We start from the raw sequence: 113,450 nt of genomic DNA, 5'->3' as shown, positions 1-113,450 counted from the left end.
TGCTCGGCTATTCGGATTCCAACAAGGACGGCGGTTTCCTCACCTCCAACTGGGAGCTGTACAAGGCCGAGTTGGCGCTGGTGGAGCTGTTCGAGCGCAAGGGCGTGCGCCTGCGCCTCTTCCACGGCCGCGGCGGCACGGTGGGCCGAGGCGGCGGCCCGACCTATCAGGCCATCCTGTCGCAGCCGCCGGGCACGGTGAACGGGCAGATCCGCCTGACCGAGCAGGGCGAAATCATCTCCAGCAAGTTCGCCAACCCCGAGATCGGCCGGCGCAATCTGGAAACCATCGTCGCCGCCACGCTGGAAGCGACGCTGCTGCCCACGCGCAACCGTCCGAAGGGCCTGGAAGATTTCGAAGCCGCCATGCAGGCGCTGTCGGACAACGCCTTTGCCGCGTACCGCAATCTCGTCTACGAAACCCCGGGCTTCAAGGATTACTTCTTCGCCACCACGCCGATCACCGAGATTGCCGATCTGAACCTGGGTTCACGCCCGGCCTCGCGCAAGCTGATGGATAAGAAACACCGCCGCATTGAAGACCTGCGCGCGATTCCGTGGGGCTTCTCGTGGGGCCAATGCCGTCTGCTGCTGCCGGGCTGGTTCGGCTTCGGCAGCGCGGTGCAGCGCTGGCTCGACGATGCGGGCAACGCCAAGGCCCGCGCCGCGCGCCTGGCCACGCTCAAGCGCATGCACAAGCAGTGGCCGTTCTTTGCGAACCTGCTCTCGAACATGGACATGGTGCTGTCCAAGGCCGATCTGAACGTGGCCTCGCGCTACGCGCAGCTCTGCGACGACCGCAAACTGCGTAACGCGGTGTTCTCGCGCATCTCGGCGGAGTTCACATTGACCGAGCAGATGCTGGCCGCCATCACGGGGCAGTCGGAGCGCCTGGCCGACAACCCGCTGCTGGCGCGTTCCATCAAGAACCGCTTCCCGTATCTCGACCCGCTGAATCACCTGCAGGTCGAACTGCTCAAGCGCTTCCGCTCGGGCAAGGCCGGCAGTGACGATGCGCGCGTGCGACGCGGCATCCATCTGTCGATCAACGGGATTGCTGCAGGCCTTCGCAATAGCGGCTGATCAGGCAACCAGCGCGGTGGCGGCCGGGCGACGGCTGATCCACGCCATCGCCATCGCGCCGGCGTACGACAGCGTCATCAGGCCAAACACCAGCGGCGAGGCATGCGCCAGACCGGGCACCACCGTAACGACCGCGCCCGCCGCTGCGACGCCCAGCAAACTGCCCGTCTGCCGGGCGGCGTTGAGCAAGCCCGACGCCGTGCCGGCCAATTCGCCCGGTGCCGCAGACAGGATGGTCGACGTCATGGGCGCAATCGCCAGCGCGGTACCGCCGCCGTAAGCCATCATCGTTGCACTGACCACCCAGATGTGCACATGGCCCGTCAGCGCAGCCGACGTTGCCAGCAAACCCGCAGCGCCGATCAAGAGACCACTCAGCATCATCGTCGGCGTAGAAAAATGTGCCATCAGCTTGCCCGCGAAGATGTTGCCCGCCGACAGGCTCACCGCCATTGGCAGCATGACCAGGCCGGTCTGGCGTGCGCTCAGCTGTTCGACATTTTGTAAATGCAGGCTTAGCACGAACAACGCGCCGTAATAGCCGAAGTTCAGCAGAAACCCCACGCCGTTGACCGCGCCCAGCGTGCGATGCCCCAGCCAGGCCAGCGGCACCAGCGGTGCCCGCGCCCGGCGTTCGGCCAAGACGAACAGCACCCCGGCCACCACCGTCAACAGCGCGGTACCCCACACCCACGGCGATTGCGCGCCGCGCACCGGCCATTCAATCGCGGCAAAACACAGCGCTGCGAGCATCACCGCGCTCGTCACCTGCCCCGCCCAGTCGAACGGCTTGGCGCGTGCAGGCTGCACGTGACGCACGATGACCCACGTGCCCAGCATGCCGACCACGCCCAGCGGCACGTTGATCAGGAAGGCACTGCGCCAGCCATATGAGTCAACCAGGACGCCACCCAGCGCAGGGCCCACGGCCGCGGCTGTCGCGACGATTGCACCCCACAGGCCAATGGCCCAGGCCCGCTCACGGGGGTCTTCAAACGTGCTGCGAATGAGCGATAGCGAACTCGGCAGAAACATCGCCGCGCCCACGCCCTGCAGGATGCGCGCGGCAATCAGCGTGGTCACTGAAGGCGCCAGCCCACAGCCGGCGGAGGCCACGATGAACACCGCCATCCCCGCCATGAACACGGTGCGAGCGCCAATGCGGTCGCTCAGCAAACCGCCTGTGAGGATGAACGCGGCAAAGGCCAGCGTGTAAGCGTCAACAATCCAGGCGAGTTCTGCGACGCTGCTGTGCAGGCTGTCGCGCATAGCGATGAGCGCCACGTTGACCACGGTCGTATCGAGCACCGCCATGAACACACCCGACGTGAGAATGCCCAGCGTGGCGTTGCGGCGCCACCGGCTGAGATCGGGTTGCAAGTCAGCTCGGGGACCGGCGCCCAAGGTATTGGCGTGGCATGAAGACATGGCGGAACCGTTTGGCAATTTCATGCAGCCAAGTGTAGTCTGGAGAACGCATGCAAAAAAGCAGCGTTTTTGCATTGCAACGCTGCAAATTTGCATCACTCATCTACAAATATTCGGAGCCCGATGTGAACTGGGACAACGGACGCTTCTTCCTGGCCGTGGCGCGCACCTGCACGCTGCGCGGTGCGGCACAGCGCCTGGGCGTGGATCAGGCCACGGTGGGCCGCCGCATCGCCGCGCTGGAAGACGAGCTATCGGCCAAGCTCTTCCTGCGCACGTCGACCGCACTGGTGCTCACACCTGCCGGCGAAGCGCTGATCGGCCCGGCCGAAGCGATGGAGCAGGCGGCACACACCATCGAGCGCCGCGTGGCCGGCATCGACGAGCAACTCGCCGGCACGATACGCCTGGCCACGACCGACACCATGGCGGCCACCTTTGTGTTGCCGGCTATTGCGACGCTGCGGCACCGGCATCCTGGCATCGACGTCGTCTGCATAGCGTCCAAGAGCATTGCCAACCTGACCAAGCGCGAAGCCGATGTGGCCGTGCGCACGCTGCGGCCGGATTCGCCGGACCTCATCGCGCGGCGCATCGGACAAATGGAAACCGGCATCTATGCGAGCCGCAGCTACGTTGCGGCCCGCGGCGAGCCGGAGGAAGGGACGGCCTTTGCGGGGCACGACCTGGTGCTTTATCCGCGCAACGAAGTGCCGTGGATGTGGGAAGACCTTTGCGGAGAGCCCATTACGCGCGGGCGCGTCGTCTTGCAGAGCAACTCGGCGCTGGCGCTGTTCGAGGCGGTGGCCGCAGGCATTGGGATCACCGAACTGGTTTGCCGCCGCGCGCAAGCGTATCCACAACTGGTGCGCGTGCTGCCAAACCGCCGGAGCATGCAGGACGTCTGGCTCGTCACGCACGCCGATCTGCACAAGACCGCACGCGTGCGGGCCTTGCTCGATTGCATCGTCGAAGCGTTCGACGCGCACAAAAAAACCGCCACACCGTAAACGAGCGGCCGGCGTGGCGGCCCAACAAACCCTTCAGCTGATGAATGCCACCGGCACCGGGTCTTCACCCAACACCGAAAGCAGCACTGCCCAATGCATTGCCTCGTCGCCCAGGATGCTGGCGGCGGCCTTGGTCAGGTCGCGCGTGTAGAAATTCGGCAGCACGCCCAAGTAGGCCGAAGTGGCGCCCTTTTCCAGGCCGGCGGCAAAACGCAGCACGTCGGCCTGCGTCTTGAGCTGGCTGACCGGGAAGTTGTATTCCGCCACCTTCTTTTCCATGACCGGCGTACCACCCAGCTTGGACACCGTGCCCGCCAGCACCGACGCGTGTGCCTTGTGGTGGCCCTGGAACTTCACGGCCGTCGCGAGCACGGGCTTTTGCAACAAGCCGCTTTCTGCCCCCACCTGATAGGCGGCGATGGCCTGGTACTCCAGCCCGAGCGCCACGTTCAGGATGTTGATGTCGTCTTTCACGCTGCCCGACTGGGTCTGCGCCCAGGCAGGCATCGACTGGCCCAGCGACACCGCCGCCAGCGAACCCAGCGCCATCAGCCCCGGCGCGCGCAGCAGCACGCGGCGACGCGCGTCGATGCGCGGGCTGTCACTCTCCAACTGATCCATCTCTTTGGTTGTGTCCATCGTCGGTCTCCTTGCATATGTGGGGAAAAGCGCGATCCGTGCGGTGCGTGATGCGAATCGCGGGCGTTTGTTCAGCGCCTGACCACTTATACGAAGGGCGCATCCAACTGGATGCAAATACCTCAGCACCTTTCACGTGAATTCCCCCGGCAACCACGGTTTCTACCTACACTTTGGGCAGAACCGTCCACAAAAAACTGCCCACGTGCTCACCTTCCAGCGCACCGCCGACGACCACGCCGCGCAAGACACCGATCCACCGACGGCGGCCGCGGCAGCGCGCCCCCAAAGCGCCGACGCGGAAGAGCTGGCGGCGTTGCTGCAGCGCATCGGCCTGGGCGACCGCGACGCCCTGCGCGCGCTATATTCGCGCTGTGCACCGAAACTGTTTGGGCTCGCGCTGCGTATCTTGGTCAGGAAGGACTGGGCCGAGGACGTCTTGCAAGAAAGCTTCGTCAACATCTGGCGCCATGCCGGCGATTACCGCCCCCACATGGCCGCCCCCATGACGTGGATGACCACGATCGTGCGCAACCGTGCACTCGATTGCCTGCGCCGGCAACATGCCGAGCGCGTGCAGGAATCCGTGCCGCTGGATGACAGCTACGCCGATGTCCTGGCCGACCACGCCCCTGGTCCCGCCGACCTCGCGCTGGCCGGCCAGCAAGCCCGCGCGCTGGCCGAATGCCTTAAGCGCCTGGACCCGAAGCAGCGCGAAGTCGTGTCGCTCGCCTATCTGCGAGACCTGTCGCACAGCGAGCTGGCACAAGCGCTGTCACTACCGCTGGGCACCGTCAAATCCTGGATGCGGCGCGGATTGGACCGCCTGCGCGAATGCCTCGGAGCACCCTGATGGACCCGCGCCGCCACCCCGATCTCGTCGACAAGCTGGCCGCCGAATACGCGGTCGGCACATTGCGCGACGGCGCACGCCGCCGGTTCGAGCAGATCCTTCGCCACGACGACGCCGTGCGTGCCACGGTCGAACGCTGGCAACGCTATCTGGCCGACCTGCCCGCGCTTCAGCCGGCGACGGCGCCGCTGCCGGAGATTTTGTACCGCGTTGAAGTGCAACTAGGCTGGCGCGAGCCGGCGCCACCACGAAAAGCGCTCTGGCAACGGCTTTGGCAAGGCACCGGCTTCTGGCGCGGCGCCACCGTAGTCGCCGCGGTGATTGCGGCGGTGGCGATCGGGCTGAACCTGCGGCTGGCGCAACAATTGCGCGAGGCGCCTATCGCCAACGCGGTGGCCGTGCTGCAGGACGCGCAAGCCCAGGCGGCCGTCCTCGTCACCTGGGATGCGCGCACCGGCACGCTATCGCTCAAGCGGCTGGACGCAACACCCCTCAACACTGAACAGGCCTTGCAGCTCTGGGCACTGCCGCCCGGCGGGCATCCTCAGTCACTTGGGGTGATCGGGCACCAGCGCGCCGTGCGGCTGACGGTGGCGCAGCCGTTGCGGCAGGTGCCGGCGCTGGCCATCAGCGTGGAACCGCGTGGCGGCTCACCCAACCCCGAGGGGCCGACCGGGCCGGTGGTCTTCAAGGGCGCGCTGATCGACAGCACGCTGTAGGGCACCCCGGCGCGGCGGCCGGAAGGCCCGGCGGGCGATATAATCGCGGTTTCCTGAATTTGCGGCTGGCGCCTCGCCGGCCGCGCTCCTCCAGCTGTCCGCCCATGACCTCCCAACTCGCCAAGAAGGCCGAAGCGTGGTCCGCCCGCTTTAACGAGCCGGTGTCCGATCTCGTCAAGCGCTATACCGCGTCGGTGTTCTTCGACAAGCGCCTCGCACTGTTCGACATCCAGGGCTCGCTAGCGCACGCCGCCATGCTCGCCAAGCAGGGCATCATCGCCGAGGCAGACCGCGCCGCCATCGAAAAGGGCATGGCGCAGATCCGCCAGGAGATCGAGGCCGGCACGTTCGAGTGGAAGCTGGACCTGGAAGACGTGCACCTGAACATCGAAGCGCGTCTGACCGCCATGGCAGGCGACGCCGGCAAGCGCCTGCACACGGGCCGCTCGCGCAACGACCAGGTTGCCACCGACATCCGCCTGTGGCTGCGCAGCGAGATCGACAACATCGTCGGTCTGCTCAAGGCCCTGCGCAGCGCGCTGCTGGACTTGGCCGAGCAGCACACCAACACCATCGTCCCGGGCTTCACGCACTTGCAGGTCGCGCAACCGGTGGTGTTCGGCCATCACTTGCTGGCCTACGTCGAGATGTTCACTCGCGACACCGAGCGCATGCTGGACGCCCGCAAGCGCGTCAACCGCCTGCCGCTGGGCGCCGCCGCGCTGGCCGGCACGAGCTACCCGATCGACCGTGAATTCGTCGCGCAGCAACTGGGCTTTGATGGCGTGTGCCGCAACTCGCTGGACGCCGTGTCCGATCGCGACTTCGCCATCGAATTCTGCGCAGCGGCCGCACTCGTCATGACGCACATCTCGCGCTTCTCCGAAGAGCTGGTGCTCTGGATGAGCCCACGCGTGGGCTTTATCGACATTGCCGACCGCTTCTGCACCGGCAGCTCGATCATGCCGCAGAAGAAGAACCCCGACGTGCCGGAACTGGCTCGGGGCAAGACCGGCCGCGTCAACGGCCACCTGATCGGTCTGCTCACGCTGATGAAGGGCCAGCCGCTGGCCTACAACAAGGACAACCAGGAAGACAAGGAACCGCTGTTCGACACCGTGGATACCGTGGTCGACACGCTGCGCATCTTTGCCGACATGGTGCCGGGCATCACCGTCAAGGCCGACGCCATGCGTGCCGCCGCGCTGCAGGGCTACGCCACGGCCACCGACCTGGCCGACTACCTGGTCAAGCGCGGCCTGCCCTTCCGCGATGCACACGAAGCCGTTGCCCACGCCGTGCGCGCGTGCGACGACCTGCGCTGTGATTTGGCAGACCTGTCCGTGGCACAACTGCGTGACATCTGCGGCCTGGGCGACAAGTCCGATCTCATTAGCGACGATGTGCACGCCGTGCTGACGCTGGAAGGCTCGGTCGCTTCGCGCAACCATATCGGCGGAACGGCGCCGGAGCAGGTGAAGCAGGCCATTGCATTTGCTCGGGCTGCACTGGCCGAATAATCGGCCGCACGCTCCAAACAAAAACGCCGCGCTGACTAGATCAGCGCGGCGTTTTTGTTTGTGCAGCTGAACCTCAGCGCACGCAGTCGACGAAATACCCCATCTTGCCGTCGACCTCTTCCTCGACCAGACCGTGAATGTCAGTCTCGAAGCCCGGGAACAGCTTGTTGAACTCGCGTGCGAATTGCAGGTACTGCACGATCGTCTTGTTGAAGCGTTCGCCAGGAATCAGCAGCGGAATGCCCGGAGGATACGGCGTCAGCAGGATAGCGGTGATGCGGCCCTCCAGGTCGTCGATCGCCACACGCTCGGTTTCACGGTGGGCCATCTTGGCCCAGGCGTCCGACGGCTTCATCGCTGGTTCCATGTTCGACAGGTACATCTCCGTCGTCACGCGGGCCACGTCGTTGGCCTGGTAGACGCTGTGGATGCTGTCGCACAGCTCCCGCAGCCCGATGCGCTCGTACTGCGGATACTGGCGCACGAACTCCGGCAACACGCGCCACAGCGGCTGGTTGTTGTCGTAGTCGTCCTTGAACTGCTGCAGCTCGGTCACCATCGAGTTCCAGCGGCCCTTGGTGATGCCGATGGTGAACATGATGAAGAACGAGTACAAACCGGTCTTCTCGACGATGATGCCGTGCTCAGCCAGGTAACGCGTCACGATGGCGGCCGGGATGCCCGAGTCGCTGAACTTGCCGTCGACGTCCAGGCCCGGGGTGATGATGGTGGCCTTGATCGGGTCGAGCAGGTTGAAGTCTTCCGCCAGGTTGCCGAAGCCGTGCCAGCGCTCGTTGGCCTTGAGCATCCATGCTTCGCGGTCTTCGATGCCCTCGTCGGACAGGTCGTTCGGGCCCCAGACCTTGAACCACCAGTCGTCGCCGCGGCCGTTGCCACCGTTCGTGCCCAGGTATTCGTGCTCCACCTTGCGCATGGCGCGGCGGAAGTCCAGCGCTTCGGCAATGCTCTCCTCCACCAGCGCAGTGCCGCCCGGCGCTTCCATCATCGCCGCCGCCACGTCGCATGAAGCGATGATCGAGTATTGCGGGCTCGTCGACGTGTGCATCAGATACGCCTCATTGAAGCGGTACGTATCGAGCTTGCGCGTCTCGGAATCCTGGACAAGGATCTGCGAGGCCTGCGACAGGCCTGCCAGCAGCTTGTGCGTGCTCTGCGTGGCGAACACCAGCGCGTCCTTGCTGCGCGGGCGGCCATGACCAATGGCGTGCATGTCCTCGTAGAACGGGTGGAACGACGCGTGCGGCAGCCACGCTTCATCAAAGTGCAGCGTGTCGATTTCGGTCGACAGCATGTTCTTGATCATCTCGGCGTTGTACAGCACGCCGTCGTACGTGCCCTGCGTGATGGTCAGGATGCGCGGCTTCTTGTTCTTGGCCTGGCTGGCGAACGGGTGATCGGCGATCTTCTTGGCGATCGTTTCGGGCTCGAACTCGCTCTTCGGGATCGGGCCGATGATGCCGAAATGGTTGCGCGTCGGCATCAGGAACACAGGGATCGCGCCCGTCATCATGATCGCGTGCAGGATCGACTTGTGGCAGTTGCGGTCCACCACCACGATGTCGCCGGGCGCCACGTTGGCGTGCCACACCATCTTGTTCGACGTCGACGTGCCGTTGGTCACAAAGAACATGTGATCGGAGCCGAAGATGCGTGCGGCGTTGCGCTCAGACGCGGCCACCGGGCCCGTGTGGTCAAGCAACTGGCCCAGTTCTTCCACAGCGTTGCAGACGTCGGCGCGCAGCATGTTCTCGCCGAAGAACTGGTGGAACACCTGCCCCACCGGGCTCTTCAGGAACGCCACGCCGCCCGAGTGCCCCGGGCAATGCCACGAATACGAGCTGTCCTGCGCGTAGTCGATCAGCGCCTTGAAGAACGGGGGCGGCAGTGAATCGAGGTAGTTGCGTGCTTCACGGATGATGTGTCGGGCCACGAACTCGGGCGTGTCCTCGAACATGTGGATGAAGCCGTGCAGCTCACGCAGCACGTCGTTCGGCAGATGGCGCGAGGTGCGCGTTTCGCCGTACAGGAAGATGGGAATGTCGGCGTTGCGGCGACGCACCTCGGCCACGAAGGCGCGCAGGTTTTCAACCGCTTCCGGTTCCGGCTTGTCGTTGTCCGGGTTGATGAATTCATCGTCGTCGATCGAGACGATGAAGGTGGAGGCGCGGCTCGACTGTTGAGCGAACGAGGTCAGGTCACCATAGCTGGTGAGACCAGTCACCTCCATCCCCTCCTGCTCGATGGCTTGGGCCAGCGCGCGAATGCCCGACCCGGAGATGTTCTCGGAGCGGAAGTCCTCGTCAATGATGATGACGGGAAAACGGAATTTCATCGTGGTTCCTTATGGATGAAGCTAAAGGCACCGCTCCGGATACGCCTGAACGCGCGGAAACGGACTACAAAAACTAGGTCTTGGGCAGCGTCACACCGTGCTGGCCCTGGTACTTGCCACCACGATCCTTGTACGAGGTTTCGCATTCCTCGTCGCTCTCGAAGAACAGCACCTGCGCGCAGCCTTCGCCGGCGTAGATCTTGGCGGGCAGCGGCGTGGTGTTGGAGAACTCCAGCGTCACGTAGCCTTCCCATTCGGGCTCGAACGGCGTGACGTTGACGATGATCCCGCAGCGCGCGTACGTGCTCTTGCCCAGACACACCGTCAGCACGGTGCGCGGGATCCGGAAGTACTCCATCGTGCGGGCCAGCGCGAACGAGTTCGGCGGGATGATGCACACATCGCCCTTGAAGTCGACAAACGACTTCTCGTCGAAGTTCTTCGGATCGACGATGGTGCTGTTGATGTTGGTGAAGATCTTGAATTCGTCGGCGCAGCGGATGTCGTAGCCGTAGCTCGACGTGCCGTAGGAAACGATGCGGCGCCCTTCGGATTCGCGCACCTGACCGGGCTCGAACGGCTCGATCATGCCGTGCTGCTCGGCCATGCGGCGGATCCACTTGTCGGATTTGATGCTCATGGAGCGTCCAGATACCTTGGATGAACAAATGGGGGCAGGCTTCGCGGTGCGAAAACTGTCCCCATTTGGTCACGCCAGCAGGCCGGCCCGCGGCTGGGGCCGGTTTGGAACGCGGATTGTACTCCCAAACCTGTGACGGAAAACCCCGTAGCGGCCGATGGCTTGCGCGGGCCTTATCCGAACAAACGCCGGCAGATCAGCGGCCGGATTCCGCCGGCTGGGGAAGCTCCCCGCGCGGCCCGACCGTGCCGGCCACCTCCGGCTCGGCCACAAAACGATCCCGCCCCGTATAAAGCAGAAAGTGCCGCCCAGTGCACCGCGCGAACAGCGTCAGATTGACCCGCTGGGCCATCTGGTGACCCATCTGCGTGACGCCTGAGCGCGACAGCAGAAACGGAATGCCCATCTGCGCGCCCTTGATGACCATCTCGGAGGTCAGGCGGCCGGTGGTATAGAAGATCTTGTCGCCGCCGCTCAGTCCTTCAAGCCACATGAGGCCGGCAATGGCATCCACGGCATTGTGGCGGCCCACGTCTTCGATGAAGTGCAGCAGTCCGCCCTGCGCATCGAACAGCGCGCAGCCATGCACCGAGCCCGCTTGCTTGTAGATCGACTGCTGCAGGCGGATGGTGTCGACCACCCGGTACAGCGTGGTCTGCGTCATGCGCGCGTCGGGTGGCAGATAGATGGCGTCGATTTCGTCCATCAGCGAGCCGAACACGGTGCCCTGCCCGCAACCGGTGGTCACGGTGCGGCGGGCGGTCTTCTCATCCAGGTCTGCAATGCCGCCGCGCGTGGTGACGGCAGCGGATTCGGTTTCCCAGTCGACCTGGATGGAGGCGATGTCGTCGATGCTGCTGACCAGGCGCTGGTTACGCAGATAACCGAGTACGAGCGCTTCGGGCGCGCCGCCCAGCGTCATCAGGGTGACCAGTTCGCGCTTGTCGAGGTAGACGGTGAGCGGGCGTTCACCGGGGATGTAGACATTGCGTGCGCGGCCCAGCTCGTCGAGCACTTCAACCTCGTCGAGCAGTGGAACGGAAGCGTTGGTCAGTTCGGGGCGCAGCGGCATCAATGTCTTCGTTCAAATAAAAATGCGCACGGCAAGCGTGCGCATGGTGCGGCTGGTACCTGCGCGGGAGCAGGTACCGCGTGCGGGCGATCAGTTCGCCACGATCACGCCGCAGGCGATGCGCCCGCCGGAATTGCCGGTGGGCTGGGTCATGTAGTCGTCCTTGCCTGCGTGGACGATCAGCGCATGGCCGACCAGGCTGGTGGGCCCAGGCGACAGCGTCACGCCGGAAAGAACGATCGAGCCGACGGCCTTGCCGTTGGCATCGGATTGCAGCATCGGGATATCGCCAGCATGGTGCGCGCCGCTACGCGGATCGCCATGCTGCTGGCCTGTCGGGTTGAAGTGGCCGCCGGCGCTATTGCCATCCGCCGACGAGCAATCGCCCTTCTCGTGCACGTGGAAACCGAACATACCGTTGGCCGGCAGGCCCGAAATATCCACAGCCATGGCAACCCGATTGTCGCCCTGCTGCGCCAGCTTCACGCTGCCCTGCACGGTGCTGCCGCTCTTGGGCGCCAGCACGGCCGAGGCCGCCATGCCCGAATCGGCCGCCTTGGCCGTCGATGCGGTATTCGATGCGCAGCCAGCCATCAGGCCGATCGCGGCGAGTGCAATCACGAGTTGCTTCATGTGTCACCTCCAGTCAGGGTTCACTCGGGGAGCGGACGATTGTACTGCCGGATGATGAACACGCAACATTGGCAACAACGGTTCACCCTTTGGCCGCCGGTGCAGATGCTGGAGGCACCGGCGCAACAAACGGCCCCGGATCAACGCACGGCGCGCCCGGTTGCGTATGCGCAGCCTTGCCGCCAGCCTGGTAGGACGCCGCCACCTTGTCCTGGGCCTTGCACGTCTGGAACGCGGCCACCTTGTCGCCCCAGGCTGCCTTGGCCTTCGCCGCATCCGCCTGTGCCTTCTGTTCTTCCGTCGGTGCCGGCAGCTTGGCGCCGGCCAGTCCGCTTGTCAGGCTCAGCATGGCGGCAGCAAGTGCCATACCTGCGGCGCGGCTCAGAGCGGATGCATGCATGGTGAGATTCCTTGAATCGGTTGAGGTCGATGGCGTCATGACTTGGCGGGCTGCTCGCTCGGCGCTGGCGGCACAGGCGGTTGCGACCGCTGCGCGGGGATCTTGCCGGCTTTGACGTCGTCGTACCAGAGCTCGTGGTGCTCCTTCGCCCAGGCCTCATCGACATAGCCATCACGCATGGCGCGATAAGCGCCTTCCATGCCGATCGTGCCCATGTAGATGTGGCCCAGCGACATGCAGATCATGCCAACCGCCGCAATCGCGTGAATGACCTCGGCGAGTTGCATCGTGCTGCGGTAGTAATCCACGCCCGGGACAATGCGATCGAGCATCCAGCCCGAGGCCGACAGGACCAGCCCGAACACGACGAGGCCGCCCCAGAACCAGAGTTTCTCGCCCGCATTGAAGCGGTGCGACGGCACTTCGGCGCCATGCTCTCCGGCAAACATGCCGCCCAGGCTCAGCAGCCATTTCAAATCACCGCTGCGCGGCAGGTTGTCCCGCACCCACATCACGAAGGCCACGATGATGCTGACTGTAAAGAGCGGCCCCACCAGGTTGTGGAGATTTTTCAGCACGTACGTCAGCCAGCCGAACAACTGGTGACCGAGGATCGGCAGCAGAAAATGCTTGCCCCACAGCATGACGATGCCTGACACGCCCAGCGTGACGAACGAGATGGCCATCGTCCAGTGCACATAGCGTTCGGTGGGTGTGAAGCGCTCGATCTTGCGGCCGGTGGGCGCCTCCTTCAGTGGAATCGTGCCGCGCCAGAGGAAAAAACCCAGGATAAGCAGCGGCACCAGCACCACGAGCCAACCGCCCCACACGGTGATCACGCCATTGCGGAACAACCGCCATTTTTGCCCTGTGCGCTGGATCAGCACGCCGGCTTCGAGCCCGGGAATGCTGGCGTAATGCGCCTGATCAGAGTTCACCTCACGCCAGACAGGCGCGTTGTTGCCGGGTTGCGTGGTGCGGCGGCCGGTCTGGTCGTGCGCCTCTTTGGCGAGATCGCGCTTCTGCAGATCAAACACGTTCTCCGAGACGATGTTGGAGAACGGCTGCGCCGGTTGTACGGCCGGATTGACGGGCGCGTTGTTGGCTGCCGGCGCACTCGCCGGCTGCTGCGCGCTCGCCAATGCTGCTGCGCCGCCGAGCAACACGGCCATCACGAGATGTTTCCAGGAAGTGCCCATGGACGAACCTCCGCTCGTACGTGTCATGGCGTCACGGCGTCTTGTTGTACTCGTTCTGGTACTGGCCGCGCGCGCGGATCTGGTTTTCCCAGCTCGTGCGGTCACCGGGTGTCCAGTTCTTGGCCATGAACGGATCGCCTTCTGCACCCTTGTAGGCTGGCGCGTCGTCCTTGCGGTGCGAGGCAAATGCGGTTTGCGAGCGTTCACCGCAGGCACCGAGCAACAGCGCAGCGCCAAGGGCGATCAGCAGACTGGTCGATCGGGCTCGGGCGGTCATGATTGCGCTCCCGGCGTTGAAGCAGGCGCGGCGGGCGCGGCAGGGGTAGCCGGCGTTGCTTGGCTGCCCTTACCTTGCGCACCGCCGTAAGCCGTGCCCCACCCGAACAACTCCGCGCCCTTCCCGCGTTTCATGACGCGATTGCGCAGGATGTCGGAAATCACATCGCCATCTCCGCCCAGCAGCGCCTTCGTCGAGCACATTTCCGCGCAAAGCGGCAGCTTGCCTTCGGCAAGGCGGTTGCGCCCGTACTTCTCGAATTCTTCCTCGCTGCCGTTCTTCTCGGGGCCGCCTGCGCAGAACGTGCACTTGTCCATCTTGCCGCGCACGCCAAACGTCCCTTGACTCGGGAACTGCGGCGCGCCGAACGGGCACGCATAGGAGCAGTAGCCACAGCCGATGCAGACGTCCTTGTCGTGCAGCACCACGCCATCTTCGGTGCGGTAGAAGCAGTCGACCGGGCAGACCGCCATGCACGGCGCATCGGAGCAATGCATGCACGCCACGGAGATGGACTTCTCCGCGCCGATCATGCCGTCGTTGATCGTGACCACGCGGCGCCGATTCACGCCCCAGGGCACTTCGTGTTCGTTTTTGCAGGCCGTGGCGCAGGCGTTGCATTCGATGCAGCGCTCGCTGTCACAGATGAATTTCATGCGTGCCATGTTGATCTCCCCGTCCTTATGCGAACCGCTCGATCTGGCAGACCGTCGTTTTCGTTTCCTGCATCATCGTTACCGAGTCGTAGCCGTAGGTCGTGGCCGTGTTGACAGCCTCGCCACGCACGATCGGGTGGGCGCCCTCCGGGTAATAATCGAGCAGGTCCTTGCCCTGCCACCAGCCCGAGAAGTGGAACGGGATGAAGGCGTGGTCGACGCCCACGCGCTCCGTCACCAGCGCGCGCACCTTGATCTGGGCGCCGGTCGGCGTCTTGACCCAGACAAAGTCGTTGTGACGGATACCGCGGTCGGCTGCAGCCTTTGGGTTGATCTCGACAAAGTTCTCCTGCTGCAGCTCGGCGAGCCACGGGTTGGAGCGCGTCTCTTCGCCGCCGCCTTCGTACTCCACCAGGCGGCCGGAGGTGAGGATGATCGGGAATTTCTCGTAGACCTTGTTTTCGATATTGCGCTGCTGCACCGTCTTGTACAGCGTCGGCAGGCGCCAGAAGGCCTTCTTGTCGTCGTGCGTGGGGTACTTGGCGACCATGTCGGGCCGCGTGGAATACAGCGGCTCCCGGTGCTGCGGAATGCCGTCGGGGAAGTTCCACACGATGGCGCGCGCCTTGGCGTTGCCGAACGGGTGGCAGCCGTGCTTCATCGTCACGCGCTGGATGCCGCCGGACAAATCGGTCTTCCAGTTCTTGCCTTCAGCGGCCTTCTTCTCTGCGTCGGTCAGGTCGTCCCACCAGCCGAGTTTCTTGAGGAACACGTGATCGAACTCGGGGTAGCCTGTCGTCAACTCCGAACCCAGCGAGAACGAGCCATCTTCGGCCAGCAGGTTGACGCCGTCGCGTTCCACGCCAAAGTTGGCGCGGAAGTTGCCGCCGCCTTCCATCACATGCTTGCTGGTGTCGTACAGGTTGGGCGAGCCGGGATGCTTGAGTTCCGGCGTGCCGTAGCACGGCCAAGGCAGGCCGAAGTAATCGCCGGTGAGGTCGTAGCCGGTTTCGGCATCCTTTCCGCCCTTGCAGCGCAGCGTGCGCACATCAAACAGATGCATGTTGCGCATGTGGGCCTTCAGGCGTTCCGGCGATTGCCCGGTGTAGCCGATCGTCCAGTTGCCGCGATTGATTTCACGCAGGATCGATTCGATCTCCGGCTCGCGCCACGTCATGCCGGCGCGCTTGTATTCAGTGATCTTGTAGTTCTTCGACAGCTCCTTGCCGAAGCCGAGGCGATCGGCAAACGCCTGCATGATCACGTGGTCGGGCTGCGATTCGAACAGCGGCTCGATCACCTTCTCGCGCCATTGCAGCGAGCGATTCGATGCCGTGCATGAGCCCGACGTTTCGAACTGCGTTGCGGCCGGCAGCAGGTAGACGGCACGGTTTGGATTGGGCGGCGTGCCGTCGGCGGCGGGCATGTTGGCCATGGCCGCCGTGGCCGACGGGTATGGGTCGATCACCACGAGCAGGTCGATCTTGTCGAGCGCTCGCTTGATGTCCATCCCGCGCGTTTGCGAATTCGGTGCGTGGCCCCAGTAAAAGACCGCGCGAACGTTGTTGTCCTGATCGATCAGGTCATTCTTCTCGAGCACCGCATCGGCCCACCGCGAAACCGTGGTGCCCGATTTTTCCATCATCGCCTGCGAGGCGAAGCGGCCTTTGATCCAGTCGTAATCGAGCCCCCACACGGAGGCGAAATGCTTCCACGCGCCCGCAGCGAGGCCGTAATAGCCTGGCAGAGAATCGGGATTAGGCCCGACGTCGGTCGCGCCCTGCACGTTGTCGTGGCCGCGGAAGATGTTTGCGCCGCCGCCCGACTTGCCGATGTTGCCCAGCGCCAGCTGCACGATGCACGATGCGCGCACGATGGCGTTGCCGATGGTGTGCTGCGTCTGGCCCATGCACCACACCAGCGTGCTGGGGCGGTTCATCGCCATCATCTCGGCGACCTTGTGGACCTGCGCTTCCGGCACCCCGCACACCTCTTCGACCTTGTCCGGCGTCCACTTGGCGAGCACTTCCTCGCGCACCTTGTCCATGCCGTAGACGCGGTCGTGGATGTACTGCTTGTCTTCCCAGCCGTTCTTGAAGATGTGATACAGCACGCCGAAGAGGAACGCGATATCGGTGCCCGAACGAATCCGCACGTATTCATCGGACTTGGCCGCTGTGCGTGTGTAACGCGGGTCGACGACGATGACCTTGCAGCCCGTTTCCTTGGCATGCAGCAGATGCAGCATCGATACCGGATGCGCCTCGGCCGCGTTCGAACCGATGTACAACGCGCACTTGGCGTTCTGCATGTCGTTGTACGAGTTCGTCATCGCACCGTAGCCCCACGTGTTGGCCACGCCGGCGACGGTGGTGCTGTGGCAGATGCGTGCCTGGTGGTCGCAGTTGTTGGTGCCGAAGAACGACACCCACTTGCGCAGCAGATACGACTGCTCGTTGCTGTGCTTGGATGAACCCACGAAGAAAAACGAATCCGGCCCGGTTTCCTGGCGGATCGTGTTCATCTTGGCAACGATCTCGTTGAGCGCCTGCTCCCAGCTGATGCGCTGGTAGCGGCCGTCGACAAGCTTCATTGGCGTCTTCAGGCGGTATTCGCCGTGACCGTGCTCGCGGAGGGCGGCGCCTTTGGCGCAGTGCGCGCCCAGGTTGATCGGCGAGTCGAATACCGGTTCCTGCCGCACCCACACGCCGTTCTGCACGACGGCATCCACCGAGCAGCCGACCGAGCAGTGCGAGCACACCGTGCGGCGCACAACGATGTCGCCCTTGCCTTCGGCGGCGTGTGCCTCACCCACCACCGATTTCTTCACCAGCGAAAGCTGCGTCGCGGCCAGCCCAGCGCCAACGCCGATGCCGGAGCGCTTGAGGAAGGTGCGGCGGTCCATGGTCGGCAGTGCGCCGGCCAGGCTGCGGGCCAGACTGCCGGCAAGCGATGCGGCGCCCTGGCCGTTTGAACGCCGCGCCGGTGCGGCTTTGGTGTCCTGTACCGCCGGTTTGCGGGTCAGAAGCATGAGGTCACCTGAGGATGTGGGGTGCGTGCAATGACGATGGAGTAACAGCGGCGCGCGTGCAGCCGCGTCAAATCCACGTCGTCTTGTAGTACTTGCGGATGTGTTCGCTCAGACGGTAACCGGTGGCGCCGTCATCAGCGGCGTCAGCCGGTGGCGAGGCGGAGGCGGCGGGCGCTTGCACCAGATGGCTGGCCGCAGCGGCCGTGCCTGCGGCGGCAGCGGCCAACGCGGTGCCCATCAGGAAGCGGCGGCGCGTGGGGCCGGATTCAGCGGAATCCGCCTCGGGGCGGGCGTGAGGGACGGTGTTCGGACCTGGCATTTCGATGCTCCCCGGCTCATTCAAACCGATGACCGAATGTAATAGGAATTTTTGAACACATTTTAGGAGTAACGGCATGAGAAAACCATGCCCAAAACCCCTCACCCCGGGATTTTCCTGACGATTTACCGATGATTTTTTTCAATGAGTACGGTTTGAACCGGTCCGCCGTGACGCGGACGGGGCGCGACTCTTGGCCGACCTCTCAATTTTTAGGCAGTCGGCCGCATTGCGGTCACGCCAATTCCAGCGCGAGCCGCTCGACGTCGAAAAACGCCTTTGCCAACCCCGCCACGTCGGCATAAAACGCGGCGCGCGGATGCTGCAATACAGCATCACAAGCCGTATCGACCCACGGGGCCAGGTGGCGCTGGAAAAAAGCGCGCTGCTCTTCGATGCGCGCAACGGCAACATCGTCCCCGGCGATGAGGTAACGCATGACCTCGCACAGCGTAGCGAGGTGATCTTCCGTCTCCGTGACGCCCTCGGCGCGCTCCAGGCCATAGCGGCGCAAATCATCGCGCAGCACCACGAGCGGCTTTTCGTTCATGAAACCGGCCTGGTAGTACGAGCCGTACAGGAACACCTCCGGCTTGCCGATGCCGATGAAGAGCTCGGTGTATTCGTCGTCGGCCTGCACGGCGGTCGTCTTGCCGGCGCGGGCGACAAGCTTTCGCCACGCCTGGGTGAGTGCGCTGCTGGCGGCAGCTTCCGCATCGGCCGGGGCGATATCGTCATCGCCGACCGGGTCCAGCGGTGCGGCGGCAATGCGCTGCAGCAAATCGGCGTCTGCCGCTTGGAAGAACAGCGTGGCCAGCAGGCCGTACAGGTCCGCACGGGCGAGATCCTCGGCGCTGTCGGCAGGGGTGGCGGCGGGCTGGAATTGCAGGGGCTGGGCGTCGGTCATGGAATCAGAGATCGGCTTGAATGCGCGGCTTCAATGCGCGGTTTTCAGTGCGGGGCGCCGGGGCGTTCGCCGTGCTGCATCATGTCGATCACGCGGCAGTCGCTGCACATCTTGAGGCGCTCGGCGGCGGCGCCCGAAAACGCCGGGTGCGCGCCCAGCTTGGCCAGCATCGTCGTGACCATCTGCGCGGTGCCGAACGGCTTGTTGCAGCGGATGCAGTGGAACGGCTGGGCCTCGTTGAGCGTGACCGATTGGCGGGCTTCGGCCGACAGGTTCAGACGCGGAACGAGGGCGATGGCGCTTTCCGGGCACGTGGTTTCGCACAGGCCGCACTGGACGCAGTTGCGCTCGATCATGGCCAGCACGGGGCGCTCGGCCTGATCGCGCAGCGCCTGCGACGGGCACGCGCCCATACAGGCCATGCACAGCGTGCAGCTTTCGCGATTCACGGTGATGGCGCCAAACGGTGCCCCTGCCGGCAGCGGGATGACGGCCTCGGTGGCCTTGGCGTGGCGCGCAAGATGGTCGAGCGCGAAATCCAGCGTCTCGCGCTTGGCGGCGGCCACCGCAAACGTGGCGGCCGGCATGTCACGGCGAAAGCCGCGCAGCGGGCCCGAAACGTCAGCGCGGCCCAAGCGCGCGTCGAGCGCAGTCGCATCCGCCACGTCGATCAGCACCACGCCCACCTCATCCGCCGGCTCGCCAAGCCCTTGCATCAGGGCCTGCGCCACGGCAACCTGCTCGGCGAGCATCGCGCGGTACTGCGGTGCGTCGTCTTCCGTCAGCAGGATAGCGATGCGCGCGGCGCCGTAAGTCAACGCTGCAAGCCACAGGTCCAATCCCGTCGATGCCGCGTGGAAGACCTCGACCGGCAGCACATTCACCGGCACGCCCTGCGCCTTGCCGATACGCGCGGCCCGGCCAAGTTGCTCGATCAGCGTGCGGCCGCGCCCACCGTTATGCAGCAGAACCACAGCATCACGCCCACCCGCCGATGCATACGTGCTCAGCAGGGTCTTGAGCTTGCGCCCCTGGTAAGGCGCGCTGGGATAGGCATAGGTGATCGCGCCGGTCGGGCAGGCGGTCGTACACGCGCCGCAGCCCACGCACAGATTGGGCGTGACGTGCACGCTGCCGCGGCCGTCCTTCCACTGCGACGCAATGGCCGACGCAGAACACACCTGCACGCAAGCGTCGCAGCCCACCTGGCCGTTACGCCCGTGCGCGCAGATGGATTCCTTGTATTGGAAGAATTTGGGCTTCTCGAACTCACCCACCATTTGCAGCAGTGCCAGCGATGCCGTCAATTGACGGCCTGCGTCTGCGCCGGCGTGGAAATAGCCCTGCGGCGGCTGATGCTGCGCAAACGCTGGCGCATCGTTCAAATCGAAGATCAGGTCGAACTGGCCCGAGAGCGCCTGCGGTGCATCCACGCGGCTGAAATCGATGGCCATCGCATCGCCGCATGCTTTTACACACGCGCGATGGTCTCGGCATGCGTCCAGATCGATCTGGTAAAGCGCGTCGATGGCGCCTTCGGGGCAGACATCAATGCAGGCGTTGCAGCGGGTGCAGCGGTCCAGGTCGATCGGATTGCGGTTGCGCCACTGCACTTCGAACGTGCCAAGCCAGCCCTTCACCTCCTGCAGCTCGCCTGCTTGGACGGGCCAGCGGCGCTCCATCGGCAGGACAAGCAGACCCTTTGCGCGATCACGCCCGGTGACGAGCACCGTCACGCTCAGTTGGTCGGCCAGGCGTTCGGCCCACGGCATCGCCCGCTCGGCAGGGCCGACGATCAACACGTTGCCGTCGGAGCGGTAGTCGACCACGGGCACCGGGTCCGGCGCCGGCAACCCTGCCACGGCCAGCAGCGCCGCAGTCTTGGCACGGAAACCGCGCGCATCGCGCTTGGCTCCCGCTGACCACCCGCCCGTTTCGCGCACGTTGACGAAATGGATTGGCGCCGTCACGCCCTCGTGCTGTGCGGCCACTTCTGCAAACAGTGCCTTTTCCTGCGTGCACGCGACGATGACGTCTTCCGTGCCCTCCAGCGCCTGCGTGAACGCGCCGATCTCGCGGCGGCACAGCAGGTGGTGCGTCTTGCCTGGCGCGTCGATGACGGCGTCGGACGCGCGCAGGGCGTCGCCCACCGCATCGGCATCGATCGGCATGGTGTGATTGCAACTGCAGAGCAGCGTCGGCATGGATTTGTGCGTGAGCGCCCACGTGCATGGCGCAGGCTGTGGAGACATGGCCGCTCGGTCTTTGCCGCGCGGTCTTCTTTTTTATTCTACGGACGGCGGCTTAGCACCGCCATGCGGGGTTGCCTGGGCGGGGCCGTCCGGGAGGGGCGATTCGGCATCGGCAGGTTCCCGCGGCATCTCGCCGGTCACAGCGGGCGAGGCGGACGAAGGGTCCGATACCGGTTCGACTCCTGTCGGCGCAGCCGCCTCCTCTTCCAGCGGCTCGAACAACCGCAATCCCGCCGTATGGCGCAGCTCGCGCAACATCTCAGGCGGGATCGGGTCGGGCTGCGAATAGTCGTCGATGTAGGTATCGAGCCCGTCCATCACATTGAAATGCGGATCGGCGAAGAGCTTCTTGAGCGCGGCACGCTTGACGGTTTCGTCCACCCCGTGCGCGACGAAGGGCGCGAAATCATCGGATGGCGTCAGCTTGGCGGCGTCTTCCAGCGTGAGCGGTGGCGGCGCCTCGGGCGGGGGCTCGGGCGGCGACACTTCGGGCACGACGGCGGGTGCCGGCTCCGCGGGCGGGGCCGCTTCCGGTTCGGGTTCGCCGCGCCGCTCGGCGGCCTTGCGGCGTGACCAGCGCGAGAGGAAAGTTTCGTCGCTCACGTCAGCTTCGCTCAGAACTTTGCGCGGTCTTCCGGCGGCAGGAACGACTCCGGCCGGCGCCGCTTCTTCGGCTCAGGCCGGTAGTTTTCGGCCACGTACGCCTGCAGCCACTCCAGCGCCGCGGCGTCCAACGGCACGTTTTCGACCGTCTCGCCACCGTCGAGCCAGCGGCCAGCCTCGTTGTAGCTCAGCGAAACCGTATGCGGAATCGCGCGGCCTTCGTCAGCGGTGCCCGATTCGCCCAGGCGCCACAGCACAAACCAGCAGGGCGCGGCGGAGGTCACGTTCAAGTAATAACCCTCAGCCTCGTCGCGAAATAGCGTGACGGAGAAGCCGGGCGTGAGCCAGCGCTCGTCGCCCTTCTCATCGTCGGCGTGATCCAGGCAGCGCGGTGCGGTGCCGTATTCGCCCAAGTCAGGCACAACAGCCTCCAGCCGCCACTGGAACGGCTGCCAGCGGTTGGCAGTCGGGCGGCGGCACAGCACCACCGCCACCCGCACGGACGGGCGCTCCGTCTGACGATCGTTGGGCAACGGCTCGCTGGCATCCATGGTTTTTCGCTCAGGTGTTCTGCACGACGATCGACGGGAACTTGCTCGTCATGTCCTTCGCCTTCTCGGCCACGGCAATGGCGACGCGGCGCGCGATCTGCTTGTAGACGCCAGCAATTGCGCCGTCGGGATCGGCCACCACGGTCGGACGGCCCGAATCGGCCTGCTCACGGATGGACAGATTGAGCGGCAGGCTGCCCAGGAACGGCACGTTGTACTGTTCGCACATTTTCTCGCCGCCGCCGGCGCCGAAAATGTGTTCAGTATGGCCGCAGTTCGGGCAGCAGTAGACCGCCATATTCTCGACCACGCCGATGATGGGAATGCCCACCTTCTCGAACATCTTCAGGCCCTTCTTGGCGTCAAGCAGCGCGATGTCCTGCGGCGTGGTGACGATCACCGCGCCCGTCACAGGCACCTTCTGCGACAGTGTGAGCTGGATATCGCCCGTGCCCGGCGGCATGTCGACGATGAGGTAATCCAGGTCGCGCCAGTTGGTCTGCTTGAGCAGTTGCTCCAGCGCCGAGGTCACCATCGGACCGCGCCAGACCATCGGGTTGTCCTGCTCGATCAGGAAGCCGATCGAGTTGGCCTGCAGGCCATGGCCTTCCATCGGTTCCATCGTCTTGCCGTCGGCCGAGTCAGGCTGGCCCTGGATGCCCAGCATCATCGGCTGGCTCGGACCGTAAATATCGGCGTCCAGAATACCGACGTTGGCGCCTTCCGCCGACAGCGCCAGCGCGAGGTTCACGGCAGTAGTCGACTTGCCCACCCCGCCCTTGCCCGAAGCCACGGCGATGATGTTTTTCACATTCGGCATCAGGTGCACACCACGCTGCACCGCGTGCGCGACGATCTTCATCGACACCTGCACGCTCACATTTTCGACACCTTGCACCTGGCGCAGCGCCCCGATCACCAGCTTGCGGATCGGTTCGAACTGGCTCTTGGCGGGGTAGCCGAGTTCCACGTCGAGCGACACCTCGCCGCCATCGACCCGGATGTTGCGCGCCGATTTGGACGACACGAGGTCGCGCCCGGTATTGGGATCCACCACGCCGCGCAGCGCTTCGGTGATCTGTTCGATGGTTACGCTCAACATTTGCTCCACAAATCTAATGCGAATGGGGGACGGGCCAACGGTGACGCGGCATGAACTTTGCGGCGCCCTGGCCACTCTACGTACTGTTTTGCTATTGTATTTTGCCGGCGCGTCGTTCGTCCGATTCCTCCCCCAATATCCCTCTGATGCGCCGGATATCGGCAAACCCACAAGAACCGATCCCGTTACTCGTAGGAGAAACCATGAAAGCCAAGCTTATTTCCGTCTCGCTGATCGCCCTGCTGGCCGCAGGCTGTGCGACCGAGCAGCAGAACCAGACCGCCATGGGCACCGGCGTTGGCGCGGCCGTGGGCGCTGGCATCGGCGCGCTGGTCGGCAACGGCAAGGGCGCCGCCATTGGCGGTGCGCTGGGCGCGGCAACCGGCGCAGCCGTCGGCTACAACTGGGGCGCTATCAAATCCAAGCTGGCTGGCGATACGGCCGGTACCGGCACGCAAATTTCAGAGCAACCCGACGGTTCGCTCAAGCTGAACATTCCGAGCCAGGTTTCGTTCGACACCGACAGCGCGGTAATCAAGCCGTCGTTCCGCGGCCCGTTGGATAGCGTGGCACAAACGCTCACGCAACATCCGGAATTGGCCGCCAATGTGGTCGGCCATACGGACAGCACCGGCAACCCGAACTACAACATGACGCTGTCGCAAAAGCGTGCGCAGAGCGTGGCGAGCTACCTGACGGACCGCGGCGTGGCCCGTAACCGTCTCTCGGCTGAAGGCCGCGGCCAGAACCAGCCCGTTGCCGACAACGCCACGGAGGCCGGCCGCGCCCAAAATCGCCGCGTCGAAATTTATTTGAAACCAATTCAGGGCTAACCCTGTCATAGAAAACAGGTGCCGCTTGCCACACGTTGCTGGCTCGCGATGCGTGGCTGACCTCCCGGGCGGTACCTGATTTCTCCTCCTTTTCCGTTGTGGAAAGCTGCGCCGGCTCTGACCGGCGCTTTTTTTTTGGGGTCACACCGTGCGCGGCATCGTGACGCATGGGCCAACCCCACGATCACACCCGCGATTCCGCAGATTCCTCTCTGACGGGCTCGAAGCCGTCGGGCGCGCTAAAATATGCGTTTCTCCGCGCGCCGCGCCCTGTTCGCGGCCTGCCCGCACTTTTCTGGCTCGCTCATGTCCGAACGTCGCATCCTCGTCACTTCCGCCCTGCCCTATGCCAACGGGCCGATTCACATCGGCCACCTGGTCGAGTACATCCAGACCGATATCTGGGTGCGCTTCCAACGCATGCGGGGGCATGAGACCTACTACGTGGGTGCCGACGACACGCACGGCACGCCCGTCATGCTGCGCGCCGAGAAGGAAGGCCTGACACCGCGCCAACTGATCGAACGCGTCTGGACGGAACACAAACGCGACTTCGACAACTTCCTCGTCTCGTTCGACAACTACTACAGCACCGACTCCGACGAAAACAAGGAGCTGTGCCAGAGCGTCTACCTCAAGCTCAAGGAAGCCGGCCTGATCGACGTGCGCGAGGTCGAGCAGTTCTATGACCCGGTCAAAGAGATGTTCCTTCCGGACCGCTTCATCAAGGGCGAATGCCCGAAGTGCGGCGCGAAAGACCAGTACGGCGATTCATGCGAAGTGTGCGGTGCGACGTACCAGCCGACTGACCTGAAGAATCCGTATTCCGTGGTGTCGGGCGCGACGCCGGTGCGCAAGTCGTCGGAGCACTACTTTTTCAAGCTGTCTGACCCGCGCTGCGAAAACTTTCTGCGTGAATGGGTAGCCGACCTGGCCCAGCCCGAAGCGACCAACAAGATGCGCGAATGGCTCGGCGACGAAGGCGAGGCCAAGCTGTCGGACTGGGACATCTCGCGTGATGCGCCGTACTTCGGCTTCGAGATTCCGGGCGCGCCGGGCAAATACTTCTATGTGTGGCTGGATGCGCCGGTCGGCTACTACGCCAGCTTCAAGAACCTGTGCGCCAAGCGCGGTCTCGATTTCAACGCGTGGATCAACGAACACTCGACCACCGAGCAGTACCACTTCATCGGCAAGGACATCCTGTATTTCCACACGCTGTTCTGGCCGGCGATGCTGAAGTTCTCCGGCCACCGCACACCGACCAACGTGTTCGCCCACGGCTTCCTGACCGTGGACGGCGCCAAGATGAGCAAGTCCCGCGGCACGTTCATCACCGCTCAGAGCTACATCGACACCGGCCTGAATCCGGAATGGCTGCGCTACTACTTCGCCGCCAAGCTGAACGCGACGATGGAAGACCTGGATTTGAACCTGGACGATTTCATCGCCCGTGTGAACAGCGATCTGGTGGGCAAGTTCGTCAACATCGCCAGCCGCTCGGCGGGCTTCCTGGTCAAGCGCTTTGAAGGCCGCGTGAGCGACGCCGCCCTGGGCCACCCGCTGATGGTGCAGCTGCGCGAAGCCGCCCCGCAAATCGCCGATCTGTATGAAAAGCGCGAGTACAGCAAGGCGCTGCGTGCCGTGATGGAGCTGGCCGACGCCGTCAATGCGTTCGTCGACACCGAAAAGCCGTGGGACCTCGCCAAGGACGAAGCCAACCGCGAAAAGCTGCACGCTGCGTGCTCGGTCGCGCTGGAAGCGTTCCGCCTGCTGGCCGTGTACCTCAAGCCGATTCTGCCGACCACAGTTGAGCGCATCGAAGCGTTCCTCAACGTTGAGCCGCTGACGTGGCGCTCGATCGATTCGCAACTGTCGTCGGCCAAGCCGATCCAGCCGTACTCGCATCTGATGACGCGCGTTGACAAGAAGCAGGTGGATGCGCTGGTGGAGGCAAATCGTCAGTCCCTGCAGGCCACCGCCGATGCCCCGGCTGCTACCGCCAACGGCGCTGCCGCCATCGAGCCGATGGCCGAGACCATCACCATCGACGACTTCGCCAAGATCGACCTGCGTGTGGCCAAGATCGTCGCCTGCCAGCGCGTGGAAGGGTCGAACAAGTTGCTGCAGCTCACGCTGGATGTGGGCGAAGGACAGACGCGGAATGTGTTTTCTGGCATCCAGTCGGCATATGCGCCGGAAGATCTCGTGGGCAAGCTGACCGTGATGGTTGCCAACCTCGCCCCGCGCAAGATGAAGTTTGGGATGTCGGAGGGGATGGTGTTGGCGGCTTCGGCGGCTGATGAGAAGGCTCAGCCTGGGCTTTATATTCTTGAGCCGCATTCGGGGGCGGTGCCAGGGATGCGGGTGCGTTGATTTGGTTTGAGGGGGGATGGGCCTTGGTGGTCCACTTCCCTTTCGTTCCCTGCCGGGACCGACTTACTTTTCTTTGTCTTGCCAAAGAAAGTGAGTCAGCCCCGGCAGGGGATGAAACATGGGATGCACCACAAGAACATCCTCAGGGCGAAGGGCGAAGGGCGAAAGCCCAAACCGCAATCAGCTACGCCCCATTCAACCGATCATCACTCCGCGAAGTCGTCGTAACCCGCCCATCCGTCCCAAAGTGCACATTGAAGAAAGCCCGCTCTGTCGCGCTTTCCATCCACCGATACCCCCAAACCTCTTCCTGCTTCAGCTTAAACACCTCCACCTTCCCGGGCTTGCCCAGCATCCGGCGAACGTCATCCTTACTCTGCCCAATCCGCACGCGCCCAAAATTCTCGGCGGTCAACACCTGCTCGATCTTCTGCACGTGCCCGTCAGGCCCGATCGTCACCATCCACGTTGAAGTCCCTTCTGGCCCGCGCGGATACTCAAGCTGCCGCGTGCCGCCTTCGTTTTCCCAGATCATCTCGGGCTGACCGGCGGTGGCCCTGACATCGTCTTCGGTGGATTGCCCTGCCACGATGCCTTTGAACAGCAGGTTGTCCGGCTTGGCCGATTGCCACGCCCGCTTGGCGGCATCGCCCGCACGATTCACAGCCTGGTCAACCTTCTGCTGATCACAGCCGAACAACCCCAGCAATGAAGCCAGAATGCCCATGGTGACTCCCACTTGTGCGAGTTGACGAAGATGCGGCATGGAACCCCTCGTGTGAAACGTGTACCCGTCGCCATTCTGGCAGCCGGGCCAATCGATTACCAACGCTTGTTGAACAGGACCGACGCACCGTTGATCGTGCCGCCGCGTGCCACCACAGACCACCGCCGCGAGAACTGCCACGTCAGTTTGACGATGGAGTCGGCCGTCGACAGGCTCTGCTCATAGCCGACGGTGATGCGCTCCGAAATCGCCTTGCCGAGGCTCACAACCTGCGGGTCGGTGAGACCAGCGGTGGACGGCCCGATCGAGAACTCGTCGAGCCCGAAGCGCCGCGCCACGTTCTTGCCTGCCACGTTGCCCAGCAGCCCCAGGGCCGCGCCGGACATCGCCTGCTGCTGGCCCAGGCCGGCATTCGATGCGCTGTAGCCGAACATCAGCCAGGAGAGTTTGTCTTCATCAGGCACGTTGGGCTCGGAGACGAGCTTGACGCGTGGCTGGCGCACCGTGCCGGTCACCTGCACGCCCGCTTCGACTTCCTGGTTGCGCCGCATGGCGGTGATGTTGAACGACGGATTGTTGATCGGCCCGACGAAGTTCAGCACGCCCCGTTCGATGGCCAGCTTGCGGCCGAACGCTTCGTACGTGCTGCCCTCGCGCACGTAGATCGTGCCGGTGCCGCGCAGGGGCACAAGCGGCTCGCTGTGCACGTGCATCTGACCACCAAGTGACAGGTCTGCGCCGGCACCCTTGAAGCGGAAGTTGTCGCCAAAATCGACATCGACATCCACCACCGGGCTGAAGCGGCCAGCCGGCTTTTCTTCGCGCTTGACGCCGCGTTCGGCCTGGTTGCGGGCGGCGTCGGCACGACGGACGATGACCACGTCGTCGCCAAGCGAGGGCGCGCCGTCCTTTGGCAAATCGAACAGGCCCCGGTCGACCTTGAACTTGCCGGTAACGGCCACGCGGTCGTTGTCGTTGGTAATGCGCGCCTGGCCCGACAGCACCAGCGTGCGATCCGGATCGGCAAAGAGTTGCAGCTTGTCGGCAACGATGGAGCCTGCCAGGTTCGGGTTCGCCTCGCCAAGCTGCACGCGTCCCTGCGCCCGCACGGTGCCGTCTCCGCCATGGAACACCACCTCTTGCAGGTCGACCACGTTCTGGTCGAGCGCCACACGCACGACGCCCTTCGTCAGGCGGATGCCCTGGTCGTACAGCGCCACCTCGACGTCCTGGCCGGTCATGAAGCCGCTCACCTTGGGCGCGCCCACGGTGCCCGCAAACGTCAGGCTGGCCGCAAGCTGCCCGTCCGTTGCGACGTCGGGCCCAAGCAGATCTCCAATGCTCTTGAGATGCGGCAGGCTGATCGTCAAACCGCCGGAGAGCGGCGACGAGGGCGCCATAAGCGCCAAAGTGCCCGGGCCAGGATCACGCGCGAGCCCGACGCCCGCATCAAGGTAAAGGTTGCCGACGCGCGTCGATTGCACAGTGCCGCGCAGCCCGAGGCGCATGCCTTCGCCGCGCGCTTCGACGGTCGCTTCAGTCAGGCCCAGCGGGGTGAAACCACGGCCGGCGTTGATCGACAGGTCGCCGCTGCGCCGGGCGATGCGAGCCGTGCCGGTGGCCGTGCTGCCGAGGTCCAGATCCCACTGGCCGTCGACGACGAGATCCGTGCGCACCGGCGGTGCCTGGCCCGTCCAGGTGCGCACAAGCTCCAGCACCCGCGCAATCTGCAACCCGTCGACGCGGCCGGCGCTGCGCACGTGACCCTGGGTCGATTCGACACGCTCGATGTGGATGGGGGTCTGGTCCAGTGTCAGATCTGCACGGCCCATCATCAGGCGGCCCGGTGCCACCGAAAGCTTCACCGGAGCCTTGAGCTGCAGGTTGGGCTCGCCCTGCGCCGACAGAGTGGAGATCGTGCCATCCCAACCATCGCCGTCCTTGCCGGGTGTCAGCGCACCGTCGCCTGCCAGCGCGAACTTGAACGGCTGGTTGCGTACGTTGCCGTCGGCGTCGGCGCGGAAGCGGTGGGCGCGTCGCGTGCCGTCCAGCGTGGCATGCACTTCCCGCAATGACAGGCTCGGGCCCGTCACTCGCTGCGCGGTCAGCTCGAACAGCAATGGCCCGTCGATCCCGTCGCGGATCTGCGCACGGCCGTTGGCGGTGTCGATCTTGTTTCCTTGATAGGCAAGCTGATTGGCGCGGAACGTGGCATCCACCTGCGGGCGCTTGATCGTGCCGGAGACATCGCCGGACAAGGTCAGCGCCCCACTCACCCCAAGCTGCAGGCGGGCGAGTTGCGGCGCATCGACGTCGACATGCATGCGGTCGCCCGCCCCGCCAAAGCTACCCCGCAGGCTGGCTTTGTTGCCGGCCACGTCGAGCTTGGCGTCGCTGGGCAGCAGGCGTTCACCGCGTACGTGGACGTTGCCGTCGCCGGTCATCGGCAAGCCGGCGTAATCGCTATCGCGCACGGCAAACTTGACGGCGGCGTCGATGGGCTCACCGAGCGTGCCGCGCGCATCGAACTCGGCATTGATGCGGCCCTTGGCCACCTTGGCCAGCCGCGACGGATCGAACTCCGCCAGGTTGCCCTTGAAGGCGAACGACTGCGCATCGTCGTGCTTGAGCGTGCCCGCCAGCGTCAGCCGCGAGCGCCCCAGCGACACCTGGGCGCTCTCCACCGCGACCTGCGCCGCATCCAGCACGGCTTTCGCTTGCGCACGCATGTCGCCGCCCGCCAGATCGAGCGCCACATGCTGCGTGCCGCCCGCAAAATTCACGGTGATGGGGCCAGCGAGTTTCGTCTTCTCCAGCGATGCGTGCAGCGCGTGCAGATCGAGCTGGCGCACATCCACGCGCAGTGCGCCATGCCCCTTCTGCACATCGGCGCCGCCCGTGAGCACCGCGCCGCCCAGCAGCCGCACATCGAGACCGGTGAGTTGCTGATCGTTTTCGTTCAGCCGCACCTGAGCACGCAGCGATTGCAGCGGCAGCTTCTGCTTGTCGAGCGTGCCGGGCTGCGCGTTGTCGATCTGGATGGGGCCCGCCACCGTCAGCGTCTTGGCCTTCTCGTCGGGACGCAGGTCCGCATGGATCGACAACGATGCTTCCGGCGCGCCCGGCGCAAACGCACGCGGATTCACGTGCTCCGCCGACACAACTGCGCGCGACAGAGGCAACGCGCCGAACGGCGTGGCGTCAATCAGCGCCTGCGCAGTCAGCTTGGCCCCGGTGCCGGTCGCCTCGATATGCAGCGCTTCCAACGAGCCCGACAGTTGCGCCGACACCGACGCATCCTGCTTCTGCCCGCTCACCTCGAACTGCGTGGCCAGCGTGGCAGCCCCGGTAAGCGGATACGGGCGCGTACCGGTCATACGCAGCGTGGCGGCCAGTTTACCGGCGGGCGTCTCCATGCCGTCGAGCAGCACGTTGTGATGCGTTCCGTCGGTATGCAGGCTGCCGGCAATCGACTTCAGTTCGGTGGTCGACGTGCCCTGCCGGATGGCAAGGCGATCGACGGCGAGGCGGTCCACATCCAGCGCAAGCGGCAGCACCAGCGAATTGGGCGGACCACTCGGCGGTGTGGGCGGCGTCGGATGCAGGATCACCTCGACATTGCCGGCACGGAGGTACGCGAAATGCGCATGCCACGGGCCACGCGTGATGGCCCAGCGGCCTTCCACATGGTCGATGCGCACTTCCGTGCTGCCCGCGCGCACGTGCAGATCGCGCAGCGACACGCCCTCGCGCACCGTGCCGCCCTCCAGCTTGCCCGACACATAAGCGTTGCCAAAGCGCGTGGCGAGTGACCACAACTGCGCCGTGCCCGATTGCGAATGGATGGCCCAGACCAGCCAGCCGGCCAGCGCCAGCACGATTACAAGGACGAGGGCGACAAAGGCGCCGAACCAGCGCAGCGTGCGACGGCCCCAGCCGCGCTTGGCACGTTCGGAGCGTGGTGCTTCGGGTTGCTTGGGTTGAGGCGTTTGCGGATCGGTCATCGTCATATTCAGAACGCGATGCCCAGCGAGACGCTCGGCCGGAACTGCTTCTGCTGGATGCCATAGGCCATGTCGAGCTGGATCGGCCCCACGGGGCTCTTCCAACGTACGCCCACACCCACACCGTTGAACCAGCGGCGCTCCGACCAGTTGTCGGTGGCGGTGCCGGTATCCCAGAACACGGCGGCACCCCATTGCGGCAGAAACCAGCGTTGATACTCCAGCCCGCCCGTGACGAGGAACTTGGTCGGCAACGTGCTGCCGTTGACGTCGTTACCGATGCTCTGGAAATCGTAGCCGCGCACCGACTGCGTGCCGCCCGTGCGAAAGCGCAGCGTGGCCGGTACGCCATCGCCGGAACCGGAGGTGATGACCGCGCCCAACTCACCGCGCGCAACGAAGATATCGCGCTGCCCCACCGGCACGAACTGGCGAATGCGGCTGTATGACCGCACGAATGATTGGTCCGTCAGCACGCCCTTGACTGCCGCGCCGATCTGCGTGGTGATGATGTTGCCGCGGCGCGGGAACAGCGGGTCGTCCACATCGCGGCGCGTCCAGGCGAAACCCGGGACGAGCGCCTTGCTCAACTGGCGCTCGGCGCCATCGGGCCGCAGGTCGTCGTAGTAGAAATCAACGGTGAACGACGTCTCATAGATGCCGCGCACACGCGTCTGCTTGAAGCCGGAACGATAGCTGCGCGTGTCGGTGCCCGAGGTGTCGGTGCGGTCCATGCTGGTGTAGAGACTGTTGACGTATTGCTTGTCGTCGGGCGGCACGGTCACGCCGGCAAACAGGTACTGGCGGCGCTGTTCGATGCGGGCCTGCGTGTCGAGCACCCAAGCCTTGCTGAACAGGTTCAGATATTGATAGCGCCCTTCCACCGAGGCACCCGTGTCCGTGCCGTAACCCACACCACTGGTGATGCGGTTGGGCGGATACTCCCGCACACGCACGCGCACCGGCGCGTTGACCGGGTTCTTCGGGTCGTCGCCCAGGTCAACGATGGCGTTGGAGAAATACGGTTGCCCCTGGATGGCGGCCTGCAGCGCCTGCAGACGATCGGCGGAGTAATCCTCACCCACGCGCAGCGGGTTCACGTGATTGATGATGCTGAGCGGGTAGCGCGACAAGCCCTGCACGTCCAGCGGCCCCAATGTGTAAGCCGGACCGCTGTCATAGCCCACCGACAGGTCTGCCTTGCTTTCGTCCGGATCGACGCGTGCCTGCGAAGACGTCTGCTTGGCCGCGTAATAACGTTTGCTCTGCAGCGCGGCCAGACCGTCGTCCTTGGCCTTGTCCCAGCCCGACTGGCGGAAGGCCATGCCGTGCTGCAGGCTCCACGACTTTTTCAATTCGTCGATGCGCTTGGCGTCTTGCGTGATCGCGCCGGTAAAGTCGAGCGCCACGGTATCGATGGTGGTACGCGGGCCGGGCTCGACCTTCACGTTGACCACGCGGTGGTCCGGCGGGCCGTCCAGCTTCGCGGTCGCCTTCGGCACGAAATAGCCCTCGGTGGCCGTCAGCTTGGTGACCTGGTCGCCAATGGTCTCGACCATGTACTGGAGCTGGTCGTCGGTGATGTCCTTGCGGTCTTTGTAGCGCGACAGGTCCAGATGGCGCTCAAGCAAGTCGCGAATGGACTTCGGCGCATCGATCTTGACGTCGTATTCAGCGTGCGCCGGGGCGCAGGCGAGGGACAGCACAAAGCCGGCCGCCAGCGCGGCGGCGGGCAAACCCAGGAAACGAAAGCGTGGTGGTCGTGACGGTCGCGATGGTCGATTGGAGCCGGTCATCGTGGCAAGCGTGGCGCCGCCCCACGGGCAGGCTGAGTCGAAGGAAAGGCGTATTTGACCATACCGCCCCCCGCCGGTGCCCAGGCAATTGCAACGAACGCGGCCTTCCGAATCGGCCGACAGGGTTTCGCACGTGCCGTGCCCAAGGCCTTTACGCCGGCCAATACGGTAAAATGCGCCGGTTTTCCGCCCGGGAGCTTTCCGTGCGGGCAAGATCATCCAACATCACATACCGCCATGGCCCTCTACAAGTCCGAGATCACCCAGTTCCTGGAAGAACTCAAGACCCAGAAGCCCGACCTGGAAGCGCAGCAGCGCCAAGGCCGGTCCCTGCTGTGGGACAAGGACCCGATCGACCTGGAAGAGCGCGCGCGCGCCAAGTCCGCCCGCGTGCCGCAAAAGCCGTACGTCTACTCGCTGGACTGATCGGCCACCGGCCCTCGGCCCGCCAGGCTCACCGCCGCATGACCACTTCCGCGCAGGACAAGCTGCCACTGCCCGTCGAGCTGCCCAGCGTGGCGCCCGATCAGGATTCCACGCCCGCGCAGGTCGACGGCCTCGCCTTCGCGCGGCTCTACGGCGAGCCGCTGTTCAAGCTCCCGCAGGATCTCTACATCCCGCCCGATGCGCTCGAGGTCTTTCTCGAAGCATTTGAAGGGCCGCTGGACTTGCTGCTGTACCTGATCCGCCGCCAGAACTTCAATGTGCTGGACATTCCGCTGGCGCAAGTCACGCGGCAGTATCTGGCGTATATCGAACAGATCCGCACGACCAATCTTGAACTGGCTGCTGAATATCTGCTGATGGCGGCCATGCTCATCGAGATCAAGTCGCGCATGCTGCTGCCGGTCAAGAAGACCGACGAAGGCACCGAGCCCGAAGACCCGCGCGCCGAACTGGTGCGCCGCCTGCTCGAGTACGAGCAGATGAAGCTCGCCGCGCAGAAGCTGGACACCGTACCGCAACTTGGCCGCGATTTCCTGCGCGCACAGGTCTATATCGAGCAAAGCCTCGCGCCGCGCTACCCCGACGTCAATTCCGACGACCTGCGTGTCGCCTGGGCAGATGTGCTGCGCCGGGCCAAGCTCACCCAGCACCACAAGATCTCGCGCGAAGAGCTGTCCGTGCGCGAGCACATGAGCCAGATCCTGCGCCGCCTGCAGCACGCGCGGTTCATGGAGTTCACCGAGCTGTTTGAAGAAGCGATCCAGTCCGGCAAGGGCGCACCCATCGTGGTCGTCAACTTTGTCGCCATGCTCGAGCTTTCGCGCGAATCGCTGCTCGAAATCACGCAGGCCGAACCATACGCACCCATTTACGTGCGCCTCGCCTATTCCCCGACGTAAATCGTCCGATCTGACCCGGGCCGAATCACACAACAACTATGAAAGTCATCTCGTCGATCCAGGAATTGCGCGACCAGTTGCGCGGCCAGAACCGCGTCGCCTTCGTGCCGACCATGGGCAACCTGCATGAAGGCCACCTGAGCCTGATGCGCCTGGCACGCCAGCATGGCGATCCGGTGGTGGCGTCCATTTTTGTGAACCGCCTGCAATTCGGGCCGAACGAAGATTTCGACAAATACCCGCGCACGCTGCAGGACGACATCGAGAAACTGCAGAAGGAAGGCGTGTACGTGCTGTTTGCGCCCACCGAGCGCGACATGTACCCAGAGCCGCAGGAATACCGTGTCGACCCGCCGCACGACCTGGGCGACACGCTGGAAGGCGAATTCCGCCCCGGCTTCTTCAAGGGTGTGTGCACGGTGGTGATGAAGCTGTTCTGCTGCGTGCAACCGCGCGTGGCCGTGTTCGGCAAGAAGGACTACCAGCAGTTGATGATCGTGCGCCGCATGGCACATCAGTTTGCGCTGCCGGTGGACATCATCCCCGCCGAAACGGTGCGCGCGGATGACGGCCTGGCGCTATCGTCGCGCAACGTCTACCTGACCAACGAAGAGCGCGCAGAAGCCCCCGAGCTGTACCGCACGCTGCACCAGGTGCGTCAGGACGTGCTGGAGACTGTGCTGCAAGGCCAGGCGTCGCACGAAGAGGTGACGGCCAAGGCCATGGAATACCTGCGTGGCCGCGGCTGGCAGCCCGACTACGTGGCCGTGCGCCGCCGTTCCGACCTGCAGAAGCCGACGCCCGAGAACATCGCTGCAGGCGAGCCGCTGGTCGTGCTGACCGCCGCCAAACTCGGCAAGACGCGCCTGATCGATAACCTCGAAATCTGAGCGACGCAGCCTCGTCCCACGAAAAAGCCCGGCACTGCCGGGCTTTTTTCATGCCGCCGCCGACGTGTCGGTGACGCTCGCCTGCGTAGGCGACTCCCCCAGCCAGTCGAGAATGCCGCTCCACTGCTCCACGTCCTTGGCCACCCGCGAGGGCGCCACGTCCCACAGCGTCAAGCCGTGCGCGGCGAGTTGCACGTAATTCTGCGTATCGCGCAGATAACCCAGGATTGGCACCTCCAGCCCCTGCACGAAACGCTGGAGCTGTTCAGCGGCACGCGTGCGCATATCGACGCGCATGCCGACCACGCCCAGCTTGACCTCGCCATGACGCACAGGCTTTTCATCGGCCAGTTTGCGCAGGAAGGTCTGCGTGGCAAGGATGTCGAACATGGAAGGCTGCAGCGGCACGATCACGTAGCCGGACATCTTCACAAGATCCCCCAGCCGCCAGCCGTGGAGGCCCGCCGGCGTATCGAGCACTACGTGCGTCGTACCCTTGGGCGGCTTGGCGATATGATCAGCGTTGATTTCCCACGTGCGAATGGGCTTGGCGGTTTCCGGGCGCAGGGCCAGCCACTCGCGTGAGGACTGCTGGCGATCGGTGTCGCCCAGCATCACGGCGTGATCCCGCGCCGCAAAGTAGCCGGCCAGATTGGTGGCCAGCGTGCTTTTGCCCACTCCGCCCTTCGGGTTCGCTACAACGGCCACCGGCATGCCCGCCTCCTTGCGCTCGTCGAATCATGTGCCGAGTTAGTCACCCAGCGGATCTGTCCATCCAATAATTATGGCTCAGCCTGCACGTGCCAGCGTTCGGAAGAGCGTAGCAAGGTCCAGATGCGCTTCGCACGTGTCAGCAAGACGTTCGAGCGATGCCTCACGCAACGCGGCGTAGTCCTGCGCCTGCGCATCGCGCACACCGGCCCAGGCAAGCAACGCTCGGCACGCCTCGGGCGCATCGAACAAGCCGTGCAGGTAAGTCGCGAGGATTTGCCCGTCTGCGGAGACCGCACCATCTGCGCGGCCATCGTCGAGTTGCACGGCGGGGCGTGCGAGGGCCGCCCCCTTGGTCACGCCCATGTGGATTTCGTAGCCGGCGATGGTCGCACCGCTTTCCGTCAGGATGCCGCGCACCTGACGCAACTGCTTGGCAGCCTCCAGCGTCGTCTCGAAATCGAGATAGCCGAAACCCTCGACGCTGCCTGCTGCGCCTTCCAGCCCGTGCGGATCATGCAAGCGCCGCCCCAGCATCTGCATGCCGCCGCAGATGCCGATCAGCTTGCCGCCATAGCGCAGATGCCGCGCGATGGCCGCTTCCCAACCGTTGGCACGCAGCCAGGCAAGATCGGCCTGCACGCTCTTGCTGCCGGGCAGGATGATGAGGTCTGCGGGCGGAATTGGCTGACCGGGGCCGACCAGTCGAACGTCCACCTGCGGGTGCGCGCGCAGCGCGTCGAAATCGGTGTGGTTGGACACACGCGGCAACACCGGAATGACGACGCGCAGCGCATCGGCTGAGGCTGCGCGCTGCACGGTCTGCACCGCGTCTTCCGCGTCGAGGTGCAGACCGTGCAGATACGGCAGCACACCCAACACCGGCTTGCCCGTCTGCGCGGTCAGCCAGTCGAGCCCGGGCGTGAGCAGTGAAATATCGCCGCGAAACCGGTTGATGATGAAGCCGCCCACGCGCGCGCGTTCGCTGTCGGACAGGCAGGCCAGCGTGCCGACAAGGTGCGCGAACACGCCACCGCGATCGATGTCGGCAACGAGCACGACGGGGCAATCGACGGCTTCGGCAAAGCCCATATTGGCGATATCGCGGTCGCGCAGGTTGACCTCCGCCGGGCTGCCGGCGCCCTCCACGAGCACGAGGTCGTACTGCGCGCGCAGCCGCGTGTGCGATTCGAGCACGGCGGCCATGGCGGTGGGCTTGTAGTCGTGATACGCGCGGGCATCAAGGTCAAAGCGCGGCTGCCCGTGGATGATGATCTGCGCGCCGGTGTCGCTGTTGGGCTTGAGCAGCACGGGGTTCATGTCGACCGTGGGGGCGACGCCCGCCGCCTGCGCCTGCAACGCCTGGGCGCGGCCGATCTCGCCGCCGTCGGCGGTGACGGCGCTGTTGAGCGCCATGTTCTGCGGCTTGAATGGCGCCACCCGCACACCGGCTCGATGCGCGACGCGGCACAGACCGGCGACCAGCGTGCTCTTGCCAGCATCGGACGTGGTGCCCTGGATCATCAGCGTGCCCCGAAGCGAGCCCGGCGGCACAGGAAATGGAGCTTTCGACATGCGCGGATTATCGCACCCACCTTGTTGCGCCTGACCCCCGCGCCCCCGCTAAAATGCTGGAATGCCACGCCACCTCACTCTCGTCCTCGGTGGTGCCCGCTCGGGCAAAAGCCACCACGCCGAACAGCTCGCACTGCAATGCGCGGGGCCGGTCACGTACGTCGCCACCGCCGGCGAGGGCGACGAAGAGATGCAATTGCGCGTGGCCCTCCACCGCGCGCGGCGCCCGGCCAATTGGGGGCTGGCCGAAGAGCCCGTGCGCCTGGCCGAAGCCCTCTACACGCACGCGCAGCACGGTGGCTGCGTGCTGGTCGATTGCATGACGCTGTGGCTCAACAATCTGCTCTTCTCAGAGCACCATGAATACCCCGAGACAGGCCTCGTCACGCCCCCCGAAGCCTGGACAGCGGAGATTGATGCGCTACTCACCGCGCTGCCGTTGCTGCCCGGCGAGGTCATCCTCGTGAGCAACGAGATCGGCCTGGGCGTGGTGCCGATGGGCGCCGTCACGCGTTTCTACGTGGATGAACTGGGCCGGCTGAACCAACGTCTAGCCGCGCTGGCCGACAACGTGCACCTACTGGTGGCCGGTATTCCGATGGTGGTGAAAGGGCCGGCGATCGGCGCTGCCACGTGAGCGTGTCGCCGGGCGGCGTATTCGATCTCGGGTGGCCGCTCGTGACGCTGGCCGCGCTCGCGGGCGTGCTGCTCGATCAGCTCTTCGGCGAGGTGCCGCGCTGGCATCCACTCGTTGGCTTCGGACGCATCGCCAAAGCGATTGAGCGCTGCATGAACCACACACCGGCTGCGTTGGCGTGGTCACGCGTCGTCGGTCTCGTTGCATGGGCGGGCGCCGTGCTGCCGTTCGCGCTGCTTGCGGGATGGCTCGCCGGCATGGCGCGCGATGTGTCGCCTTGGCTGGTGGCAGCACTTGATGCCATCGCGCTCTATTTCGCCATCGGAGCGCGCAGTCTGCATGACCACATCGCGCCGATCGCGCTTGCGCTACGCGATGCGGATCTGCCCCGCGCACGCACCCTCGCCTCGCGCATCGTCTCGCGTGACCTCAAACAAGCCACGGATGAGCCCATCGCCCGCGCCGCGGTGGAATCCGCGTTGGAAAACGGCAGCGATGCCGTCTTCGCGCCGCTGTTCTGGCTTGTGGTGGCGGGCGCGCCGGGCGTGGTGCTGTATCGGCTGGCCAATACACTCGATGCAATGTGGGGCTACCGCAATGCGCGCTTTACCGGCTTTGGCTGGGCGGCCGCGCGCATCGACGACGTGCTCAACTGGATTCCCGCCCGCCTCACGGCAATCAGCTACGCGCTGCTTGGCCACACCGCCGATGCGCTGCGCTGCTGGCGCACGCAGGCTCCGCAATGGTCGAGCCCCAACGCCGGTCCGGTGATGGCCGCGGGCGCGGGCAGCCTGCGCGTTCAGCTCGGCGGCGCCGCATGCTACGAAGGTGTGGAAGAAGCCCGCCCGTCGCTCGGCACTGGCAAGGCGGCGACCGCAGCAGATATCGCGCGGGCGTTGACGCTCGTGTCGCGCACGTTGTGGTTGTGGCTCGGCGTACTGGGCCTGATCGCGGCGTTGGCGTGGGGCCTCTCGTGAACGCCATCGTCCACGGCGGCAATCTCGCGGCCGCACGCGCGCTGTACGGAGAGCCTGCCGGCGGCTGGCTTGACCTGTCCACGGGCATCAACCCGCACGGCTATCCGATTCCGCCGATTCCACCTGATGCGTGGTTGCGCCTGCCTGAAGACGATGGCCTCGAAGCACAGGCCGCCGCGCACTACGGCGTGACCGACACGCGCGCCGTGCTGGCGGTTGCAGGATCGCAAGCGGCGATCCGCACGCTGCCGACACTGCTGCCGCGTGGACGAGCCGGCATCGCGCAGATCGGCTACAGCGAATACGCACCTGCCTTTGCGCGTGCCGGTCACGACGTCGTGCCACTGCCCGAAGCCACCTTCCTCGGCGACCTGCCAAACGACGTGCAGCACTTGGTTGTCGTCAACCCGAACAACCCAACCGCGCGCGTGCTGCCGGCAGAAACCCTGTGCGATTGGCACACGCGCCTGCACGCGCGCGGTGGCACGTTGATCGTGGACGAGGCCTTTATTGAGGCGTTCGACGATGGCCCCACATTGGCGCCACTGGCTGGCGTGCCGGGGCTTGTGGTGCTGCGCTCGATCGGAAAGTTCTACGGACTGGCAGGCGCCCGCATCGGCTTCACACTGGCGGCGCCGGAGCTGCTGTCTGCCCTGCGCGAGTCGCTGGGGCACTGGACAGTCAACGGTCCGGCCCGTGCCGTGGTGCGTGCGGCGCTGGCCGATACCGCCTGGCAAGTTTCAACGCGCGCGCAACTGCTGCATGCGGGGGCGCGGCTCTCAGCGTTGTTGGATCGCCACGGCCTGCCAAATGCCGCCACACCGCTGTTTGCCTGGGCACACGGCCCACATGCGCGGGCGCTGCATGCAGGCCTAGCGCGCCTCGGCATCTGGACCCGCCTGTTCGATGCGCCCATCAGCGGCTTGCGCTTCGGCCTGCCCCCGGATGAAACCGGATGGCAACGTCTTGCCGATGCGCTAGCATCGCTGTCGCACTCCGCTTGACCTGCCCTCCCCCCGATGCCCGTTCGTCTCTCTTGTCTCGCCCGTCGCCTGTGCGCACGCGGCCTCTTCGCACTTGCGCTCACGATCGCAGCCGCACCGGCATTTGCCACCATTTCCGTCACGGACGATAGCGGCGCCACCGTTACGCTGCAGCGCCCCGCGCAACGCATCGTCAGCCTCGCGCCGCATGCGACCGAGCTGCTGTTCGCAGCCGGCGGCGGTGCACGCATCGTCGGCACCGTGGCTTACAGCGACTACCCGCCACCCGCACGCGACATTCCTCACGTGGGCGATAACCGCTCGCTCGATCTGGAGCGTATCGCCGCCCTCAAGCCCGATCTGGTGGTGGTCTGGCGCCACGGCAACGCGCAGAAGCAGATCGACCGGCTGCGCGCTCTGGGCATTCCGCTGTTCTTCTCCGAGCCGCATCGCATGAGCGATATCCCGCGCTCGATCGAGGCACTCGGGACGCTGCTCGACACCCGTGCCAGCGCGCACGACGCGGCCCAGCAATTCCGCCAACGCGCCGATACGCTGCGCCAGCGCTACGCCAGCCGCCCGCCGGTTTCGGTGTTCTATCAGGTATGGGAACAGCCGCTGATGACGCTCAACGGGCAGCACATCTTCTCTGACATGCTGGCGCTTTGCGGCGGCCGCAATGTGTTTGCCGGCGAGCCCTTGCTGGTGCCGACCGTCTCACCCGAGGCCGTGCTCGCAGCCAACCCCGAAGTGCTGCTGTCCGCCAGCATGGGGGCCACGCAAGGCAGCCGCCCGATCGATACGCTCGACGCGTGGAAGCGCTGGCCGCAATTGCAGGCCGTGCAGCGCGGCAACCTCTTCAGCATCAATGGCGACCTGATCAACCGCTTTGGACCGCGCCTGGTGGAAGCCGCAACGCTGTTGTGCGAAGACTTGGAGCAAGCGCGTATGCGGCGCCTGGGGTCACAAACCACCAACGGGTTGGGTCGCTGAATCGCGTCGCCGGTCAACGGTTCCAGAACAGCAACACCGGCAACGCGTCGGGCTGCACACGAAAGCCGCAGGCGGCCCCCCATTGCAGCGGCCATTGCAGCGTCTCGGCCAATGGCCGCTGCAACCAGTGCGCCGCCAGGGCGCGCATGCAGCCGGCATGCGTCACCGCCCACACGCAAGACGCGGGCGTCGCGCTCGTCGCCTCGGCCCAGGTCGTCACGCGCGCCAGCAAATCTGCTGCAGATTCCCCGCCATGCGGATTGCCGTGCACAAGATCGCGCGCCCACTGGTCTATTTCCGCGCGCGGGATGTCCTCCCACTGGCAGCCTTCCCAGGCGCCAAAATCGAGTTCCATCAATTGCGCATCGATCTCGATCGGGGGAAGTTGAGCCATTTGCGCTAAGGCTTCGGCTGTCAGGCGGCTGCGTTGCAATGGACTCGCCAGCAGGCGATGCGGCGGGTGGGCGCTGAGTTTCTCCACGATGGCCGAAGGCTCGGGGTCCATCGGCGAAGCCAGCTCCAGATCGGTACGGCCATAACAGAGACCCGCCGTCATGGCGGGCCGCGCGTGGCGGATCAGGATGACATCCATGCCAGCAACCCCCACAGAATCAGCAGCTCGAACATCTGCTGCGCCATCCCAAGACAATCACCCGTGATGCCGCCGATGCGACGCACGAAGTATCGACCCAGCAGCCAGCGCGCAACGATCAACCCGACGACAACGAGCGCCGTGCACATCGGCCCGAACCATAGAAGAGGGGCGATGCCGAACACGCCGGCCCACAACGCATCGCTCCATCGCATGCGTTGCGCCACTGGCTTGGCTTTGCCTTCAGCGCGCACGTAGTCGTGGGTGAGCAGGTAGCTGACGGCCGCCGCGCGGCTTGCAGCATGCGCGCTCACCATTGCCACAAGGATGGCGATGCCATGCGGCGCCATCGCGCTCAGCAATTGCCACTTCAGCAGCAGCGCCATGCACACGGAAATCGCCCCGAACGCGCCGATGCGCGAATCGTGCATGATGCGCAGCCGGTCTTCAGGCGTGTAGCCCCCGCCAAAGCCATCGGCGCAATCGGCAAGACCGTCCTCATGAAACGCACCGGTCAGCAACAGCGTAGCCACCATCGACATGGCCACCGCCACACCTGGCGCGGGCACCGTGCGCGACACGAGCCAATACACCGCTGCTGCCACGGCGCCCACCAACCAGCCAGTCAGCGGAAAGTAGCGCGCCGCACGATTCAGCCCCGCCTGCGAGAAACCGACCGACGCCGGGACGGGGATGCGGGTGAAGTACCCGACCGCTGTCCACAGCGCTTGCCAATGTTCACGCAAGGCGTTCATGGCTATGCGCGCTCGCTCACGCCTGCGCTGGCGAAGGTCGCCATCTCGCGCAGGAACGCCACGGCCGACACGACCACCGGATAGGCCAGTACCGCACCGCTGCCCTCGCCCAGCCGCAATGACAGCGACAGCAATGGCCGCGCATCGAGCACCTCCAGCAGCGCACGATGACCGCGCTCGTCCGACACATGCCCGAACACGCAATAGCGCAGCACGTCGGGCGCCACCTGAGCCGCTACCAGCACAGCGGCCGTCGCGATAAACCCATCGACGAGGATGACCATGCGCCGCTGCGCAGCCTCAAGCATCGCACCCACCATCGCCGCGACCTCAAAGCCACCAAAGCATGCAAGCACGTCCAGCGGCTCACGGACGTCAGCATGCTTGGCCATCGCCGCCTCCAGCACAGCACGCTTGTGGGCGAGGCCGTCATCGTCGAGCCCCGTGCCGCGGCCAACGCATTGCGCAACCGGCAAATCGCATAACCGCGCCATCAGGCATGCGGCAGACGCCGTGTTGGCGATGCCCATTTCGCCCAGTGCGATGACGTTGGTGCCGAGTGCTGCATGGTGCGCCACCCGCTGCGCGCCGAGTGCCATGGCGCGGTCACGCTCGTCGGCGGTCATGGCGGCTTGCGCAGCACCCTCGTCGGCAAAGTTGCGCGTGCCGGGCCCGACAGGTGCATCGAACAGGCCCGGCGTATCCGCTGTCCACAATGGTGCGGCAACACCGGCGTTCACCACCTCCAATGCAAACCCATGCTGGCGGCAGAACACATTGACAGCCGCGCCACCCGCGATGAAGTTGAGCACCATCTGCGCCGTCACCGCTTGCGGGTATGCACTCACGCCAGCGTGGGCGATGCCGTGGTCTGCAGCAAAGACCACCATTGCGGGGCGCGTCAGCTGCGGGGTGTCGGTGTTCTGGATCAGGCCGATCTGCACGGCCAGCGATTCAAGCCGGCCCAGTGCGCCGAGCGGCTTGGTCTTGCTGTCGACGGCGGCCTGCAGGCGCACGCGCAGCGCGTCATCAAATGGCGGAATGTGTACGGCTTGATTCATCACAGTTCGACTCCTGGCTGCGCCTGGATGCCTTGGGAAAATGCGTGCTTGACGAGCGTCATGTCGGTCACGGTATCTGCTGCGTCGATCAGCTCAGGGGGCGCACCGCGCCCGGTAATCACCACATGCTGCGCTGGCGGGCGCGCGCGCAAATCGGCCAGCACGGTCTGCACGTCAAGGTAGTTGTACTTGAGCGCAATGTTCAGTTCATCCAGCAGCACCAGGCCGACGGTCGGGTCGCTCAGCAGATCGCGTGCGCAGGCCCAGGCAGCTTGCGCCTTTTCAATGTCGCGCGTGCGATCCTGCGTCTCCCATGTGTAGCCCTCGCCCATCACGTGGAAGCTGCATTGTTCTGGGAAACGACGCAGGAACCGCTCTTCGCCCGTCGGGATCGCGCCCTTGATGAACTGCACCACGCCGACCTGCATGTCATGGCCCATGGCGCGGATCACCATGCCAAAGCCGGAGCTCGATTTGCCCTTGCCGTTACCGGTGTTGACAAGCAGCACGCCGCGCACGTCGGTGGCGGCGGCGATCTTGGCATCCACCACGGCCTTCTTGCGCTGCATGCGCGAGCGGTGGCGCTCGTTCAGCGCGTCATTGTTGTCTTCAGTCGTCATCGGAATCATCAGAAATCAAGGCCGTCAGGCGGCCGTCGGCCACCTCGGCAATAGGGGTGCGCAGCACGCGCGCGCAGTGTTCGGGGGTGAGCACCTCGGCCGCGATGCCTGCGGTGGTGTGCCCGGCGCCGTCCATCAGCAGCGCGTGCGTAGCAAAGCGGCGTGCGAGGTTCAAGTCATGCACGGTCAACACGACCAGCCACCCGTGTTTGCGGCAGCCTTCGCGTAGCAGGCGAAGCACGGCGACCTGCTGATGCAAATCGAGGTGCGCGACGGGCTCATCGAGCAGCAGCACGCGCGCCTCCTGCGCCACCACGGCAGCCATCGCCACGCGCTGACGCTCACCACCAGAAAGCGTGCGCACATCGCGTTGTGCCAGAGGCTGCAATTGCAGCGCAGACACCGCCGCATCGACGGCGCGGGCATCGGCGTCGCCCTCCCATTCCCAGCGCGCAAGATGCGGGTGGCGGCCGGTCATCACGGCGTCGCACACGGTGATGGGGAAGGTGTCATGCAAGGTCTGCGGCAGAAACGCGCGACGACGCGCCATCGCCAGCGCCGGCCAATCGGAGAGCGGAACGCCATCGAGCGTGACGCTGCCGCTGTCTGGCGAGCGCAAGCCTGCCAGCACGGAAAGCCATGTCGACTTGCCCGCGCCGTTCGGCCCGATCACGCACCAGAGTTGGCCCGCAGTGGCCGTCATAGATAACCGCTCGATTAACACGCGCCCATCGATGATCACCCGCAGATCGTGCAGCGCGAGTTCCGGCGCTGCGTCCAAGTGCGCGAATGCATCCTGTGCGGGACGTGGGCGGCGCCACCAACTCATCGCGCGCTCCGCATCAGCAGGTAAAGAAACGTTGGCACCCCGAGGAGGGTGGTGATCACGCCCACGGGCAGCTGCGTTGGGGCGATCAGCGTTCGGGCGATCAGGTCGGCCAGCATCAGCAGGCCCCCGCCGGCCATTGCCGTGGCGGGCAAATGGATGCGCACGTCGCGGGTCCACGCCAGGCGCACCATGTGCGGCACCAGCAGGCCGACAAAGGCCACCGAGCCTGCAATCGTGACCGCCACTGCCGTACACAGCGACGCCACCACGTAGATCAACGCGCGCACACGCGCCACCGGCACACCCAGCGCGCGGGCGCGGGTTTCACCGGTCAGCAGGACGTTCAGGTCGCGCGCATGCGGCAACACCACAGCAACCGCCGCCACGAGCGCCACCAATGCGCCCGCATAACGATCGGCGCCACCCAGGTCGCCGACCATCCAGAAAATCATGCCGCGCAGCTTGTTCTCGGGCGCCACCGTCAAGATAAGTGTGATCAGGCCGACCCAGCCGGAGGCCATGACCACGCCGCCGAGCAGCAAGCGCGCATTGGCCTCGCCCGGCTCACCGCGCCACAGGTGCTGACGCGCCAGCGCCGCCACCAGCGCCATCGACAACAGTGCTCCGGCTCCGGCACTCGTCTGCACCGCCCACCACGGCAGCGAAAACAACATCGCCGTGAGGGCCGCCACGGCCCCGCCGCCGGACACGCCCAGCACATACGGATCGGCCAGCGGATTGCGCAGCAGCATCTGCATGAGCGCCCCGGCAAAGGCCAACAGCCCGCCCGCAGCAAATGCAGCGCCCGCACGCGGCAGGCGCAATTCGGTGACGATGCCTGCTGCCAGGCCATCGCCACCGCTATTGCCAAAAAAGAGGGCCCGCCAGACTTCAGCGGGCGACAGCTTCACACTGCCGAGCATCAATGACGCCACCAGCACCACCACGCACGCAAGCGCCAGCAGCGACCACAGTCGCCAGGCAAAACCGCGTGCGGGCAGTGCAGGTGTTGTCATCGCTTCGGTTCGTGCTGTTGCCACGACAGCGTGAAGAACACCCCACGCGACGCCGTGTTGTACGGATAGATCAACTGGTAGTTCTTGTTCGTCACGTTTTCAACACGTGCCGACACTGCCCAGTCAGGCGTGATCTGGTAGCGACCCACCAGGTTCAGCAGGCCATAGCCGCCAAGCGTCTTGGTCGAATCCTGGCGATCACCCGCCGCATTCCATTCCACGCCCGCCGAGAACGGCCCAAACGTCTTGTAGGCCGAGACGCTGCCGAAGTGCCGCGCACGGCGCGACAGCAGTTGGTTGGCTGACAAGTCCTGCGGGTTCTGCATGGTAAAGCTCGCACGCAGGTCCACGCCATAGATCGAACCCCGATACGACGTCTCGAGCCCGTTCACACGCGCACGGTTGACGTTGGCTGCGGAGCAATTGAAATCTGCGTCGCATACAGCCGTGATCAGGTTGCTGTAGTCCGTCTCGAACGCCGTTACGCGCACCAGGCCGATCGCGCTGCTGTATTCCACGCCGCCCTCAACCGAGCGTGCCTTCTCAGGCTGCACGTTCGGGTTGCCGAAGAACGGGTAGTAAAGCTCGTTGAAGCTCGGCGCGCGGAAGGCGTTGCTCACGCTCGCCACCGCCTTCCATTGCGGATTGAACGCAAAGCCGTAACCGGCGTAGTAGCTGTTGGCACCACCGAAGTCCGAGTAGCGGTCGCGACGCAGGTTCAACTGCAACTGGTGCGGGCCGAACTTGCCTTCGTAACCGATGTAAGCGGAATCGACGTTGCGCGTGGGCACGTTGTAGGCATCGCTATCGATGCTGGTCTGCAGATGCTCCAGGCCCACCTTGAACAACTGATTCGGCATGAAGGCCCAATCGTTCTGCCAGCTCGCCGTTTGGTTGCGCGTGTTGAAACGCGCCGGCATCTGCAACACGCCGTTCGTGTAATTCAAGCTGCGGTCATCGCCCTGCGACAGCGTTACACGCGTCTTCCAGTCCTGCGTCACCTTGCCGTCCACATAGGCCGACATCGAGCGCACCACGTTGTGCGCAACATTGTTATCGGTCGGCTTGCCGAAGGCGTTGTCGTAGCTGACATCGCCCCAGGTCTGGAAGTACGTCAGGCCCGCTTGCCAATCTGCGGAGAAGCGATGCGACAGCTGCGCGGACACGCTCTTGTTCGTGTACGGATTGTCGTTCGGGTTGGCCTTGGGCGCCTGCAGCGGGTTGATTGTCGAGAAGCCGTTGGTCTTGAATTCCGACACCGACACCGCAAACGACGTATCCCCGTTCTCGCCTAGCGACCCGCTGATGCCAGCCTGCGCGCGCTTGGTGTTGCGGGCGCCGTATTCAATCTCGGCATTGGCCAGCGGGCCGTGGCCGCGGCCGTTGCGGGTGAAGATTTGCACCACGCCGCCAATCGCATCGGAGCCGTACAGCGCAGACACGTTGCCGCGCACAACTTCAATGTGATCGATCTGATCGGCCATCAATTGCGCGATCTGCGCGCCGCCGGAGGTGCCGGACGCCACACGCACACCGTCAATCAGAATCAGCGTCTGATTGGAACCGGCGCCGCGCATGAAAAGGCTGGCGTTGGCCCCAGGGCCACCGTTCTGCGCGACTTCGATGCCAGCCTCGCGACGCAGCAGCGTCACCGCATCCGGCGCTTGCGAGCGCTCGATATCGGCGCGGCTGATGACCGTCGTGTGCGGCAGTGCATCCGACAGGGGCTGCTCGCTGCGCGAGGCCGTCACCACAGTCGGATTCAGTTCACCCACTGACGTGCTGGCTGCCGGTGTATTGCTTTGTGCCCAGGCCGGCGCAACTGCACCTGCCATGACCCCCGTTAGTGCGCTGGCAAGCGCGCGCGTGGCCGTCCGGGGCATCCGGAGTGGCCGCTTTGTAGTCAAGCTCATGTTGAAAAGACAAGAAGCGTCAGCCGGACCCGTTCCCCCGCGGGTCGCTGGCAGCAGGATCTCGATGCGGTTCCCTCACATCGGCTTAGAACCGGTTCACGATCCGTAGCGATCGGTCCGAGCTCGGCTCGAGAAACGCAGCCGTACATGGGTACGGCGCGTATCACAGGGCCAAGATCGGGCGGCGCAGCAGGATCGTGAACTGGTTCGCTGAGATCCACCGTCCTGGCCGGTATCCGGGCTGGCGAAGCGGCCTGTCCGCCTTCCCATTCCAAAGGAACAGTGGCATATGGACAGACCGCGCGGCACCCATCTTCTTCGCGAGATGGCGGGTACACGCGGCGTTCGCTTACCGTTGCGGGGGCAGCGCAGGTTGGCGCATCGCTTGGGGCGCGCGCTCCCTGCTTCCCGTTTAACTGCAGATGGTGCTGCGGGCACCAGGACGCCGCGAAGTTTAACGGAAAAGGCACGCCAAACCCGCCCCAGTCGCGGTAAAAACACACCCTCCGCACGTTGTGCCCGCTGCGTCGCCTCATGCCGCCGCCTATTGCGCATCCGTAAGGAGGACAGGCGCGACGCGCATGATCGGCTAAAATCCCCCCACTCGATTCTGATTGACACCCAATGCTGAACGAACTCGAACAACTTGCCGGCAAGATCACGCGCGTGCTGCGTCACGCCGATGCGCTAGCCGCCGAGAACCAGCGCCTGCGCGCCGAAGTCGAGCGGCTTCAGGCGGAAGCCGAGGCCTCCAAGACCGAGCGCGACGCGATGGTCGCCGACCGCAGCGTGCTCAATGCCAAGATCGAAGAAGCGCAACTGCGCATCCAATCGATTCTCGACAAGCTGCCCACGGCCACCGACGCGCGCCAGCTTGACCTCCTCGGCCAGGCCGCAGGCGCCGATGAAACAACGGCCGCCCCCGCCCCGCACTCGGAGACCTAAGCATGAGCAGCAAGCAAATTGAAGTGAACATCGCCGGGCAGCCTTACAAGTTTGCCGTCTCGGTCGATAACGAAGCAGCCCTGCGTGAAGCCGCAGCCATGGTCGACAACCAGATGACGCGCATCAAGAACGGCTCGAACACCAAGGGCATCGAGCGCGTTGCCGTGATGGCCGCCATCAGCATCGCGTCGGATTTGCTGTCGATGCAACGCCAGGCCGCATCCGATTCCGCCCTGCCGATCGACACGATTCGCGCCAAACTGGCCGACCTGAACGCCCGCACTGACGAGGCGCTGCGCCAGTACGGCGAAGTCATTTAGCGAAGGTCAAAACGTGTTTGTAACCGGATCGCATCCGGGCTTGGGTTCGGATGCGAACGGGTGTATAGTGTGACCCAATGGCTGCCGCGATCTCCCGCAAACCCTTACAACATAAGGCTTTAGCGACTACAGAGTAGAGAAAAACGGTTGCCTGCGATGAATCTTTCAGACGCATCGCCATGCGCTCAAAACACAGCGTGATGATGCGTCTGACAGTTTCCCTGCCTGGTTCGCCATGGCCATTAATTCCTTGAACCGATAAGCATTGCTTGGTGCGGGATATGCCGTGTGGGCGAGCGCGTCTTCCAGTGCATAGCGTGCGACGCAAGTCGTGGGCTCCCTGCGCCGGTGATGTACCCGAAATGCGGCTTCCGCTGCCACTCTGAACCTCACTTGGGTTCAGGATGCGGGTCTAGCGGCCAAGGTGGGGACCCAACAAAAGGCGGTAGTGCACATGTGCGCTACCGCCTTTTTCTTTGTCTATCCTCCATACACCCGTCATTGCCGCACCGCCAATGGCGAGGCCGCGGCCGTGTTGCTATGCTGCGCACACCGTCACTTCCCCGCACGTCGCCCGCGCGCCCCACACGATGGCCACCCAGTACTGGTTGATGAAGTCCGAGCCCGACGAGGCCAGCATCGATACGCTGCACGCCGAAGGCACCTTGCCCTGGACGGGCGTTCGCAACTATCAGGCACGCAACTTCATGCGCGACCGTATGCGCATCGGCGACGGCGTGCTGTTCTACCACTCGTCCTGTCCGCAGCCCGGCATCGCGGGGCTGGCGGAAGTCTGCTCGACCAGCTATCCAGATCCCACGCAGTTCGACGCCAAGAGCCATTACCACGACCCCGCATCGAAGCCGGAAGCGCCGCGCTGGATGCTGGTCGACGTGAAGTTCGTGCGCAAATGCGCGCTGATCGATCTGCCGACGTTGCGTGCGCAGGAACAGCTCGCCGACATGACGGTGCTGCAACGCGGCAACCGCCTGTCGATCACGCCCGTCACGCCCGCGCAGTGGCGTTACATCACCACTAAATTGATGCGTGATCCTGAGTGAATGGTTGGTATCGGCAGGGAATTGTTACAAACGTGATGAACGATGCGCGTAACGACCAGTCAGACGCATCACATTGCTTTTTTGGGAGAACACGATGAAATCTGTCCTGGCCGCAACTATTTTGGGGACTGCAATGATGACGACTGCTTTCGCACAAGCCGCTCCTGAAACGAATCATTCGGGCGTACTGTCGCTGGATGCGCAGGCCGTGGCCGAAGTGCCGACCGACACCGTCACGCTCACCCTGGGCGCCGAACAGGAAGGCGCGGACCCGGGCGCGATCTCCACGGCCCTGTCGCGCAAGGCCGATGAGGTGATCAACCAGGCAAAGCGCACATCCGGCGTGCAGGCAGAAACAGGCGGTTTCAACATTTATCCGAACACCGATCGCAACGGCAAGATCAGCGTCTGGCGCGGCCGTGCGGAGGTGCGCATCACGTCGAAGGACTTTGCAGCGGCGTCCAAGCTGGCGGGCCAACTGGCCAACCAGATGCAGGTGCAGAACGTGAATTTCACGCTCTCGCGCGAGGCGCGCACGGCGGCCGAAGCCAAGCTGATCGATCAAGCCGTGAATTCGTTCCGTGACAAGGCACTGACGACCACCAAGCTGTTCGGCTACACGAGCTACACGATCCGCGACGTGCATGTGAGCGAGGGCAGCAACAACCCGGGCCCGCGTCCGATGATGCGCATGGCAGCGGCTCCCGCATCTTACGATTCGGCGCCGGTGCCCATCGAGGGCGGCAAGGCTCAAGTGACAGTGACCGTTTCCGGCGCCGTGCAGATGCTGAAATAAGTAGCGAGCCGCACCATGAAAAAAGCCACCGGACTTCGGTGGCTTTTTCTTTGCGCGGTTGCAACGTCAGGCGTGTGCCTGGTCTTTTGCACCGTTGCCTGCGCGACGATAGGACCAGACCAGCATAGAGATGCCGATCAGGATCATCGGCAGCGACAGCCACTGCCCCATCGACAGGTTCGCTGCGAGCAGGCCGAGGAAGTTGTCCGGCTCGCGGGCAAATTCTGCAGCAAAGCGGAACACGCCATAGCCGAGCAGGAATGCCCCAGACACCGCGCCCATCGGCCGCGGCTTGCGCGCATATAGCCACAGCAGGATGAAGAACAGCACACCCTCGCCGAGGAACTGGTAGATCTGCGAGGGGTGGCGCGGCAGCATGTGGTACTGGTCGAACACAGCCTGTACGCCGCTGGTGACGGCCTCTTGCGCATGCGAAAGCAGCCACTCCCTGTCTTCGCCCTGCGCCTGCGGGAACATCATCGCCCAAGGCAGATTGGGCGACGACACACGGCCCCACAGCTCGCCGTTGATGAAGTTGCCGAGGCGCCCCGCTGCGAGGCCACACGGCACCATCGGCGCGATGAAATCGGTCACCTGCATCCACGAGCGGCCGCGCATGCGCGCATACAGCATCATCGCCACGACCACGCCGAGGAAGCCGCCGTGGAAAGCCATGCCGCCCTCCCATACCTTGAAGATGTCGAGCGGGTGGGCGAAATACCAATCTGGCTTGTAGAACAGCACGTAGCCCAGGCGCCCACCGAGAATCACACCGAGCACGCCGTAAAACAGCATGTCGTCGAGGTCGCGGCCAGTCCAGCCTTCGGCGGCGATGTGCGGCTGGCGGGTGCGCAGGCGGCCGAACCACAGGAACATGATGAACGCCGCCAGATACATCAGGCCGTACCAGCGGATGGCGAGCGGCCCCAGATGCAGGGCGACGGGATCGAATTGCGGATGGATGAGCATGAATCCTGCGGGTTTCAGGTTTGGTTGTCTTCTTGCAGCTTGGCGACGGCTTCGGCACTGGCCACGAACCACGGGAGCACCGGCGAAGCGGCATCGCGCCGCCACACCAGGCCGGTCTCGATGATCGGGCTCGGCGCGGCGAGTTCGAGATAGACCACGCCAGTCCGCTGCAGGTTGCATAGCGATGCCGGCACCAGCGCGACGCCCATCTCGGCGGAGACCAGGCTGACGATGGTCTGCATCTGGATGGCTTCCTGGCCGATGCGCGTGACAGCCCCAGATTCTCGGGGCCAGCCGCCGTGCGCGGCATGATAGCCGGTAATGATGTCATACAGCGCAGGCGCGGACCGACGCGGGAAAATGATCAGCGGTTCGGCCGCGGCGTCCGCCAGCGCAATCGGCTGGCCCGGCGCCACCTTCCATTGCGCCGCGCGCGATGTGGGCGCCGCCAGCACAAGGCGCTCGCGTACCAGCGGGCGGTATTCCAACTCTCCAGGCACCGAGCCCGCATGATGCGCAATCACGACGCCGGCATCCACATCGCCGGCCAGGAGCGCTTCGATTTGCACATCGCTCGTGGCCTCGCGCAGCAGAAGCTGCACATCGGGGCGCACATCGCGAAAGTGTCGGAACAAGGCGGGCAGGATGCCGTAGTCGGCGGTGCTGACAAAGGACAGCGACAGCGAGCCCACCTCCCCGCGCGCCAGCCGCTGCGCGAGGCCAGGCAGCGCGTTCGCCTCAGCAAGCACACGCCGCACCTCGACCAGCCAGCGCGCGCCGACGGCCGTCAGCGCCACAGAGCGCTGTGTGCGATGGAACAGCGTGACGCCCAGTTCGTCTTCCAGCGCGCGAATCTGCTGCGACAGCGGCGGCTGCGTCATCGAAAGACGCTCGGCGGCGCGCCCGAAATGCAACTCCTCGGCAACGGTCACAAAGTAGCGAAGCTGGCGCAGATCCATATCGGCAATTGATATATTTTTCGACTCAATAATCGCTTAATAATATATTTGACGCGCCATTTCTCCAAGCGCATGCTGGGCGCCAGGCTGTTGACTACAACGATAGTGCCGACCCCACGGAGACCCCCATGCCAGACAACAAGCGTTCGCAACACATCACACAGGGTGTGGCGCGCTCGCCCAATCGCTCGATGTACTACGCGCTGGGCTACACAAAAGACGACTTCAACAATCCAATGATCGGCGTGGCCAACGGCCATTCGACCATCACGCCGTGCAACTCGGGCCTGCAGAAGCTGGCCGATGCCGCCGTGGCTGCGATAGAGGACGCTCGCGCGAATCCGCAGATCTTCGGCACGCCCACCATTTCCGATGGCATGTCGATGGGCACGGAGGGCATGAAGTTTTCGCTGATCTCGCGCGAAGTGATTGCTGACTGCATCGAAACCTGCGTCAACGGCCAATGGATGGATGGCGTCGTCGTCATCGGCGGCTGCGACAAGAACATGCCCGGCGGCATGATCGCCCTGGCCCGCACGAATGTGCCGGGCATCTACGTGTACGGCGGGACCATCAAGCCGGGGCACTGGAAGGGCAAGGACCTGACCATCGTCTCGTCGTTCGAGGCCGTGGGCGAATTCACCGCCGGCCGCATGAGCGAGGAGGACTTCGAGGGCATCGAGAAAAACGCCTGCCCCTCGAGCGGTTCGTGCGGCGGCATGTACACGGCCAACACGATGAGTTCATCGTTTGAAGCGCTGGGCATGTCGCTGCTGTATTCATCGACGATGGCCAATCCCGATCAGGAGAAGGTCGACAGCGCAGCCGAATCCGCGCGCGTCCTGGTCGAAGCCGTGCGCCGCGACCTGAAGCCGCGCGACATCATCACGCGCAAATCCATCGAGAACGCCGTAGCCGTGATCATGGCCACCGGCGGCTCCACCAACGCCGTGTTGCACTACCTGGCCATCGCCCACGCGGCGGAGGTGGAATGGACGATCGATGACTTCGAGCGGGTGCGCCAGCGCGTGCCCGTCATCTGCAATCTCAAGCCGTCGGGCCAATACGTGGCGACCGACCTGCACGAGGCCGGCGGCATTCCGCAAGTGATGAAGCTGCTGCTCAACGCCGGCCTGCTGCATGGCGACTGCATCACCATCACCGGCAAGACGCTGGCGGAAGAACTCGCGCTGGTTCCTGATCAACCGCGCGCTGACCAGAACGTGATCCTGCCGATCGACAAAGCTCTCTATAAGGAAGGCCACCTCGCCATCCTGAAAGGCAACTTGGCCGAGGAAGGCGCCGTGGCGAAAATCACCGGTCTGAAGAATCCTGTCATCACCGGCCCGGCGCGCGTGTTCGACGACGAGCAAAGCGCGATGAGCGCGATCCTGAGCGACCAGATCAAGGCCGGCGACATCCTCGTGCTGCGTTATCTAGGACCGAAGGGCGGCCCCGGCATGCCGGAGATGCTGGCCCCGACCTCAGCCATCATCGGCAAGGGCCTCGGTGAGTCGGTCGGATTTATCACCGACGGACGCTTCTCGGGCGGCACGTGGGGCATGGTGGTCGGTCACGTCGCGCCGGAAGCGTACGTGGGCGGCACGATCGGCTTGGTGCACGAAGGCGATTCGATCACCATCGATGCGCACCAGCGCCTGTTGCAGTTGAACGTGCCAGACGACGAGCTTGCCCGCCGCCGCGCAGCGTGGAAGCAACCGGCGCCGCGCTATACGCGCGGCGTGCTGGCGAAGTTTGCGAAACTGGCGGCAACGGCCAGCAAGGGTGCGGTGACGGATTGAGTGGTTGGCGACACCAACAAAAAAACCCGCCAGACGGCGGGTTTTTCTTTGTGCGATCAGCGCTGGGGGGGCTTGTGCTGCGCGGCGAGCGCATCGTCTAGCGCCGCGCCCAGCCAATCCATCAGGCGGGCCTCCAGCGTGCGGGTCAGGTCAACGGCAAGCTGTTCACTCAGCAGCGACAGGCGCGATTCCATCGCTGCGCGGCACTGCGCTTCGATCAACGCCGGCCACTCGGATTGGAAACGCCACATCACGTCGCCCATCACGCGGGCAGCATCGGTGCCTGCGGGAGGCATGGCCGAAGTGGGTGCAAGGCCTTGCTCGCGCAGTGCGGGCGGGACGTCCACGTGAGGGGCTTCTGCTGGGGCAGGCGGCGTCGCGGCGGGCACTGCCGCGGGTGCTGCGTCCTCCAGTTCGACAATTTCCGTCAGAACAGGGATGTTGTTGTCCGCGTGGGCCCCGGGATAGCGTCCGTCGGTCATGTGCGCCCCACGTCGTGATGTTGGATCGGATAGCCGCGATCGCGGTAGAAGCGGAAGCGATCGCGCGCTGCTGCGCGATCGGCATCGTCATCGCCAACGATCTCGATCAATCGGCCAAAGCGCGCGAACAGCGCCGGCGGTTCGGGCGACAGATTGACCAGAATGTCGTGATGTGGCGCGTCGTCCAACGGTTCGGATGCATCTGCCAGCAGGATGGGCGTCTGCGCAGCCAGCGGATGCCGCAGGCCGCAATGCGGCAGGAAATCGAGCTGACTGAACGTCCACAATTGCGTGTCGAACGCTTGCAGCGCAGCTTGATCTCCGACCACGATCACTTTCTGGCCCGCGCCGTAGGCCTTGCGCACCAGCCGGCAGGCATACGCCAGCTTGCCGGGCACGTTGCTGTGAAAGTCGACGCGAGTCATACGGTGCTTTGCCTCTGCCACCAATCAACCGCGGTCCATCAGGAAGCGCGTCAGCAGCGGCACCGGGCGGCCCGTGGCGCCCTTAGCCGCGCCGCTCTTCCAGGCGGTGCCGGCGATGTCCAGGTGGGCCCAGTCGTACTTTTCGGTAAAGCGCGCCAGGAAACAGGCTGCCGTCACGCTGCCGGCCGGACGGCCACCGATGTTGCCCATGTCGGCAAAGTTGGACTTGAGCTGCTCCTGGTATTCCTCATCCAGCGGCATGCGCCACGCGGTATCGAGCGATTGCTTGCCGGCCGCCACCAGCGCGCCCGCCAGCGCATCGCTACGGGCGTACATGCCGGTATTGATGTGACCGAGCGCAATGATGCAGGCGCCCGTGAGCGTTGCCACGTCGATCACCACTGCAGGCTTGAAGCGTTCCACGTAAGTGAGCGCATCGCACAGAATCAGGCGGCCTTCGGCGTCGGTATTCAGGATTTCGATGGTCTGGCCCGACATGCTGGTCACCACGTCGCCCGGCTTAGTGGCGACACCGCTAGGCATGTTCTCGCAGGTCGGCACCACGGCGATGACGTTCTGCTTGAGGCCCATTTCGGCCACAGCACGCAGCGTGCCCAGCACCGAAGCGGCGCCGCACATGTCGTACTTCATCTCGTCCATGCCCTCACCCGGCTTGAGCGAGATGCCACCCGTATCAAACGTGATGCCCTTGCCGACCAGTACGACCGGGGCCTGCTTTGCCGGGCCGCCCTCGTAGCGCAGCACGATGAATGCCGGCGGCTCCACGCTGCCCTTCGTCACGGCCAGGAAGGCGCCCATCTTCAAGGCTTCGATCTGCTTGCGGCCGAGCACCTCAACCTTGAGCTTGAAATCCTTGGCGATCTGGCGTGCGGTGTTGGCCAGGTACGTCGGCGTGCAGATGTTGGACGGCAGATTGCCCAGATCGCGCGTGAGGTCCATGCCGTTGGCGATGGCAGTGCCGCGCGCTGCGGCCACGGCGGCCGCCTTGGCATCGGCTGCCGGCGCGGCCAGAACGACCTTGCGCAGGCTCGTACCGTTTTTGTCGCGCTTGCTCTTGAGTTCCGGGTGACGTTCGATGAAGCGGTAGCTGGCTTCGCGGATGAGCGTGACGGCGGTCAGGACGGCCCAAGCGGTGTCCTTGTCGCGCGCGGTGTGCTCGGTGAGCGTCCACGTCACGCTGGCGGCCTTGGTGCTGGCCAGCGCGCGCAGTGCGGTGCGCACGGCTTCGGCGTAGGCGCGGTCGGTGAAATCGGCTTCCTTGCCCAGACCGACCAGCAGCACGCGGGCAGCGCCCACGCCAGCCACTTCGTGCAGCAGCAACGACGTGCCGCGCTTGCCTTCAAAGTCGCCCAGCTTGACGAGGCGAGCGACCAGGCCCTTGGTGGCCGCGTCCAACGCCTTTGCGGCGCCCGCCAGGGTCTGCGACTCGAACAGACCGATCACGAGGCAATCGCTCTTGGCGGCCAGGGCGCCTGCTTTGGCCCAGTCCAGGGCTTTTGTGCTAAATTCCATCGCGCTTCTCTCTATGAGGCGAGTCAACGAAAGCCCACATTATCCGCCATTTTGCGCAGGGGCTCCGGTGGAACGCACGCCGGCCATGACCTCGCCCTCCCATCCCGCATCCGCATGATTTTTGAACAAGCCCTGCGACGCGAGCTGTCATTCACCGCCGGCGCCGTCTTTCTCGTGCTGCTGACGTTCATGCTGACCACCCTGGTGATCCGCATTCTCGGCATGGCCGCCAACGGCGAAGCGAACCCGAACGACGTCCTGCTCCTCATCGGCCTGGCAACGCTGGGCTACCTGGCGATTCTGCTGTGCGCCACACTCTTCATCTCGGTCTTGCTGGTGCTGACGCGCTGGTACAAGGATTCCGAGATGGTGGTGTGGTTCACCTCCGGCATCAGCCTGACGGATTTCATCCGCCCGGTGCTGCGCTTCTCGCTGCCGTTCATCGTGCTGGTGGCGCTGCTGGCGCTGTTCGGCTGGCCGTGGGCCAACCAGCAGAGCGCGCTGTTCCGAGACCGCTTCGAGCAGCGCGATGTGCTGTCAATGATCTCAGCCGGCCGCTTCATCGAGCCCGCGCATGGCAGCTACGTCCTCTTTATCGAGGGCGTCGATAACGGCATGAAGCACGCCCGCAACCTGTTCGTCGCCAATGCCGAGCAGGACAAGATCGGCGTGGCGATGGCCAAGACCGGCGAATTCAAGACCATGCCCAACGGCGACCGCTTTGTCGTACTCGACAAGGGCCGCCGCTATGAAGGCACGCCCGGCAAGCTCGACTACCGCATCGTCGAATTCGACAAATACGGCGTGAAGGTCGCTAACAAGCCGCCGCAGGCAGATGCCAGCCTACCAACCAAGAGCCGCTCCACGAAAGATCTGCTCGCCAACCCGACGCCCGAGAACCTTGGCGAATTGGTCTGGCGAATCGGCCTGCCGCTGCTGGCGTTGAACTTCGTGCTGATCGCCATTCCGCTGGCCTACGTCAACCCGCGCCTGGGCCGCTACACACCGATGATCTTCGCGGTGCTGATCTACCTGACGTACTCCAACCTGCTGAACCTGTCGCAGGCGTGGGTCTCGCAGGGCAAGATGAACGTGTTCATGGCCTGGTGGCCGATCCACCTTGTCGCCTTCATTTGCGCGGTGTTGCTGTTCCGCTTCCGCCATTACAGCGCGGCCGGCCTGAAGGGGATTTCCGCCCTGCTCGGCTTCTCGCCCAAGAAGGCGGGGGCATGATGAAGATGCCGGTCTACGAGAAATACTTCGCACGCCAGATCTACGGCGTGTTCGTCTTCATCCTGTTTGCGGTGCTGGCGCTGTTTATCTTCTTCGACATGCTGGGCGAACTGGGCTCGGTAGTCGGACGCTACACCACGCTCGTCGCGTTCTTCCACGTGATGCTGCAGGCGCCGACGCGTGTGTATGAAGTGATTCCGGTGGCGGCGCTTATCAGCGCCATCTATGTGTTCTCGCAGATGGCGAGCCAGTCGGAGTTCACGATCTTTCGCGTGGCCGGGCTCGATACGCGCCGAGCGCTGATGTCGCTGTTCAAGATTGCGCTGCCGCTGGCGCTGGTCACGTACATCTTCGGTGAATTCATCGGGCCGAAGGCCGAAGAGTACGCACAGAAAGTACGGCTGGAAGCGCTGGGCGCGACGGTGTCGGCCGGCTTCCGCTCGGGCGTGTGGGTCAAGGATCGCGGCCCCGCCAAGCCCGACGGCACGGGCGGCGAAGTCACCCGCTTTGTCAACGTCGGCGCGCTGCAGCCGGACCAGTCCATCAAGGGCCTGCGCATCTATGAATTCGATTCGGACTACCGCCTGAGTTCGATCCGCGTGGCGGAGCAGGCGCGCTACCAGGGCCACCAGAACTGGCAACTGAACGGCGTGACGGAAACGCGCTTCATTGAATTCCCGCGCAAGCCAGGAACCGTCGCCCCGCAAGACACCGTGCAGGCCGTGCCCGGCGCACCCGATGCGTTGGCGCCCGACTTCCGCGGCGAGCAGATCAAACTGCCGCAGCAGGAGATGCGCTCTGAGCTCACGCCGCAGATCCTGTCGGTGCTGATGGTCACTCCCGACCGCATGGCCACGCTGGACCTCTTCCAGTACATCCGCCATCTGCGCGACAACAAGCAGGACACGCAGCGCTACGAGATCGCGCTGTGGAAGAAAGTGGTCTATCCATTCACTGTGCTGGTGATGATGGCGCTCGCTCTGCCTTTTGCGTATCTGCACGCACGGGCGGGGGCAGTTGGCCTGAAGGTATTCGGCGGCATCATGCTGGGGTTGTCGTTCCAGTTGGTGAACAACCTCTTCTCGCACGTCGGCCTGCTGAACACGTGGCCGGCCATTTTCACGGCCATCGTGCCGGGCGCGTTGTATTTGGCACTGGCGTTGGTCAGCCTGCGTTGGGTGGAGCGCCACTGATGGCCGACCGGGGGCTCGTTCTGTTTGCACACGGCGCACGCGATGCCCGCTGGCGTGAACCATTCGACCGCCTGCGCGCGCGTTTGGCTACCCAGCAGCCTGACGTTGACACGCGCCTAGCCTTTCTCGAACTGATGGCGCCCGATCTGCCGGGCACCATCGCTGACCTGGCCGCAAACGGCACGCAGAGTGTCACCATCGTGCCGGTGTTCTTTGGGCAAGGCGGCCACCTGCGGCGCGATCTGCCTGCATTGGTCGCGCAATGCGCGCAAGCTCATCCCTCCCTCTCCATCCGTTGCGCCGATGCTGTTGGCGAAGACGACGCCGTGCTCGACGCCATCGCGGGTTACTGCGTCCGCCAACTCGGCTAAGCCGGACATCGCCTCACTGCGGCTCTGCCGCGCGCGTGAAGCGCGCATGCACGTTGTTCTCGACGTGAAAACCATGCGTAGCAAACTCCACCAATTCCAGCGTCAATCCAAGATAACGACGCGCAAGCACGTCAGCCAGATGCGCGCGCATGGCGGCGAACATAGCCGCACAGACGGGCCCCGTCACGTTTTTGGGCCGCCCTGCCTTGATCCTGAACGTCACGTGGATGAAGGCGTCGTCCGCACTGCCGTCCGCCATGCGGTATTGGTCTAGCCGCAGCGCGCGCGTGCGGATGCCACCGATGGGAAACACGGCGGCGTTGCAGATCAGCACGTCGTTGAGCGCGCGCATCAGCTCCGGGATGCGCGCGTCGGCTTCGACGTTGGCTGTGTATTCGATGATGACGTGCGGCATCGCAGGCGCCTGAAAAGAACATTAGGTGATTAACGCGCCACCGCGGCTTCAGTGCACAACGCCGATTCGAGCGAATCCACCACGCGCCCCAGCCGGCCAAGCGACGGCGCCCGGTGCACACAAACATCCCAAAGAGCGGGCGCTGCTGCCAGCTTGTGGGCCGAGAGCGACCCTTCGTCAATCTGCGGGCCAATGAGCCGCGACGGCGCGAAGCCTAGTCCGAAGCCCTCCGCCACCAGCGCATGCTGCAACGGCACCGATTGCACCTCGGCAGCCACGTTCGGCGTCAGCCGGTCTGCCTCGTAGCGGCCGAGCAACCACGCACGCATTTCGCAACCGGCCGGATTCAGCACCCAGGCTTCGTCCCGGACCTGCGCCATCGACAACGCAGCCGGGAGCTTGCGCGACGGCGCAGCAATCAGGACGACCGGCTCGGCGCCGATCACGCGGATACCGCCATCCGAGCGATGACCGGCGGCCCCCGAAGGGGCCAACCACAGCGCAGCGTCCAGCTCGGCGCGCTGCAGACGCTCACGCAGGACGCCGCCCCACTCACAGCTCAAGCGAAACGACACCGCCGGGTAACGCTCCCGCAGACCCGACAGCACGCGCGCGAATCGCACGTCGCTCACGGCGTGGCTTACCCCAACACGCAGCACACCTTCCGGTTCACCCGATGTACGCACGCTACCGCGCAGCGCTTCGAACTCGCCGACGATGGTGCGGCACCGGGCAAGCACTGCCTCGCCCTCGGCCGTCAGGCGGAATGGTTTGACGCGACGGTCGAAAAGCACGGTATCAAGCGCGCGTTCGAGCCGCTGAATCTGCTTGGTGACGGCCGGTTGCGTGAGCGGCAGACGCTCCGCTACGCGCGCGATCGAGCCCGTCTGCGCCAACAGCACAAAGGTACGCATTTCTTCGAGCATGTCGACATTCCTATTAGTTATGTTTTTTCTGAACAAATTGAATTGGATTCATCTTATGACATGCGCCAAAGTCATGCCAGACGCACCTGATGCGCCCCTCCCCCCCAAACACTCCTGCCAAGAGGAATCCATGAAAGCACTGGCTCTGACCGACGGTTACGGCATCGATACCCTGCGCCCCATCGAGCGGGACGATCCGACGCCTGGCCCCCAAGAGATCATCGTGCGTACGCGCGCTGCATCGCTCAACTACCGCGATCTCGAAATCGTCTGCGGCACCTTCTTCACGCGCTTTCCGTTACCGCTGATTCTGCTTTCGGATGGGGTTGGAGAGGTGCTGGCTGTGGGTGAACAGGTCACGCGAGTACACCCGGGGGACCGCGTGGCTGGCACGTTCTGGCAGCGCTGGGACGCCGGCGACTTCCGCAACGCCGACACACGCCGCATGCTCGGCGGCCCCATCGACGGCTGGCTGGCCGACACCATGCGGCTGGATGCAGGTGGCGCGGTGATCGTTCCTGCGCACCTGAGCGACGCGGAAGCGGCCACGTTACCCTGCGCGGGTGTCACCGCCTGGCATTGCCTGATCGAGGCAGGCAGCCTGCAGCCCGGCGAAACCGTGCTTGTGCAGGGCACGGGCGGCGTGTCGATGTTCGCCGTGCAATTCGCGCTGATGGCCGGCGCACGGCCCATCGTCCTATCCAGCAGCGACGCCAAGCTGGACCGCGTCCGAGGTCTGGGCGTGCCTGAGTCCGACACGATCAACTATCGAACGACGCCCGAATGGCATGAAGCGGTCTTGGCTCGCACGGAAGGCCGGGGCGTCGATCACGTCATCGAGGTGGGCGGTGGCGGCACGCTGCAACGCTCGCTGAAGGCGTTGCGGATTGGAGGACAGATTCACCTTGTCGGCTACCTCGCTGGACGCGAGGGCGGCATCTCTCCGTTGGAGATCTTCGCGCGCAAGGCGGTGATCCGGCCAGCATCGGTGGGGCCACGCGCGTCATTTGAAGCGATGAACCAGGCGCTGGCGTTGCGCGGCCTGCATCCGATCGTCGATCAGGTACTGCCATGGCAGCACGCGCCCCAGGCCTTCAGGGCCCTGCAAGCCGGGAAGGTGTTCGGGAAGATTGCGCTTGCGTTCTGACGCAGGCTGAAATCCTCAGGCGGCCAGGATATGCGGCTCGCCAGCCAGAATTTCCGAGGCCGCAGCCGACGCACGCACGGCAAATGCATCACCGATCATCAGCAGGCTCGGATGCTCTGGGTTGATCCACGCTGCGGCGGCGCCATCGGCCATCTGCTGCAGGGTGAAGCAGGCTGAGCGCTGCTCGGGCGTGGTGGCAGCCTCGACCACCCAGGCGGGTGTCGACGGCGCGCGGCCACGGGCAATCAGGTCCGCAGCGATGGAGGCAGCTTGATCGCGGCCCATGTAGTAGACGAGCGAATCCGCCTGCGCAACAGGTTCCGGCAAGACGCCTTCGGGTTGCGGCGTGTCCGGATCGGCAGCCTTGGCTTGCGTAACAAACGCGACGCTGCGGGCGACACCGCGCTTGGTCAACGGCTGACGGATCGCGGAAGCGGCTGCCAGCGCCGCCGTAATGCCCGGAACGATTTCGTAGTCGATGCCAGCTTGCTCGAGCGCCTGCAGTTCCTCGTCGGCACGGCCGAACAGCATCGGATCGCCGCCCTTCAGGCGCACCACGCGCTGATACTTGGTGGCCAGATCGACGAGCTGGCGATTGATGAAGCGCTGCGCGGTTGAGCGCTTGCCGCAGCGCTTGCCGACTGCAATCAGCACAGCTTGCGGGCAGTACTGGAAGACCTCCGGCGAGACCAATGCGTCATGCAGCACGACCTCGGCTTCGCCCAACAATCGTGCACCGCGCACCGTGATGAGGTCAGCGGCGCCGGGGCCCGCACCAATCAGGCTCACGTGGCCGAGTGTTTTGGGGGTCTTCGCTTCCATTGCCTAGGTTCCTTTGCTTTTTCCTTGTGGGCGCAACTTACCGCGCCCTATTCACGCTAGGAAAACGCACGGATCATGCCAGCCGCCACCGTATGGTGCGTGGCTTCGTCCACCAGGATGAACGCGCCGGTGGCCGGGTTATCGCCATACGCATCGCAGACGATGGGCTTCTGCAGGCTGATATTGACCGTACCGATATCGTTGAGCGCGATCTGCTTACGGCCGGTTTCGTGTGAGAGCGTATGCACGTCCAGCACGCGCTCCACATCCGACACGCGTGCGAACACGGTAGCCGTGGTGTGCTTGAGCACGTATTTCCGGGCCGGGTTCAGTTCGTGTTCGTCGAACCAGCACAGGTCGGCATGCAGCTTCTTGGCGGCGTTGGCGGCAGTCGTCGGGGCTGCGACGATCGTGTCGCCGCGCGAAATATCCACGTCGTCGGCCAGGCGCACGGTGATGGTCTCGCCGGGGCCGGCAGAATCAGCGGCGCCATTGGGCGTCAGCACTTCGGCCACCGTGGTTTCGCGGTTAGCTGGCAACACGCGCACGGCTTGGCCGACGCGCACCGTGCCGGCTTCCACACGGCCCATGTAGCCGCGGAAATCATCGGCCTGCGAGCCATCCTGGCGCGCCACGAGCTGCACGGGGAAGCGCAGCGCATCGTCGCCCGCAGGGGCGGTCTCTTCCACCTTCAAGTCTTCCAGCAACGCCAGCAGCGGCTCGCCTTGGTACCACGGCATGGCTTCGGACGCGTGAACGATGTTGTCGCCGCGCAGCGCAGACACCGGCACGTAGCGCACGTCGCGCAAGCCGAGTTGTGCGGCCAGTGCATCGTAGGCGGTACGGATTTCGTTGAAGCGCGCTTCGCTGTAGTCGACCAGGTCCATCTTGTTGATGGCCACGATCACGTGCTGCAGTTCCAGCAGCTTCACGATGGCCGAATGGCGCTTGGTCTGGGCCAGCAGCTCCGTCTTGCCGTCGACGGTCGTCACACGCGTGGCATCGATCAGGATGATGGCGGCGTGCGCGGTCGAGGCGCCGGTCACCATGTTGCGCGTGTACTGCTCGTGGCCCGGCGTATCCGCAATGATGAACTTGCGGTGCGCGGTCGAAAAATAGCGGTACGCCACATCGATCGTGATGCCCTGCTCGCGCTCGGCTTCCAGGCCGTCGGTCAGCAGCGAGAAGTCAATCTGCTCGCCGGCAGTGCGTTTGTTCTTGGCGTTGGCCAGCGCTTGCAACTGGTCGGTCAGCACGGCCTTGCTGTCGTACAGCAGACGGCCGATCAGCGTGCTCTTGCCGTCGTCAACGGAACCGGCGGTGATGAAGCGCAGCAGGCCTTGGTGCGATGCAGGATGCGTCGCTGGGTGCGTCGAATTCGTCGTCATGATCAGAAATACCCTTCCTTCTTGCGCTTTTCCATCGAGGCTTCGCTCGTCTGGTCGTCCATGCGCGTGGCGCCGCGTTCGGTAATTTCGGTAATGGCCGTCTCGGCGATGATCTCGGTCGGCGTGGCGGCGGTGCTCGCCACCGGGCATGTGCAGCTGATGTCGCCCACGGTGCGGAAGCGCACCGACAGGACTTCGCTCACGTCGCCGTCTGCCTTGGGCGTGATCGGCGTGACGGGCACCAGCAGGCCGTTCTTGCGCACAACTTCACGTTGATGCGCGTAGTAGATCGGCGGCAGGGCCAGGTTCTCGCGGGCGATGTACTGCCACACGTCGAGTTCCGTCCAGTTGGAGATCGGGAACACGCGCATCTGCTCGCCCTGCGCCATACGGGCGTTGTACAGGCTCCAGAGTTCCGGGCGCTGGGCCTTCGGATCCCACTGGCCGAACTCGTCGCGGAACGAGAAGATGCGTTCCTTCGCGCGGGCCTTTTCTTCATCCCGACGGGCGCCGCCCATCAGGGCGTCGAAGCCGTGCGATTCGATCGTTTCCAGCAGCGTGACGGCCTGGGCGGCGTTGCGCGAGTCGGTTTCCTTGCGCAGGCGCACCGTGCCGCGCTTGATGGAATCTTCCACATGCCCGACCACCAGACGCGCACCCAGCTTGGCAACCTGCTCGTCGCGGAAGGTGATCACTTCCGGGTAGTTGTGACCCGTGTCGATGTGCACCAGCGGGAACGGCAGATCGATCTTGCGATTGCCCAGGCGGAATGCCTTGAGCGCCAGATGCAGCATGACGATCGAATCCTTGCCGCCCGAGAACAGCAGCGCCGGGTTACGGCATTCGGCCACCACCTCACGGATGATGTAGATAGACTCGGCTTCCAGCCAGTCGAGGTGTTCGTTCTGCACAGGCGTCAGGGCCGTGCCGGGGATCTCGCTCATCACTCCCATGATTCTTCCTTAGCTCTCGCTCAATTCTTTTGCGACAGATTCGTCGCCGAATTTGTCACCGCATTTGCCGCATGCAGACCGCATTCCTTGCTGTCGCGGGATTCCCACCACCAGCGGCCGGCGCGTACGTCTTCACCGGCACGCACCGCGCGCGTGCAAGGCTCGCAGCCGATGCTGGGATAGCCTTTGTCGTGCAGCGCGTTGGTGGGCACGTTGTGCTGCTCAAGGTACGCCCAGACTTCCGCCTCGGACCAGTCGAACAGCGGGTTGTACTTGGCGATGCCGCGGGCGTCGTCGTCTTCGGCAAACGGCAGGTCGGCACGGGTGACGGCCTGCTCGCGGCGCTGGCCCGTAAGCCACGCGTCGGCGTCTTTGAGCGCGCGATTCAGCGGCACCACCTTGCGGATGTTGCAGCAGGCCTTGCGCAGTTCGATGCTGTCGTAAAACGCGTTGAGGCCGTGGTCACGCACGTAGGCTTCCACTGCGCGGGCATCCGGTGCGTACTGCTCGATCGCATAACCGTAGTGCGCGCGAATGCGATCAAGCATCGCCAGCGTTTCGGCGTGCAGGCGGCCGGTCTGCAGCGTGAAGATCGGCAGGTGCGCCCGCACGGCCTCGGGGCTGCGCAGGATCGCATCGGTCACGACCATGTCTTCGGCGGCCAGGCTGGTGGCGAACTTTGCCACGCCGTGCTTGGCGGCAATCTCGGCCAGGCGCTCGAACAGCGCGCCTTCCTTCGCAGCCAGGGCTTCAGCCGTGCCGGTGTAGACGGGGCGCGTCCACAGCACCGGGCGCCCGATTGCGGACACCGGCACTTCGGACACGGCGATGTCTTGGGTGTCGCTCATGCTGCATTCGCCTCGGTTGTGCGCTCGCGGCGGAACAGCGGACGCGGCTCGTCGATGGCGCCCTGGTAGCGCACGCTGATCTCGCCAAAGCCATTCAACGCGTCGTCGATGTTCTTGTCCGCGCGCACGGCGTAGGCATCGAAACCGCAGCGGCGCATGAAGTCGAGCTGATCGCGCAGCACGTCGCCGATGGCGCGCAACTCACGCGTAAAGCCCAGGCGTTGGCGCAGCAGGAACGCGGTGCTGTAGCCACGGCCATCGCGGAATACCGGGAAATCCACCGCCACCAGCGACAGGTTCGGCAGGTCAGTCTCCAGCACAAACGGCTCGTCGTCGGGAGCGAGCCAGACGGCCAGCGTGCCAGCGCGGGCGCGGCCTAGCAGCGTGTCGCGGTTGGCTTGCCAATAGGCCAGCGGCACGATGGCGTGCGCGGCGGCATCCACATCGGCTTGCGTCAGTTCGCCGCCTTCCGGCGTGCGCAGCACGGTCCATTCGTCAGCCACGATTTGCGGGGCACCGTTTTGCAGCTTGATGATCTTGCTCATGTTCATTTCCCTCGGCGGTCAGGCTTCTTCACGGGCGTAGACGCGTTCCTTGAACGGAGCCATGCCGATGCGGTGATAGGTGTCGATGAACAGTTCGTCTTCCGTGCGGTTGGCGACGAAGGTGTCGATGATGCGCTCGATCACGTCGGGCATTTCTTCAGCCTTGAACGACGGCCCGATGATCTTGCCGATCGCCGAATCGTTGCCCTGCGCGCCGCCCAGCGACACCTGGTACCACTCTTCGTCGTGTTTATCGACACCCAGGATGCCGATGTTGCCGACGTGGTGATGCCCGCACGAGTTGATGCAACCCGAGATGTTGAGCGACAGCTCGCCCAGGTCGTGAACGAAGTCGAGGTTGTCGAAACGCGCTTGAATTGCCTGCGCGATGGGGATCGACTTGGCGTTCGCCAGCGAGCAGAAATCGCCGCCCGGGCACGCAATGATGTCGGTCAGCAGGCCGATGTTGGCGGTGGCCATGCCGTGCTCTTTGGCCAGTTGCCACAGCGCGAACAGATCGTGTTTCTTCACGTCCGGCAGGATCAGGTTCTGCTCGTGCGCGACACGCAGCTCGCCAAAGCCAAAGCGCTCGGACCAATCCGCCACCAGCGCCATCTGCTCGGCCGTCGCGTCGCCCGGAGGCAGCGCCACGCCCGGCTTGAGCGACAGCGTGACTGCGGCGTAGCCCGGCACACGGTGCGGATGCACATTGCGGCTCACCCAGCGGGCGAACGCCTTGTTCTCCAGCAGCGCCTTTTCATAGGTGGCATCGGTGTCGGCCAGCTTTTCATACGCAGGCGGCGCGAAGAACTGCGCCACGCGGTCGAATTCGGCCTGCGTGATGGTCGACGGACCGTCCTTGATGTGCTGCCACTCTTCTTCCACCTGGCGGGCGAATTCTTCCGCGCCGATGGCCTTCACGAGAATCTTGATGCGCGCCTTGTACTTGTTGTCGCGACGGCCGTAGCGGTTGTACACACGCACGGCGGCCTCGATGTACGACAGCATGTGCTGCCACGGCAGGTCTTCCTTGATGATCGCGCCCAGAATCGGCGTGCGCCCCATCCCGCCGCCAGCCAGGATGCGAAGCAGCGTCTGGCCGTCCTTCTCATAGGCGTAGACGCCGATGTCGTGCAGTTGCGTTACGGCGCGGTCTTCGCGCGAGGCCGACACGGCAATCTTGAACTTGCGCGGCAGGAACGCGAATTCGGGGATGAACGTCGACCATTGGCGCAGGATTTCCGCCAGCGGGCGCGCATCGATCACCTCGTCGGGCGCCACGCCGGCAAACTGGTCGGTCGTGATGTTGCGGATGCAGTTGCCCGAGGTCTGGATGGCGTGCATTTCCACCGAGGCCAGCTTGGCCAGGATGTCGGGCACCTGTTCCAGCTCGATCCAGTTGTACTGGATGTTCTGGCGCGTGCTGAAGTGGCCGTAGCCGCGATCGTGCTCGGCGGCGATGTGGCTGAGCATGCGCAGTTGCTTGGCGCGCAGGTGGCCATACGGAATCGCCACGCGCAGCATGTAAGCGTGACGCTGGTAGTACAGACCATTCTGCAGACGCAGCGGCAGAAACTCTTCTTCCGTCAGTTCGCCCGAAATGCGGCGGCGTACCTGGTCGCGGAATTGCGCGACGCGGTCGGCGACGAGGCGGTGATCGTAAGCGTCGTATTGGTACATGACTGTTCAGTCCAATCCGGCTGGGCCGGCGTGCGATTCAATTGGGGGAAAGCGTTTCGTTATGGTGCTGCTGCCGGCTCAGCGACAGCAGCCACAATCAAGCAGGGCCGGCATGAGATCACGCATCACGACACCAGCTTGATGGCCGTGATCGTCAGCGTGGCAGCAAGCGCGCCGCGCACCAGACGTTCCGGCAGATTCTTGGACAGGCGCGCGCCAAGCCAGATACCCGGGATGGAGCCCACCAGCAGCGACACGAGCAGGTTCCAGTCGATCGTGCCCAGATACATATGGCCCAGACCCGCCACGGCGGTCAGCGGCACGGCATAGGCAATGTCGGTGCCGGCCACTTCGGCGCTCTTCAACTCGGGATACAGGATCAGGATGAGCGTCGCGCCCACCGCACCTGCGCCAATGGACGACACCGTTACCAGCACGCCCAGCACCGCGCCAACCACAATGGTGGCCACTGCCAGCCCGGCGCCCTGCAGGCGATAGCGCGGGTTGCGAGCCAGCCAGCCCAGCACGCGCTGGCGGAACAACAGCGAAATCACGGTCAGGATCACGGACACGCCAATCGTCAGGCGAATCAGGTGCATCCATTCAGCGTCGAGGTTGCCGGCGTTCTTCAGCACGATCACGGTCACCAGTGCCGCAGGCAGGCTGCCCAGGCAGAGGCGCTTGACGATGTCCCAGCGAATATGACCGTGGCTGCGATGCGCGATCGTCCCAACGCCCTTGGTGAGCGACGCAAATGCCAAGTCCGTACCCACAGCAGTCGCTGGGGAAAAACCGAACATCAGCGTCAACAACGGAGTCATCAGCGAGCCGCCGCCAACGCCCGTCAGGCCGACCAACAGGCCGACCAACAAACCGGAAACCGTATAGGCGAGCGTCATGGCGCGGGAGACAATGAGGGCGTGTTATCACGAAGTTCGAGCATCGTAATGAACTGGCCTCATATCCCAAACCAATAAAAAATTGTTTGTTTATATGGCGTCGGTTATAAGTAGCGTTCAGTTCGCACTCGTTCTTCTTTATCGACCGCGCAGCCATGAACCTTCACCAATTCCGCTTCGTGCGCGAAGCCGTGCGGCAGAAATTCAACCTGACAGAGGCCGCGAAAGCGCTCTATACATCACAACCAGGCGTTTCAAAAGCCATCATCGAGCTGGAAGAGGAGCTGGGTGTCGATATCTTCACCCGGCACGGCAAGCGCATCCGGGGTCTCACGGAGCCGGGTCGGCGCATCCTGGCGTCGGTCGAGCGCGTGCTGGAAGAGGTCGAAACCCTCAAGCGGGTCGGCAAAGACTACGCCGCGCAGGATCAGGGCAACTTCACCATCGCCACCACGCATACGCAGGCGCGCTACGCGCTGCCCAAGGCGATTGCGGAGTTCACGCGCAAATACCCCAAGGTGCGCCTTTCCATTCAGCAGGGCACGCCCGCGCAGATTGCCGAGATGGTGCTGCACGACCAAGCGGACATCGCCATCGCGACCGAAGGCATGTCGCACGTGAAGGATCTGATCTCGATCCCGGGCTACCAGTGGCAGCATGTGGTGGTGACGCCGCCTGATCACCCGCTGCTGGCGCGCCAGCACCTGACGCTGGAAGACCTGAAGGGTTACCCGCTCATCACGTACGACCAACACTTTGCTGGCCGGCCCAAGATCGACCACGCCTTCGAGCTGCGTCAGATCAAGCCCGACATCGTGCTCGAAGCCATCGACGCAGACGTCATCAAGACCTACGTAGAAGTTGGGCTGGGCGTGGGCATCGTGGCGGGCGTCGCCTTTGACGCCGAGCGCGACCGCAACCTGCGGGCGATTCCCGCCGGACACCTCTTCGGCACCAACGTCACGCACCTCGGCGTCAAACAAGGCGCGTATTTGCGCGGCTTCGTCTACACCTTCATCGAACTGTTTGCGCCGACGCTCACGCGCAAGCTGGTCGAACAACTCATGTCCGGCGATCACGAAGCGTACGAGCTTTGATCCGCCAGCAATCTGCAACACTCGAACCTCCCGGAGATTTCATGACGACCCGACGTCGCCTGCTGTGCGGCATGGCCCTCTTTGCCAGCGCTGCTGCACTTGCCCTGCCCGCCCAAGCCGACATCCGCGTGGGCGTGGTGCTGTCGACCACCGGCCCCGCTGCGGCCATCGGCATTCCCAGCAAGAACACCGTGCAGATGTGGCCTGCGACAATCGGCGGCCAGCGTGCGCAGGTCATCATTCTGGACGACGCGTCTGACCCGTCGATGGCGGTGCGCGACGTGCGCAAGCTGATCGCCGAAGACAAGGTGGACGTGATCGTCGGTCCGACGATCGTGCCGACGGCGCTGGCATCCCTTGATGCGGTGGCCGAAGGCCAAACGCCGATGATCACGCTGGCTGCCTCCGCTTCCATCGTCGAGCCGCAGGACGCCAAGCGCCGCTGGGCCTTCAAGATGCCGCAGAACGATTCGCAGATGGCCACGCTCGTCACGCAGCACATGGCAGACAACGGCGTGCACACCGTCGGCTTTATCGGGTTTACCGATGCGTATGGAGAAAGCTGGTGGCGTGAATTCTCGAAACTGGCAGACGTACGCAAGCTGAAGGTGGTCGCCAACGAGCGCTTTGCGCGCACAGATACCAGCGTGACCGGCCAGATTCTCAAGTTGATGGCTGCCAAGCCCGACGCCATCCTGATTGCCGGGGCCGGCACCCCGGCCGCGTTGCCCCAACGCACGCTGGTCGAGCGCGGCTACAAGGGCCGCATCTATCAGACGCACGGGATCGCCAGCACGGAATTCCTGAAGGTGGGCGGCAAGGACGTCGAAGGCACCCTCTTCCCGACCGGCCCCGTGGTGGTGGCGCGCGAGCTGCCGGCCAGCCATCCGGTGCGCAAAGTAGCCGTGGAATTTGCCGATCGCTATGAAGCCAAGTATGGCCCCAACACCGTCACGCAATTTGCGGGCGACGCGTGGGGCGCGTGGCAGCTGCTCGACAACGCCACGGCCCGCGCCCTCAAGACCGGCGCCAAGCCTGGCACGCCCGCTTTCCGCGCCGCCCTGCGCGACGCGCTGGAAACCACGCGCGATCTGACTGTGCCCAACGGCGTGCTGAACCTGAATGCCCAGGATCACCAAGGCTTCGACCAACGCTCGCGCGTGATGGGCATCATCAAGAACGGCCGCTTTGCTTACGCTGGCCCGCGCTAATCAAACACGCACAAATCTGCCATGACACGTATCGCCTTCATCGGCCTCGGCAACATGGGCACGCCGATGGTCCAGCACCTGATTGCCGCCGGACACACCGTGCGCGCCTATGTGCGCCGTCCGGAGGCCGCCAACAATGCCCGCGCCATCGGCGCAGAGCCTTGCAGCACCCCCGCCGAGGCGGCACGCGACGCCGAAGTCATTTTCACCAACGTCACCTCCACGGCCGATGTGGAGGGCGTGCTGCTGGGGCCGGACGGCGTCGTCCATGGCGCACCACGCGGCGCGGTGTGCATCGACCACAGCACGATCTCCGCCGTGGCCACGCGCCGCATGGCCGCCGAGCTGGAAGCGGCGGGCCTGGAGTTTCTGGATGCGCCGGTCTCCGGCGGTACCGCAGGCGCCCAAAAGGCCACGCTGTCGATCATGGTGGGCGGCAAGGCCGAGGTGCTGGAACGCGTGCGCCCGCTGCTGCAACTGCTGGGCACCACCATCACGCACGTCGGCGATCACGGCGCCGGCCAGGTCGCCAAGGCGTGCAACCAGATCGTGCAGGTCATCAATATCCAGGGCATTGCCGAAGCCATGCTGTTTGCACGTGCTCAAGGCACCGACCCGTCGCGCGTGCTGGCCGCCATCGGCCCGGGCTTTGCCGGCAGCCGCATGCTCGACCTGGAAGGGCCCAAGATGGCCGAGCGCAACTTTGCCGCCGGCATCGAAGCGCGTCTGCACGACAAGGATTTCGGGCTCGTGCGCGAGATCGCCCAGGAACTCGGCCTGCAGATGCCGGCGATGGAACTGGTGGCTTCACAGCTCAATACGCTGGTCGCCAATGGCTGGGGGTATGACGATACGGCGTCCCTGCTGCGCGTGCTGGAGCAGCAGAACAATCAGCACGCGGATTGAGCATTGCCTGGCCGCCTTGTTCGGATGGCCGGACTTCTGGCATAATTGCCGGCTCATCAGCACCTGCCCGAGTGGTGAAATTGGTAGACGCAGGGGACTCAAAATCCCCCGCCGCAAGGCGTGCCGGTTCGATTCCGGCCTCGGGCACCAGGATTCAAGCCGCTTCTGTTCACGCAGAAGCGGCTTTTTCATTGGGCACTCGCCAACCCGACGACAGCCGGCAACACGCCTCGCCTGGCGTGGGATAATGCGGGTTTTGCCCCGGGCGCGGCTCAAGAGGTTGATCGCACGGGCATGAGGGCCTGTATCCGCGTGGCCCGCTCCCCATTTCGAACCTTCTTCAGTACGCACAATGCCCGCATACCGCTCCAAAACCTCCACCGCCGGCCGCAACATGGCGGGGGCGCGCTCGCTCTGGCGCGCCACCGGCATGAAAGATGAAGACTTCCAGAAGCCGATCATTGCGGTGGTCAACTCGTTCACCCAGTTCGTGCCCGGTCACGTGCACCTGAAAGACCTGGGCCAGCTCGTCGCGCGCGAGATCGAAGCCGCGGGCGGGGTTGCCAAGGAATTCAACACGATTGCCGTGGATGACGGCATCGCCATGGGCCACGACGGCATGCTGTATTCGCTGCCCAGCCGCGACATCATTGCCGACTCGGTCGAATACATGGTCAACGCGCACTGCGCCGACGCCATGGTGTGCATCTCGAACTGCGACAAGATCACCCCGGGCATGCTGATGGCCGCCATGCGCCTGAACATTCCGGTGATCTTCGTCTCGGGCGGCCCGATGGAAGCGGGCAAGACGCGCCTGGCCAACCCCGTCACCAAGGCCATCGAGATCAAGAAGCTCGACCTGATCGACGCGATGGTGATCGCGGCCGACAGCAAGTATTCCGACGAGGAAGTGGCCGAAGTCGAACGCTCTGCGTGCCCGACCTGCGGTTCGTGCTCTGGCATGTTCACGGCCAACTCGATGAACTGCCTGACCGAGGCGCTCGGCCTGTCGCTGCCAGGCAACGGCACCGTGGTCGCTACGCACGCAGACCGCGAACAGCTCTTCAAGCGCGCCGGCCACCGCATCGTTGAACTGGCCCGCCAATACTACGAACAGGACGACGAACGCGTGCTGCCGCGCTCGGTTGGTTTCAAGGCCTTTGAGAACGCGATGACGCTCGACATCGCGATGGGCGGCTCGACCAACACGATCCTGCACCTGCTGGCCATCGCACAGGAAGCCGAGATCGACTTCACGATGGCGGACATCGACCGCCTTTCGCGCGTCGTGCCGCAGCTGTGCAAGGTTGCGCCGAACACGAACAAGTACCACATCGAAGACGTGCACCGCGCTGGCGGCATCATGGCGATCCTGGGTGAACTGGACCGCGCCGGCAAGCTGCACACGGACGCCCCCACTGTGCACGCGCCCACGATGAAGGATGCGCTGGACCAGTGGGACATCGTCCGCACATCGGATGAAGCCGTGCAGACGTTCTATCGTGCCGGCCCGGCTGGTATCCCGACGCAGGTCGCGTTCAGCCAGAACTCGCGCTGGCCGAGCCTGGATCTGGATCGCGCCGAGGGCTGCATCCGCTCGAACGAGCATGCGTTCTCGAAGGAAGGCGGCCTGGCCGTCCTGAGGGGCAACATCGCGCTGGACGGCTGCGTGGTGAAGACCGCCGGCGTGGACGAAAGCATCCTCGTGTTCGAAGGCACGGCACACGTGACGGAATCGCAGGACGAAGCGGTCGAGAACATCCTCGCCGACAAGGTCAAGGCTGGCGACGTGGTGGTTGTGCGCTACGAAGGCCCGAAGGGCGGCCCTGGCATGCAGGAAATGCTGTACCCGACGAGCTACATCAAGTCCAAGGGCCTGGGCAAAGCCTGTGCGCTGCTGACGGACGGCCGCTTCTCGGGCGGCACCTCGGGCTTGTCGATCGGTCACTGCTCGCCGGAAGCGGCCGCAGGCGGCGCGATTGGCCTGGTGCGCAACGGCGACAAAATCCGCATCGACATCCCCAACCGCACGATCAACGTGCTGGTGTCGGACGAAGAACTCGCACGCCGTCGCGAAGAGCAGAACGCCAAGGGCTGGAAGCCCGCGCAGCCGCGTCCGCGCAAGGTGTCGGCCGCACTCAAGGCATACGCCAAGTTGGTCATGTCGGCAGACAAGGGCGCGGTGCGCGACCTGTCGCAACTGGACGACTGAGGCACCGCGGGCCATGCGCCCGACTGATGCAAAAAAGCCGCTCTTCGGAGCGGCTTTTTCTATTGCGTCGGTGGCGCGATGCTCAATCCCAGTGCGGCGCGAGCCCGTCAGGCGAAACCTCGCGGCCGTTGCGCTCGAGCGCGGCAATCTGCGCCATGTCGTCGGCCGTCAGTTGCAGCATTCGCGCGCGCAGGTTGCTCGCAAGGTTTTCCCGCTTGGTCGACGACGGGATCACCGAATAGCCGAGCTGCATCGCCCAGGCCAGCGCCACCTGCGCCGGCGTTGCCTCGTGCCGCCGTGCAATCGCGCCGATCACCGGATCGCCCAGCACCTTGCCGTATGCGAGCGTCATGTACGACGTGACGTGAATGCCCTCGCGCTGCAGGAAATCGACGAGCTTGCGGTTCTGCAGATACGGGCTCAGCTCGATCTGGTTGGTGGCGATGGCGTCTTTGCCAACCACCGCCATCGCCTGTTGCGTCAGCGCGATGTTGAAGTTCGAGACGCCGATCTCGCGCGTCAAACCCCGGGCCTTCGCTTCGGCCAGCGCGGTCATGAATTCCTCGAGCGACACGCCGTTGTTGGGCGCAGGCCAGTGGATCAGCGTGAGGTCGACGTAATCGGTGCGCAGCTTGGCGAGGCTGTCTTCAAGACTCGCCGCGAGCTTGCCTTTGGCGTAGTTGTCGACCCAGATCTTGGTAGTCAAAAACAGGTCTTCACGGCGCACGCCGGAGCCGGCAATTGCCTCGCCCACGTCGGCTTCATTGCCGTAAATCTGCGCCGTGTCGATTGCGCGGTAGCCGAGTTCCAGGCCATTGCGAACCGAGTCGATGACAACCTGGCCCTTCAGGCGAAACGTGCCGAGGCCGAAAGCGGGAATCTTGTTCATCTTGTGCTCCAAGGAAAAATCGAATCACGGGTTCATGGCGAGGCGCGCCCGGCGCTGCACGACGTGCAGCCCCACCAGCGCAAGCCCTGCCGCAGCGATCACCGCGCCGACAATCGGCACCGCTGCATAGCCCAAGCCTGCGGAGATGGCCGCACCGCCCGCTGCCGCGCCCAGCGCGTTGCCGAGGTTGAATGCGCCCACGTTGACAGACGATGCAAGGCCCGGCGCTTCAGCCGCAGCACGCATCACGCGCATCTGCAGCGGCGGCACGACCGCGAACGTGGCAATGCCCCACACCAGCAACGCGGCGGCTGCACCGACGTGCGTCTTGGCCAAAACGGGAAACGCGAGCATCGTCACGATCAGCAGCAACAGAAAGCCGATCAGGCTGCCGTCGAGCGAGCGATCGGCCAGACGGCCGCCGGCGATGTTGCCAATCGAAAAACCGATGCCGATCAGCACCAGCATCGCCGTCACGAATGCCGGCGAGGCGCCGGTCAGTTGGGCGAGCGTCGGCGCGACGTACGTGTAGAGCGTGAACATCGCGCCCGCACCGAGCACCGTGGTGGCAAGCGCGCCCAGCACGACGGGACGTGTCAGCACGGCCAGTTCCGCACGCAGGTTGGGCATCTTGCCGGCATCGCCCTTCGGCAACGCGGCGAACAAACCCGCGATGGCGATCAGGCCCAGGCTTGCCGTAGCGGCAAACGACATGCGCCAGCCGATCATCTGACCAAGCCACGTCGCGGCCGGCACACCGCCGACGTTGGCGATCGTCAGGCCCATGAACATCGTTGCCACAGCGCTGGCCTGCTTCTCGCGCGGCACAAGGCTGGCAGCAACCACCGAGCCCAGCCCGAAGAACGCGCCGTGGTTGAGGCTGGTGACGAGCCGCGCGAGCAGCAGCGTCGTGTAATCCGGCGCAACGGCCGACAACAGGTTGCCGATGGTGAAGATGCTCATCAGCGCGATCAGCGCCTTGCGTCGCGGCCACCGTGCAAGCAGCAGCGTCATGATCGGTGCGCCGACCATCACGCCGATCGCATACGCGCTGATCAGCATGCCCGCCTGCGGAATCGATACATGCACGCCGTCGGCAATGACAGGCAGCAAGCCCATCGGCGAGAACTCGGTGGTGCCGATACCGAAGGCACCTGCGGCAAGCGCGAGCAGCGGCAGCGTTGCGCTGCTGCGTGTGCTCTCGGCGGAAGTGGGGGTGGGGTTCATGCGGTGTACTCCAAAGCAGAGGAATGGAAAGCGGGCAGAACCTCTGCCGCGATTTCCGCAAACGTTTCAGCAAGCGGGCGACGATTTCGGCGGAAATGCAGCCCGATATGCTGCACACCGGCCTCGCGCATCGCTGCCAACTCTTCGGTCAGTGCGATGCGCCCGGCGCGTGCGCCAAAGCGATGGCGTTGCAGCGGTTCGTGCGGGTCATCCGTCAGATCGAGGTGGATGAAGCTCACGTAGGGCTTGTCGCCGGCAACGGCACGCCACGCGGCGGCGCGTTGCGCGTGATCGGCCGGGGTGCCCGGATAGGCGAGGCAACCGTCCATGTGTGTGCCGATCCAGGCCGGCGTCTGTTGCGCGAGGCCGGCCACCAGCAGCGGGAGCGGCGCGCGCATGGCCGGCAGAATCTCTACGCCGGCGGGCAAGCTGCCGCGCGCGCTGTCACGCAAAAGCGCGAGCTGGTCACGGAAGCTTTCCCCGCGCGATTCGAAGTCGCGGCCGAACAACGGATATTCGACGGGTCGGTCACCGCTGGCCACACCGAGCATCAGACGACCGCCGCTCAGCTCCTGGATCGTTGCGGCCGATTTGAGCGTCAGCAGCGGCTCGCGCAGCGGCAGCACCACGGCGGCCGTGCCGAGCAGGATGTTGCGCGTGATGCCGGCCAGGTAGCCCAGGTACGTGAAGACTTCGAACACCTGCGCAGCATCGCCGAATGCGGGGTCATACACCGGCACATCGCGCACCCACAGGGCACGAAAGCCGAGCGAATCCACGAGTTGCGCGAGGGCTGCGTGGTGTTCGATATCGGGCACACCGTGGCGGCGCCCGTCATGCAGGCGCTTGGCGTCGCCGGTGGCGGACCAATCGTTGTCGAGCGGCAGTTCAATGCCGATGGTGAAGCCGCCGTGGGTCAGTTTGTCGAGTACGGGGGGCATGGTCGTGATCGGGTCAAAAGGCGCGCTGCGGGCGATGCGTTCGCTATCAGCGCAATGAGCATGGACCGCAGTGTGCGTGTTCCACCTTTGCAGAAAAACCCAGCCGTCTACGAAACAGTCTTGATTGGCAATCAACAATCCATGCATCTCAGAACGCACTCCGGGTTGGCAATACACCAGGAGGCAGGTTTTTCCCAAATATGTCACATCGTGATATATTCCGGCCTGAACCGTTTGATTCCGCCATGGCCACCCCCGCTCGACCTTTGTCCAAGCAGGATTTCGAGAGCCTCTCCGATTTCCGCTACCACCTGCGCCGCTTCCTGCGCGCCTCTGAAGACCTCATCCACGCCAAGGGCATCACGCCGCTGCAGTATCAACTGCTGCTGCACGTGAAAGGCTATGCCGGGCGCGAATGGGCCACCGTCGGCGAACTGGCCGAGCGGCTGCAGGCCGCGCCGCATGGCACGGCGGCGCTCATCACGCGTTGCGAAGAAGCGGGCCTTGTCGAACGCCGCCAGAGCGACACCGACGCGCGCCAGGTGGAAGTGCACCTTTCCCGGAAGGGTGACCACCTCGTCGCGCTGCTGGCCGGGTTGCATCAGAGCGAGCTGTCGGCCTTCAGCCGCGCTTTCAAGATCCCCCACCTCGATCACCCTGCCGAACCCTCCGCCGAGCAGTAACGTCATGCACACCCTTGAACACCACCAGCACCGGCGCGACTTTGCGACCGACACCACGCTGTTCCGCACCACCGCGCTGGCGGTCGTCATCGCTGCGTTTGCCACGCTGGCCGCCGTGGTGCTGCTCAATCTGATCCGTTTCTTTACCAACCTGTTCTTCTTCCAGACGCTGTCGCTGGCGGATCGCTCGCCGGCAACCAACACGCTGGGCGCATGGGTGATTGCGGTACCGCTCATCGGCGGGCTGATCGTCGGGCTGATGGCGCGCTTTGGCTCGGAGAAGATTCGCGGCCACGGCATTCCCGAGGCCATCGAAGCCATCCTCTTCGGCAAGAGCAAGATGTCGCCGAAGGTGGCGGTGCTCAAGCCGCTGTCCTCGGGCATCGTAATCGGCAGCGGCGGCCCGTTTGGCGCGGAAGGCCCGATCATCATGACGGGCGGCGCGATTGGCTCGCTGTTCGCGCAGTTCTTCAAGCTGACGGCCGCCGAGCGCAAGACGCTGCTGGTGGCCGGTGCCACGGCAGGCATGACGGCCGTGTTCGGCACGCCGGTGGCTGCGCTGCTGCTCGCGGTGGAACTGCTGCTGTTCGAATGGCGCCCGCGCAGCATGCTGCCCGTGGCGGTGGCGTGCGCCGTGGCGGGCTTTCTGCGTGTGCTGGCGCTGGAACCCGGCCCCCTCTTCCCGCTGGAAACCGCACCGGCGACGCTGCCAGCGCTAGGCTCGTGCGTGATCGCCGGGTTGCTGTGCGGCGCGCTTGCACGCTCGCTGTCGATGGCGCTGTACAAGACCGAAGACCTGTTCGGCCGCCTGCCGATCCACTGGATGTGGTGGCCGGCCATCGGCGGTCTGGTGGTTGGCATTGGCGGCTATTTCGAGCCGCGTGCGCTGGGTGTCGGCTACGACGTCATCGGCGATCTGCTGCACAACCATCTCGCTATCCGCGTGGCGCTGGCGCTGCTGGTGGTCAAGGCCATCATCTGGGTCATCGCGCTGGGTTCCGGCACGTCGGGCGGCGTGCTCGCCCCGCTGCTGATGATGGGCGCCGGCTTGGGGGTGCTGATCGGTCCCGTGCTGCCGGGTGGGGACCCGGGCCTGTGGCCGCTCGTGTGCATGGCCGCCATGCTGGCCGGTGTGCTGGGCGCTCCGCTCACGGCCATCGTCTTCGCCTTCGGGCTCACACACGATGTGAATGCGCTGCTGCCGATTCTGCTGGCGGTGGCAGTGTCCTACGGCTTTGTCGTGCTGACCATGCCGCGCTCGATCATGACCGAGAAGATCGCGCGCCGCGGCTTCCACATCTATCGCGAATACGCCGTCGATCCGCTCGAGCGTCACGCCGTAGATGAGGTGATGACGCGTTCGGTGCAGACCATCGACGCGCAGGCCACGCTGGCCGATACACTCGCCAACCGCTTTGGTGCCAAGCAGGCACACCGCGCGTTTCCGGTGGTGCAAGGTGGCCCAGATGGCGCATTGATCGGCATGCTCGACCGCGATGCGCTGCTGGCGGGCCAGAAGCGCGGCGCCATCACCGTTGCCGAATTGTTTGGTGCGAATGCTCCCGTGATGGCGTTGCCTGGTGAGACCTGCCGCATCGTCGCTACGCGCCTGGCAGTGCATGGGTTGGAGCGGCTGCCGGTGGTGGCCGATTCGCAATCGCGCGCGCTGGTGGGCATTGTTTCACGCAGCGATCTGGTCAAACCCTCGCTGGCATTCTTTGATGAGGAACAGCGCCGAGAGCGCTTCCGCCGTGTGCCGCTGTCGGGCACGCGCACCCAGCTCGAACTTCGCCGTCGCCGCGCGGGCCGCGTCGCGCGCTAGTCTCAGCCGGCCACGTGCCGGTTGCGCCCGCTTTCCTTGGCGCGATACAGCGCCAGATCAGCGCGCTTGAGCATCTCCGACGCGGTATCGCCCGGCCGGCAGACCGTCATGCCCATGCTGACGGTCATCGACAGCCCGGTCGGGAAACTCTCGTCCGTCTCGGCCACCGCCGTACGCAGGCGCTCCGCTACCTCGGTGGCCGTTTCCAACGTGGTGCGGCCCATCACCATGGCGAATTCCTCGCCGCCCAAACGCCCGACCAGATCACTGCTGCGCAGCACGCCCGTGGCAAGCGACGCAAAGCGCTGCAACGCCATGTCCCCCACAGCGTGGCCCCACGTGTCGTTGATGCGTTTGAAGTGATCCAGATCGGCCAGCACAAGCACGAGCGGTTCGGCGCGGTTGTGGGAACGTGCAAGCACCGTGTCGAACAGCGCCAGGAAGCGGCGGCGCGTGAGCACACCCGTGAGATGGTCGAAATGCGCCTCATTGGCGAGCGCGCTGTTGGTGCGCTGCAGCCGCTGGTTGAGATGGCGCGTTACACGGTGATGCTGGCGCTCGCGCACCAGAGACCACGCCACCAGCACGAACGTCACCAGCACGCTCACGAACAACACGAAGCCGATCGCGCGGTTGCGCGCATGGTTGGCGAGCTGCTGGCCCCACGCAGGTAGCGGCTCGGCCACGACGATGGTGAGGTCCGCACTGGCATTGCGCGACACGGTGAGCGAAGGCATCGCACTGCCCTCACGCCAGGCCAGCGTGTCCCGCACCTCAGCCGGCACCCACCCCGGCACATCGTGATGCGCGCTGGCGGTGGGTTGATAGGGCCAGGGCTCGAAATCGACGCGCTGGTAGGCGTTGTACCGGTCGCTGGCACCCATGCGCTGCAGGCGCGCATCCGGCAGGATCTTCCCCACCAGCGACGCATCTGTCGACAGAATGATCAACCCGTTTGGATCGGTCACCAGCGATGTCGGGTGCGACACCCAGTGCTGCAGCCTCGCGAGGCTCACCTTGGTGCCCATCGCCGCGACCAGGTATCCACCGGCGTCATACACCGGCGCAGCGAAGAACAGGCCCGGCACGCCCGTCACCCGGCCCACCGTGAACTGCTCGCCCAGGCCGCCCAGCATCGCCTCCTTCATGTACGGCTGCATGCTCGACTGCACGCCGACAAACGAATCAGGATGACCGGCGTTATTGGCGAGCACCACGTAGTTGTGCTCGTTGACGACCCACACGTAGTCCAGCCCGAGATTGCCAGCGGTCGCGTTCAGGAACGCATCGATATCGACCACTTCCGGGTGCGACATCGCCTCTTCAGCACGCGAGCCCTGATCCATCAGGTTCCAGCGCCGGGTGTCGACGCGCGCCACGGCACGCGGGATGGCGTCGATCTGTGCGAGCGTCTGCGGCAGCGCGCGCAGCAAGGCCACGTCGGCCGTGATCTGGCTCGACATCCCTTCCGCCACCTGCGCAGCCAGCTGGCGGCGAGCATCGACCATCTGCTGCATGTCGCGTGCGCCCATCGAATCCGCCACGAAGCTTGCGGCAAACCATGAGACTCCTACGCCCACCACCGCCGCCGACAGCCAAAGCGCCAACCGCGCAACGCGCAGCCGGGCGCCGTGCGACGACGTTGCAGGTGCGGGCGCGGGCACCTTCATGTCAGGCCTCGCTGCTCAGGAAATCCGCCACCGTCGGGTAGCGCAGCGCCACGCGCAACTCGCGCGCAAGCCGTGTATTGCACAGCCGGCGCGATTCGCTCATGAACGAGAGCAGCGCCGGCTCGATCTGCTGAACGGCCTCGGCCCGCGAAATGCGCGGCGGCCGCTGCAAGCCTCGCGCGTCGGCCACGGCATCAAAGTAATCGCCCATGCGCAGCTCCGATGCATCGCTGGCATGCACAACGCGCTGCGGTTTCCCCCGGAACAGCGCGGCAATGACGGCGCGCGCAAGGTCGTCGGCGTGAATGTGGTTGGTGTAGACATCGTCTTCCGCACGCAAGGCAGGCGTGCCGCGTTCGAGCCGCGCGACGGGCAGCCGATTCGCCGCATAGATGCCGGGAATGCGCAAAATCGACGTGCGCCAGCCGCCGCCCGCGCCAAACCAGCGCACGCGGCGCTCAGCGGCGACACGGCGTTGGGCACGGGCCGTGGTTGGCTTTACTGTGCGGGATTCGTCGACCCAGGCACCGCCCGCATCGCCGTAAACGCCACTGGTGCTGGCATACACGAACGCACGCGCTTGGAGGCGAGTTTTCAAGCGGCCAGTGAGGCCACCCGACCTGCGTGCCCGCTCGGGTAAAATGCGACGTTTTGTGGCCGGGGAAACCGGGGCCGGCTGCGTCAGCGCGTGCAGTAACGCGGCGGTACGCGGATCATCGTTGCCGATAGCGGGCGGCGGCGCCAGATGCAGCACGCGGGGGCTTAAACCTCGCAGGCGGCGCAGCGACGCGGGATCGTCCAGATTGGCGACAATCGGCACGGCGCCGGCTTCGCGCAACGAAGCGCGACCTTCAACGCGCGAGGTGACGGCGAAGACGCGAAAACGCGTGCGGAGCATCGCCAGGCAGCGTTGCCCGACATCGCCGCAGCCGACGATCAGCACGCGGGGAAGGCCCAAGCGCGGTGCAGTTTTGGATGGCCAAGCGGCTGACTGATTCACCATCGGACGTGCTGCCGGATTGACCATCGTTGCATGCCCAGACGGGCGACCAGACACACTTTTCAACATATTCGGATTGTAGTATGGCTTACCAGATCAACGTGCTGCCCAGCGGCCGCCAGTTCCAGGCCGAAGACGGCGAGACCATCCTTGCAGCGGCGCTGCGCCAGGGCATCGGCCTGCCATACGGCTGCAAAAACGGTGCGTGCGGTTCCTGCAAGGGCCACGTGCGCGAGGGCTCCATCGTCCAGGGCAACCACTCGCCCAACGCGCTGTCCGCCCAGGAAGCCACCGAAGGCCGCGCGCTGTTCTGCTGCGCTACGCCCGCCACTGACATCACGATTGAAGTGCGTGAGGTGCAAGGCGCCGGCGACGTACCCATCAAGAAGATTCCGTGCCGCGTAGCATCGCTGGAAAAGGCCGCGCCGGACGTCACCATCGTCAAGCTGCAACTGCCTGCCACCGAGCGTATGCAATTTCTGGCCGGACAGTATGTGGAATTCCTCCTGCGCGACGGCAAGCGGCGCAGCTACTCGATCGCCAACCCGCCCCACGAGGAAGGCCCGATCGAGCTGCATATCCGCCACATGCCGGGCGGTGCATTTACCGACTATGTGTTCGGCGCCAAGGAAGGCGCCCCGGCCATGAAGGAGCGCGACATCTTGCGCTTCGAGGGGCCGCTGGGCAGCTTCTTCCTGCGTGAAGAATCCGACAAGCCGATCATCCTGCTGGCCTCCGGCACCGGTTTCGCGCCCATCAAGGCGATCATCGAGCACGCCCAGTTCATCGGCAGCACGCGTCCGATGACGCTGTACTGGGGCGGCCGCCGCCCGCAAGACCTGTACATGCACGCCAAGGCCGAAGAATGGGCGCGCACGCTGCCGAACCTCACCTACGTGCCGGTCGTCTCCAACGCCTTGCCGGAAGACGCGTGGACGGGCCGCACCGGCTTCGTTCACCAAGCGGTGATGGCCGATCACCCCGATCTGTCGGGCTACGAGGTCTACGCCTGCGGCGCGCCGGTGGTGATCAACTCGGCTCGCGCGGACTTCGCCGCCAAATGCGGAATGCACCCGGACGCGTTTTTCGCCGATTCCTTCACCTCAGAGGCCGATCTCCATCCGGCCGGCTGACGTTGCACAAATCCCAAGAAGGTCAAAATTTCGTTTTGACTTGACTTGGCATCCGTCTTATTCTTGCGCCTTATGAACCAAGCACTGCACCTCCGACGCCGCCGTACGTTGCTCCCTCCGGGAAGCCACGCGGCTGTCTGCTGATTGCATATCGGGTTCACAGGATTCGACGATCACAAGGCCACGGGGCAACCCCCGTGGCCTTTGTCTTTTTCCAACTCGTGTTTTTTCGGTTTTTCATCTTCCTGCCGCCTTTTTCTGGAGCTTTGCCATGGCGTTTGCTGACTACCCCGTCCAGTCCCTGATGTACATCACCAACCGGCCCGAGATCGTCTTCACCGAAGGCAAGGGCTCGTGGCTGACGGACCACAACGGCAAGCGATACCTGGACTTCGTGCAAGGCTGGGCCGTCAACTGCCTCGGTCACTCCAACGACGGCATGATCGAAGCGCTGAACGCGCAGGCCCGTAAGCTGATCAACCCGAGCCCGGCGTTCTACAACGAGCCGATGGCCAAGCTGGCCGGCCTGTTGACCGCGCACAGCTGTTTCGACAAGGTGTTCTTCGCCAACAGCGGCGCTGAAGCCAACGAAGGTGCCATCAAGCTCGCTCGCAAGTGGGGCAAGAAGCATAAGAATGGCGCGTTCCAGATCATCACGTTTGATCACAGCTTCCACGGCCGCACGCTCGCCACCATGAGCGCGTCGGGCAAGGCCGGCTGGGACACCATCTTTGCGCCGCAGGTACCGGGCTTCCCGAAAGCCATCCTGAACGACATTGCCTCGGTGGAAGCGCTCATCACCGACGAGACTGTCGGCGTGATGCTTGAGCCGGTGCAAGGCGAAGGCGGCGTGCTGCCGGCCACGCCGGAATTCATGCAGCAACTGCGCGCGCTGACCAAGAAGCACAAGATCCTCTTGATCGTTGATGAAGTGCAGGCCGGTTGCGGCCGCTGCGGCACGCTCTTCGCCTATCAGCTTTCGAACATCGAGCCGGACATCATGACGCTGGGCAAGGGCATCGGCGGCGGCGTGCCGCTCTCGGCCCTGCTGTGCACGGATGAAGTTGCCAGCTTCGAGGCCGGCGACCAAGGCGGCACTTACAACGGCAACCCGCTGATGACGGCCGTCGGCTGCTCGGTGATCGAGCAACTCCTAGCCCCCGGCTTCCTGGCCGGCGTGCAAGAACGCGGCGCCTATCTGCGTACGCAACTGCTCAAGCTGAGCGAAGAGTTCGGCTTGGCCGGCGAACGCGGTGACGGCCTGCTGCGCGCCCTGCTGCTCGGCAAGGACATCGGCGGCCAACTGGTCGAAGCTGCACGCGAGATGAACCCGACGGGCCTGCTGCTGAACGCCCCGCGTCCGAACATCCTCCGATTCATGCCCGCGCTCAACGTGACGACCGAAGAAATCGACACGATGATCGGCATGCTGCGCACGCTGCTGAAGGCGCACGCCTAACACGCATCGTTCGACCCGGGGCGGCGCGCAATGCGTCGCCCTTCATCGCTCCATCGCTGCTCCCACTCTGAGGTTCGCCATGGCCGTGACGCGAGAAGTTCCGGCCACGGGGATCGTGTTGTCTGATGATTCCGCGTGGCTTCCGCTGGACGACATCTACAACTTCCTCTCGCAGGAAACGTTCTGGGCCCGCGGCCTGCCCCGCGATGTGTTTGACCGATCGGTCGCGAACTCACTGTGCTTCGCCGCCTATCGTCGGAACGGCGATGGCTCGCAGGGCGACCTCGTGGGCTTTGCGCGGGTCATTACCGATCGTGCGACGTTTGCGTATCTGTGCGATGTGTTCGTGTTGCCGGCGTGGCGTGGAAAAGGCGTCTCGCACGCGCTGATGGATTTCCTGCGCGAGCATCCGGAACTGCAGACACTTCGCCGCACTGTGTTAGTGACAACGGGCGCCGACTGGCTTTACCGCAAGCATGGCTTTGCCGATGTGCGCGAGGGCGTCGGGTTCATGCAATTGCATCGACCGAACATCTACACAGCAGCATCTGCCTGAATCGTCGGGCACGCGCAAAGAAAAAGCCCCGCAATTGCGGGGCTTTTTCATGATGCTTGAGGGTGCTTATTCGCCCAGGTAGGCGGCACGCACCTTCGGATCGTCGAGCATCTGCTTGGCATCGCCGCTCATGGTGATGAGACCGGAGTCCATCACGTAGCCGCGGTGCGCTGCCTGCAGCGCCAGGCGCGCGTTCTGCTCAACGAGCAGCACGGTCACGCCTTGCGCCGAGATGTCGCGCACGACCTCGAAGATCTTCTCCACCATGATCGGGGAGAGACCCATCGACGGCTCGTCCAGCAGCAGCAGCTTCGGTTGGCTCATCAGCGCACGCGCCATGGCCAGCATCTGCTGCTCGCCGCCCGACATCGTGCCGGCCAGCTGGTTTGCACGTTCCTTCAGGCGCGGGAAGATGCCGAACATGCGGTCGATATCGGCCTTGATCTGGGCCTCGTCGTTGCGCGTGAAGGCGCCCATCTGCAGGTTCTCGACGATGGTCATGCGCGCGAACACGCCGCGGCCTTCCGGCACCATCGCCAAGCCCTGCTTGAGCAGGTTGTAGCTCGGCACGCCCTTGATGGACTTGCCCAGATACTGCACGTCACCGCCGGCCCAGCCTTGCAAGCCGGTGATGGCCTTCATGGTGGTCGTCTTGCCGGCGCCGTTGGCACCGATCAGCGTGACCAGCTCACCTTCGCGAATCTCCAGATCCACGCCCTTGACCGCCTGGATGCCGCCGTAAGCGACCTTCAGGCTGTCGATCTTCAACATTACTGGTTTCATATTCCGTTCCTCTGCGTCAGTGCGCTGACGCGCCGAGGTAGGCCTCGATCACCGCCGGGTTGGTCTGCACTTCCTGCGGCAGGCCTTGTGCGATCACCTTGCCGTAATCCAACACGGTCAGGCGGTTGCACAGGCCCATCACCAGCTTCACATCGTGCTCGATGAGCAGGATGGTCTTGCCGTCGGAACGGATCTTGTCGAGCAGGCCACGGAGCTCCACCTTTTCAGTGGCGTTCATGCCGGCAGCCGGTTCGTCCAGGGCCAGCAGCTTGGGCTGCGTGGCCAGGGCACGCGCGATTTCCAGACGACGCTGGTGACCGTACGACAGGTTGCGCGCCGTGTAGTTGGCGTACTTGCCGATGCCGACGTAGTCCAGCAGATCGTGCGCCCAGTCTTCGATGGAGGCTTCTTCCTCGCGTGCCGCCTTGGTGCGGAACACCGCGCCGATCAGGCCGGCCTTGGTCCGCACGTGGCGGCCCACCATGACGTTCTCCGCCGCAGTCATGTCGCCAAACAGGCGGATGTTCTGGAACGTGCGCGCAATACCGGCCTTGGCCACTTCGTGCACGGCGGTGGGCTGGTAGGGCGTGCCGCCCAGCACGAACTCGCCTGCGTCAGGCGTATACAGGCCCGTGATGACGTTGAAGAACGTGGTCTTGCCGGCGCCGTTCGGGCCGATCAAACCGTAGATTTCGCCTTCGCGAATTTCCAGGCTCACGTCGGACAGCGCTTGCAGGCCGCCGAAACGCTTCTGGACTCCTCGGATCGAGAGGAGGACGTTGTTGTTGCTCATGTGCGTGCCTCCATCAGATACGGGACAGTCCACCAGCCCGCTGCTTTTGCGGACGGTCTTCCTTGCGCGGCGAGGGCCACAGGCCCGCGGGGCGATACAGCATCACCACCACCATCGCCAGGCCGAACAGCAACTGACGCAGCACTTCCGCTTCCACGATCACATGGCCGAACAGCTTGTTCTGCACCGGCTCGGCCAGCGCGCGCAGCAGTTCCTGGAAGCCCACCAGCAGAATGCCGCCCAGGATCACGCCCGGGATATGGCCCATGCCGCCGAGCACCACGATTGCCAGGATGTAGATCGACTCCCACAGCACGAACGATTCCGGCGACACGAAGCCCTGGAACGACGCGAACATCGCACCCGACACGCCACCGAACGACGCACCCATCGCAAAGGCCAGCAGCTTGATGTTGCGGGTGTTGATGCCCATCGCCTTGGCAGCGATTTCATCTTCACGCAGCGCCACCCACGCGCGACCGATACGCGAGTTCTGCAACCGCAGGCACACGATGATGATGATCGCGGCCAGGAACACGAACAGGTAGTAGTACATGTAGACCGAGTCGAAGCGGATGCCGAAGAAGTCATGGCGCTTCGAGAAGTCGAACCCGAAGATCTTGACCGGCTCGATCAGGTTGATGCCCTTCGGACCGTTGGTGATGTTCACCGGGCGGTCGAGGTTGTTCATGAAGATCCGGATGATTTCACCAAAGCCCAGCGTCACGATGGCGAGGTAGTCACCGCGCAGCTTCAGCACCGGCGTGCCCAGCAGAATGCCGAACAGCGCCGCCAACCCGGCACCCAGCGGAATCACCCACCAGACGATCAGGTGCAACCCATTGGGGAACAGGTTGTGGATCCACTCAAACTGATTGGACAGGTGCGGCGAACCCAGCAACGCCATCATGTAGGCGCCCACCGCGTAGAACGCGATGTAGCCCAGATCAAGCAGGCCGGCAAAGCCCACCACGATGTTCAGGCCCAGGGCCAGCATGATGTACAGCAGCGCGAAGTCCAGCACGCGCACCCAGTAGTTGCCACCTGCGGCACCCACGATGAACGGCGCGAAGATCGCGAGGATCAGGAAGCCGTACAGCGCGGCGCGCGTCTTCATCGGCGCTTTGAAATTTTCTGTCATGGCGCTCCCCTTCTTATGCGCGGTCCGCAACGCGTTCGCCCATGATGCCGGACGGGCGGAACAGCAGCACGCCAATCAGCACGATGAATGCGAACACATCCTGGTAGTTCGAACCGAACACACCGCCAGTCAGATCGCCGATATAACCGGCACCCAGTGCTTCGATCAGGCCCAGCAGCATGCCGCCAACCATGGCGCCTGCGAGGTTGCCGATGCCGCCCAGCACTGCGGCGGTAAACGCCTTCAGGCCCGGGATGAAGCCCATGTAGAAGTGAGCGTTGCCGTAGTTGGTCGCCATCATCACGCCAGCGACCGCAGCCATGGCAGCGCCGATCATGAAGGTGGCGGAGATCACGAAGTTCGGGTTGACGCCCATCAGGCCTGCCACACGCTGGTTCTCGGCGGTAGCGCGCATCGCGCGGCCAAGCTTGGTGCGGTTGACCAGCAGGATCAGCCCAACCATCACCAGGATCGAGACCACGATGATGACGATTTCCTTGCCCGTAATCGTTGCGCCGGTGGAGCCGATATCAATCGGGCTCGAAGGCAGCAGTTGCGGGAAGGTGAGCGGGTTGCGCGACCAGATCATCATCGCAAGCGTCTGCAGCACGATCGACACGCCGATGGCGGTGATCAGCGGCGCCAGGCGCGGCGCATTGCGCAGCGGCCGGTAAGCGACGCGCTCGATGGTGTAGGCCACGATGGCGCAGACCGGCATTGCAAACAGCAACGCAAACACCAGCGTGAGCCAGTCAGGCAGATTGGGGAAATACTTTTGGAGGAAGTTGATGGCAGTCAGGGCAGACATTGCCCCAACCATCAGAACATCGCCGTGGGCGAAGTTGATGATGCCGAGAATACCGTAGACCATGGTGTAGCCAAGTGCGATCAGCGCGTAAATGCTGCCGAGCACCAGACCGTTCACGATCTGCTGGATAAAGATATCCATGAGAACAGCTCCTGCTATGCCTTGCTTTGTTGTAGGCGACGGGATGACGTGCCCGCAAGGTATGCGATCAATCGGATGGGTAAGGTGAGGTTGCTGGTAAGCGGCCTGCCGACACGCCCATGGTGAGGGCCTTGTTTCATTGGCGAGGCTATAAAAAACGGCACCGCAGGGGTAGTCGCGGTGCCGTTTTTAGGGCGGATAACCCTTCGATTACATCTTCACAACGTCAAGAACGCTCTTCTTCTTGTCCTTGTAGTTGTACAGGGTGATGGAGCCTTGCTTCAGGTCACCCTTGTCGTCGAACGCGATGTTGCCGATCACGCCGTTGTAGTTGGTTGCCGGCATGGCAGCCAGGATCTTGGCAGCGTCGGTCGAGTTGGCACGCTTCATCGCGTCGATGATCACATTGACGGCGTCATACGTGAACGGTGCGTAGATCTGCACCGGCGTGTTGAAGCGCGCTTGGTACTTCTTCTCGAAGTCCGCGCCCTTCTCCATCTTCGACAGCGCCAGGCCTGCTTCCGAGCAGACGATGTTGTCGATTGCGTCGCCAGCCAGTTCGGCCACCTTGTCGGTACACACGCCGTCGCCGCCAACGATCTTGGCCGTGATGCCCAGTTCCTTGGCTTGCTTGGCGAACGGACCGCCGGTGGCATCCATGCCGCCGTACATGATCACGTCCGGCTTCTTACCCTTGATCTTGGTCAGAATGGCCTTGAAGTCGGTCGCCTTGTCGTTGGTGGCCTCACGCGCCACAACGTTCACGCCGTCAGCCTTCGCGGTCTTCTCGAACTCGTCGGCCAGGCCCTTACCGTAGGCGGTGGCATCGTCAACGATGGCCACGGTCTTGGCACCCAGGGTCTTGGCGGCGTAGTTCGCCAGTGCCGGGCCTTGCTGCGCGTCGGTCGCAACCACGCGATAGGTCGTCTTGAAGCCTTGCTTGGTGTAGTCAGGGTTCGTCGACGACGGCGAGATCTGCACGATGCCTGCATCGCTGTAGATCTTCGAGGCCGGGATCGAAACGCCCGAGTTCAGGTGGCCCACGACAGCAACAACGTGCTCGTCAACCAGCTTCTGGGCGACGGCGGTGCCGGTCTTCGGGTCGCCCGCATCGTCTTCACCGACCAGTTCCAGCTTGATCTTCTTGCCGTCGATGGTCAGGCCGTCCTTGTTGGCTTCTTCAACGGCCAGGCGTGCACCGTTTTCGTTGTCTTTGCCAAGGTGAGCAATACCGCCCGTGAGCGGAGCCGCGTGACCGATCTTGACGACGGTCTCGCCGCCGCCGGCAGCAGCAGCCGGAGCCGACGTTGCTGCAGGTGCAGCAGCTTGGTCTGCGGGCTTTTCCTCGTTCTTACCGCAAGCTGCTACGAGTGCCACGGCAGCCGCAAGCGGCAGAACTTTGGCAAACTTAATTTGCATGAGTGATCTCCTAGATCTCGCAAGAGCAAGAAGAGCGTCCTGCCTCCCGGCCGCTCCCCCCGCGCCGATTGTTTCAATTTGAAACGCGCGAATTGTATCCCCTTTTATTGCGGATGCAATACGCGTCGCAACAACGATTTTTGCAGTAACTACGCCGCTTTACGGGCTTTCCCCAATGCCCAAACAGGCGTCATTTCGCGCAGGCATTCGCGAACGGCGCATAGGCCTATCAAGAACCGTGCCAGACTAAGGGAAACCCCCTATTTGTGCGGCTTGGCGGGCGATTCGCACGATAAATCAAGGCTTCGCCGGTATTGAAGAGGTTTCTGCAATGCACAAAACAAAACGGCCACTCCTGAAAGAAGTGGCCGTCGATTCCTCGAAAGCGCTTTATGCACCGCATTAGGGCGCACAGTTTTTGTGCGTTTTTAAGTGGGCATTTACATAAAGGCATTCAATTGATTTGAAGACCCCTCGGAAGGGGGAAGGACATGTTTTCCTGGATGCCATCAAGCGGACGCACGGTGCGCGCGCCCAGCGCCTTGAGACGGTCAACGATCGATTGCGCCAGTTCTTCGGGCGCCGAAGCCCCCGCGGTCAGCCCGACGCGGCGCTTGCCCGCCACCCATTCGGGCCTCACCTGTTCAGGCGTGTCCACCATATAGGCGGGCACACCCAGCTTTTCGGCCAGCTCACGCAGGCGGTTTGAGTTCGAACTGTTCGGACTGCCGACCACGATCACCACTTCCACTTGCGGCGCCATGAATTTCACCGCGTCTTGGCGATTCTGCGTCGCGTAGCAGATGTCCTGCTTCTTCGGCTCGTGCACCGCCGGAAAACGTGCCTTGATGGCCGCCACAATCTCCTGGGTCTCGTCCACCGACAACGTGGTCTGCGTCACGTAGGCCAGACGCCTCGGGTCTTTCACCTCAAGATGCGCTACGTCGTCGACGGATTCGACCAGCAGCATGCCGTCGTTGGCTTGGCCCATGGTGCCTTCCACCTCCGGGTGCCCCTTGTGCCCGATCATGATGATCTCGAAACCCTGCGCGCGCATCTTCGAGACTTCCACGTGCACCTTGGTCACCAGCGGGCAAGTCGCATCGAACACGCGTAGGCCGCGCGCCTCCGCCGCCTCGCGCACCGCACGCGACACACCATGCGCGCTGAAGATGACCGTGCCGCCCACAGGCACATCGTCGAGCTCCTGCACGAACACCGCGCCCTTGTTGCGCAGATCGCCCACGACATAGGCGTTGTGCACGATCTCGTGACGCACGTAAATGGGCGCGCCAAACAGCTCCAGCGCGCGCTCGACGATCTCGATGGCGCGATCCACGCCGGCGCAGAAGCCGCGCGGCTGCGCCAGCAAGACCTCGGCGTCGGCCTGGGTGACAGGATCAATGGAATCGAGCGGGGTGTTCACAGCGTTGCTCATATCAGAGGATGCCGATCAACTGGACTTCAAACACGATCGTCTGGCCAGCCAGCGGGTGATTGAAGTCGAACAGTGCGGAGGTCTCACCGACTTCCTTGAGCACACCAGCATATTTACCGCCGCTCGGCGCATTGAACTCAACCAGGTCGCCCGGCTGGTAATCCTCTTCAAACGAAGAGTTTTCGCGCAGCGTGGCCAGCGACACGCGCTGCAACAGTTCCGGATTGCGTGGGCCGAACGCGTGCTCGGGCGCCAGGCGGAACGTCGTGCGCTCGCCCTCGCGCATGCCGAGCAGCGCCTGTTCCAGCGTCGGCGCCATCTGGCCTTGCCCCAGCAACAGCGTGGCCGGCTTGTCGTCGAACGTGGTGACGATGTCCGTGTCGTTTTCCAGCGCGATGCGATAGTGCAGCGTCAGAAAGGAATCCGGGCCAACCACCTTGCCTGCGTCGCTCGGCGCCGCCCCGGACGCCTCGTTCACCAAATTTTGCACGCTTAACCTGCTTGACCAAAAAGTAACCCGTTATTGTACGTCAGCCCTCCCCGCGGCCGCAGGCGCGAAGCCCACCGCACTCTCGCTGGCGGGGCCTTTCCTCTGCTCCTGGCTACCCTATGGCAATCGTCGACTGGCCCGCCCACGAGCGGCCGCGTGAAAAACTGCTCGCCCACGGCCCTGCCGCGCTCTCCGACGCGGAATTGCTAGCCATCTTCCTGCGCGTGGGCATGCCAGGCAAAAGCGCTGTCGACCTCGCCCGCGAACTGCTCATGCACTTTGGATCGCTCGCACGGCTGTGCCATGCGTCACAACAGGAGTTCTCGTCGATCAACGGCATGGGCCCCGCCAAATACGCGCAACTGCATGCGCTGCTCGAAGTTGGTCGGCGTGCACTAAAAGAAGACTTCACCCAAGGCCAGACCTTTGACTCTCCACAAAGCGTGAAAGATTTCTTACGCCTGACGCTCGGCCACCGCCCGCACGAGGTTTTCGCCTGCTTCTTTCTAGATGTGCGACACCGACTGATTGCCTGGGAGGAACTCTTCCGGGGCACGCTGACGGAAGCCCGCGTCTATCCGCGCGAGATTGCCAAGCGCGCGCTACATCACAATGCAGCCGCCGTGATCCTGGCCCACAACCACCCGACCGGGAATACAGAGCCCAGCGAATCCGACATCACGCTGACCCGCGAATTGTGCCGCGCGCTGGCCATGCTCGACGTGATGGTCCTGGATCACATGATCGTCGGTCGCACTCACGTCTACGGCTTCCGGGAACACGGCAAAATGTAGCGCCGATGCCGCATTGCACAGTGCCCAACGGCAATCCATCGATCTCGTTGATTTGTCAGCGGTTTTGTGTGTATAATCCGCGTTTCGCTGAAGTCCCACCCCTACAGTGGCGCTGCGCTTGGTTTTGGTCCCAGCGCCCGGTCGCAAACTGTAGCCAACGAATTTAGTTAGGAGTGCTCCATGGCACGCGTCTGTCAAGTGACCGGGAAAGCGCCGATGGTCGGCAATAACGTTTCCCACGCAAACAACAAGACCAAGCGCCGTTTTCTGCCGAACCTGCAGAATCGTCGCTTCTGGGTCGAATCCGAAAACCGCTGGGTGAGCCTGCGCGTCTCGAACGCTGGTCTGCGCCTGATCGATAAAAAAGGCATCGACGAAGTGCTCGTGGACCTGCGCGCACGCGGCGAAGTCTAATTAGGAGTTAAACATGGCCAGCAAAGGCGGACGCGACAAGATCAAGCTGGAATCGACCGCAGGTACGGGTCATTTCTACACGACCACCAAGAACAAGCGCACCAAGCCGGAAAAGATGGAGATCATGAAGTTCGATCCCGTCGCCCGCAAGCACGTCGCTTACAAGGAAACCAAGATCAAGTAATCCTCGCGGATTGCGCATCTTGCTTCCGTCGGCATGACCGACAGCAAAAACCCGCTCTCAGGCGGGTTTTTTGTTGCCTGCTGTTTGGCGCATGCTGCGGTGTACACTGCTCTTCTTTCCGATTGACACGCGACTGTGTTATTCACCAGCCGCGCCTGCACCGCGTCCCGCGTCTTTCATGAATTTCGATGTTGCCGTTGTTGGCAGCGGCCTGGCGGGCCTGACCGTCGCCCTGCACCTAGCCGATCACCGCCGCGTGGTCGTCATCAGCAAACGCAGCCTGCCTGAAGGCGCCAGCGATTGGGCGCAGGGCGGTATTGCCGCAGTGCTCGATTCAGGCGACAGCCATGACGAGCACGTCGACGACACGCTCATCGCCGGGGCGGGGCTATGCGATGAAGCTGCCACCCGCTACATCGTCGAAAATGGGCGCTCGGCCATTGAATGGTTGATCGGCCATGGCGTGCCTTTCACGCGCGACGAGCAGGCTGAACTCGGCTTCCACCTGACGCGCGAAGGCGGCCATCGCCATCGACGCATCATCCACGCCGCCGATGCCACCGGCCATGCCGTGGTCACGACGCTGGTTGAGAAGGTACGCAACCACCCGAACATCACGCTGCTGGAAGACCACTTTGCGATCGACCTGATTACCGATGCGAAGCTGGGCCAGCCGGGCATGCGCTGCCATGGCCTGTACGCACTCGACATTGCATCAGGCCACGTCAAGACGATTACCGCAAGCCAAACCGTGATGGCCACGGGCGGCGCAGGCAAGGTCTATCTCTACACGACGAATCCGGACACGGCCAGCGGCGACGGCATCGCCATGGCTTGGCGTGCGGGCTGTCGTGTGGCGAACATGGAGTTCATCCAGTTCCATCCCACGTGCCTGTACCACCCGTTCGCAAAATCGTTCCTGATTACCGAAGCCGTGCGCGGTGAAGGCGGCAAGCTGATCCTGCCCGACGGCACGCGCTTCATGCCGGCGCATGATGAGCGCGCTGAGCTCGCTCCACGCGATATCGTCGCCCGCGCCATCGACTTCGAGATGAAGAAACGTGGCCTGGATTGCGTCTACCTGGACATCAGCCACCAGAGCCCCGCGTTCCTCAAGGAACACTTCCCGACCATCATGGCGCGCTGCTTGGAGCTGGGCATCGACATCACACGCCAACCGATTCCGGTCGTGCCGGCAGCGCACTACACGTGCGGCGGCGTGGTGACGGACCATCTTGGGCGCACGGATATCGCTGGCCTGTACGCCGTCGGCGAGACGGCTTACACCGGCCTGCACGGCGCCAACCGGCTGGCGAGCAATTCGTTGCTGGAGTGCATGGTGATCGGGCGCGGCGCGGCGGAAGACATCCTCGCGCAACCGGCCTCCGGCCCAACATCGGTGCAGATTCCCGCATGGGACGAAAGCCGCGTGACCGATCCCGATGAGGAAGTCGTCGTCTCACACAACTGGGACGAACTGCGCCGCATGATGTGGAACTACGTCGGCATCGTGCGTACGAACAAGCGGCTGGAGCGGGCGCAGCACCGCATTGCGCTGTTGCGCGAAGAGATCACGGAGTACTACGCCAACTTCCGCGTGAGCCACGATCTGCTGGAGCTGCGCAATCTCGTCGAGGCTGCCTCGCTGATCGTCGACAGTGCGCTGTCACGGCATGAGAGCCGCGGCCTGCATTTCTCGCGCGACTACCCCGAAACGTTGCCCAAGGCGCTGCCGACGGTCATGCAGCCGACCCATCGGCAGATCGCCCGGAAACGCTAAGGCTTACTCAACGATCCGCAGAGAGTAGTCGGTCGCGCGCACGTCCTTTGTCAGCGCGCCGACAGAGATACGGTCCACACCCGTTTCGGCAAAGGTGCGGATCGTCTCGATGTTCACGCCGCCGGACACCTCCAGCAGCGCCCTGCCCGCCGTCACGCGCACAGCCTCACGCATCGCGGGCGGTTCGAAGTTGTCGAGCAGCACGGAGGTAGCGCCCGCCGCCAGCGCCTCTTCAAGCTGAGTCAGCGTTTCTACCTCGATCTGGATTGTCACGCCGGTGTTCAGTGCCTGCGCCGCACGCAGGGCTGCCGTCACGCCGCCCGCCGCAGCGATGTGGTTTTCCTTGATCAGGATGCCGTCATACAACGCCAGGCGTTGATTCTCGCCACCACCGATACGCACGGCGTACTTCTGCGCCAGGCGCAGGCCCGGCAGCGTCTTGCGCGTATCGAGCACGCGGGCGCGCGTGCCGTCGATGGCCGCAGCGTAACGCGACGTCGTTGTCGCCACACCGGAAAGCAATTGCAGGAAGTTCAGCGACGGGCGTTCGGCTGTCAGCAGGGATCGCGCCAGGCCTTCAATCTCGCACACCACCGAATCGGGCGCCATGCGGTCGCCTTCGTGCTGGCGCCATGTAACGCGCAGCGCCGGATCAACGGCGCGCATGCACGCATCGAACCAAGGCGTGCCGCACAGCACGGCGGTCTCGCGCACGATCACCCGCGCGCGCGCATGGCGATCGGAGGGGATCAGCAAACCGGTGCGGTCACCCGTGCCGACGTCCTCGGCAATAGCAGCAGACACGTTGGCGGACAGCGCCTCGCGCAGTGCCGGGCCAAAGCTATCGAAAATTGTCTGAGCCGGTGTGGCAAAGCTCGTCGCGTTAATCTGGGTTGCCGTCATGCCGGGCCGATTCCTTGAAAGAGTTGCGCGTTTGCTGCCAGCTCACCTTGCGGGCGGACCATGGCCTTTTCCCGCGCGGCAAAATCCAGCATGCGATCGATGCAGACCACGGCCTGCTTGCCGACGGCGGGATCGACGTGGATCTCGTTGCGACCGGTCTCCAGCACCTCGGCCAGATTGGTCAGCGCATTCATCGCCATCCATGGGCAATGCGCGCAACTTTTGCAGGTGGCGGCGTTGCCGGCGGTCGGCGCCTCGATGAAGCGCTTGCCCGGAGCCGCCATGCGCATCTTGTGCAGGATGCCGTTGTCGGTCGCCACGATGAATTCCTGCGCGGACAACGACTGCGCTGCCGCAATCAGCTGCGAAGTCGAACCCACCACATCGGCCTGCGCCACCACCGATTCCGGCGATTCAGGGTGGACGAGAATCTTCGCGTTCGGGTGCTCGGCGCGCAGCAGGTCAAGCTCGACGCCCTTGAACTCGTCGTGCACCAAACAGGAGCCCTGCCACATCAGCATGTCGGCGCCGGTCTGCTTCTGAATGTAGCTGCCCAGGTGGCGATCGGGCGCCCACAGGATCTTCTTTCCCTGCGCGTGCAGGTGCTGGACGATCTTCAGGCCAATGGACGAGGTCACCATCCAGTCGGCACGCGCCTTTACGGCGGCGCTGGTGTTGGCATAGACGACCACGGTGCGATCCGGATGCGCATCGCAAAAGGCGGCGAACTCTTCCGGCGGGCAACCCAGATCCAGCGAGCAGGTCGCGTCAAGATCCGGCATCAACACGGTCTTTTCGGGGCTCAGAATCTTGGCGGTCTCGCCCATGAAGCGCACGCCCGCCACGATCAGTGTCTTGGCCGAATGGTCGCGGCCAAAGCGTGCCATCTCAAGCGAATCGGACACGCAGCCACCGGTCTCCTCAGCCAAGTCCTGCAGGTCGGCGTCAACGTAGTAGTGCGCGACCAGGACGGCCTCGCGTTCCTTGAGCAGGCGCTTGATGCGAGCCTTCAGTTCGTCGCGTTCCTCTCGCGACAGCACCGGCGGCACCTTGGCCCAGGCGTGGGCCACGCAACTGGCGCCGGATTGCGCCTCGGAAAGCATATCCGGGCGCTCGAATTCAACCGTCTTGATGTGGGTTTCCATGGTGGTCTCCGCGTCCATTCGCGCTGTTAAGGCGCCGAGAAGCTGGCGCGGCAATGAAAGGGACGGCGTGTGAGGAGGACTGGCACCGCGATACATTGTCGCGGCCCGTTAAAAATGTGAGTTGGGGCAGTTTACCCAAAAGAAAAGCCCCGCTGCGGAGCGGGGCTTCACCTATGAAACAAGAAACTCAGGCGTAACGGCGCAGGCGAACAGCAAATTCCTGCAGCGCGTGGATGCCGCTTTCCTCAGCGCGCTTGCACCACTCTTGCAGTTGATGCAGGAGTTGCTCACGCGTGGCGTTCGAACGACCCCACAGCGCGCCAAGCTCGCGGCGCATCTCAACGAAGGTGTGCAACGCCGAATGGTCCGACACGATTTGCGAGAGCTGCTCACGCTGCGGCGCGCCCAGCTTGGTCTCGTCGCGGTGGAACCACTTGCGGGCGGGCTTTAGTGCACGATATTCCACAGCCCGCGAGTCCTTCAGCTTGGCCAGCTCTTGGCGGTAAGCCGCCTTCACAGTCTTGGCGTAGCGGGCCATCACGTCGTAGCGGTTGGCGATGATGGCTTCCAGCGTGTTCTGGTCAACCGGCTTCACGTCGCCAAAACGGGCCTTGGGCGCCACTTTCTTGACCTTCGCCAGACCGATGATCTCCAGCGCTCGGATGTAACCCCAGCCGATGTCGAACTCATACCACTTGACCGAGAACTTGGCCGACGTGGCGTACGTGTGGTGGTTGTTGTGCAGCTCTTCGCCGCCGATGATGATGCCCCACGGCGACACGTTGGTCGAAGCATCTTCGCAGTCGAAGTTGCGGTAGCCCCAGAAGTGGCCCAGACCGTTGATGATGCCGGCAGCGTGGATCGGGATCCATAGCATCTGCACCGCCCACACCGTCAGGCCCAGCGCGCCGAACATCAGCACGTCCAGAATCAGCATCAAACCGACGCCCTGCCATGTGAACTTCGAATACACGTTCTTCTCGACCCAATCGTCCGGCGTACCGTGGCCAAACTTCTGGATCGTTTCCTTGTTCTTGGCCTCGGCGCGATACAGCTCAGCACCTTCCATCAGCACCTTGCGGATGCCACGGGTCTGCGGGCTGTGCGGATCCTCTTCGGTTTCACACTTAGCGTGGTGCTTGCGGTGAATGGCGGTCCATTCCTTGGTAACCATGCCGGTGGTCATCCACAGCCAGAAACGGAAGAAGTGTCCGGCGATGGGATGCACGTCCAGCGCCCGGTGCGCTTGGCAACGGTGCAGAAAAATCGTGACGCTGGCGATGGTGATGTGCGTCATCACCAGCGTGAAAATCAGAATCTGCCACCAGGCCCAGTCCAGGGTGCCGTTGGCAAGGAAAGTCAGAAAGGAGTCGATCAAAGTGTTCTCCGTGGTCAACTCGGGGTGATCAAAGCAGCCTTTGGTCCGTCAATCGATCGGAACGGTGCTGCCTCTTAAGGCCATCCGCTGTCGTAGCGTTACGACAATGGGGTCGTGTTGGCGGTGATTCGGGTGCGGGCACCCGGCTTGCGCGTCACATCGGCGAGCTTCTCGCTGCCGGTCATGTGATCTCCGCCCCAGCGCAATACAAGGTATTTGCGGTGCTTTGTCGCAAATGCTAGGCCTTTGCGACGGCCCGTCTGATCCTTTGTGGGAGCAATCGGCATTTTAACCGAATACCCCCTCTATTCCATGGGGGAAAACCGCCGTTTTGACCTCGGACAAGGGTGCACCGTTCCGCCCGCAGGTATGTTAGGCCTGCAGGGACGCGCCGGATGAGGCTACCGCATCACCCGAAGTGCTTGAAGCGCCCTGCTGCAGCGCCAGCGGCCCGAGCACACGCACTTCCCGCTGCGGATACGGAATGTCGATGCCGGCCGCCTTGAAGCGGCGATAGATGGCGCGGTTCAGGTCAGACTGCACGCCAAGCTTGCCGTTGTGTGGATCGCCGATCCACACACCAAGTTCGTATTCGATGCCGCTGTCGGCAAACAAGGCCATGAACGCGGCAGGGGCCGGCTCGGGCAGAATGCGCGGGATGCCCTCGGCGCATTGCAGCAGCAGCGCCAGCACCATTTCCGGATCGGCGGCATACGATGCCTGCACGCGCACTGTCACGCGCACCGTGCCGCGCTCGTTGTGGTTCTGCACCGCCTGCGCGACCATCAATTCGTTCGGAACCAGCGTATCGCCATCGCCGTTGCGCACCACGGTGTAGCGCGTGCGGATCTGCGTGACGATGCCGGTGTATGTGCTGACCGTAATCTGATCGCCGAGCTTGAGCGAGCGCTCGAGCAGGATGATGAAGCCCGAGACGTAATTGCTGGCGATCTTCTGCAAGCCAAAGCCCAAGCCCACACCCAGCGCGCCGCCAAACACCGACAGCACCGTCAAATCGATGCCCACGAGCGACAGGCTCAGTAGCAGCGACACCAGCAGCAGCACCGCCTTGGTTACACGCGACAGCACCACCTTCAGGTTGGCATCAATGGCCGAAGCGCGCGTAATGCGGCTGTCCAGCCACGAGCCGAACCACATCGCCACGAGCACTGTGACGAGAATCCACACCACGCCCATCAGCATGGCGGCGAGGCTCACCTTCTGCTTGCCGCCCAGCGCAAAGCGAATGCCGTCGAGGTAGTCCACCACGTCGCCCAGCACACCCAGTACATAGAGCACCATGCCCATCCACATCAGCGTGGTCAGCACCCGCTCGGCGACGACGAGCATGCCGTGCAACTCACCATTGCCCGACAGCACACGGCGCAGTACGTAGAAGCCGAGATAGAGAATCGCCAGGCCGAACAGCGGCACGGCAGCCAGGCGGAACACGCTGATCGGCATGGTGCCGATCAGGGCATAGCGCGCGCCCACCACCACCAGCCAGCCGATCAGCGGAAACACCGCCCGCTCCAGGCTCGACCAGGCAAAACGCAGGGCGAACGTGTCGTTCACATGGGCCGTATGCAAGCGCCGCGAAATCGGTCGCGCGACCAGCCACGCGGCAACGAGCACCAGCACCAGCACGCCCAGTTGCCAGATGAAGCGCGGACCACCCAGATCGGAGACGATGTCGTCGATCATGTGGCCCAGCGCGATATGGTTCAGATTCAGCGGCAATCCGTTCATTGGCGTGACCGGTTATTGCGAACCCTTATTGGGTCCGATAGGGCAACGCGTCGCCCGCATGCTTCTGCCAGTTGGCGGCATAGCGCTGGGCAAGGTCAGCGTCGCCGCGCACGATCAAGACGTTCTCGGCATTGCCGCGCTGCGCGGTCTGCGTAAAGTTGAAGCTGCCGGTGACCAGCACTGGGTGCGCCCCGCGCGGGTCGATCACGATGACCTTGTTGTGCGCGTTCTTGTAGCGCACCTCCAGCCAGACGGGGATGCCCGCATTCGCCACCTCGGGCACGCGGCTGCCGCCGGAGCGCGTCATCTGTTCGCGATCGGCCAGCACCCGCACATCCACGCCGCGCTGATGCGCCGCCAGCAGTGCATGCGTAATCGCCTTGTTTGACAGCAGATATGCCTGCACCAGCACCTGCTCACGCGCCTGGTCGATGGCGTCTGCCAACAACCCTTCGATGTCATCGTCGGGTGTGAACGCAGCCTGCACCGTGCCCTTGGCCGGCTGCACCGGCGGCGTGCTGCGGGCCAGCGCCTCGCCACCTGCAGCAAACGCCAGCCATGCGGCCAGCAGCCAACCCAAACGGCGCAGCATCATGCGCAGCGCTCCAGCACGGCCGCGAAGAAGCCGTCGGTCTGATGCGTGTGCGGATACAGCTCCAGGTAGGGCCCCATTTCCAGGGCGATCTTCTGCGCGGCGAGCACCTCACCGGCGGGCACGAGCACAAAGTCTTCATGCGCAGCCAGGAACTGCTCGACCACCTGCTGGTTCTCGCGCGCCAACACGCTGCAGGTCGCGTAGACGAGGCGGCCACCCGGTTTCAGCAGCCGCGCCGCCGACGTGAGGATCGACAACTGCTTGGCCGACATTTCTTCCACGGCCTGGGCAGATTGGCGCCACTTCAGGTCCGGATTGCGGCGCAGCGTGCCCAAGCCGCTGCACGGGGCGTCGACCAGCACACGATCGATCTTGCCCGCCAGGCGCTTGACCTTGGCATCGTGCTCGCTGTCGATGCGGCCCGGATGCACGTTCGACAGGCCGCTGCGCGCCAGGCGTGGCCCCAGGTTCGACAAGCGCTTTTCCGATACGTCGAAGGCATACAGGCGCCCCGTCGAGCGCATCGCCGCGCCGATCGCCAGGGTCTTGCCACCGGCGCCGGCACAGAAATCGACCACCATCTCGCCGCGCTTAGGTGCCAGCAATTGGCAGAGCAGTTGACTGCCCTCGTCCTGCACCTCGACCGTGCCGTTGGTGAAGATATCGAGCTTGTTCAACGCCGGCTTGCCCGCCAGGCGAATGCCCACTGGCGACAACGGCGCCGCAGCACCTTCGATACCGGCTTCGGCCAGTGTGGCGAGCACGGCTTCGCGCTCGCCCTTGAGCGTATTCACACGCAAGTCCAGCGGCGCGGGCGTGAGCCACGCTTGCGCCAGTGCTTCGGTGAAGTCCGCACCGTGCTGGGCAACCAGCGCGTCGAACAGCCAGTCGGGCAGGTTGGCACGCACGCGGGCCGCCAGCGCGGCGCGGTCCCAATTTTCCCAGCGATCCAGCCATTCGGCCTCCGCCGGGTTCAGGAACGGGGCAATGGCCTCACGCCCGGCCGTCTGCAGCAAACCGAGCAGCACTAGGCGACGACGCGCCGGGCCAGTGCCGCTCTCGGCAAACTGGCCGAATTCCACCTTGCGGCGAAGCACAGCAAAGGCCGCTTCGGCGATGATGCCGCGCTCTCGGTGGCCCAGTTCATGGTGCTCGCGGAAATACTGGCTGACCACCATGTCAGCGGGCGCCGCGAAGTGGAGCAGGCGCGCAAGCACCTTGTCTAGGTGTTCCAGATGGCTGCCATGCACGCCCGTACGCGGGCGCGGAGCGCTGCGGGGTGCCGGCTTGCCCTGCGGTGCCCGATACCAGCCACCACCGCCGGAACCCGCGCGCTTGTTGGCCGACCCGCTGTTTCCATTGCCGCGCGAACGCTGACGATCCTGACTCATGCTGCCTCCCGGGCGTTGACGCCAATGACAAGCTGCGATTCATCCGGAGAGACGCGCACAACACCGTCTTCGATCGACAACCGCCCTTCCACGAACCAGCGCACGGCACGCGGATAAATCGTGTGTTCCTGCGCCAGCAGCCGCCCGGCCAGCGAATCCGGCGAGTCGTCCTGACGCACGTCGATGATGGCCTGCAGCACGATCGGGCCGTGGTCCAGGTCAGCCGTGACGAAATGCACCGTCGCGCCATGCACCTTCACGCCCATGGCCAACGCGGCCTCGTGCGTGTGCAAACCCGGGAAGCACGGCAACAGCGACGGATGAATGTTCAGCATGCGCCCCGCGTAGCGCTTTACAAAGCCGGGCGTAAGGATGCGCATGAAGCCGGCCAGCACCACGAGATCGGGCGAAAAGCCGTCGATCACCTGTGCCAGGGCGGCGTCGAAGCTGTCGCGATCGGGGAACGCCTTGTGGTCGACCACCGCGGTGGCAATGCCGTGCGAAGCGGCAAATTTAAGTCCTGCCGCATCGGGCCGATTAGAAATGACGGCGGCAATGCGTCCCGACCAACCTTCAGCCTGACAGGCGCGGACAATGGCTTCCATATTGGAGCCGCGTCCGGAAATGAGAATGACGATGTTTTTCATCGCGGCATTTTATCAAGTGCGCCGGAGTTCCCCGAGAAAATCGGGTGTGACGCCTGCGCAGCCATGCCGCGGGCGCTTTTGCAGCCACCGTGGCATTTTGCCGACGCATGCCCGCAAAAACTCTGTCATGCCGGCAAAAGGAAGGGGCAACCGTTGGCGCGCTTTGGCGCGCTCTGATAATCTCAGCGCCATAATTGTCCGCGCTCCCGAGGGGTCGGGTGGGCTGCCAGCGGTGATCCGACGCGTATCAAACGTCCGTTCATCCTGCGCTGCAACATCGTGCGGGCGATACCGTGACGGTCGATCGGCACCGGGTGAGACACCCGGCCCGTCGGCCATCGCCCGCGCCGGGTCGACACGCGTACAACAACAAGAGGGCATTGCCCTCACCGGGGAATAAGAATGACGAGCTCGCTGCGTAGCCTGCTGGTGGTCGACGACCACCCTCTCGCCTTATCTGGCACGACCACGTTTCTTGCGCACGCCTTGCCTGAAGTTCAGGTGCACGCGGCTATTGGCCGGCGCCAAGCGCTGGCGCTGATTGAAGAAGGCGTCCGACCGGACGTCGTGCTGCTGGACGTGTGGCTGTCCGATTGCACAGGTTTCGACGCCATGCGCGAACTGCGCGGCAAACTGCCGGAAGCGCGCTTTGCCTTCATGTCGGCGGAAAACACGCCGGAAATCGTCGCCAAGGCTCAAGCGCTGGGCGCCATCGGGTTCATCGGCAAGCACGCCGATGCCCATGCATTCTCCAAGGCAGTGGCCGGTATTTTTGGCGGCGATGCGTCGTTCCCGTCGGAAGACGATATGGGGGGCATCAACGGCAAAGGGGGCGCCTCGCATGGCATCCCCATCACGCCGGCAGAACTGGGGCTGACGCCGCGCCAGGGCTCGGTGCTGGCGCTGCTGCTCGAAGGCCTGCCGAACAAGTCGATCGCACGCCAGTTGGGCCTGACGGAAAACACCGTCAAAGAACACGTCTCGGCGATTTTGCAGCGGCTGGGCGTGCGCACGCGCATCCAGATCATCTCGCGCATGGAACGCTTTCGCCTGACGGGCGCAGCCTGATCTGCGCATCTGAACTGATCATGCCGGCGCCGCCATCGACGGCGCCGTTTTACATTTCCGTCAGTAAGCGACCTGGGGCTCGGCTGAGCGACCGCGCAGCCAGCGCTTGAGCAGCACGCGCAGCATGTTCGGGTCCATCGGCTTGGCCAGCAGTAGATAGCCGGCTTCTTCGGCGCGCGCGAGGGCGGCGGAGTTGCGATCGCCAGTCAGCAGTACGGCGTGGGCATCGGGGTGGCTGACTTGCCAGCGTTCGAGCAGTTGCAGGCCATCCTCCTCGCCAGGCAGGCGCAGGTCGCAGAAGATGATCTGCGGACGGATGCCGCGCGCGAGAAGTTGCTCTGCGGAGCGGCCATCTGCGGCGCTGTGGACCTCCACACCCCACGCTTCTAGCAGCGCGTGCCAGGCCTTGCGGATCTGCGGGTCGTCATCCACCACCAGCACCACGCCGGAGAACCGCGGCTGATCGAGCACGGCGCGCTTTTGCTCGGCGCGTGGCTGGGTGGCCAGCGGCGCCTTGATCTCAGCAGGCACCGGCCGCAGCGCCATCCAGAACATCGAGCCGCGCCCCGGCACCGAGCGCACGCCAAACGTCCCGCGCAGCAGACGCACACATTCCTTGTAGATCGACAGGCCCAAACCCAAGCCCTGGCTCGGATCGCGCTCGGGGTTTTCGACCTGGTAGTACGTCGAGAAGATGTCTTTCTGATGCTCAGGCGCGATGCCGATGCCGGTATCCCAGACCTCGATCCGCAAATGCTTCTGGCGCACGCGCAGCGCCACCATCACGCCGCCGCGCTCGGTGTAACGCAGCGCGTTCTGCAGCAGATTGAACAGCGCCCGGCGCAGCAGCACCGGCTCGGCCATCCCGAATACCGGCAGCGGCGGAATGCGCGCTGCGAGCGTCAGGCCCTTGGCGCGCGCGTCGGGCATGAACTGCTGGACCACTTCGGTGATGACCTCACCCAGATCCACCGGCTCCAGCGTCGGCGAGGTTTTGCGGCTCTCCAGCTTGGACAGATCCAGCAGCGAGCGGAAGAGCAGATCGATGGTCGCAGCGCCCGAGGCCAATTGCTCCACCAGCGGCGCCAAGGATTCCGACTGGTTGCGCGCCCGCAGCGCCTCCACCAGCAGCACGATCGCATGCACCGGCTGGCGCAAGTCGTGACTGGCCGCAGCCAGGAAGCGCGATTTTTCTTCCGATGCCGACAAAGCGCGCTGCTTCTCGTCCTGATAGCGGCGCGCAAGCTGGCGGCTCTCGTTTTCAAGCTGAATTTCGCGCACCAGCGTGTTGTGGATGTTCACGGCATGCCGCGTCAGCAGCGCCGCAAAGAACAGCAGCACACCGCGCAAATACAGCCCATGCCCCGGAAACGCCTGCTCGGCCAGCACAAAGTGCGGCGCCAGGATGCCCGTCCCGAGGATCAGCAGGCTGGACGGTACCGGCGCCTGCGACAACACGGCCGCCGCCGCCACACCGATGATCACGATCATCAGCAGGCTGCTGAACTCCAGCGACGGCGACATCAGATACAGCCCCGCCGAACAGCCCCACGCCACCCCGCCCACCGCCGACATGACGTGCATGCCCGTCCACCACTTGCGAGTGTGCGCGGCCAGCGTCATGCGGGTCAGGTCGTAGCGATAGCCGAAATAGAAGCGCAGACCTGACGCCGTCAGGCACAGCATGATCAGGCACCAGCCCAGCAGCACGGGGCGGTTCGAGGCATCCCAGAACGCAGCGACCGTCAAGGCGGGCAGCACGACCGAGGCAGCAATCCCCATGGGGGCCCCGCGATGCACGGCGGCGAGCAGCTTGGCTCGGGCGTCCAGTTCAAGCGGCGCGCGGCTGGCAAGCCCGAACTTGGCGAAGAAAAGGCGCAGCGAGGCGTTCAAGGAAATATTGGGAAGAAACTGGATACCGGATTGTGCCGCAAGCATGCGCCGCGCGGGCGCACCGTTCGGACGATTGTGCAACACCCCGACACCCAGCCGCGTGCGCGCCGGGGATGGGGCAATCCCTTATATAATGTGCGTTTTGCTGGATTTTGGCGGCTGCCACGCCAATCCGGCACGAAAACGCACTTCCCCTTTCCTCGACCACCGACGCTTCTCGTGAAAGTCTTTCGCGGCCTGCCCAACGCCGAAAGTCGCGCGCCCTGCGCGTTGACCATCGGCAACTTCGACGGCGTGCACCGCGGGCACCAGTCTCTGCTGGCCCGCGCACGCGCGGCGGCTGACGCACGCGGATTGCCGCTCACGGTGATGACGTTCGAGCCGCATCCGCGCGAATTCTTCATGCCGGACCGCGCGCCCACCCGCATTGCGCTGCTGCGCGACAAGCTGGAAAGCCTGCGTCGCCAGGGCGTCGACCGCGTGGTCGTGGAGCATTTCAATGCGCATTTCGCTGGGCAGACGCCGGACGAGTTCGTGCGCAATGTTCTGGTCGATGGCCTGCACACGCGCTGGCTGCTGGTGGGCGATGATTTCCGCTTCGGCGCCAAGCGCGCGGGCGATTTCAACTATCTGCAGGCCGCCGGTGCCCAGTTCGGCTTTGAAGTCGAGCAGATGGGCTCGGTGTCGGAATCCGGCATCCGCATTTCCAGCTCGGCCGTGCGCGAGGCGCTGGCCGCGGGCGACCTCGAACATGCCCGCCGCCTGCTCGGTCACGGTTATGCCATCAGCGGACACGTGGTGCATGGGCAAAAGCTCGGCCGCTCGCTCGGCTTCCCGACGCTGAATCTGCGCATCTCGCACCGCAAGCCGGCAGTGGCCGGCATCTTCGTCGTGCAGGTGCACGGGCTGGCTGAAAAACCGCTGCCGGCCGTCGCCAGCATTGGCGTACGCCCGACGGTGGACGACTCCGGCCGCGTGCTGCTGGAAGTGCACGTCTTTGATTACAACGCCAGCGTCTACGGCAAGCTGGTCCGCGTGGAATTCATGAAGAAGCTGCGCGACGAGGCTCGCTACGACTCGCTCGATGCGCTCAAGGACGCCATCGCGCAGGACTGTGTTCACGCGCGGCAGTTCTTCGGCCTGCCTGTTCCGCCGGCTGGCGAGTCGCCCACGCTGCGGCGCGACTTCGCCACCTCGGCCACCGACCGAATTCAGTAGGCGGCCGACACGTTCGCCGCCCAGAAGCCACACGCTGCGCACGCGCGTCCTGCACTGTCAGCCGCGCCTGCACCCACCCGAATTGCCCGAATCTGCCCCACATCACATCATGTCTGACGCCAAGAAGCCCACGCCGGAGAAGAGCAAGTACCCGGTCAACCTGCTGGACACGCCTTTCCCCATGCGCGGCGACCTGCCCAAGCGCGAGCCGCAGTGGGTCAAGCAATGGCAGGACAAGCAGCTTTACAAGAAGATCCGCGCCGCGCGCAAGGGCGCGAAGAAGTTCATCCTCCACGATGGCCCCCCGTATGCCAACGGTGATCTGCACATCGGCCACGCGGTCAACAAGATCCTCAAGGACATGGTGATCAAGGCGCGCGGTTTGACTGGCCTGGACGCCGTCTACGTGCCGGGCTGGGATTGCCATGGCATGCCGATCGAAATCCAGATCGAGAAGCAGTTCGGCAAGGGCCTGCCGGTCAAGGAAGTGCAAGAGAAAGCGCGTGCGTACGCCACCGGCCAGATCGCGCGCCAGAAGGCGGATTTCGAGCGCCTGGGCGTGCTGGGCGACTGGGCCGATCCGTACCTGACCATGAACTTCCGCAACGAAGCGGATGAAGTTCGCGCGCTGGGCAAGATCCTGGAGAAGGGCTACGTCTTTCGCGGCCTGAAGCCGGTCAACTGGTGCTTCGACTGCGGCTCGGCGCTCGCTGAAGCTGAAGTCGAATACGCGGACCGCACCGACCTGTCGATCGACGTCGGCTTCCCGTTTGCCGATATCGACGCACTGGCCAGCGCCTTCCACGTTGGCGCCGACGTGCTCAAGGCCAAGCCGGGCTGGATCGTGATCTGGACGACGACCCCGTGGACGATCCCCTCCAACCAGGCGCTGAACCTGCACCCGGAAATCGAATACGCGCTGGTCGACACGCCGCGCGGTCTGCTGATCGTCGCCAAGGAGCGCGTCGAGGCCTGCCTGCAAAGCTGGAAGCTCGAAGGCACCGTGCTGGCCACGTGCGAAGGCGCGGCGCTGTCGGGCGTGCGCTTCCACCACCCGCTCGCCAAGATGGACGCGGGCTACGACCGCACCTCGCCCGTCTACCTGGGCGACTACGTGACCATCGATACCGGTACCGGCATCGTCCACTCCGCGCCTGCCTATGGCGTGGAAGACTTCCAGTCGTGCAAATCGCACGGCATGCCCGACTCGGAAATCATCAACCCGGTGATGGGCAACGGCGTGTACGCATCGACGCTGCCGCTGTTCGGCGGCCAGATGATCTGGGACGCCAATCCGAAGATCGTCGAAGTGCTGCGCGAATCCGGCAACCTGTTCGACGCCCACAAGCACCCGCACAGCTACATGCACTGCTGGCGCCACAAGACGCCGATCATCTATCGCGCCACGTCGCAGTGGTTTGCAGGGATGGACGTGCAGCCCAACGACGGCAACGCTACGCTGCGCGAGACCGCGCTGGCAGGCATCGATGCCACCGCGTTCTACCCGTCCTGGGGCAAGCAGCGCCTGCACAACATGATCGCCAACCGCCCGGACTGGACGCTCTCGCGTCAGCGCCAATGGGGCGTGCCGATGGCCTTCTTCGTACACAAGGAAACCGGCGCGCTGCACCCGCGCACGCCTGAGCTGCTGGAGCAGGTCGCCCAGCGCATCGAACTGAGCGGCATCGAAGCCTGGCAGACGCTCGACCCGCGCGAGCTGCTCGGCGATGAAGCCGATATGTACGAGAAGAACCGCGACACGCTCGACGTGTGGTTCGACTCGGGCACGACGCACTGGCACGTCATCCGTGGCTCGCACGCGGCGGATCTTTACGACGCTTCGGCCGACCTGCCGGACGGTCGCCTGGCCGATCTGTACCTGGAAGGCTCAGACCAGCACCGCGGCTGGTTCCACTCGTCGCTGCTGACGGCTTCGATGCTGTACGGCAAGCCACCGTACAAGGGCCTGCTCACGCACGGCTTCACGGTGGACGGCGAAGGCCGCAAGATGTCCAAGTCGATCGGAAACACGATCGCGCCGCAGGAAATCGCCAACAAGATGGGCGCGGAGATCATTCGCCTGTGGGTCGCCTCGACCGACTACTCGGGCGAACTCGCCATCTCGGATGAAATCCTGAAGCGCGTGGTGGAAGGCTATCGCCGCATCCGCAACACGCTGCGCTTCCTGCTCGCCAATCTGACGGATTACGACCACGCCAAGCATGCGCTGCCGACCGAGCAATGGCTCGAAATCGACCGCTATGCCGTGGCGCTGACGGATTCGCTGCAGAAGGAAGTCCTGTCGCACTACGACGTGTACGAGTTCCACCCGGTCGTCGCCAAGTTGCAGACGTTCTGCTCGGAAGACTTGGGCGGCTTCTACCTCGATGTGCTGAAGGACCGCCTGTACACCACGGCGCCCGACTCCGTGGCGCGCCGCTCGGCACAGAACGCGCTGTACCACATCACCCAGGCAATGCTGCACTGGATGGCACCGTTCTTGTCGTTCACGGCCGAAGAGGCATGGCAGGTCTTCGCACACGGCACCGAGCACACCGACACCATCTTCACCAGCACCTACTACAACGCTCCAGTACCGCAAGGCGCCAGCGCGCTGCTGGAGAAGTGGGCCGCCATCCGCAACGTGCGCGGCGAAGTGACCAAGCAGCTGGAAGCGCTGCGCATCGACGGCAAGATCGGCTCGTCGCTGCAGGCGGAAGTGACGGTGTCGGCGGGTGAGTCGGTGCATGACGCGCTGGCCAGCCTTGGCGACGACCTGCGCTTCGTGCTGATCACGTCCGCAGCTAAATTGGAGCGCGCCCCGGAAGGCGGCGATCTGCTCATCACCGTGGTGCCGTCCACGCACGCCAAGTGCGAGCGCTGCTGGCACTACCGCGCCGATGTCGGCCACGACGCGGCTCACCCGACCCTCTGCAAGCGTTGCACCGACAACCTGTTCGGCGCCGGCGAACAACGGAGCGCTGCCTGATGGCCACTCGCAACAACGGCAAGAGCAAATCGATCGGGTTGAAGAAGAGCGGCGGCGGTCATGGCGTGGGCCCCTGGCTCGGCCTGGCCGTCATCTGGATCCTGCTGGACCAGTTGACCAAGATCGCCATCCTCAAGACCTTCACCTACGGCGAGTCGCGGCCGATCACCGGCTTCTTCAACCTGGTGCTGGCCTATAACAAGGGAGCGGCGTTTTCGTTCCTGGCCGCGGCCGGCGGCTGGCAGCGCTGGTTCTTCACGGGCCTCGGCGTGGCGGCGGCGCTGTTCATCGTGTGGCTGCTCAAGCGGCACAGCGGGCAAAAGCTGTTCTGCTTTGCGCTGGCGCTCATTCTGGGCGGCGCGCTGGGCAACGTGATTGACCGTGTCATCTACGGTCATGTGGTGGACTTCCTCGACTTCTACCTGCACAACTACCACTGGCCGGCCTTCAACGTGGCGGACTGCGGCATCACCATCGGTGCGGTGCTGCTGATCGTTGACGAACTGCGGCGGGTGCGTCGCTGACGCTGCCGTGTCAAACCTCCAGCATTGGAACGGCGAAGCGGTGCTGTGCCTCGATGAGGCTGGCCCGCGTATCGCCAGCGAGCAGGATGCGCTGGACCACCTGATCGGCGAGGCGCTGGGGCATGGCGCATCGATGGTTGCCGTGCCGGTCAGCCGCCTTGATGCGGCGTTCTTTGCGCTGCGCACCGGCCTGGCCGGCGGCATCGCGCAGAAGATCACGAACTACCGACTCAAGCTCGCCGTGGTCGGCGACATCTCGGCGCACCTGGAGGCCAGCAGCGCCCTGCGCGACTGGGTGCGGGAATCCAACAAGCGCGACACGATCCGCTTCGTCCCCTCGCTGGACGACCTGGCCGCCGATACGCGGCCCATGCCTGCTGAATGAGGCTCAGGCCCAGTAACGCACGGCGTACCACGCCCGTTTGACGTACTCGGCAAGAATCGACCCGGCTTCGTAGATCGGCACCGACTTGGCCAGCGTATCGCCCGGGAATACGCCGTGTGCACCCCAAGTGACTTCCGGCCATACCTTGCGGAACACCGCCAGCGCCCGGCCGGTGTGATACCAGCTCGTCACCAGTATTGCGCTGTTGACGTGCAGGCCCGCCAACGTCTCGCGCGTCATCCGCGCATTTTCCATCGTGCTGCCGGACACACATTCGTGGCCGATGCGCTCCGCCGGCACGCCGGCCATTACAAGGCGGCGCTCGATCAGCAGGCAATCGCCCTGTCCGCTAACGAACACGCGAGGCGCTACGCCCGCGTGATACAGCTCGGCAGCGCCGATCACGCGCTGCCCCGATTCGCCGCCCAGTACGACGATCACGTCTGCGTGCGCGAGCCCCGGCTCCTCACGCAGCCATGCCTTCGCCCCGCAGACGAGTACCGCGCCGGCCACCACCGCAACGATGGCGCAACCGCCAATCCAAGCGAGAACATTGCGAACTGCGGAACAACCGAAAACCATATCGAGAATGCGCTTTTGAGGAAAAACCCGAGCGCCAGACGCGCCGCGGGGCAAGCCGGTATCATCGCCTCTGTTCAGCAGGAAGCCCCGGGCACCGGGTTGTATCCTGCCCGCGCATATTGCGTCAATCGGATTCCCAAGCGGGTTGTTATGGAACTGCAAGGCAAACATTTCGTGCTCGGCCTGACCGGCGGCATCGCGTGCTACAAGTCGGCCGAGCTGGTGCGGCTGTTGACCAATGCGGGCGCAACCGTGCAGGTGGTGATGACCGAGGCCGCCGCGCACTTCATCACGCCAGTGACAATGCAGGCGCTTTCCGGGCGACCTGTCTTCACGTCGCAGTGGGACGGCCGCATCGGCAACAACATGCCGCATATCGACCTCTCGCGCGAGGCGGATG

At 64.3% G+C, this 113,450-nt stretch carries 106 protein-coding genes, 1 tRNA gene, 1 other RNA gene and 1 riboswitch (2 of these 109 cut by a window edge); of the genes, 44 read left to right on the top strand and 64 right to left on the bottom strand.

What is annotated here, in order from left to right; genetic code table 11:
- A protein-coding gene (ppc, locus tag BM136_RS15950) for a phosphoenolpyruvate carboxylase (protein WP_092972951.1) crosses the window boundary here: on the top strand, positions 1–1,082 show its 3' end. The gene continues 1,927 nt to the left of window position 1, outside the view; 1,082 of the gene's 3,009 nt are visible here — the last part of the coding sequence; the start codon falls outside the window, past its left edge; the stop codon is at positions 1,080–1,082.
- Here the strand turns inward: ppc and BM136_RS15945 are convergent, their stop codons facing one another.
- Positions 1,083–2,534, bottom strand: coding sequence for an MFS transporter (locus tag BM136_RS15945; protein ID WP_092972949.1), 1,452 nt, complete (start codon positions 2,532–2,534; stop codon positions 1,083–1,085).
- 101 nt (positions 2,535–2,635) lie between these two features.
- On the opposite strand from BM136_RS15945, the gene BM136_RS15940 reads away from it, so the two are divergent.
- Complete coding sequence (locus BM136_RS15940) at positions 2,636–3,520, top strand: LysR family transcriptional regulator (RefSeq protein WP_092973031.1); 885 nt, start codon at positions 2,636–2,638, stop codon at positions 3,518–3,520.
- 33 nt (positions 3,521–3,553) lie between these two features.
- Here the strand turns inward: BM136_RS15940 and BM136_RS15935 are convergent, their stop codons facing one another.
- Entirely contained in the window at positions 3,554–4,159 is a 606-nt protein-coding gene (locus tag BM136_RS15935) for a ferritin-like domain-containing protein (protein WP_092972947.1), read from the bottom strand.
- A gap of 205 nt (positions 4,160–4,364) precedes the next feature.
- Here BM136_RS15935 and BM136_RS15930 point away from each other — a divergent pair, with 205 nt between their 5' ends.
- The 3 genes from BM136_RS15930 to argH all read left to right on the top strand — a co-directional run bounded on the left by BM136_RS15930 (position 4,365) and on the right by argH (position 7,251).
- Complete coding sequence (locus BM136_RS15930) at positions 4,365–5,012, top strand: RNA polymerase sigma factor (protein ID WP_092972945.1); 648 nt, start codon at positions 4,365–4,367, stop codon at positions 5,010–5,012.
- Positions 5,012–5,731 carry an anti-sigma factor gene (locus BM136_RS15925; RefSeq protein WP_092972943.1) on the top strand — a complete coding sequence of 240 codons (720 nt, stop codon included), beginning with the start codon at positions 5,012–5,014 and terminating at the stop codon, positions 5,729–5,731. Before BM136_RS15930 ends, BM136_RS15925 begins: the two co-directional genes overlap by 1 nt.
- Positions 5,732–5,835: 104 nt before the next feature.
- Positions 5,836–7,251 (top strand): argininosuccinate lyase, encoded by a 1,416-nt coding sequence (gene argH, locus BM136_RS15920; RefSeq protein WP_027680809.1) that lies wholly within the window; start codon positions 5,836–5,838, stop codon positions 7,249–7,251.
- A gap of 73 nt (positions 7,252–7,324) precedes the next feature.
- Here argH and BM136_RS15915 read toward each other — a convergent pair whose 3' ends face one another.
- From BM136_RS15915 to apbC, 15 genes are all read right to left on the bottom strand, one after another.
- On the bottom strand, positions 7,325–9,604 hold the full coding sequence (locus BM136_RS15915; RefSeq protein WP_092972941.1) for an arginine/lysine/ornithine decarboxylase: 2,280 nt from the start codon (positions 9,602–9,604) through the stop codon (positions 7,325–7,327).
- 73 nt (positions 9,605–9,677) lie between these two features.
- The gene (gene dcd, locus BM136_RS15910) at positions 9,678–10,244 is read right to left on the bottom strand and encodes a dCTP deaminase (protein WP_012762552.1); all 567 of its coding nucleotides are present in this window, start codon (positions 10,242–10,244) and stop codon (positions 9,678–9,680) included.
- 196 nt (positions 10,245–10,440) lie between these two features.
- A complete protein-coding gene (locus tag BM136_RS15905) occupies positions 10,441–11,316 on the bottom strand; it encodes a formate dehydrogenase accessory sulfurtransferase FdhD (RefSeq protein WP_092972939.1) in 876 nt (291 codons plus the stop codon).
- Positions 11,317–11,406: 90 nt separating this feature from the next.
- Positions 11,407–11,949, bottom strand: a complete 543-nt coding sequence (locus BM136_RS15900; RefSeq protein WP_092972937.1) for a superoxide dismutase family protein — start codon at positions 11,947–11,949, stop codon at positions 11,407–11,409.
- An 82-nt stretch (positions 11,950–12,031) separates the two neighbouring features.
- Positions 12,032–12,349, bottom strand: coding sequence for a hypothetical protein (locus BM136_RS15895; RefSeq protein ID WP_092972935.1), 318 nt, complete (start codon positions 12,347–12,349; stop codon positions 12,032–12,034).
- Between the two features lie 35 nt (positions 12,350–12,384).
- On the bottom strand, positions 12,385–13,548 hold the full coding sequence (locus BM136_RS15890) for a formate dehydrogenase subunit gamma (protein WP_092972933.1): 1,164 nt from the start codon (positions 13,546–13,548) through the stop codon (positions 12,385–12,387).
- Between the two features lie 31 nt (positions 13,549–13,579).
- Positions 13,580–13,825: a hypothetical protein gene (locus BM136_RS15885; protein ID WP_092972931.1), complete on the bottom strand. Its 246-nt coding sequence runs from the start codon at positions 13,823–13,825 to the stop codon at positions 13,580–13,582.
- Positions 13,822–14,490 carry a formate dehydrogenase FDH3 subunit beta gene (gene fdh3B / locus BM136_RS15880; protein ID WP_092972929.1) on the bottom strand — a complete coding sequence of 223 codons (669 nt, stop codon included), beginning with the start codon at positions 14,488–14,490 and terminating at the stop codon, positions 13,822–13,824. The genes BM136_RS15885 and fdh3B overlap by 4 nt, the downstream gene beginning before the upstream one ends.
- A gap of 16 nt (positions 14,491–14,506) precedes the next feature.
- Positions 14,507–17,512 carry a molybdopterin-dependent oxidoreductase gene (locus BM136_RS15875; RefSeq protein ID WP_092972927.1) on the bottom strand — a complete coding sequence of 1,002 codons (3,006 nt, stop codon included), beginning with the start codon at positions 17,510–17,512 and terminating at the stop codon, positions 14,507–14,509.
- A 67-nt stretch (positions 17,513–17,579) separates the two neighbouring features.
- Positions 17,580–17,831: a ubiquinol-cytochrome c reductase iron-sulfur subunit N-terminal domain-containing protein gene (locus tag BM136_RS15870; RefSeq protein WP_092972925.1), complete on the bottom strand. Its 252-nt coding sequence runs from the start codon at positions 17,829–17,831 to the stop codon at positions 17,580–17,582.
- Between the two features lie 235 nt (positions 17,832–18,066).
- Positions 18,067–18,738, bottom strand: a complete 672-nt coding sequence (locus tag BM136_RS15865) for a TorD/DmsD family molecular chaperone (protein WP_092972923.1) — start codon at positions 18,736–18,738, stop codon at positions 18,067–18,069.
- 44 nt (positions 18,739–18,782) lie between these two features.
- Entirely contained in the window at positions 18,783–20,942 is a 2,160-nt protein-coding gene (locus tag BM136_RS15860; protein WP_092972921.1) for a 4Fe-4S binding protein, read from the bottom strand.
- Between the two features lie 81 nt (positions 20,943–21,023).
- Entirely contained in the window at positions 21,024–21,593 is a 570-nt protein-coding gene (locus BM136_RS15855) for a DUF3306 domain-containing protein (RefSeq protein ID WP_092972919.1), read from the bottom strand.
- 11 nt (positions 21,594–21,604) lie between these two features.
- Entirely contained in the window at positions 21,605–22,144 is a 540-nt protein-coding gene (locus BM136_RS15850) for a DUF3305 domain-containing protein (protein WP_092972917.1), read from the bottom strand.
- Between the two features lie 10 nt (positions 22,145–22,154).
- A complete protein-coding gene (gene apbC / locus BM136_RS15845) occupies positions 22,155–23,243 on the bottom strand; it encodes an iron-sulfur cluster carrier protein ApbC (protein WP_092973028.1) in 1,089 nt (362 codons plus the stop codon).
- A 206-nt stretch (positions 23,244–23,449) separates the two neighbouring features.
- Between apbC and BM136_RS15840 the strand changes: the two genes are divergently transcribed.
- Positions 23,450–24,079, top strand: coding sequence for a YiaD family glycine zipper/OmpA-like lipoprotein (locus BM136_RS15840; RefSeq protein WP_012762565.1), 630 nt, complete (start codon positions 23,450–23,452; stop codon positions 24,077–24,079).
- A gap of 306 nt (positions 24,080–24,385) precedes the next feature.
- The gene (gene metG / locus BM136_RS15835) at positions 24,386–26,455 is read left to right on the top strand and encodes a methionine--tRNA ligase (RefSeq protein ID WP_092973026.1); all 2,070 of its coding nucleotides are present in this window, start codon (positions 24,386–24,388) and stop codon (positions 26,453–26,455) included.
- A gap of 184 nt (positions 26,456–26,639) precedes the next feature.
- On the opposite strand, the gene BM136_RS15825 is transcribed toward metG, so the two are convergent.
- From BM136_RS15825 to BM136_RS15815, 3 genes are all read right to left on the bottom strand, one after another.
- On the bottom strand, positions 26,640–27,182 hold the full coding sequence (locus BM136_RS15825; RefSeq protein WP_092972913.1) for a hypothetical protein: 543 nt from the start codon (positions 27,180–27,182) through the stop codon (positions 26,640–26,642).
- Between the two features lie 95 nt (positions 27,183–27,277).
- Complete coding sequence (locus BM136_RS15820) at positions 27,278–31,192, bottom strand: translocation/assembly module TamB domain-containing protein (protein WP_092972911.1); 3,915 nt, start codon at positions 31,190–31,192, stop codon at positions 27,278–27,280.
- 2 nt (positions 31,193–31,194) lie between these two features.
- Entirely contained in the window at positions 31,195–32,982 is a 1,788-nt protein-coding gene (locus BM136_RS15815; RefSeq protein WP_092972909.1) for an autotransporter assembly complex protein TamA, read from the bottom strand.
- Positions 32,983–33,219: 237 nt separating this feature from the next.
- Here BM136_RS15815 and BM136_RS15810 point away from each other — a divergent pair, with 237 nt between their 5' ends.
- From BM136_RS15810 to panC, 3 genes are read left to right on the top strand one after another with little or no spacing between them, the layout of a single operon-like run.
- Positions 33,220–33,408 carry a DUF3460 family protein gene (locus BM136_RS15810; protein WP_024975037.1) on the top strand — a complete coding sequence of 63 codons (189 nt, stop codon included), beginning with the start codon at positions 33,220–33,222 and terminating at the stop codon, positions 33,406–33,408.
- A 38-nt stretch (positions 33,409–33,446) separates the two neighbouring features.
- Positions 33,447–34,328, top strand: a complete 882-nt coding sequence (locus tag BM136_RS15805; RefSeq protein ID WP_092972906.1) for a segregation and condensation protein A — start codon at positions 33,447–33,449, stop codon at positions 34,326–34,328.
- A gap of 38 nt (positions 34,329–34,366) precedes the next feature.
- Positions 34,367–35,218 (top strand): pantoate--beta-alanine ligase, encoded by an 852-nt coding sequence (gene panC / locus BM136_RS15800; protein ID WP_092972904.1) that lies wholly within the window; start codon positions 34,367–34,369, stop codon positions 35,216–35,218.
- 48 nt (positions 35,219–35,266) lie between these two features.
- Here the strand turns inward: panC and BM136_RS15795 are convergent, their stop codons facing one another.
- Both BM136_RS15795 and BM136_RS15790 read right to left on the bottom strand, forming a co-directional pair.
- Positions 35,267–35,932: a ParA family protein gene (locus tag BM136_RS15795; RefSeq protein ID WP_092972902.1), complete on the bottom strand. Its 666-nt coding sequence runs from the start codon at positions 35,930–35,932 to the stop codon at positions 35,267–35,269.
- Between the two features lie 75 nt (positions 35,933–36,007).
- On the bottom strand, positions 36,008–37,504 hold the full coding sequence (locus BM136_RS15790; RefSeq protein WP_092972900.1) for a cobyric acid synthase: 1,497 nt from the start codon (positions 37,502–37,504) through the stop codon (positions 36,008–36,010).
- 61 nt (positions 37,505–37,565) lie between these two features.
- Between BM136_RS15790 and cobU the strand changes: the two genes are divergently transcribed.
- Genes cobU through BM136_RS15770 form a run of 4 tightly spaced genes read left to right on the top strand, consistent with a single transcriptional unit; the run spans position 37,566 to position 41,094 of the window.
- A complete protein-coding gene (gene cobU / locus BM136_RS15785; protein WP_092972898.1) occupies positions 37,566–38,141 on the top strand; it encodes a bifunctional adenosylcobinamide kinase/adenosylcobinamide-phosphate guanylyltransferase in 576 nt (191 codons plus the stop codon).
- Complete coding sequence (cbiB, locus tag BM136_RS15780; protein WP_092972896.1) at positions 38,138–39,118, top strand: adenosylcobinamide-phosphate synthase CbiB; 981 nt, start codon at positions 38,138–38,140, stop codon at positions 39,116–39,118. The genes cobU and cbiB overlap by 4 nt, the downstream gene beginning before the upstream one ends.
- Positions 39,115–40,122, top strand: coding sequence for a threonine-phosphate decarboxylase CobD (cobD, locus tag BM136_RS15775; protein WP_092972894.1), 1,008 nt, complete (start codon positions 39,115–39,117; stop codon positions 40,120–40,122). The genes cbiB and cobD overlap by 4 nt, the downstream gene beginning before the upstream one ends.
- A 15-nt stretch (positions 40,123–40,137) precedes the next feature.
- Entirely contained in the window at positions 40,138–41,094 is a 957-nt protein-coding gene (locus BM136_RS15770) for a cobalamin-binding protein (RefSeq protein WP_092972892.1), read from the top strand.
- A 13-nt stretch (positions 41,095–41,107) separates the two neighbouring features.
- Here BM136_RS15770 and cobC read toward each other — a convergent pair whose 3' ends face one another.
- Genes cobC through BM136_RS15735 form a run of 7 tightly spaced genes read right to left on the bottom strand, consistent with a single transcriptional unit; the run spans position 41,108 to position 47,880 of the window.
- A complete protein-coding gene (cobC, locus tag BM136_RS15765; RefSeq protein ID WP_092972890.1) occupies positions 41,108–41,686 on the bottom strand; it encodes an alpha-ribazole phosphatase in 579 nt (192 codons plus the stop codon).
- Positions 41,671–42,441, bottom strand: coding sequence for an adenosylcobinamide-GDP ribazoletransferase (locus BM136_RS15760; protein WP_092972888.1), 771 nt, complete (start codon positions 42,439–42,441; stop codon positions 41,671–41,673). The genes cobC and BM136_RS15760 overlap by 16 nt, the downstream gene beginning before the upstream one ends.
- 2 nt (positions 42,442–42,443) lie before the next feature.
- Complete coding sequence (cobT, locus tag BM136_RS15755) at positions 42,444–43,502, bottom strand: nicotinate-nucleotide--dimethylbenzimidazole phosphoribosyltransferase (RefSeq protein WP_092972886.1); 1,059 nt, start codon at positions 43,500–43,502, stop codon at positions 42,444–42,446.
- A complete protein-coding gene (gene cobO, locus BM136_RS15750) occupies positions 43,502–44,122 on the bottom strand; it encodes a cob(I)yrinic acid a,c-diamide adenosyltransferase (protein WP_092972884.1) in 621 nt (206 codons plus the stop codon). Before cobO ends, cobT begins: the two co-directional genes overlap by 1 nt.
- Positions 44,112–44,951, bottom strand: coding sequence for an ABC transporter ATP-binding protein (locus BM136_RS15745; RefSeq protein ID WP_092972882.1), 840 nt, complete (start codon positions 44,949–44,951; stop codon positions 44,112–44,114). The genes cobO and BM136_RS15745 overlap by 11 nt, the downstream gene beginning before the upstream one ends.
- Positions 44,948–45,967 carry a FecCD family ABC transporter permease gene (locus BM136_RS15740; protein WP_092972880.1) on the bottom strand — a complete coding sequence of 340 codons (1,020 nt, stop codon included), beginning with the start codon at positions 45,965–45,967 and terminating at the stop codon, positions 44,948–44,950. Before BM136_RS15740 ends, BM136_RS15745 begins: the two co-directional genes overlap by 4 nt.
- Entirely contained in the window at positions 45,964–47,880 is a 1,917-nt protein-coding gene (locus BM136_RS15735) for a TonB-dependent receptor domain-containing protein (RefSeq protein ID WP_092972878.1), read from the bottom strand. Before BM136_RS15735 ends, BM136_RS15740 begins: the two co-directional genes overlap by 4 nt.
- Positions 47,881–48,089: 209 nt before the next feature.
- Positions 48,090–48,337, bottom strand: a riboswitch (cobalamin riboswitch).
- Between the two features lie 167 nt (positions 48,338–48,504).
- Here BM136_RS15735 and BM136_RS15730 point away from each other — a divergent pair.
- The 5 genes from BM136_RS15730 to BM136_RS15710 all read left to right on the top strand — a co-directional run bounded on the left by BM136_RS15730 (position 48,505) and on the right by BM136_RS15710 (position 51,002).
- Positions 48,505–48,825, top strand: a complete 321-nt coding sequence (locus tag BM136_RS15730) for a hypothetical protein (RefSeq protein ID WP_092972876.1) — start codon at positions 48,505–48,507, stop codon at positions 48,823–48,825.
- Between the two features lie 2 nt (positions 48,826–48,827).
- Positions 48,828–49,145, top strand: a complete 318-nt coding sequence (locus tag BM136_RS15725) for a cell division protein ZapA (RefSeq protein ID WP_092972874.1) — start codon at positions 48,828–48,830, stop codon at positions 49,143–49,145.
- 215 nt (positions 49,146–49,360) lie between these two features.
- A non-coding RNA gene (ssrS, locus tag BM136_RS15720) (6S RNA) lies at positions 49,361–49,580 on the top strand.
- A gap of 155 nt (positions 49,581–49,735) precedes the next feature.
- On the top strand, positions 49,736–50,206 hold the full coding sequence (locus tag BM136_RS15715; RefSeq protein ID WP_024975020.1) for an EVE domain-containing protein: 471 nt from the start codon (positions 49,736–49,738) through the stop codon (positions 50,204–50,206).
- A 94-nt stretch (positions 50,207–50,300) separates the two neighbouring features.
- Positions 50,301–51,002: an SIMPL domain-containing protein gene (locus BM136_RS15710; protein ID WP_092972872.1), complete on the top strand. Its 702-nt coding sequence runs from the start codon at positions 50,301–50,303 to the stop codon at positions 51,000–51,002.
- A 66-nt stretch (positions 51,003–51,068) separates the two neighbouring features.
- On the opposite strand, the gene lgt is transcribed toward BM136_RS15710, so the two are convergent.
- Together lgt and BM136_RS15700 are read right to left on the bottom strand one after the other, a co-directional pair.
- Positions 51,069–51,971 (bottom strand): prolipoprotein diacylglyceryl transferase, encoded by a 903-nt coding sequence (lgt, locus tag BM136_RS15705; RefSeq protein ID WP_092972870.1) that lies wholly within the window; start codon positions 51,969–51,971, stop codon positions 51,069–51,071.
- A gap of 14 nt (positions 51,972–51,985) precedes the next feature.
- Positions 51,986–52,930, bottom strand: coding sequence for a LysR family transcriptional regulator (locus tag BM136_RS15700; protein WP_092972868.1), 945 nt, complete (start codon positions 52,928–52,930; stop codon positions 51,986–51,988).
- Positions 52,931–53,058: 128 nt separating this feature from the next.
- On the opposite strand from BM136_RS15700, the gene ilvD (BM136_RS15695) reads away from it, so the two are divergent.
- Positions 53,059–54,732: a dihydroxy-acid dehydratase gene (gene ilvD / locus BM136_RS15695; protein ID WP_092972866.1), complete on the top strand. Its 1,674-nt coding sequence runs from the start codon at positions 53,059–53,061 to the stop codon at positions 54,730–54,732.
- A 56-nt stretch (positions 54,733–54,788) separates the two neighbouring features.
- Here the strand turns inward: ilvD (BM136_RS15695) and BM136_RS15690 are convergent, their stop codons facing one another.
- From BM136_RS15690 to BM136_RS15680, 3 genes are read right to left on the bottom strand one after another with little or no spacing between them, the layout of a single operon-like run.
- Positions 54,789–55,214 carry a DUF2486 family protein gene (locus BM136_RS15690; RefSeq protein WP_092972864.1) on the bottom strand — a complete coding sequence of 142 codons (426 nt, stop codon included), beginning with the start codon at positions 55,212–55,214 and terminating at the stop codon, positions 54,789–54,791.
- Positions 55,211–55,639: a DNA polymerase III subunit chi gene (locus BM136_RS15685; RefSeq protein ID WP_092972862.1), complete on the bottom strand. Its 429-nt coding sequence runs from the start codon at positions 55,637–55,639 to the stop codon at positions 55,211–55,213. Before BM136_RS15685 ends, BM136_RS15690 begins: the two co-directional genes overlap by 4 nt.
- 24 nt (positions 55,640–55,663) lie before the next feature.
- Positions 55,664–57,172 (bottom strand): leucyl aminopeptidase, encoded by a 1,509-nt coding sequence (locus tag BM136_RS15680; RefSeq protein ID WP_092972861.1) that lies wholly within the window; start codon positions 57,170–57,172, stop codon positions 55,664–55,666.
- Positions 57,173–57,286: 114 nt separating this feature from the next.
- Here BM136_RS15680 and lptF point away from each other — a divergent pair, with 114 nt between their 5' ends.
- Genes lptF through BM136_RS15665 form a run of 3 tightly spaced genes read left to right on the top strand, consistent with a single transcriptional unit; the run spans position 57,287 to position 59,969 of the window.
- On the top strand, positions 57,287–58,405 hold the full coding sequence (lptF, locus tag BM136_RS15675) for an LPS export ABC transporter permease LptF (RefSeq protein WP_092972858.1): 1,119 nt from the start codon (positions 57,287–57,289) through the stop codon (positions 58,403–58,405).
- The gene (gene lptG, locus BM136_RS15670) at positions 58,402–59,598 is read left to right on the top strand and encodes an LPS export ABC transporter permease LptG (RefSeq protein ID WP_175537144.1); all 1,197 of its coding nucleotides are present in this window, start codon (positions 58,402–58,404) and stop codon (positions 59,596–59,598) included. The genes lptF and lptG overlap by 4 nt, the downstream gene beginning before the upstream one ends.
- On the top strand, positions 59,598–59,969 hold the full coding sequence (locus BM136_RS15665; RefSeq protein ID WP_092972856.1) for a sirohydrochlorin chelatase: 372 nt from the start codon (positions 59,598–59,600) through the stop codon (positions 59,967–59,969). The genes lptG and BM136_RS15665 overlap by 1 nt, the downstream gene beginning before the upstream one ends.
- Positions 59,970–59,982: 13 nt before the next feature.
- On the opposite strand, the gene BM136_RS15660 is transcribed toward BM136_RS15665, so the two are convergent.
- Both BM136_RS15660 and BM136_RS15655 read right to left on the bottom strand, forming a co-directional pair.
- Entirely contained in the window at positions 59,983–60,384 is a 402-nt protein-coding gene (locus BM136_RS15660) for a 5-carboxymethyl-2-hydroxymuconate Delta-isomerase (RefSeq protein WP_092972854.1), read from the bottom strand.
- Between the two features lie 29 nt (positions 60,385–60,413).
- Positions 60,414–61,310: a LysR family transcriptional regulator gene (locus tag BM136_RS15655; protein WP_092972852.1), complete on the bottom strand. Its 897-nt coding sequence runs from the start codon at positions 61,308–61,310 to the stop codon at positions 60,414–60,416.
- Positions 61,311–61,440: 130 nt separating this feature from the next.
- Between BM136_RS15655 and BM136_RS15650 the strand changes: the two genes are divergently transcribed.
- Positions 61,441–62,457: a zinc-dependent alcohol dehydrogenase family protein gene (locus BM136_RS15650; protein ID WP_092972850.1), complete on the top strand. Its 1,017-nt coding sequence runs from the start codon at positions 61,441–61,443 to the stop codon at positions 62,455–62,457.
- Between the two features lie 15 nt (positions 62,458–62,472).
- Here BM136_RS15650 and cobA read toward each other — a convergent pair whose 3' ends face one another.
- From cobA to BM136_RS15615, 7 genes are all read right to left on the bottom strand, one after another.
- On the bottom strand, positions 62,473–63,279 hold the full coding sequence (cobA, locus tag BM136_RS15645) for a uroporphyrinogen-III C-methyltransferase (RefSeq protein ID WP_092972848.1): 807 nt from the start codon (positions 63,277–63,279) through the stop codon (positions 62,473–62,475).
- Positions 63,280–63,335: 56 nt separating this feature from the next.
- The gene (locus tag BM136_RS15640; protein WP_092972846.1) at positions 63,336–64,667 is read right to left on the bottom strand and encodes a sulfate adenylyltransferase subunit 1; all 1,332 of its coding nucleotides are present in this window, start codon (positions 64,665–64,667) and stop codon (positions 63,336–63,338) included.
- A 2-nt stretch (positions 64,668–64,669) separates the two neighbouring features.
- A complete protein-coding gene (gene cysD / locus BM136_RS15635; protein WP_092972844.1) occupies positions 64,670–65,620 on the bottom strand; it encodes a sulfate adenylyltransferase subunit CysD in 951 nt (316 codons plus the stop codon).
- Between the two features lie 20 nt (positions 65,621–65,640).
- Complete coding sequence (locus tag BM136_RS15630; RefSeq protein ID WP_092972841.1) at positions 65,641–66,468, bottom strand: phosphoadenylyl-sulfate reductase; 828 nt, start codon at positions 66,466–66,468, stop codon at positions 65,641–65,643.
- Positions 66,465–67,013, bottom strand: a complete 549-nt coding sequence (locus tag BM136_RS15625) for a DUF934 domain-containing protein (protein ID WP_092972839.1) — start codon at positions 67,011–67,013, stop codon at positions 66,465–66,467. Before BM136_RS15625 ends, BM136_RS15630 begins: the two co-directional genes overlap by 4 nt.
- Positions 67,014–67,031: 18 nt before the next feature.
- Positions 67,032–68,693 carry a nitrite/sulfite reductase gene (locus BM136_RS15620; protein WP_092972837.1) on the bottom strand — a complete coding sequence of 554 codons (1,662 nt, stop codon included), beginning with the start codon at positions 68,691–68,693 and terminating at the stop codon, positions 67,032–67,034.
- Positions 68,694–68,818: 125 nt separating this feature from the next.
- Positions 68,819–69,592: a sulfite exporter TauE/SafE family protein gene (locus BM136_RS15615; protein ID WP_092972835.1), complete on the bottom strand. Its 774-nt coding sequence runs from the start codon at positions 69,590–69,592 to the stop codon at positions 68,819–68,821.
- Positions 69,593–69,747: 155 nt separating this feature from the next.
- Here BM136_RS15615 and BM136_RS15610 point away from each other — a divergent pair, with 155 nt between their 5' ends.
- The 5 genes from BM136_RS15610 to ilvD (BM136_RS15590) all read left to right on the top strand — a co-directional run bounded on the left by BM136_RS15610 (position 69,748) and on the right by ilvD (BM136_RS15590) (position 75,018).
- On the top strand, positions 69,748–70,689 hold the full coding sequence (locus BM136_RS15610) for a CysB family HTH-type transcriptional regulator (RefSeq protein WP_092972833.1): 942 nt from the start codon (positions 69,748–69,750) through the stop codon (positions 70,687–70,689).
- A 41-nt stretch (positions 70,690–70,730) separates the two neighbouring features.
- Positions 70,731–71,900: an ABC transporter substrate-binding protein gene (locus BM136_RS15605; protein WP_092972831.1), complete on the top strand. Its 1,170-nt coding sequence runs from the start codon at positions 70,731–70,733 to the stop codon at positions 71,898–71,900.
- 21 nt (positions 71,901–71,921) lie between these two features.
- Positions 71,922–72,806, top strand: a complete 885-nt coding sequence (locus BM136_RS15600) for an NAD(P)-dependent oxidoreductase (protein ID WP_092972829.1) — start codon at positions 71,922–71,924, stop codon at positions 72,804–72,806.
- Between the two features lie 65 nt (positions 72,807–72,871).
- Positions 72,872–72,956, top strand: a tRNA-Leu gene (locus BM136_RS15595).
- Positions 72,957–73,158: 202 nt separating this feature from the next.
- A complete protein-coding gene (gene ilvD / locus BM136_RS15590) occupies positions 73,159–75,018 on the top strand; it encodes a dihydroxy-acid dehydratase (protein WP_092972827.1) in 1,860 nt (619 codons plus the stop codon).
- A gap of 82 nt (positions 75,019–75,100) precedes the next feature.
- Here the strand turns inward: ilvD (BM136_RS15590) and dkgB are convergent, their stop codons facing one another.
- From dkgB to BM136_RS15575, 3 genes are read right to left on the bottom strand one after another with little or no spacing between them, the layout of a single operon-like run.
- Positions 75,101–75,907 (bottom strand): 2,5-didehydrogluconate reductase DkgB, encoded by an 807-nt coding sequence (gene dkgB, locus BM136_RS15585; protein WP_092972825.1) that lies wholly within the window; start codon positions 75,905–75,907, stop codon positions 75,101–75,103.
- Positions 75,908–75,931: 24 nt separating this feature from the next.
- The gene (locus BM136_RS15580; RefSeq protein ID WP_092972823.1) at positions 75,932–77,134 is read right to left on the bottom strand and encodes an MFS transporter; all 1,203 of its coding nucleotides are present in this window, start codon (positions 77,132–77,134) and stop codon (positions 75,932–75,934) included.
- Positions 77,131–78,075 (bottom strand): TIGR03571 family LLM class oxidoreductase, encoded by a 945-nt coding sequence (locus BM136_RS15575; protein ID WP_092973024.1) that lies wholly within the window; start codon positions 78,073–78,075, stop codon positions 77,131–77,133. Before BM136_RS15575 ends, BM136_RS15580 begins: the two co-directional genes overlap by 4 nt.
- Before the next feature lie 245 nt (positions 78,076–78,320).
- On the opposite strand from BM136_RS15575, the gene BM136_RS15570 reads away from it, so the two are divergent.
- Positions 78,321–78,758 carry a MarR family winged helix-turn-helix transcriptional regulator gene (locus BM136_RS15570; RefSeq protein ID WP_092972820.1) on the top strand — a complete coding sequence of 146 codons (438 nt, stop codon included), beginning with the start codon at positions 78,321–78,323 and terminating at the stop codon, positions 78,756–78,758.
- Between the two features lie 4 nt (positions 78,759–78,762).
- The gene (locus tag BM136_RS15565; RefSeq protein WP_092972818.1) at positions 78,763–80,580 is read left to right on the top strand and encodes a chloride channel protein; all 1,818 of its coding nucleotides are present in this window, start codon (positions 78,763–78,765) and stop codon (positions 80,578–80,580) included.
- A gap of 2 nt (positions 80,581–80,582) precedes the next feature.
- On the opposite strand, the gene BM136_RS15560 is transcribed toward BM136_RS15565, so the two are convergent.
- Both BM136_RS15560 and BM136_RS15555 read right to left on the bottom strand, forming a co-directional pair.
- Positions 80,583–82,250: a GGDEF domain-containing protein gene (locus BM136_RS15560; RefSeq protein WP_092972816.1), complete on the bottom strand. Its 1,668-nt coding sequence runs from the start codon at positions 82,248–82,250 to the stop codon at positions 80,583–80,585.
- Between the two features lies 1 nt (position 82,251).
- A complete protein-coding gene (locus tag BM136_RS15555) occupies positions 82,252–83,253 on the bottom strand; it encodes an NAD-dependent epimerase/dehydratase family protein (protein ID WP_092973022.1) in 1,002 nt (333 codons plus the stop codon).
- Positions 83,254–83,333: 80 nt separating this feature from the next.
- Here BM136_RS15555 and BM136_RS15550 point away from each other — a divergent pair, with 80 nt between their 5' ends.
- The 3 genes from BM136_RS15550 (at position 83,334) to BM136_RS15540 (ending at position 86,398) form a co-directional block, all read left to right on the top strand.
- Entirely contained in the window at positions 83,334–84,383 is a 1,050-nt protein-coding gene (locus tag BM136_RS15550; protein WP_092972814.1) for a CDP-6-deoxy-delta-3,4-glucoseen reductase, read from the top strand.
- Positions 84,384–84,654: 271 nt separating this feature from the next.
- The gene (locus BM136_RS15545; RefSeq protein ID WP_092972812.1) at positions 84,655–85,842 is read left to right on the top strand and encodes an acetylornithine transaminase; all 1,188 of its coding nucleotides are present in this window, start codon (positions 84,655–84,657) and stop codon (positions 85,840–85,842) included.
- Positions 85,843–85,921: 79 nt separating this feature from the next.
- Entirely contained in the window at positions 85,922–86,398 is a 477-nt protein-coding gene (locus BM136_RS15540; protein WP_092972811.1) for a GNAT family N-acetyltransferase, read from the top strand.
- A 66-nt stretch (positions 86,399–86,464) separates the two neighbouring features.
- Here BM136_RS15540 and BM136_RS15535 read toward each other — a convergent pair whose 3' ends face one another.
- The 7 genes from BM136_RS15535 to BM136_RS15505 form a co-directional block, all read right to left on the bottom strand.
- Positions 86,465–87,181: an ABC transporter ATP-binding protein gene (locus BM136_RS15535; RefSeq protein WP_092972809.1), complete on the bottom strand. Its 717-nt coding sequence runs from the start codon at positions 87,179–87,181 to the stop codon at positions 86,465–86,467.
- 16 nt (positions 87,182–87,197) lie between these two features.
- The gene (locus BM136_RS15530) at positions 87,198–87,974 is read right to left on the bottom strand and encodes an ABC transporter ATP-binding protein (protein WP_092972807.1); all 777 of its coding nucleotides are present in this window, start codon (positions 87,972–87,974) and stop codon (positions 87,198–87,200) included.
- A gap of 13 nt (positions 87,975–87,987) precedes the next feature.
- Positions 87,988–89,115 carry an ABC transporter permease subunit gene (locus BM136_RS15525; RefSeq protein WP_092972805.1) on the bottom strand — a complete coding sequence of 376 codons (1,128 nt, stop codon included), beginning with the start codon at positions 89,113–89,115 and terminating at the stop codon, positions 87,988–87,990.
- Positions 89,116–89,128: 13 nt separating this feature from the next.
- A complete protein-coding gene (locus BM136_RS15520; RefSeq protein WP_092972803.1) occupies positions 89,129–90,064 on the bottom strand; it encodes a branched-chain amino acid ABC transporter permease in 936 nt (311 codons plus the stop codon).
- A 210-nt stretch (positions 90,065–90,274) separates the two neighbouring features.
- The gene (locus tag BM136_RS15515; protein ID WP_092972801.1) at positions 90,275–91,483 is read right to left on the bottom strand and encodes a branched-chain amino acid ABC transporter substrate-binding protein; all 1,209 of its coding nucleotides are present in this window, start codon (positions 91,481–91,483) and stop codon (positions 90,275–90,277) included.
- A 454-nt stretch (positions 91,484–91,937) separates the two neighbouring features.
- A complete protein-coding gene (gene ispH, locus BM136_RS15510; protein ID WP_092972799.1) occupies positions 91,938–92,921 on the bottom strand; it encodes a 4-hydroxy-3-methylbut-2-enyl diphosphate reductase in 984 nt (327 codons plus the stop codon).
- Between the two features lies 1 nt (position 92,922).
- The gene (locus BM136_RS15505; RefSeq protein ID WP_092972797.1) at positions 92,923–93,411 is read right to left on the bottom strand and encodes an FKBP-type peptidyl-prolyl cis-trans isomerase; all 489 of its coding nucleotides are present in this window, start codon (positions 93,409–93,411) and stop codon (positions 92,923–92,925) included.
- A 119-nt stretch (positions 93,412–93,530) separates the two neighbouring features.
- Between BM136_RS15505 and radC the strand changes: the two genes are divergently transcribed.
- The 4 genes from radC (at position 93,531) to nadB (ending at position 96,583) form a co-directional block, all read left to right on the top strand.
- Positions 93,531–94,205 carry a RadC family protein gene (gene radC / locus BM136_RS15500; protein ID WP_092972795.1) on the top strand — a complete coding sequence of 225 codons (675 nt, stop codon included), beginning with the start codon at positions 93,531–93,533 and terminating at the stop codon, positions 94,203–94,205.
- 180 nt (positions 94,206–94,385) lie between these two features.
- The gene (rpmB, locus tag BM136_RS15495) at positions 94,386–94,619 is read left to right on the top strand and encodes a 50S ribosomal protein L28 (protein ID WP_004631999.1); all 234 of its coding nucleotides are present in this window, start codon (positions 94,386–94,388) and stop codon (positions 94,617–94,619) included.
- A 13-nt stretch (positions 94,620–94,632) separates the two neighbouring features.
- Entirely contained in the window at positions 94,633–94,803 is a 171-nt protein-coding gene (gene rpmG, locus BM136_RS15490; protein ID WP_003262397.1) for a 50S ribosomal protein L33, read from the top strand.
- 178 nt (positions 94,804–94,981) lie between these two features.
- Entirely contained in the window at positions 94,982–96,583 is a 1,602-nt protein-coding gene (gene nadB / locus BM136_RS15485; protein ID WP_092972793.1) for an L-aspartate oxidase, read from the top strand.
- A 3-nt stretch (positions 96,584–96,586) separates the two neighbouring features.
- Here the strand turns inward: nadB and nadC are convergent, their stop codons facing one another.
- The 7 genes from nadC to purN all read right to left on the bottom strand — a co-directional run bounded on the left by nadC (position 96,587) and on the right by purN (position 104,391).
- Complete coding sequence (gene nadC, locus BM136_RS15480; RefSeq protein WP_092972791.1) at positions 96,587–97,486, bottom strand: carboxylating nicotinate-nucleotide diphosphorylase; 900 nt, start codon at positions 97,484–97,486, stop codon at positions 96,587–96,589.
- Positions 97,483–98,631 (bottom strand): quinolinate synthase NadA, encoded by a 1,149-nt coding sequence (nadA, locus tag BM136_RS15475; RefSeq protein ID WP_092972789.1) that lies wholly within the window; start codon positions 98,629–98,631, stop codon positions 97,483–97,485. Before nadA ends, nadC begins: the two co-directional genes overlap by 4 nt.
- Positions 98,632–98,818: 187 nt before the next feature.
- The gene (locus BM136_RS15470; protein ID WP_092972787.1) at positions 98,819–100,009 is read right to left on the bottom strand and encodes a DesA family fatty acid desaturase; all 1,191 of its coding nucleotides are present in this window, start codon (positions 100,007–100,009) and stop codon (positions 98,819–98,821) included.
- A gap of 372 nt (positions 100,010–100,381) precedes the next feature.
- On the bottom strand, positions 100,382–101,758 hold the full coding sequence (locus BM136_RS15465; RefSeq protein WP_092972785.1) for a mechanosensitive ion channel family protein: 1,377 nt from the start codon (positions 101,756–101,758) through the stop codon (positions 100,382–100,384).
- A gap of 25 nt (positions 101,759–101,783) precedes the next feature.
- The gene (locus BM136_RS15460) at positions 101,784–102,353 is read right to left on the bottom strand and encodes a phospholipase D family nuclease (RefSeq protein WP_092972783.1); all 570 of its coding nucleotides are present in this window, start codon (positions 102,351–102,353) and stop codon (positions 101,784–101,786) included.
- Positions 102,350–103,744: an RsmB/NOP family class I SAM-dependent RNA methyltransferase gene (locus BM136_RS15455; protein WP_092972780.1), complete on the bottom strand. Its 1,395-nt coding sequence runs from the start codon at positions 103,742–103,744 to the stop codon at positions 102,350–102,352. Before BM136_RS15455 ends, BM136_RS15460 begins: the two co-directional genes overlap by 4 nt.
- A complete protein-coding gene (purN, locus tag BM136_RS15450) occupies positions 103,741–104,391 on the bottom strand; it encodes a phosphoribosylglycinamide formyltransferase (protein WP_092972778.1) in 651 nt (216 codons plus the stop codon). The genes BM136_RS15455 and purN overlap by 4 nt, the downstream gene beginning before the upstream one ends.
- Before the next feature lie 402 nt (positions 104,392–104,793).
- Here purN and BM136_RS15445 point away from each other — a divergent pair, with 402 nt between their 5' ends.
- Positions 104,794–105,459, top strand: a complete 666-nt coding sequence (locus tag BM136_RS15445) for a response regulator transcription factor (protein WP_024974972.1) — start codon at positions 104,794–104,796, stop codon at positions 105,457–105,459.
- 60 nt (positions 105,460–105,519) lie between these two features.
- On the opposite strand, the gene BM136_RS15440 is transcribed toward BM136_RS15445, so the two are convergent.
- Positions 105,520–107,352, bottom strand: coding sequence for an ATP-binding response regulator (locus BM136_RS15440; protein WP_092973020.1), 1,833 nt, complete (start codon positions 107,350–107,352; stop codon positions 105,520–105,522).
- Between the two features lie 219 nt (positions 107,353–107,571).
- Between BM136_RS15440 and BM136_RS15435 the strand changes: the two genes are divergently transcribed.
- From BM136_RS15435 to BM136_RS15420, 4 genes are all read left to right on the top strand, one after another.
- Entirely contained in the window at positions 107,572–108,570 is a 999-nt protein-coding gene (locus BM136_RS15435; RefSeq protein WP_092972776.1) for a bifunctional riboflavin kinase/FAD synthetase, read from the top strand.
- A gap of 109 nt (positions 108,571–108,679) precedes the next feature.
- Positions 108,680–111,559: an isoleucine--tRNA ligase gene (gene ileS, locus BM136_RS15430; protein WP_092972774.1), complete on the top strand. Its 2,880-nt coding sequence runs from the start codon at positions 108,680–108,682 to the stop codon at positions 111,557–111,559.
- Positions 111,559–112,083: a signal peptidase II gene (gene lspA / locus BM136_RS15425; RefSeq protein WP_092972772.1), complete on the top strand. Its 525-nt coding sequence runs from the start codon at positions 111,559–111,561 to the stop codon at positions 112,081–112,083. The genes ileS and lspA overlap by 1 nt, the downstream gene beginning before the upstream one ends.
- A gap of 7 nt (positions 112,084–112,090) precedes the next feature.
- Positions 112,091–112,468 carry a DUF4180 domain-containing protein gene (locus BM136_RS15420; protein ID WP_092973018.1) on the top strand — a complete coding sequence of 126 codons (378 nt, stop codon included), beginning with the start codon at positions 112,091–112,093 and terminating at the stop codon, positions 112,466–112,468.
- Positions 112,469–112,471: 3 nt separating this feature from the next.
- On the opposite strand, the gene BM136_RS15415 is transcribed toward BM136_RS15420, so the two are convergent.
- Complete coding sequence (locus BM136_RS15415) at positions 112,472–113,050, bottom strand: YdcF family protein (RefSeq protein ID WP_092972770.1); 579 nt, start codon at positions 113,048–113,050, stop codon at positions 112,472–112,474.
- 150 nt (positions 113,051–113,200) lie between these two features.
- Here BM136_RS15415 and coaBC point away from each other — a divergent pair, with 150 nt between their 5' ends.
- A protein-coding gene (coaBC, locus tag BM136_RS15410; protein WP_092972768.1) for a bifunctional phosphopantothenoylcysteine decarboxylase/phosphopantothenate--cysteine ligase CoaBC crosses the window boundary here: on the top strand, positions 113,201–113,450 show its 5' end (the start). Its footprint extends 956 nt past the window's final position; the window shows 250 of its 1,206 coding nt (coding positions 1–250); the start codon lies at positions 113,201–113,203; the stop codon falls past the right edge of the window.

Source organism: Ralstonia sp. NFACC01 (assembly GCF_900115545.1).
Taxonomy (GTDB): Bacteria; Pseudomonadota; Gammaproteobacteria; order Burkholderiales; family Burkholderiaceae; genus Ralstonia; species Ralstonia mojiangensis.
The sequence above is the reverse complement of the archived record's forward strand: the minus strand, read 5'-3'. Positions and strand labels throughout refer to the sequence as shown.

Coding starts and splice junctions, on each gene's coding strand:
- ilvD (WP_092972827.1), top strand. CDS start 73,159: ATGCCCGCATACCGCTCCAAAACCTCCACCGCCGGCCGCAACATGGCG.
- BM136_RS15640 (WP_092972846.1), bottom strand. CDS start 64,667: ATGACGACGAATTCGACGCACCCAGCGACGCATCCTGCATCGCACCAA.
- BM136_RS15630 (WP_092972841.1), bottom strand. CDS start 66,468: ATGAGCGACACCCAAGACATCGCCGTGTCCGAAGTGCCGGTGTCCGCA.
- BM136_RS15680 (WP_092972861.1), bottom strand. CDS start 57,172: ATGGAATTTAGCACAAAAGCCCTGGACTGGGCCAAAGCAGGCGCCCTG.
- lspA (WP_092972772.1), top strand. CDS start 111,559: ATGGCCACTCGCAACAACGGCAAGAGCAAATCGATCGGGTTGAAGAAG.
- BM136_RS15530 (WP_092972807.1), bottom strand. CDS start 87,974: ATGAGCAACAACAACGTCCTCCTCTCGATCCGAGGAGTCCAGAAGCGT.
- BM136_RS15825 (WP_092972913.1), bottom strand. CDS start 27,182: ATGGGCATTCTGGCTTCATTGCTGGGGTTGTTCGGCTGTGATCAGCAG.
- BM136_RS15865 (WP_092972923.1), bottom strand. CDS start 18,738: ATGACCGACGCCCAGCCCCTGCAATTCCAGCCCGCCGCCACCCCTGCC.
- BM136_RS15715 (WP_024975020.1), top strand. CDS start 49,736: ATGGCCACCCAGTACTGGTTGATGAAGTCCGAGCCCGACGAGGCCAGC.
- nadB (WP_092972793.1), top strand. CDS start 94,982: ATGAATTTCGATGTTGCCGTTGTTGGCAGCGGCCTGGCGGGCCTGACC.
- BM136_RS15815 (WP_092972909.1), bottom strand. CDS start 32,982: ATGACCGGCTCCAATCGACCATCGCGACCGTCACGACCACCACGCTTT.
- dkgB (WP_092972825.1), bottom strand. CDS start 75,907: ATGAACAAGATTCCCGCTTTCGGCCTCGGCACGTTTCGCCTGAAGGGC.
- BM136_RS15600 (WP_092972829.1), top strand. CDS start 71,922: ATGACACGTATCGCCTTCATCGGCCTCGGCAACATGGGCACGCCGATG.
- BM136_RS15455 (WP_092972780.1), bottom strand. CDS start 103,744: ATGAGTCAGGATCGTCAGCGTTCGCGCGGCAATGGAAACAGCGGGTCG.
- BM136_RS15550 (WP_092972814.1), top strand. CDS start 83,334: ATGGCTTACCAGATCAACGTGCTGCCCAGCGGCCGCCAGTTCCAGGCC.
- dcd (WP_012762552.1), bottom strand. CDS start 10,244: ATGAGCATCAAATCCGACAAGTGGATCCGCCGCATGGCCGAGCAGCAC.
- BM136_RS15890 (WP_092972933.1), bottom strand. CDS start 13,548: ATGGGCACTTCCTGGAAACATCTCGTGATGGCCGTGTTGCTCGGCGGC.
- ispH (WP_092972799.1), bottom strand. CDS start 92,921: ATGAGCAACGCTGTGAACACCCCGCTCGATTCCATTGATCCTGTCACC.
- BM136_RS15580 (WP_092972823.1), bottom strand. CDS start 77,134: ATGAACCCCACCCCCACTTCCGCCGAGAGCACACGCAGCAGCGCAACG.
- lgt (WP_092972870.1), bottom strand. CDS start 51,971: ATGCTCATCCATCCGCAATTCGATCCCGTCGCCCTGCATCTGGGGCCG.
- metG (WP_092973026.1), top strand. CDS start 24,386: ATGTCCGAACGTCGCATCCTCGTCACTTCCGCCCTGCCCTATGCCAAC.
- BM136_RS15860 (WP_092972921.1), bottom strand. CDS start 20,942: ATGCCGACGCTGCTCTGCAGTTGCAATCACACCATGCCGATCGATGCC.
- lptF (WP_092972858.1), top strand. CDS start 57,287: ATGATTTTTGAACAAGCCCTGCGACGCGAGCTGTCATTCACCGCCGGC.
- BM136_RS15665 (WP_092972856.1), top strand. CDS start 59,598: ATGGCCGACCGGGGGCTCGTTCTGTTTGCACACGGCGCACGCGATGCC.
- cobU (WP_092972898.1), top strand. CDS start 37,566: ATGCCACGCCACCTCACTCTCGTCCTCGGTGGTGCCCGCTCGGGCAAA.
- BM136_RS15515 (WP_092972801.1), bottom strand. CDS start 91,483: ATGCAAATTAAGTTTGCCAAAGTTCTGCCGCTTGCGGCTGCCGTGGCA.
- BM136_RS15615 (WP_092972835.1), bottom strand. CDS start 69,592: ATGACGCTCGCCTATACGGTTTCCGGTTTGTTGGTCGGCCTGTTGGTC.
- cobT (WP_092972886.1), bottom strand. CDS start 43,502: ATGAATCAAGCCGTACACATTCCGCCATTTGATGACGCGCTGCGCGTG.
- radC (WP_092972795.1), top strand. CDS start 93,531: ATGGCAATCGTCGACTGGCCCGCCCACGAGCGGCCGCGTGAAAAACTG.
- BM136_RS15460 (WP_092972783.1), bottom strand. CDS start 102,353: ATGATGCTGCGCCGTTTGGGTTGGCTGCTGGCCGCATGGCTGGCGTTT.
- BM136_RS15700 (WP_092972868.1), bottom strand. CDS start 52,930: ATGGATCTGCGCCAGCTTCGCTACTTTGTGACCGTTGCCGAGGAGTTG.
- BM136_RS15760 (WP_092972888.1), bottom strand. CDS start 42,441: ATGAACGCCTTGCGTGAACATTGGCAAGCGCTGTGGACAGCGGTCGGG.
- BM136_RS15895 (WP_092972935.1), bottom strand. CDS start 12,349: ATGCATGCATCCGCTCTGAGCCGCGCCGCAGGTATGGCACTTGCTGCC.
- BM136_RS15725 (WP_092972874.1), top strand. CDS start 48,828: ATGAGCAGCAAGCAAATTGAAGTGAACATCGCCGGGCAGCCTTACAAG.
- ilvD (WP_092972866.1), top strand. CDS start 53,059: ATGCCAGACAACAAGCGTTCGCAACACATCACACAGGGTGTGGCGCGC.
- BM136_RS15915 (WP_092972941.1), bottom strand. CDS start 9,604: ATGAAATTCCGTTTTCCCGTCATCATCATTGACGAGGACTTCCGCTCC.
- BM136_RS15625 (WP_092972839.1), bottom strand. CDS start 67,013: ATGAGCAAGATCATCAAGCTGCAAAACGGTGCCCCGCAAATCGTGGCT.
- nadA (WP_092972789.1), bottom strand. CDS start 98,631: ATGGAAACCCACATCAAGACGGTTGAATTCGAGCGCCCGGATATGCTT.
- BM136_RS15790 (WP_092972900.1), bottom strand. CDS start 37,504: ATGTCGAAAGCTCCATTTCCTGTGCCGCCGGGCTCGCTTCGGGGCACG.
- BM136_RS15655 (WP_092972852.1), bottom strand. CDS start 61,310: ATGCTCGAAGAAATGCGTACCTTTGTGCTGTTGGCGCAGACGGGCTCG.
- BM136_RS15730 (WP_092972876.1), top strand. CDS start 48,505: ATGCTGAACGAACTCGAACAACTTGCCGGCAAGATCACGCGCGTGCTG.
- BM136_RS15605 (WP_092972831.1), top strand. CDS start 70,731: ATGACGACCCGACGTCGCCTGCTGTGCGGCATGGCCCTCTTTGCCAGC.
- BM136_RS15520 (WP_092972803.1), bottom strand. CDS start 90,064: ATGGATATCTTTATCCAGCAGATCGTGAACGGTCTGGTGCTCGGCAGC.
- BM136_RS15685 (WP_092972862.1), bottom strand. CDS start 55,639: ATGACTCGCGTCGACTTTCACAGCAACGTGCCCGGCAAGCTGGCGTAT.
- BM136_RS15565 (WP_092972818.1), top strand. CDS start 78,763: ATGCACACCCTTGAACACCACCAGCACCGGCGCGACTTTGCGACCGAC.
- nadC (WP_092972791.1), bottom strand. CDS start 97,486: ATGACGGCAACCCAGATTAACGCGACGAGCTTTGCCACACCGGCTCAG.
- BM136_RS15555 (WP_092973022.1), bottom strand. CDS start 83,253: ATGGTGAATCAGTCAGCCGCTTGGCCATCCAAAACTGCACCGCGCTTG.
- argH (WP_027680809.1), top strand. CDS start 5,836: ATGACCTCCCAACTCGCCAAGAAGGCCGAAGCGTGGTCCGCCCGCTTT.
- BM136_RS15540 (WP_092972811.1), top strand. CDS start 85,922: ATGGCCGTGACGCGAGAAGTTCCGGCCACGGGGATCGTGTTGTCTGAT.
- BM136_RS15570 (WP_092972820.1), top strand. CDS start 78,321: ATGGCCACCCCCGCTCGACCTTTGTCCAAGCAGGATTTCGAGAGCCTC.
- BM136_RS15525 (WP_092972805.1), bottom strand. CDS start 89,115: ATGACAGAAAATTTCAAAGCGCCGATGAAGACGCGCGCCGCGCTGTAC.
- BM136_RS15935 (WP_092972947.1), bottom strand. CDS start 4,159: ATGGACACAACCAAAGAGATGGATCAGTTGGAGAGTGACAGCCCGCGC.
- cobA (WP_092972848.1), bottom strand. CDS start 63,279: ATGGAAGCGAAGACCCCCAAAACACTCGGCCACGTGAGCCTGATTGGT.
- cobO (WP_092972884.1), bottom strand. CDS start 44,122: ATGACGACTGAAGACAACAATGACGCGCTGAACGAGCGCCACCGCTCG.
- fdh3B (WP_092972929.1), bottom strand. CDS start 14,490: ATGGCACGCATGAAATTCATCTGTGACAGCGAGCGCTGCATCGAATGC.
- BM136_RS15690 (WP_092972864.1), bottom strand. CDS start 55,214: ATGACCGACGGACGCTATCCCGGGGCCCACGCGGACAACAACATCCCT.
- BM136_RS15795 (WP_092972902.1), bottom strand. CDS start 35,932: ATGCCGGTGGCCGTTGTAGCGAACCCGAAGGGCGGAGTGGGCAAAAGC.
- BM136_RS15445 (WP_024974972.1), top strand. CDS start 104,794: ATGACGAGCTCGCTGCGTAGCCTGCTGGTGGTCGACGACCACCCTCTC.
- BM136_RS15925 (WP_092972943.1), top strand. CDS start 5,012: ATGGACCCGCGCCGCCACCCCGATCTCGTCGACAAGCTGGCCGCCGAA.
- lptG (WP_175537144.1), top strand. CDS start 58,402: ATGATGAAGATGCCGGTCTACGAGAAATACTTCGCACGCCAGATCTAC.
- cysD (WP_092972844.1), bottom strand. CDS start 65,620: ATGGGAGTGATGAGCGAGATCCCCGGCACGGCCCTGACGCCTGTGCAG.
- BM136_RS15905 (WP_092972939.1), bottom strand. CDS start 11,316: ATGCCGCTGCGCCCCGAACTGACCAACGCTTCCGTTCCACTGCTCGAC.
- BM136_RS15710 (WP_092972872.1), top strand. CDS start 50,301: ATGAAATCTGTCCTGGCCGCAACTATTTTGGGGACTGCAATGATGACG.
- BM136_RS15810 (WP_024975037.1), top strand. CDS start 33,220: ATGGCCCTCTACAAGTCCGAGATCACCCAGTTCCTGGAAGAACTCAAG.
- rpmG (WP_003262397.1), top strand. CDS start 94,633: ATGGCCAGCAAAGGCGGACGCGACAAGATCAAGCTGGAATCGACCGCA.
- BM136_RS15660 (WP_092972854.1), bottom strand. CDS start 60,384: ATGCCGCACGTCATCATCGAATACACAGCCAACGTCGAAGCCGACGCG.
- BM136_RS15840 (WP_012762565.1), top strand. CDS start 23,450: ATGAAAGCCAAGCTTATTTCCGTCTCGCTGATCGCCCTGCTGGCCGCA.
- BM136_RS15575 (WP_092973024.1), bottom strand. CDS start 78,075: ATGCCCCCCGTACTCGACAAACTGACCCACGGCGGCTTCACCATCGGC.
- rpmB (WP_004631999.1), top strand. CDS start 94,386: ATGGCACGCGTCTGTCAAGTGACCGGGAAAGCGCCGATGGTCGGCAAT.
- BM136_RS15620 (WP_092972837.1), bottom strand. CDS start 68,693: ATGTACCAATACGACGCTTACGATCACCGCCTCGTCGCCGACCGCGTC.
- BM136_RS15745 (WP_092972882.1), bottom strand. CDS start 44,951: ATGAGTTGGTGGCGCCGCCCACGTCCCGCACAGGATGCATTCGCGCAC.
- ileS (WP_092972774.1), top strand. CDS start 108,680: ATGTCTGACGCCAAGAAGCCCACGCCGGAGAAGAGCAAGTACCCGGTC.
- BM136_RS15945 (WP_092972949.1), bottom strand. CDS start 2,534: ATGAAATTGCCAAACGGTTCCGCCATGTCTTCATGCCACGCCAATACC.
- BM136_RS15875 (WP_092972927.1), bottom strand. CDS start 17,512: ATGCTTCTGACCCGCAAACCGGCGGTACAGGACACCAAAGCCGCACCG.
- BM136_RS15610 (WP_092972833.1), top strand. CDS start 69,748: ATGAACCTTCACCAATTCCGCTTCGTGCGCGAAGCCGTGCGGCAGAAA.
- BM136_RS15805 (WP_092972906.1), top strand. CDS start 33,447: ATGACCACTTCCGCGCAGGACAAGCTGCCACTGCCCGTCGAGCTGCCC.
- BM136_RS15770 (WP_092972892.1), top strand. CDS start 40,138: ATGCCCGTTCGTCTCTCTTGTCTCGCCCGTCGCCTGTGCGCACGCGGC.
- BM136_RS15740 (WP_092972880.1), bottom strand. CDS start 45,967: ATGACAACACCTGCACTGCCCGCACGCGGTTTTGCCTGGCGACTGTGG.
- BM136_RS15415 (WP_092972770.1), bottom strand. CDS start 113,050: ATGGTTTTCGGTTGTTCCGCAGTTCGCAATGTTCTCGCTTGGATTGGC.
- BM136_RS15535 (WP_092972809.1), bottom strand. CDS start 87,181: ATGAAACCAGTAATGTTGAAGATCGACAGCCTGAAGGTCGCTTACGGC.
- BM136_RS15820 (WP_092972911.1), bottom strand. CDS start 31,192: ATGACGATGACCGATCCGCAAACGCCTCAACCCAAGCAACCCGAAGCA.
- cobC (WP_092972890.1), bottom strand. CDS start 41,686: ATGGATGTCATCCTGATCCGCCACGCGCGGCCCGCCATGACGGCGGGT.
- BM136_RS15900 (WP_092972937.1), bottom strand. CDS start 11,949: ATGAAGCAACTCGTGATTGCACTCGCCGCGATCGGCCTGATGGCTGGC.
- BM136_RS15870 (WP_092972925.1), bottom strand. CDS start 17,831: ATGCCAGGTCCGAACACCGTCCCTCACGCCCGCCCCGAGGCGGATTCC.
- panC (WP_092972904.1), top strand. CDS start 34,367: ATGAAAGTCATCTCGTCGATCCAGGAATTGCGCGACCAGTTGCGCGGC.
- BM136_RS15650 (WP_092972850.1), top strand. CDS start 61,441: ATGAAAGCACTGGCTCTGACCGACGGTTACGGCATCGATACCCTGCGC.
- BM136_RS15885 (WP_092972931.1), bottom strand. CDS start 13,825: ATGACCGCCCGAGCCCGATCGACCAGTCTGCTGATCGCCCTTGGCGCT.
- purN (WP_092972778.1), bottom strand. CDS start 104,391: ATGAAAAACATCGTCATTCTCATTTCCGGACGCGGCTCCAATATGGAA.
- BM136_RS15465 (WP_092972785.1), bottom strand. CDS start 101,758: ATGAACGGATTGCCGCTGAATCTGAACCATATCGCGCTGGGCCACATG.
- BM136_RS15850 (WP_092972917.1), bottom strand. CDS start 22,144: ATGGATGCCAGCGAGCCGTTGCCCAACGATCGTCAGACGGAGCGCCCG.
- BM136_RS15735 (WP_092972878.1), bottom strand. CDS start 47,880: ATGAGCTTGACTACAAAGCGGCCACTCCGGATGCCCCGGACGGCCACG.
- BM136_RS15560 (WP_092972816.1), bottom strand. CDS start 82,250: ATGAAGGTGCCCGCGCCCGCACCTGCAACGTCGTCGCACGGCGCCCGG.
- BM136_RS15545 (WP_092972812.1), top strand. CDS start 84,655: ATGGCGTTTGCTGACTACCCCGTCCAGTCCCTGATGTACATCACCAAC.